At 58.6% G+C, this 110919-nt stretch carries 118 protein-coding genes and 1 riboswitch (2 of these 119 only partly in view); of the genes, 42 read left to right on the top strand and 76 right to left on the bottom strand.

All coding sequences use genetic code 11. From position 1 onward, the window contains the following. From GYN01_RS08770 to GYN01_RS08730, 9 genes are all read right to left on the bottom strand, one after another. Positions 1-506, bottom strand: partial view of a hydrolase gene (locus GYN01_RS08770; RefSeq protein WP_048402303.1) — the 5' portion only. It extends 484 nt beyond the left edge of the window; only the first 506 of its 990 coding nucleotides appear in the window; the start codon lies at positions 504-506; the stop codon falls past the left edge of the window. 42 nt (positions 507-548) lie between these two features. Then, positions 549-2102 carry a M16 family metallopeptidase gene (locus GYN01_RS08765; RefSeq protein WP_203306905.1) on the bottom strand — a complete coding sequence of 518 codons (1554 nt, stop codon included), beginning with the start codon at positions 2100-2102 and terminating at the stop codon, positions 549-551. After that, entirely contained in the window at positions 2095-3441 is a 1347-nt protein-coding gene (locus GYN01_RS08760; RefSeq protein ID WP_203306904.1) for a M16 family metallopeptidase, read from the bottom strand. Before GYN01_RS08760 ends, GYN01_RS08765 begins: the two co-directional genes overlap by 8 nt. Positions 3442-3535: 94 nt before the next feature. Next, positions 3536-4969 (bottom strand): M16 family metallopeptidase, encoded by a 1434-nt coding sequence (locus GYN01_RS08755; protein ID WP_203306903.1) that lies wholly within the window; start codon positions 4967-4969, stop codon positions 3536-3538. Further along, positions 4962-6308, bottom strand: a complete 1347-nt coding sequence (locus GYN01_RS08750) for a M16 family metallopeptidase (protein ID WP_203306902.1) — start codon at positions 6306-6308, stop codon at positions 4962-4964. The genes GYN01_RS08755 and GYN01_RS08750 overlap by 8 nt, the downstream gene beginning before the upstream one ends. A 100-nt stretch (positions 6309-6408) precedes the next feature. Continuing rightward, a complete protein-coding gene (locus GYN01_RS08745) occupies positions 6409-7662 on the bottom strand; it encodes a M16 family metallopeptidase (RefSeq protein WP_048364028.1) in 1254 nt (417 codons plus the stop codon). A 197-nt stretch (positions 7663-7859) separates the two neighbouring features. Next, the gene (rsmD, locus tag GYN01_RS08740) at positions 7860-8465 is read right to left on the bottom strand and encodes a 16S rRNA (guanine(966)-N(2))-methyltransferase RsmD (RefSeq protein WP_048364029.1); all 606 of its coding nucleotides are present in this window, start codon (positions 8463-8465) and stop codon (positions 7860-7862) included. Beyond that, positions 8465-9955, bottom strand: a complete 1491-nt coding sequence (locus GYN01_RS08735; protein ID WP_203306901.1) for a M16 family metallopeptidase — start codon at positions 9953-9955, stop codon at positions 8465-8467. The genes rsmD and GYN01_RS08735 overlap by 1 nt, the downstream gene beginning before the upstream one ends. Continuing rightward, complete coding sequence (locus GYN01_RS08730) at positions 9948-11303, bottom strand: M16 family metallopeptidase (RefSeq protein ID WP_203306900.1); 1356 nt, start codon at positions 11301-11303, stop codon at positions 9948-9950. The genes GYN01_RS08735 and GYN01_RS08730 overlap by 8 nt, the downstream gene beginning before the upstream one ends. A 355-nt stretch (positions 11304-11658) precedes the next feature. On the opposite strand from GYN01_RS08730, the gene ftsY reads away from it, so the two are divergent. From ftsY to rpoH, 4 genes are all read left to right on the top strand, one after another. Further along, a complete protein-coding gene (gene ftsY / locus GYN01_RS08725; RefSeq protein ID WP_203306899.1) occupies positions 11659-13167 on the top strand; it encodes a signal recognition particle-docking protein FtsY in 1509 nt (502 codons plus the stop codon). Next, a complete protein-coding gene (gene ftsE, locus GYN01_RS08720) occupies positions 13164-13835 on the top strand; it encodes a cell division ATP-binding protein FtsE (RefSeq protein WP_048364033.1) in 672 nt (223 codons plus the stop codon). The genes ftsY and ftsE overlap by 4 nt, the downstream gene beginning before the upstream one ends. Continuing rightward, positions 13832-14854, top strand: coding sequence for a permease-like cell division protein FtsX (ftsX, locus tag GYN01_RS08715; protein WP_048364034.1), 1023 nt, complete (start codon positions 13832-13834; stop codon positions 14852-14854). Before ftsE ends, ftsX begins: the two co-directional genes overlap by 4 nt. A 112-nt stretch (positions 14855-14966) precedes the next feature. Beyond that, on the top strand, positions 14967-15821 hold the full coding sequence (gene rpoH, locus GYN01_RS08710; protein ID WP_048364291.1) for an RNA polymerase sigma factor RpoH: 855 nt from the start codon (positions 14967-14969) through the stop codon (positions 15819-15821). 121 nt (positions 15822-15942) lie between these two features. On the opposite strand, the gene mtgA is transcribed toward rpoH, so the two are convergent. After that, a complete protein-coding gene (gene mtgA / locus GYN01_RS08705; RefSeq protein WP_420850386.1) occupies positions 15943-16698 on the bottom strand; it encodes a monofunctional biosynthetic peptidoglycan transglycosylase in 756 nt (251 codons plus the stop codon). Between the two features lie 44 nt (positions 16699-16742). Here mtgA and GYN01_RS08700 point away from each other — a divergent pair, with 44 nt between their 5' ends. The 4 genes from GYN01_RS08700 to trmB all read left to right on the top strand — a co-directional run bounded on the left by GYN01_RS08700 (position 16743) and on the right by trmB (position 18983). Further along, positions 16743-17114, top strand: a complete 372-nt coding sequence (locus GYN01_RS08700; protein WP_048364036.1) for a DUF423 domain-containing protein — start codon at positions 16743-16745, stop codon at positions 17112-17114. An 81-nt stretch (positions 17115-17195) separates the two neighbouring features. Further along, positions 17196-17396, top strand: coding sequence for a sulfur carrier protein ThiS (gene thiS, locus GYN01_RS08695; RefSeq protein WP_048364037.1), 201 nt, complete (start codon positions 17196-17198; stop codon positions 17394-17396). A 60-nt stretch (positions 17397-17456) separates the two neighbouring features. After that, positions 17457-18251, top strand: a complete 795-nt coding sequence (locus GYN01_RS08690) for a thiazole synthase (RefSeq protein WP_048364038.1) — start codon at positions 17457-17459, stop codon at positions 18249-18251. Positions 18252-18260: 9 nt separating this feature from the next. Continuing rightward, positions 18261-18983, top strand: a complete 723-nt coding sequence (gene trmB, locus GYN01_RS08685) for a tRNA (guanosine(46)-N7)-methyltransferase TrmB (protein ID WP_048364039.1) — start codon at positions 18261-18263, stop codon at positions 18981-18983. A gap of 66 nt (positions 18984-19049) precedes the next feature. On the opposite strand, the gene GYN01_RS08680 is transcribed toward trmB, so the two are convergent. The 11 genes from GYN01_RS08680 to GYN01_RS08630 form a co-directional block, all read right to left on the bottom strand. Beyond that, the gene (locus GYN01_RS08680; RefSeq protein ID WP_203306898.1) at positions 19050-20021 is read right to left on the bottom strand and encodes an acyltransferase family protein; all 972 of its coding nucleotides are present in this window, start codon (positions 20019-20021) and stop codon (positions 19050-19052) included. Positions 20022-20194: 173 nt separating this feature from the next. Continuing rightward, positions 20195-20518 (bottom strand): DUF3392 domain-containing protein, encoded by a 324-nt coding sequence (locus GYN01_RS08675; RefSeq protein ID WP_048364041.1) that lies wholly within the window; start codon positions 20516-20518, stop codon positions 20195-20197. Between the two features lie 9 nt (positions 20519-20527). Further along, positions 20528-21742, bottom strand: coding sequence for a radical SAM family heme chaperone HemW (hemW, locus tag GYN01_RS08670; protein ID WP_238936181.1), 1215 nt, complete (start codon positions 21740-21742; stop codon positions 20528-20530). Then, positions 21739-22335, bottom strand: a complete 597-nt coding sequence (gene rdgB, locus GYN01_RS08665; RefSeq protein ID WP_048364043.1) for an RdgB/HAM1 family non-canonical purine NTP pyrophosphatase — start codon at positions 22333-22335, stop codon at positions 21739-21741. The genes hemW and rdgB overlap by 4 nt, the downstream gene beginning before the upstream one ends. Further along, complete coding sequence (locus GYN01_RS08660; protein WP_203306897.1) at positions 22332-22769, bottom strand: DUF4426 domain-containing protein; 438 nt, start codon at positions 22767-22769, stop codon at positions 22332-22334. The genes rdgB and GYN01_RS08660 overlap by 4 nt, the downstream gene beginning before the upstream one ends. A gap of 25 nt (positions 22770-22794) precedes the next feature. Then, a complete protein-coding gene (gene metW, locus GYN01_RS08655; RefSeq protein ID WP_048364045.1) occupies positions 22795-23415 on the bottom strand; it encodes a methionine biosynthesis protein MetW in 621 nt (206 codons plus the stop codon). Positions 23416-23422: 7 nt separating this feature from the next. Then, a complete protein-coding gene (gene metX, locus GYN01_RS08650) occupies positions 23423-24562 on the bottom strand; it encodes a homoserine O-succinyltransferase MetX (RefSeq protein WP_048364046.1) in 1140 nt (379 codons plus the stop codon). 185 nt (positions 24563-24747) lie between these two features. Then, positions 24748-25038, bottom strand: a complete 291-nt coding sequence (locus GYN01_RS08645) for a DUF167 domain-containing protein (protein WP_048364047.1) — start codon at positions 25036-25038, stop codon at positions 24748-24750. Then, complete coding sequence (locus GYN01_RS08640; protein ID WP_203306896.1) at positions 25038-25625, bottom strand: YggT family protein; 588 nt, start codon at positions 25623-25625, stop codon at positions 25038-25040. Before GYN01_RS08640 ends, GYN01_RS08645 begins: the two co-directional genes overlap by 1 nt. 11 nt (positions 25626-25636) lie before the next feature. Then, positions 25637-26455, bottom strand: a complete 819-nt coding sequence (gene proC, locus GYN01_RS08635; RefSeq protein WP_203301999.1) for a pyrroline-5-carboxylate reductase — start codon at positions 26453-26455, stop codon at positions 25637-25639. A 33-nt stretch (positions 26456-26488) separates the two neighbouring features. Further along, positions 26489-27175: a YggS family pyridoxal phosphate-dependent enzyme gene (locus tag GYN01_RS08630; RefSeq protein WP_059765573.1), complete on the bottom strand. Its 687-nt coding sequence runs from the start codon at positions 27173-27175 to the stop codon at positions 26489-26491. Positions 27176-27232: 57 nt separating this feature from the next. Between GYN01_RS08630 and GYN01_RS08625 the strand changes: the two genes are divergently transcribed. Further along, entirely contained in the window at positions 27233-28225 is a 993-nt protein-coding gene (locus tag GYN01_RS08625) for a type IV pilus twitching motility protein PilT (RefSeq protein WP_203306895.1), read from the top strand. A 35-nt stretch (positions 28226-28260) separates the two neighbouring features. Here the strand turns inward: GYN01_RS08625 and GYN01_RS08620 are convergent, their stop codons facing one another. Then, entirely contained in the window at positions 28261-28908 is a 648-nt protein-coding gene (locus tag GYN01_RS08620; protein WP_048364052.1) for a C40 family peptidase, read from the bottom strand. A gap of 252 nt (positions 28909-29160) precedes the next feature. Here GYN01_RS08620 and GYN01_RS08615 point away from each other — a divergent pair, with 252 nt between their 5' ends. Further along, positions 29161-29577 (top strand): NINE protein, encoded by a 417-nt coding sequence (locus tag GYN01_RS08615; RefSeq protein ID WP_048364053.1) that lies wholly within the window; start codon positions 29161-29163, stop codon positions 29575-29577. A 56-nt stretch (positions 29578-29633) separates the two neighbouring features. Here the strand turns inward: GYN01_RS08615 and GYN01_RS08610 are convergent, their stop codons facing one another. The 7 genes from GYN01_RS08610 to gshB all read right to left on the bottom strand — a co-directional run bounded on the left by GYN01_RS08610 (position 29634) and on the right by gshB (position 35525). After that, positions 29634-30905 (bottom strand): dihydroorotase, encoded by a 1272-nt coding sequence (locus GYN01_RS08610; RefSeq protein WP_048364054.1) that lies wholly within the window; start codon positions 30903-30905, stop codon positions 29634-29636. Beyond that, entirely contained in the window at positions 30902-31906 is a 1005-nt protein-coding gene (locus GYN01_RS08605; RefSeq protein WP_048364055.1) for an aspartate carbamoyltransferase catalytic subunit, read from the bottom strand. The genes GYN01_RS08610 and GYN01_RS08605 overlap by 4 nt, the downstream gene beginning before the upstream one ends. A gap of 12 nt (positions 31907-31918) precedes the next feature. Continuing rightward, a complete protein-coding gene (pyrR, locus tag GYN01_RS08600; RefSeq protein WP_203306894.1) occupies positions 31919-32437 on the bottom strand; it encodes a bifunctional pyr operon transcriptional regulator/uracil phosphoribosyltransferase PyrR in 519 nt (172 codons plus the stop codon). Positions 32438-32519: 82 nt separating this feature from the next. Beyond that, entirely contained in the window at positions 32520-32960 is a 441-nt protein-coding gene (ruvX, locus tag GYN01_RS08595; protein ID WP_203306893.1) for a Holliday junction resolvase RuvX, read from the bottom strand. Then, the gene (locus tag GYN01_RS08590; protein WP_048402248.1) at positions 32960-33532 is read right to left on the bottom strand and encodes a YqgE/AlgH family protein; all 573 of its coding nucleotides are present in this window, start codon (positions 33530-33532) and stop codon (positions 32960-32962) included. Before GYN01_RS08590 ends, ruvX begins: the two co-directional genes overlap by 1 nt. A 63-nt stretch (positions 33533-33595) precedes the next feature. Further along, positions 33596-34495: an energy transducer TonB gene (locus GYN01_RS08585; RefSeq protein ID WP_048364059.1), complete on the bottom strand. Its 900-nt coding sequence runs from the start codon at positions 34493-34495 to the stop codon at positions 33596-33598. A 76-nt stretch (positions 34496-34571) separates the two neighbouring features. Further along, complete coding sequence (gene gshB / locus GYN01_RS08580) at positions 34572-35525, bottom strand: glutathione synthase (protein ID WP_048364060.1); 954 nt, start codon at positions 35523-35525, stop codon at positions 34572-34574. Positions 35526-35896: 371 nt separating this feature from the next. On the opposite strand from gshB, the gene pilG reads away from it, so the two are divergent. The 7 genes from pilG (at position 35897) to trhA (ending at position 46508) form a co-directional block, all read left to right on the top strand. Further along, entirely contained in the window at positions 35897-36304 is a 408-nt protein-coding gene (gene pilG / locus GYN01_RS08575) for a twitching motility response regulator PilG (RefSeq protein ID WP_048402247.1), read from the top strand. A gap of 52 nt (positions 36305-36356) precedes the next feature. Then, positions 36357-36752 carry a twitching motility response regulator PilH gene (pilH, locus tag GYN01_RS08570; protein ID WP_048402246.1) on the top strand — a complete coding sequence of 132 codons (396 nt, stop codon included), beginning with the start codon at positions 36357-36359 and terminating at the stop codon, positions 36750-36752. After that, positions 36745-37284 (top strand): chemotaxis protein CheW, encoded by a 540-nt coding sequence (locus GYN01_RS08565; protein WP_048364063.1) that lies wholly within the window; start codon positions 36745-36747, stop codon positions 37282-37284. The genes pilH and GYN01_RS08565 overlap by 8 nt, the downstream gene beginning before the upstream one ends. Positions 37285-37337: 53 nt before the next feature. Next, entirely contained in the window at positions 37338-39395 is a 2058-nt protein-coding gene (locus tag GYN01_RS08560) for a methyl-accepting chemotaxis protein (RefSeq protein ID WP_203306892.1), read from the top strand. 27 nt (positions 39396-39422) lie between these two features. Next, entirely contained in the window at positions 39423-45344 is a 5922-nt protein-coding gene (locus GYN01_RS08555; RefSeq protein ID WP_203306891.1) for an Hpt domain-containing protein, read from the top strand. Further along, positions 45337-45819 (top strand): chemotaxis protein CheW, encoded by a 483-nt coding sequence (locus GYN01_RS08550; protein ID WP_048364066.1) that lies wholly within the window; start codon positions 45337-45339, stop codon positions 45817-45819. The genes GYN01_RS08555 and GYN01_RS08550 overlap by 8 nt, the downstream gene beginning before the upstream one ends. 71 nt (positions 45820-45890) lie before the next feature. Continuing rightward, positions 45891-46508 carry a PAQR family membrane homeostasis protein TrhA gene (gene trhA / locus GYN01_RS08545; protein WP_048402243.1) on the top strand — a complete coding sequence of 206 codons (618 nt, stop codon included), beginning with the start codon at positions 45891-45893 and terminating at the stop codon, positions 46506-46508. 82 nt (positions 46509-46590) lie between these two features. Here trhA and GYN01_RS08540 read toward each other — a convergent pair whose 3' ends face one another. The 3 genes from GYN01_RS08540 to GYN01_RS08530 form a co-directional block, all read right to left on the bottom strand. Beyond that, on the bottom strand, positions 46591-47436 hold the full coding sequence (locus tag GYN01_RS08540; protein WP_203306890.1) for a formate/nitrite transporter family protein: 846 nt from the start codon (positions 47434-47436) through the stop codon (positions 46591-46593). Positions 47437-47516: 80 nt separating this feature from the next. Next, complete coding sequence (locus GYN01_RS08535) at positions 47517-49439, bottom strand: patatin-like phospholipase family protein (RefSeq protein WP_203306889.1); 1923 nt, start codon at positions 49437-49439, stop codon at positions 47517-47519. Positions 49440-49687: 248 nt separating this feature from the next. Beyond that, the gene (locus GYN01_RS08530) at positions 49688-50095 is read right to left on the bottom strand and encodes an acyl-CoA thioesterase (RefSeq protein WP_203306888.1); all 408 of its coding nucleotides are present in this window, start codon (positions 50093-50095) and stop codon (positions 49688-49690) included. Positions 50096-50291: 196 nt separating this feature from the next. Beyond that, positions 50292-50398: riboswitch (S-adenosyl-L-homocysteine riboswitch) on the top strand. 22 nt (positions 50399-50420) lie between these two features. Between GYN01_RS08530 and ahcY the strand changes: the two genes are divergently transcribed. The 3 genes from ahcY to GYN01_RS08515 all read left to right on the top strand — a co-directional run bounded on the left by ahcY (position 50421) and on the right by GYN01_RS08515 (position 55003). Beyond that, positions 50421-51830 carry an adenosylhomocysteinase gene (gene ahcY / locus GYN01_RS08525; RefSeq protein WP_048364071.1) on the top strand — a complete coding sequence of 470 codons (1410 nt, stop codon included), beginning with the start codon at positions 50421-50423 and terminating at the stop codon, positions 51828-51830. A gap of 103 nt (positions 51831-51933) precedes the next feature. Beyond that, positions 51934-52779 carry a methylenetetrahydrofolate reductase [NAD(P)H] gene (gene metF, locus GYN01_RS08520; protein WP_203306887.1) on the top strand — a complete coding sequence of 282 codons (846 nt, stop codon included), beginning with the start codon at positions 51934-51936 and terminating at the stop codon, positions 52777-52779. Between the two features lie 370 nt (positions 52780-53149). Continuing rightward, positions 53150-55003: an RNA helicase RhlE2 gene (locus GYN01_RS08515; RefSeq protein ID WP_048402240.1), complete on the top strand. Its 1854-nt coding sequence runs from the start codon at positions 53150-53152 to the stop codon at positions 55001-55003. A 115-nt stretch (positions 55004-55118) separates the two neighbouring features. On the opposite strand, the gene GYN01_RS08510 is transcribed toward GYN01_RS08515, so the two are convergent. Both GYN01_RS08510 and GYN01_RS08505 read right to left on the bottom strand, forming a co-directional pair. Next, the gene (locus tag GYN01_RS08510; protein WP_048402239.1) at positions 55119-55694 is read right to left on the bottom strand and encodes a YceI family protein; all 576 of its coding nucleotides are present in this window, start codon (positions 55692-55694) and stop codon (positions 55119-55121) included. Between the two features lie 32 nt (positions 55695-55726). Further along, positions 55727-56278 (bottom strand): cytochrome b, encoded by a 552-nt coding sequence (locus GYN01_RS08505; RefSeq protein ID WP_048402238.1) that lies wholly within the window; start codon positions 56276-56278, stop codon positions 55727-55729. Positions 56279-56689: 411 nt separating this feature from the next. Here GYN01_RS08505 and GYN01_RS08500 point away from each other — a divergent pair, with 411 nt between their 5' ends. From GYN01_RS08500 to GYN01_RS08480, 5 genes are all read left to right on the top strand, one after another. Beyond that, on the top strand, positions 56690-58378 hold the full coding sequence (locus GYN01_RS08500) for a pyridoxal-dependent decarboxylase (protein WP_203306886.1): 1689 nt from the start codon (positions 56690-56692) through the stop codon (positions 58376-58378). Continuing rightward, positions 58375-59382, top strand: coding sequence for a pyridoxal phosphate-dependent aminotransferase (locus GYN01_RS08495; RefSeq protein WP_203306885.1), 1008 nt, complete (start codon positions 58375-58377; stop codon positions 59380-59382). The genes GYN01_RS08500 and GYN01_RS08495 overlap by 4 nt, the downstream gene beginning before the upstream one ends. Before the next feature lie 26 nt (positions 59383-59408). After that, on the top strand, positions 59409-59573 hold the full coding sequence (locus GYN01_RS08490) for a hypothetical protein (RefSeq protein ID WP_203306884.1): 165 nt from the start codon (positions 59409-59411) through the stop codon (positions 59571-59573). Positions 59574-59707: 134 nt separating this feature from the next. Beyond that, a complete protein-coding gene (locus tag GYN01_RS08485; protein WP_048364076.1) occupies positions 59708-61114 on the top strand; it encodes an adenosylmethionine--8-amino-7-oxononanoate transaminase in 1407 nt (468 codons plus the stop codon). Positions 61115-61175: 61 nt separating this feature from the next. Continuing rightward, the gene (locus tag GYN01_RS08480) at positions 61176-61895 is read left to right on the top strand and encodes a 16S rRNA (uracil(1498)-N(3))-methyltransferase (protein ID WP_048402237.1); all 720 of its coding nucleotides are present in this window, start codon (positions 61176-61178) and stop codon (positions 61893-61895) included. Between the two features lie 10 nt (positions 61896-61905). On the opposite strand, the gene GYN01_RS08475 is transcribed toward GYN01_RS08480, so the two are convergent. The 31 genes from GYN01_RS08475 to sctW form a co-directional block, all read right to left on the bottom strand. Next, a complete protein-coding gene (locus GYN01_RS08475) occupies positions 61906-62292 on the bottom strand; it encodes an MAPEG family protein (RefSeq protein ID WP_048364078.1) in 387 nt (128 codons plus the stop codon). 75 nt (positions 62293-62367) lie between these two features. Continuing rightward, positions 62368-62778 (bottom strand): CesT family type III secretion system chaperone, encoded by a 411-nt coding sequence (locus GYN01_RS08470; protein ID WP_048364079.1) that lies wholly within the window; start codon positions 62776-62778, stop codon positions 62368-62370. A 6-nt stretch (positions 62779-62784) separates the two neighbouring features. After that, positions 62785-64830: a patatin-like phospholipase family protein gene (locus GYN01_RS08465; protein ID WP_203306883.1), complete on the bottom strand. Its 2046-nt coding sequence runs from the start codon at positions 64828-64830 to the stop codon at positions 62785-62787. 242 nt (positions 64831-65072) lie between these two features. After that, the gene (locus GYN01_RS08460; protein ID WP_048402236.1) at positions 65073-65684 is read right to left on the bottom strand and encodes an HrpE/YscL family type III secretion apparatus protein; all 612 of its coding nucleotides are present in this window, start codon (positions 65682-65684) and stop codon (positions 65073-65075) included. Further along, positions 65663-66289, bottom strand: coding sequence for a SctK family type III secretion system sorting platform protein (locus tag GYN01_RS08455; RefSeq protein WP_048402235.1), 627 nt, complete (start codon positions 66287-66289; stop codon positions 65663-65665). The genes GYN01_RS08460 and GYN01_RS08455 overlap by 22 nt, the downstream gene beginning before the upstream one ends. Beyond that, on the bottom strand, positions 66286-67041 hold the full coding sequence (sctJ, locus tag GYN01_RS08450; protein ID WP_087148778.1) for a type III secretion system inner membrane ring lipoprotein SctJ: 756 nt from the start codon (positions 67039-67041) through the stop codon (positions 66286-66288). Before sctJ ends, GYN01_RS08455 begins: the two co-directional genes overlap by 4 nt. Next, the gene (gene sctI / locus GYN01_RS08445; protein ID WP_048364082.1) at positions 67041-67379 is read right to left on the bottom strand and encodes a type III secretion system inner rod subunit SctI; all 339 of its coding nucleotides are present in this window, start codon (positions 67377-67379) and stop codon (positions 67041-67043) included. The genes sctJ and sctI overlap by 1 nt, the downstream gene beginning before the upstream one ends. Continuing rightward, a complete protein-coding gene (locus tag GYN01_RS08440; protein WP_203306882.1) occupies positions 67379-67792 on the bottom strand; it encodes a YopR/YscH family type III secretion effector in 414 nt (137 codons plus the stop codon). Before GYN01_RS08440 ends, sctI begins: the two co-directional genes overlap by 1 nt. Further along, positions 67789-68139 (bottom strand): YscG family type III secretion system chaperone, encoded by a 351-nt coding sequence (locus GYN01_RS08435; protein ID WP_048402234.1) that lies wholly within the window; start codon positions 68137-68139, stop codon positions 67789-67791. The genes GYN01_RS08440 and GYN01_RS08435 overlap by 4 nt, the downstream gene beginning before the upstream one ends. A gap of 2 nt (positions 68140-68141) precedes the next feature. Beyond that, positions 68142-68396: a type III secretion system needle filament subunit SctF gene (gene sctF, locus GYN01_RS08430; protein ID WP_048364084.1), complete on the bottom strand. Its 255-nt coding sequence runs from the start codon at positions 68394-68396 to the stop codon at positions 68142-68144. Then, the gene (locus tag GYN01_RS08425; RefSeq protein ID WP_053076004.1) at positions 68396-68599 is read right to left on the bottom strand and encodes an EscE/YscE/SsaE family type III secretion system needle protein co-chaperone; all 204 of its coding nucleotides are present in this window, start codon (positions 68597-68599) and stop codon (positions 68396-68398) included. Before GYN01_RS08425 ends, sctF begins: the two co-directional genes overlap by 1 nt. Then, positions 68599-69867, bottom strand: a complete 1269-nt coding sequence (sctD, locus tag GYN01_RS08420) for a type III secretion system inner membrane ring subunit SctD (RefSeq protein ID WP_203306881.1) — start codon at positions 69865-69867, stop codon at positions 68599-68601. The genes GYN01_RS08425 and sctD overlap by 1 nt, the downstream gene beginning before the upstream one ends. Before the next feature lies 1 nt (position 69868). Next, positions 69869-71671, bottom strand: coding sequence for a type III secretion system outer membrane ring subunit SctC (sctC, locus tag GYN01_RS08415; RefSeq protein ID WP_048364087.1), 1803 nt, complete (start codon positions 71669-71671; stop codon positions 69869-69871). After that, complete coding sequence (locus tag GYN01_RS08410; RefSeq protein ID WP_048364088.1) at positions 71659-72081, bottom strand: YscB family type III secretion system chaperone; 423 nt, start codon at positions 72079-72081, stop codon at positions 71659-71661. Before GYN01_RS08410 ends, sctC begins: the two co-directional genes overlap by 13 nt. Before the next feature lie 22 nt (positions 72082-72103). Next, the gene (locus GYN01_RS08405; RefSeq protein WP_338053149.1) at positions 72104-72871 is read right to left on the bottom strand and encodes a T3SS regulon anti-activator ExsD domain-containing protein; all 768 of its coding nucleotides are present in this window, start codon (positions 72869-72871) and stop codon (positions 72104-72106) included. A gap of 185 nt (positions 72872-73056) precedes the next feature. After that, positions 73057-73869, bottom strand: coding sequence for a helix-turn-helix transcriptional regulator (locus GYN01_RS08400; protein ID WP_203306879.1), 813 nt, complete (start codon positions 73867-73869; stop codon positions 73057-73059). Between the two features lie 260 nt (positions 73870-74129). Continuing rightward, positions 74130-74534: a YscW family type III secretion system pilotin gene (locus tag GYN01_RS08395; RefSeq protein WP_203306878.1), complete on the bottom strand. Its 405-nt coding sequence runs from the start codon at positions 74532-74534 to the stop codon at positions 74130-74132. Then, on the bottom strand, positions 74531-74776 hold the full coding sequence (locus GYN01_RS08390) for a T3SS regulon translocated regulator ExsE family protein (RefSeq protein WP_203306877.1): 246 nt from the start codon (positions 74774-74776) through the stop codon (positions 74531-74533). The genes GYN01_RS08395 and GYN01_RS08390 overlap by 4 nt, the downstream gene beginning before the upstream one ends. A 7-nt stretch (positions 74777-74783) precedes the next feature. Then, on the bottom strand, positions 74784-75227 hold the full coding sequence (locus GYN01_RS08385; RefSeq protein WP_059765481.1) for a type III secretion system chaperone: 444 nt from the start codon (positions 75225-75227) through the stop codon (positions 74784-74786). A 123-nt stretch (positions 75228-75350) separates the two neighbouring features. Then, positions 75351-76241 carry a YopD family type III secretion system translocon subunit gene (locus GYN01_RS08380; RefSeq protein WP_203306876.1) on the bottom strand — a complete coding sequence of 297 codons (891 nt, stop codon included), beginning with the start codon at positions 76239-76241 and terminating at the stop codon, positions 75351-75353. 11 nt (positions 76242-76252) lie between these two features. Further along, complete coding sequence (gene sctE / locus GYN01_RS08375) at positions 76253-77416, bottom strand: type III secretion system translocon subunit SseC family protein (protein WP_048364094.1); 1164 nt, start codon at positions 77414-77416, stop codon at positions 76253-76255. After that, the gene (locus tag GYN01_RS08370; RefSeq protein ID WP_048364095.1) at positions 77397-77894 is read right to left on the bottom strand and encodes a SycD/LcrH family type III secretion system chaperone; all 498 of its coding nucleotides are present in this window, start codon (positions 77892-77894) and stop codon (positions 77397-77399) included. The genes sctE and GYN01_RS08370 overlap by 20 nt, the downstream gene beginning before the upstream one ends. A gap of 10 nt (positions 77895-77904) precedes the next feature. Continuing rightward, positions 77905-78846: a virulence-associated V antigen gene (locus GYN01_RS08365; RefSeq protein WP_203306875.1), complete on the bottom strand. Its 942-nt coding sequence runs from the start codon at positions 78844-78846 to the stop codon at positions 77905-77907. Positions 78847-78855: 9 nt separating this feature from the next. Further along, positions 78856-79140, bottom strand: a complete 285-nt coding sequence (locus GYN01_RS08360; protein WP_053076006.1) for an LcrG family type III secretion system chaperone — start codon at positions 79138-79140, stop codon at positions 78856-78858. A gap of 36 nt (positions 79141-79176) precedes the next feature. Continuing rightward, entirely contained in the window at positions 79177-79611 is a 435-nt protein-coding gene (locus GYN01_RS08355; protein WP_048402224.1) for an LcrR family type III secretion system chaperone, read from the bottom strand. Further along, positions 79608-81731: a type III secretion system export apparatus subunit SctV gene (sctV, locus tag GYN01_RS08350; RefSeq protein ID WP_203306874.1), complete on the bottom strand. Its 2124-nt coding sequence runs from the start codon at positions 81729-81731 to the stop codon at positions 79608-79610. Before sctV ends, GYN01_RS08355 begins: the two co-directional genes overlap by 4 nt. Continuing rightward, on the bottom strand, positions 81724-82056 hold the full coding sequence (gene sctY, locus GYN01_RS08345; protein ID WP_203306873.1) for a type III secretion apparatus assembly chaperone SctY: 333 nt from the start codon (positions 82054-82056) through the stop codon (positions 81724-81726). Before sctY ends, sctV begins: the two co-directional genes overlap by 8 nt. A gap of 5 nt (positions 82057-82061) precedes the next feature. Next, positions 82062-82427: a type III secretion apparatus assembly protein SctX gene (gene sctX, locus GYN01_RS08340; RefSeq protein WP_048364101.1), complete on the bottom strand. Its 366-nt coding sequence runs from the start codon at positions 82425-82427 to the stop codon at positions 82062-82064. Beyond that, a complete protein-coding gene (gene sycN / locus GYN01_RS08335; RefSeq protein WP_048364102.1) occupies positions 82424-82795 on the bottom strand; it encodes a type III secretion chaperone SycN in 372 nt (123 codons plus the stop codon). Before sycN ends, sctX begins: the two co-directional genes overlap by 4 nt. Before the next feature lie 9 nt (positions 82796-82804). Then, positions 82805-83080, bottom strand: coding sequence for a TyeA family type III secretion system gatekeeper subunit (locus tag GYN01_RS08330; RefSeq protein WP_048364103.1), 276 nt, complete (start codon positions 83078-83080; stop codon positions 82805-82807). After that, entirely contained in the window at positions 83061-83936 is an 876-nt protein-coding gene (gene sctW / locus GYN01_RS08325; RefSeq protein ID WP_048402221.1) for a type III secretion system gatekeeper subunit SctW, read from the bottom strand. The genes GYN01_RS08330 and sctW overlap by 20 nt, the downstream gene beginning before the upstream one ends. A 328-nt stretch (positions 83937-84264) precedes the next feature. On the opposite strand from sctW, the gene sctN reads away from it, so the two are divergent. The 11 genes from sctN to GYN01_RS08270 all read left to right on the top strand — a co-directional run bounded on the left by sctN (position 84265) and on the right by GYN01_RS08270 (position 94904). After that, positions 84265-85587 (top strand): type III secretion system ATPase SctN, encoded by a 1323-nt coding sequence (gene sctN, locus GYN01_RS08320; protein WP_048364298.1) that lies wholly within the window; start codon positions 84265-84267, stop codon positions 85585-85587. Beyond that, the gene (gene sctO, locus GYN01_RS08315) at positions 85584-86051 is read left to right on the top strand and encodes a type III secretion system stalk subunit SctO (RefSeq protein WP_048364105.1); all 468 of its coding nucleotides are present in this window, start codon (positions 85584-85586) and stop codon (positions 86049-86051) included. The genes sctN and sctO overlap by 4 nt, the downstream gene beginning before the upstream one ends. After that, positions 86048-87313, top strand: a complete 1266-nt coding sequence (locus GYN01_RS08310) for a type III secretion system needle length determinant (RefSeq protein WP_203306872.1) — start codon at positions 86048-86050, stop codon at positions 87311-87313. The genes sctO and GYN01_RS08310 overlap by 4 nt, the downstream gene beginning before the upstream one ends. Beyond that, on the top strand, positions 87310-88236 hold the full coding sequence (gene sctQ, locus GYN01_RS08305; RefSeq protein ID WP_087148777.1) for a type III secretion system cytoplasmic ring protein SctQ: 927 nt from the start codon (positions 87310-87312) through the stop codon (positions 88234-88236). Before GYN01_RS08310 ends, sctQ begins: the two co-directional genes overlap by 4 nt. Then, positions 88233-88892, top strand: coding sequence for a type III secretion system export apparatus subunit SctR (sctR, locus tag GYN01_RS08300; protein ID WP_048364107.1), 660 nt, complete (start codon positions 88233-88235; stop codon positions 88890-88892). The genes sctQ and sctR overlap by 4 nt, the downstream gene beginning before the upstream one ends. Then, the gene (sctS, locus tag GYN01_RS08295) at positions 88889-89155 is read left to right on the top strand and encodes a type III secretion system export apparatus subunit SctS (RefSeq protein ID WP_048364300.1); all 267 of its coding nucleotides are present in this window, start codon (positions 88889-88891) and stop codon (positions 89153-89155) included. The genes sctR and sctS overlap by 4 nt, the downstream gene beginning before the upstream one ends. Continuing rightward, positions 89152-89940, top strand: a complete 789-nt coding sequence (gene sctT / locus GYN01_RS08290; RefSeq protein WP_048364108.1) for a type III secretion system export apparatus subunit SctT — start codon at positions 89152-89154, stop codon at positions 89938-89940. Before sctS ends, sctT begins: the two co-directional genes overlap by 4 nt. After that, positions 89937-90986, top strand: a complete 1050-nt coding sequence (gene sctU / locus GYN01_RS08285) for a type III secretion system export apparatus subunit SctU (protein WP_048364109.1) — start codon at positions 89937-89939, stop codon at positions 90984-90986. The genes sctT and sctU overlap by 4 nt, the downstream gene beginning before the upstream one ends. Positions 90987-91095: 109 nt before the next feature. Beyond that, positions 91096-92361: a cation:proton antiporter gene (locus GYN01_RS08280; RefSeq protein WP_048364110.1), complete on the top strand. Its 1266-nt coding sequence runs from the start codon at positions 91096-91098 to the stop codon at positions 92359-92361. A gap of 172 nt (positions 92362-92533) precedes the next feature. Further along, positions 92534-92914, top strand: a complete 381-nt coding sequence (locus GYN01_RS08275; RefSeq protein WP_048364111.1) for a hypothetical protein — start codon at positions 92534-92536, stop codon at positions 92912-92914. A 1-nt stretch (position 92915) separates the two neighbouring features. Then, positions 92916-94904, top strand: a complete 1989-nt coding sequence (locus GYN01_RS08270; protein ID WP_203306871.1) for a pyrroloquinoline quinone-dependent dehydrogenase — start codon at positions 92916-92918, stop codon at positions 94902-94904. Positions 94905-94979: 75 nt separating this feature from the next. Here GYN01_RS08270 and GYN01_RS08265 read toward each other — a convergent pair whose 3' ends face one another. Beyond that, positions 94980-95888, bottom strand: coding sequence for a LysR family transcriptional regulator (locus GYN01_RS08265; protein ID WP_048402219.1), 909 nt, complete (start codon positions 95886-95888; stop codon positions 94980-94982). A gap of 109 nt (positions 95889-95997) precedes the next feature. On the opposite strand from GYN01_RS08265, the gene GYN01_RS08260 reads away from it, so the two are divergent. From GYN01_RS08260 to GYN01_RS08250, 3 genes are read left to right on the top strand one after another with little or no spacing between them, the layout of a single operon-like run. Next, positions 95998-97239, top strand: a complete 1242-nt coding sequence (locus tag GYN01_RS08260; RefSeq protein WP_203306870.1) for a D-amino acid dehydrogenase — start codon at positions 95998-96000, stop codon at positions 97237-97239. 28 nt (positions 97240-97267) lie between these two features. After that, positions 97268-97618, top strand: a complete 351-nt coding sequence (locus tag GYN01_RS08255; RefSeq protein WP_048364115.1) for a RidA family protein — start codon at positions 97268-97270, stop codon at positions 97616-97618. Positions 97619-97643: 25 nt separating this feature from the next. Next, complete coding sequence (locus GYN01_RS08250) at positions 97644-98546, top strand: transporter substrate-binding domain-containing protein (protein WP_203306869.1); 903 nt, start codon at positions 97644-97646, stop codon at positions 98544-98546. Positions 98547-98643: 97 nt separating this feature from the next. Here the strand turns inward: GYN01_RS08250 and GYN01_RS08245 are convergent, their stop codons facing one another. The 7 genes from GYN01_RS08245 to GYN01_RS08215 form a co-directional block, all read right to left on the bottom strand. Continuing rightward, a complete protein-coding gene (locus GYN01_RS08245) occupies positions 98644-99036 on the bottom strand; it encodes a hypothetical protein (protein ID WP_048364117.1) in 393 nt (130 codons plus the stop codon). Then, entirely contained in the window at positions 99033-100223 is a 1191-nt protein-coding gene (locus GYN01_RS08240) for a multidrug effflux MFS transporter (RefSeq protein ID WP_048364118.1), read from the bottom strand. Before GYN01_RS08240 ends, GYN01_RS08245 begins: the two co-directional genes overlap by 4 nt. 50 nt (positions 100224-100273) lie before the next feature. Further along, positions 100274-100873, bottom strand: a complete 600-nt coding sequence (locus GYN01_RS08235; protein WP_203306868.1) for a thermostable hemolysin — start codon at positions 100871-100873, stop codon at positions 100274-100276. 15 nt (positions 100874-100888) lie between these two features. After that, positions 100889-102370 (bottom strand): AMP-binding protein, encoded by a 1482-nt coding sequence (locus GYN01_RS08230; protein WP_048364120.1) that lies wholly within the window; start codon positions 102368-102370, stop codon positions 100889-100891. Next, positions 102367-103299 carry a TauD/TfdA family dioxygenase gene (locus tag GYN01_RS08225; protein ID WP_048364121.1) on the bottom strand — a complete coding sequence of 311 codons (933 nt, stop codon included), beginning with the start codon at positions 103297-103299 and terminating at the stop codon, positions 102367-102369. Before GYN01_RS08225 ends, GYN01_RS08230 begins: the two co-directional genes overlap by 4 nt. A gap of 130 nt (positions 103300-103429) precedes the next feature. Next, a complete protein-coding gene (locus GYN01_RS08220; protein WP_203306867.1) occupies positions 103430-104365 on the bottom strand; it encodes a LysR family transcriptional regulator in 936 nt (311 codons plus the stop codon). A gap of 26 nt (positions 104366-104391) precedes the next feature. Further along, positions 104392-104898: a MarR family winged helix-turn-helix transcriptional regulator gene (locus GYN01_RS08215; protein ID WP_203306866.1), complete on the bottom strand. Its 507-nt coding sequence runs from the start codon at positions 104896-104898 to the stop codon at positions 104392-104394. 120 nt (positions 104899-105018) lie between these two features. Between GYN01_RS08215 and GYN01_RS08210 the strand changes: the two genes are divergently transcribed. Continuing rightward, the gene (locus GYN01_RS08210) at positions 105019-105828 is read left to right on the top strand and encodes an alpha/beta fold hydrolase (protein ID WP_048364124.1); all 810 of its coding nucleotides are present in this window, start codon (positions 105019-105021) and stop codon (positions 105826-105828) included. Then, on the top strand, positions 105821-106984 hold the full coding sequence (locus GYN01_RS08205) for an MFS transporter (protein ID WP_048364125.1): 1164 nt from the start codon (positions 105821-105823) through the stop codon (positions 106982-106984). The genes GYN01_RS08210 and GYN01_RS08205 overlap by 8 nt, the downstream gene beginning before the upstream one ends. A 100-nt stretch (positions 106985-107084) precedes the next feature. Here GYN01_RS08205 and mltA read toward each other — a convergent pair whose 3' ends face one another. Beyond that, positions 107085-108230 (bottom strand): murein transglycosylase A, encoded by a 1146-nt coding sequence (gene mltA, locus GYN01_RS08200; RefSeq protein WP_203306865.1) that lies wholly within the window; start codon positions 108228-108230, stop codon positions 107085-107087. Between the two features lie 128 nt (positions 108231-108358). Here mltA and GYN01_RS08195 point away from each other — a divergent pair, with 128 nt between their 5' ends. Then, positions 108359-108808 carry a c-type cytochrome gene (locus tag GYN01_RS08195; RefSeq protein WP_059765426.1) on the top strand — a complete coding sequence of 150 codons (450 nt, stop codon included), beginning with the start codon at positions 108359-108361 and terminating at the stop codon, positions 108806-108808. 171 nt (positions 108809-108979) lie between these two features. Here GYN01_RS08195 and GYN01_RS08190 read toward each other — a convergent pair whose 3' ends face one another. Together GYN01_RS08190 and ligB are read right to left on the bottom strand one after the other, a co-directional pair. Then, a complete protein-coding gene (locus GYN01_RS08190) occupies positions 108980-109375 on the bottom strand; it encodes a DUF1090 domain-containing protein (protein ID WP_203306864.1) in 396 nt (131 codons plus the stop codon). Between the two features lie 86 nt (positions 109376-109461). Continuing rightward, positions 109462-110919 carry the 3' portion of an NAD-dependent DNA ligase LigB gene (gene ligB, locus GYN01_RS08185; protein WP_203306863.1) on the bottom strand. It continues 225 nt past the right edge of the window, so the window shows 1458 of its 1683 coding nt (coding positions 226-1683); its start codon lies beyond the right edge, outside the window; the stop codon is at positions 109462-109464.

Raw genomic sequence — 110919 nt, 5'->3', positions numbered from 1 at the left:
TCGGCGCACTGGTCGAGGCGAAAGGGCACCGACACCGCGACGGCGCCTTGCAGCTCACTGCCCGTCCCCGTTTCGCCCAGGTACTTGAGCAGCACGTTGCCCCCCAACGAATAGCCCACGGCATACAGCGGTGCCAGCGGGTAACGGGCCCGCAGGTGAGCCACGGCGGCGGCCAGGTCTTCACTGGCGCCGGAATGGTAACTGCGAGGCAGTAAGTTGGGTTCGCCGGAGCAGCCGCGCCAGTTCAGGGCTACGCTGGCCCAGCCTTGCGCCGCGAGTGCGCGCTGCTGGCCCACGATGTAGTGCGAACCCGAAGAGCCGGTCAGCCCGTGGAGTAATAGCACCAACGGTGCATAGGCTGACGGGGTGCCGTGCCAATCCAGGTCCAGAAAGTCGCCGTCCTCCAGCCACAGTCGCTCACGCTGATGTTCAACGACAGGTTTTGTGCGCCACAACGGTCCCCACAGCGTTTGTAAATGAGGATTGCCCAAGCCCGAAGCAGGGATAAACGGTTGAGCAGGTATGACAGGGAAAGCGGTGGCGCGCACTTAGGTTCTCATTGGGTAGCGGGGGAGTGGGGTGTGCTTAAGTTGCCACAACATAGGCCCACGCCCAAGTGTTGTTTGAGCCCCGAAACTGCCCCAGTTGGTCGAAGTACAGATGCTTTGCGTGCTGTCCTGCGGGCGGGTCCTTTCTGGCAAGGGCAGTTGCTCAGCCTGTGGCCCGACTGTCACGCTGACCCAGCCTTCTGTCTTGAAATGGCGGCTCATGGCGCCTCTTATGTGTGCTGGGGTCATGTTTTGAATGGCCTGGGTCTTGTGAGTAAAGTTCAAGGACTGGTCAAAACGATTGATAATTACCAGCTCATTGCGCAGGCTCGCATTGGTGGCCGTCAGTTGGGGCAGCGCTTTGCGGATGTATTTCTTGATGTCGTCCAGTTGTTCTTTGCTAGGCCCCTCTTTGATGTATTGGGCAAACAGGGCTTTGATCTGCGCTATGGTCGCCTGGCTGTAATGGGGTGGCAGGGAAAGATGAATCACCCAAGGGGTTTGGCCCTTGGCGTGATTGATATCGGACAGCACGCCGTAGGTCACACTGTGCAGTTCACGCAATTGTTTATTAAGTATCTGGTTGAAGATCACATTGCTGATACGCACGGCCAACGCATCCGGGTGGTGATCGGGCAAGGAGTTATGCCCCATCATCAGCAGAGTCTGGGTGGTGCTCTCTTGCAGGTGAAGTGTTGTACCGGTGTTTGTGGAGGCAACCAGCGCCCCTGAAACAGGTAGGGCAGGGCCACTTGGCAGGGCATCGGCGAGTGTTTGACTGAGCACTTGCGCTTGCTCACGTGACAGATCACCCACAATCACTATTTGTGCATTTGTTGCCGTATAAGCGCGGCGATAAAAAGCCCGAACCTGTGTGGTATCAATACGCTTCAGGCCGTCGAGGGTGCCATACATGGGGTTTAATAAGGGGTCATCGACATATAACGCCTTATGAACAAGTGCATGCGCCCGCGATTGCGGGTCTATCTGATCGAGTTTGAGTCGAGTTTCCAGTTCGTACCTGGCGTGCCGTAAGCCACTCTCGGTAAAGCTTGGCTGTGAGAGCATTTCAGCCAGCAGAGCCATGGCAGGAAGCCTGATTTCAGGACTGCTCAAAGTACGCAATGTGAAGTGGCTTTGCTCTGTACTAATGCCGTTCTCCACATTCACGCCAAGCTGATCAAATGCTCTGGCCAGCGCCTGAGCATCCTTTAATGTAGAGCCCTCGTTGAGCATCGACAGTGTCATGGCGGCCAGGCCGGGTGTGTTTCCTTCGTAGTGACTGCCTGCTGCAAAACTGATGTGGAGGTCGACCATAGGTAAGTCGTGTTTTTCCACAAATAACACTCTGGTGCCCTGCCTGAGTTTCCAGTCCTGGATAAGGGGGGCGTGCAGCGTCAGGGCTGGCTCTTTCAGCTCCAGCAGCGAGGCGAGAGGGGTACTGGAGACCGTTTTTTCTGCAGCGTGCGCGTACTCGGTGACCAGTAATGCAACGCTTAGCCACGCGCTCAGGCAGGCAGGTAAACAGCGTGTGATCAGGTTGGCCTTAATCATGGGGCACCTCTTCAGGCAATGCATAGCTGGTGGTGAGTCGGTTACGGGACAGAAACGTTTGAGCGGTGTGTTGAATGTCCTGCGGGGTGATGGATTTGAAAACATCCAGCCTGGCTTGCTCGTCCTGCCAGGACAGACCGGCCACTTCCAGTTCACCCATGTGTGACGCCTGATTAAACAGTTCGTCACGGTCAAATACGCGCCGCGCAATGATTCGCGTGCGTGCACGCTCAAGGTCTTCAAGCGCGGGCGGATTTTTTTTCAAGGTGTCGATAATGCCAATAATCCGTTCCTTGACCGCCTCCAGCGACTTTGCCTTTTCCATATCAGGCATCGCGCTGATGTTGAACAACTCATCACCCCGGCTGATGGCGTTGTAATGGGTGGTTATCGCCGTCACGAGGCCTTCACTGCGCCATAACTGGCTCTTGAGCAACGAGCTGTCCCCTCCTGCGAGCATCTCGCTGAGCAGTTCCAGTGCTGGGGCAATATGGGGTGCGGTCTGAGTGTTCTGGCTGGGAACGTTGAATGCCATGTACAACATCGCGGGTTGGTGAGCGATGTATTGCGTGATGCTGCGTTCACCCGGCGCAGCCAGTTCGCGCGCCACTGTGCGTACGGGTAACGCTCTTCGCGGGATAGGGCCGAAATAGCGGTCGGCCAGTGCTTTGACCTGCTCTGCCTGCACATCACCGGCAACGACCAGGATGGCGTTATTGGGTGCATACCATTGTTGGTACCAGCGCTTTAAATCGTCGATGTGCAAACGTTCTAGATCATGCAGCCATCCGATGATCGGGCTTCCTTGCGGGCTGGCCGGGTGGGCGAGGCGATGGAGCAGTTCTCTAGCCCGTTGCACGGGGTTGTTATCAACAACTTCGCTGCGTTCGCTTTTTATGACCTCACGCTCTCCCATCCATTGGGCCTGCGTCAGGTGTGATGTGCTCATTTGGTCAGCCAGCATTTCAAAGCTCACGGCCAGTGCGTGCGGTGGAGTCGTTTGAAAGTACAGCGTCGCGTCATGTTCTGTGGTTGCGTTCTCACTGCCACCCAGGTGTTGCAGGATCTGGTCTGATTCGCCCGGGCAGAGCTTGCTGCTGCCATTGAACTGCATATGTTCAACAGCATGAGCCAGGCCGGATTTTCCGGGTTCCTCCTGATTTGAACCGCTGCGGTACCACAAGTGGGTATGTACAAGGCTGGCCCGGTGGTCTTGGTGGACGATGAGTTTGAGGCCGTTATCGAGTATGAATTCATGCGTGGAAGGCGCACGCGTGGCGCACGCTAACAGCGGTTGCAATGCAATGCCGAGCACCAGCCCGGCGATGAGTCGTTTCATGGTGAGTGTCCTGACGGTTGAGCGTCAGGACAGGTTGAGTCAAACACGTGTAGCAGATGCGTTACATAAGTACGCAATAACAGGTCAAGGGCCCTCAGGGATGAACGGCGGGTATAGGTCGTTGCGCGGCGATCGGGCCATGGCTTGTGATTACCCATTGATCGCTTTTGAACTGGCGATTGATCGCCTCTTTGATGTCTTGCCGAGTGAGTGATTGGGCCTGCATGGCCAGCGCATCAAAGTGTCTGGGCAGGCCGTGAGCGCCCATGATGAGTAGTTGTTGGAGCATTTGCGCATTGCTGGCACTGGTCAGCGGCAGGTTACCTGCCAGTTGGCGCTTGGCAGCGGTGAGTTCCTGCTCAGTCGGCCCTTCGTCCAACCACTGTGAAAACAGGGCCTTGACCCGCTCAATTGCGGCGTCTTGCAGGCCGGGTTCGGTCTGCAAGCTAATTGTCCAGGGGCCGCCTGCGTGCCAGGCCGGCATGAACGAAGACGCTCCGTAGGTCAGCCCGTGTTTGTGGCGTAACTCATTCATTAGACGGTTATGGCTGGCCCCGCCAAATATCAGATTGGCCACTTGCAGGGCAACGTAATCGGGGTGCTGGGCAGGTACGCCGGGCTGTGCAAGCAAGATCAGGGTTTGGCTGGCGGGGGAATCGAGGTGTGTATGCCCGGCAGGGGGCGCAAACGCGGTGGTGATCGCGACAGGCGCCAGTGCAAGCCCTTGGGGCAGCGCTTGGCTGAGTGCGATGCTTAAGGTTGTTGCGTCGTCCAGCGATATATCCCCCACGATCACCAGCAGCGCGTTGGCGGCGGTGTAGGCCTTCTGATGAAATGCCCGCACGTGCCCTTCATCAATCAACCCAAGACTTTGGTCGTTACCCTGCTGGGCGCTGGCGTAAGGGTGGCCGGCATACAACCGGGCATGCAGGTCTTGTTGGGCAAGGGCTGTGCGATTGTGCCGGGTGATCTTGAGTTCATTGAGCAGCGACGCTTTGGCGCGGTCGATGGCCGCAGGTGTGAAAGCCGGTTCAGAAACCAGCCGGGTAAGCAGTTGCACGGCTGCGTTTCGTGTTTCGTTGTCACTCAGGGTGCGCAGGCTTAACCGGGCTTCATCTTTGTCCAGTGAGGAGGTCAATTGAGCGCCTAACTGATCAAGCGTTTCGCCGATAAGCTGAGCTTCCATGCCTTCGGCGCCTTGGCTCAGCATTTTCAATGTCATGGCCGCAAGCCCCGGTGCGTCATCGTCTCTGCTGCTCCCGGCAGCAAAGCGGATGCTCACGTCTACGACGGGAATTTCACGGGTTTCAATAAACAGTACACCAGCGCCTTCGTGCGTAGTCCAAGCCTGTATTTGCAGTGCCCGGGTTTCGATTTGGCGGTCATCAAGGCTTTTCAATGTCTGTAATCCGTGCGGTACAGCATCAAGTGCCAGCGCTGAACACGTCAGGCAAATGCCCGTGAACAGTGTCGTGATTAAAGCCACTGTCTGGGATGTACGCGTGGGAGCCACGGGCATGTTAGTCATGTTTTTTCTCCTGCCCGGAAACATAGGCGGCGCTGAAACGGTTCTCGGTGAGGTAGGTGCTGGCCAGCTGCTGGATGTCGGCGGGCGTCAGTGCGCGCAGCGTTTGGGCTTGCGTGTCGAGGGTGGACCAAGGCAGGCCGATGCTTTCCAGTTCGCCTATTTCGCTGGCTTGTTTTTCAACCTGATCGTGGGCGTAGATGCGTTTGGTGATGAGCCTTCGTTTGGCACGATCTAAGGTCTGGGCACTGACCTGGGTGGTTTTTAACTCGCTAAGCTGTGCCCAAATCAAGCGTTCAACGGCTTGCGGTGTTTCAGTGCGTGACGGGCTGATTTCGGCCCAGATTCTGAGCAAGGCATCACCGCGATTCAGCAGGTCGTAATGTGAATAAGTCCCCGCCAGCAGACCTTGCTGATGAACCAGACGAGCCTTGATAAACGAGCTGTCGCTGCTGGCCAGCAGTTCGTTGAGCAACAGCAGGCCAAAGGCGGTTTTAGGGTCTTGCGCGGTGTTTAAGCTGGGCAGATTAAAGGCCATGACCAATTTCCCACTGGGGCTTGGGAGGTCAAGGTGCAGGCTTCGGCGCCCAATAAGTGTCAACTCTGTCGGTGGCCTCGCAGCCGTTAGCGGACGCGGGGTAAGGGGGCCGAAATGCTCGGTGACCAACCCTTGAACCTGCTCCAGCGTCACATCCCCTGCAATGACCAGTAAGGCGTTGTTTGGCGCATACCACTGTCGGTACCACTGGGTGAGTTGCAGATGTTGCAGGCGACCAATGTCATGCATCCAGCCCAGCACAGGGGTTCTATAAGGACTTGCTACATGGGCTATGGTTTTGATCCGCTCATTGACCAGGCTCCAGAGGTTATTGTCGACCGTTGTGCGTCGCTCGTTTTCGATGACTTGGCGTTCTGTCTGCAACTGGGCTTCGCTCCAGCGTGCGCTGTTCATCTGGTCTGCCAGGATTTCGAGAGACACGGCGAGCCGGTTTTTAGCCTGCAACTGGGTATAAAAAGTGGCATCCGGGCGGGTCGTTGCGTTGGCGCTGATGCCCAGCGACTCAAGCACCTTCAAGCCTTCGCCCTGTGGCAACTTGCTGCTGCCTTTGAACACCATGTGCTCCAGGGCGTGAGACAAGCCTGTTTGCCCTTGTTGCTCATAACTGGCGCCCACTTTGTACCAAAGCTGGGACGCGACCACGGGAGCGCGGTGGTCTTCGCGAACGATGACTTTAAGGCCGTTTTGAAGTGTAAAAACGTGAGTAGGAGGGGGTGTTTGTGCATAAACGGTCGCGGGCAACCACAAGGCGATAAGCCAACGACCCAAAAGAGGGTATTTCATCCGGGAAGATCCTTGAGTGTTCTGAGTAGGTCAGAACAGGTTGGATCAGCCCGAGTACTGCAAGGCGTTATATAGGTAGCGCGGCTGACTTAAAGAGCGATCAGGCTTCTCGCGCAAAGATATGCGTGACGCTTAAGCGCTCCGGGCAGAAATACTGATTAGCGACGCGCTGGATGTCATCAGCCGTGATGCGCTGCAATTGTGCGGGTTCGCTATCGATCAGTGTCCAGCTTTGGCCGATGGCCTCAAGGTTGCCAATGACCGAAACCTGTACTTCCAGTGAGTTCAGCTCATCAAGTTTTTTCAGGGCCTGAGCCTGGCCGTAGCGCAGAGTGTCGGGGTCGAGTGCATGGAGTTTTAGCCCCTCAAGCAGCTGTTTTATTTCCAGCTCAACCTGTGGCAGCGACGCAGAGGTGTGTGCACCGAGCGTAGCCGCGATCAGAAACAGATCATCGTTGAGGCGATAACCCGGCAGGCGGGTGATGGCGCTGGTCAGCGTTTTTTTCCCCTCAGATAACTTGCCTGGTAGCCAGGCGTCAGGGCCGCTGGTGAGCAAGGCACTGATAACTTGCAACGCCCGGATATCTTGAATGTTTTCGGTGGTAGAGACGCTGGGTGTGTTGAAGGCCATTTGCAGGCGTGGCAGCTCGGTGTCCAGATATTGCGTGAGCCTGCGCTCCGCAGTGTGCGGCTCGCCCACCGGTTGTTCCTGCCTCTTATAGGGGGTGCCGCGTGCGAAACCTCCAAACAGGCGTTGAACCACCGGCTGGGTGTGTTCGAGTGTCGTATCCCCTGCAATGACTAGAATCGTGTTGTTGGGCGCGTAGTTCTCCTTGTGCCAGTGCAGCACATCTTCAACGGTGATGTGGTCAAGGTCAGCAATATCGCCGAACGTGTGAGCTTTACCGGCTGCCGGAAAGATGAGTTGTTCAAATTGTGAGGTGATCCAAAAGTCGGAGGTGAAGTAGGGATCTGCACGTTCCAGTTCTTTTGTGCGCTTTATGCCTGCGTTGAGGCGCTCTTGGGACAGTATCGGTTCCTCCATTCTGCTCGCCAGCATCTGAAGTACCGACGACAACGCGGCACGGGGGGCTTCAAGGCTATATGTGCTGACATCGTAATCAAGCCAGCCATTGGCGATGGCGCCGATTTCATTGATCAGGGCTTTATTTTTGAACGCAGCGCCGCCTGTAAGGTATGCCAAGCCTTGTTGGTCAGGACGTTCATGGCGAGTGCCTACTTTGTGAAACAGTGAGGCGCAGACCATTGGGATGCCCGGGTCTTGGCGTATGACAACGCGCAAGCCGTTGTCCAGCGTAAATAGGTGAGTTGCTTTGTCGGTATTGGGTCGCATATTCAACATTCCGTTGTTCAGGGACGCGCTGATCAGGTGCAGATTTGCACATGAGGCGTGTGGTTTATTTGAACAGGCAGAATGCGATGGTGTGAGGGCGTGGAGGCGGTAAATAAATATGGAGGTTAATCGCGGGTGGGTTTGTAAACCTCTACCGCAGACTGCGGTAGAGGTTACAAAATATTTAGCAGTTGCCTTTAAACCGTAGGCGCTTCGACGGCTTCACGCTGCCACAGGGCATAGTTCACGCCCCCGGCTTTTTGTTCGCGGTGCAGGCGCCAATTGGTAGGCAGGCCCAGTTCTGAGGGGCGCAGCTCGCTTTCGGTGTATACCCACGCCTCGTCTGCCAACCAGCCGCGTTGTTCCAGCAGGTCGCACGCTGGCTTGAGCAGGTCCTTGTGGAACGGCGGGTCGAGGAACACCACGTCAAAGGTGTCACTCGGTGTTGCGTCCAGGTAGCGCAGGGCGTCGGTTTGCTGCACTTCACCCACCGTGCAGCGCAGGATGCCCATGTTTTCGCGGATGTTGGAAATCGCATCGCGGTTGCTGTCCAGCGCCACGCCTTTGGCAGCGCCGCGGGACATGGCTTCGAGGAACAGCGCGCCGCTACCGGCAAACACGTCCAGAACCTTGGCGCCGCCGATATGCGGTGCCAGCCAGTTGAACAGGGTTTCACGTACCCGGTCGGGTGTAGGGCGCAGGCCTTCTACGTGGGGGAAGTCCAGCTTGCGGCTGCGCCATTCCCCGCCAATGATGCGTAACTGACCCGCACCCGAGTGCGATGTGTTTTTTGGCTTTGCCATTAATGCTCCGGAACCCCAAGAGGTTGCTCTGAAGGTTTGTCGGTGGGAGGTGGCAGTGATTTTTGCGGCACGGTTGGGCCTGCGGTCACTACGACCATTTTATCGGCGCTCAGGTGCTTGTTCATGGCGGCCTTGACCTGCTCGGTAGTCAGGTTCTGGGACTGCTGCATGAAGGTTTCGAGATAGTCCAAAGGCAAATCGTAGAAGCCCATTGCGCCCAGTTGGCCGACGATTGCCGCGTTGCTGGCGGTGGACAGCGGGAAGCTGCCTGCCAATTCACGCTTGGCATCGTCGAGTTCTTTTTGCGTGGGACCTTGTTTCAGGTAGTCGGCCAGAATGTCTTGCACCAGTTTGAGCGTGCCTTCGCTCAGTTCGGCGCGTGTTTGCAGGTTAATCATGAACGGGCCGCGCGCTTGCATCGGGCTGAAGCCTGAGTAAACGCCGTAGGTCAGGCCACGTTTTTCACGTACTTCGGTCATCAGGCGCGTGCCAAAACCGCCACCGCCCAACACCTGGTTGCCCAGTGACAGCGCCGCGTAGTCCGGGTCGTCGCGGTCAATGCCCAATTGCGACAACAGCAAGTGAGTTTGTTTGGACGGGAACTCAATGTGGGTAGCGCCCGCTTTGGGTTCGCCCGGCTGTACGGTTTTGGGCAGCGCCGGGCCTTTAGGCAGTGCTGCTGAAACCTGCGCCGCCATTGCCTCGGCTTCTTCACGCGACAGATCACCCACAATCGCGATCACCGCATTGCCTGCGGTGTAGGCCTTGTTATGGAAGGCTTTGAGCTGATCGACGGTGATCAAAGCGATGCTGTCAGCGTTGCCATCACTGGCATGGGCGTACGGGTGGTTGCCGTACAGGCGCTTGAACAGCTCATCGCTGGCCAGTTTGCCGGGGTTTTGCTTCTGGAACTCAAAGCTGGCCAGCAACTGATTTTTGATGCGCGCCAGCGAGTCGGCCGGGAACGTCGGTTTGCCAATCACTTCAGCGAACAGGTTAAGCGCCGGGGCACGTTTGGCCGGGTCGCTCAGGCTGCGCAGCGAGACCACCGCCATGTCGCGATAGGCGCCGTTGCCAAAATCAGCGCCTAGGCCTTCAAAGCCCTGGGCAATCGCGCCGACATCTTTGCCCGCCACGCCTTCGTTGAGCATGGCATTGGTCAGCAAGGCCAGACCGGGCGTGTTGTCGTCCTGGCTACTGCCGGCGGCAAAAGTCAGGCGCAGGTCGAACATCGGCAGTTGCCGGGCTTCGACAAACAGCACTTTGGAACCCTCGGCGGTTTTCCAGGTTTGCACGTTCATTGCGCGATGGCTGGGGGCCTTGCCGTCGAGTTCGGCCAGCGATTCGAGCGTGTGCCCGGCCTTGGCGTTTTCAAGTGCGGGGCTGGCCACGGACACGGCCGGGCTGGCGAAGTAATAGCCGAGTGCGCCGACCAGGACTGCGGTGGTCAGGCCGAGCAGGGCGTAGCGGGGACCTTTACGCTCACTCATGGGTTTTCTCCTCGGGCAGTACATGCGCAACGCTCAGGCGGTCGCGAGTGAAATAGGTACGCGCGGCTTGCTGGATGTCGGCCGGGGTCACTTTTTGTAAGTCTTGCAGTTCAGTGTCCATCAGCTTCCAGGACAAACCGACGGTTTCGAGCTGACCAATAGAGGTGGCTTGGGAGGTGATCGAGTCACGCTCGTAGACCAGCCCGGCGATCACTTGGGCGCGCACGCGCTCCAGTTCTTGCGCGGTAGGCGGCGTTTTTTTCAGCTCATCGAGCAGGCGCCATACACCCGCTTCGGCTTGAGCCAGGGTGACTTTCTTCTGGCTGTTGGGCATGGCGCTGAGCAGGAACAGGCTGTCGCCACGGGTGAACGCGTCGTAGCTCGACGAAGCGCCGGACACCAGTTCTTCACCACGCTCCAGCTGTGTCGGCATGCGCGCACTGTAGCCGCCATCCAGCAAGGCTGAAATCAGGCGCAAGGCGTTGGCGGTGACCGGGTCTTTGGCGGTGGACACGCTCGGTACGTTGAAACCCATCATCAGGCTTGGCAGTTCGGTTTGAACGTGGACTTTGAGCAACCGTTCGCCGGGGGTCGCCAGTTCAAGCGGTGCCTTAGCAATTGGAATTTGACGCTGAGTCACCGGGCCGAAATAACGCTGGGCCAGCTTTTTGACTTCATCCGGGGTCACGTCACCCACCACCACCAGGGTGGCGTTGTTGGGGGCATACCACTCTTCATACCAGTCGCGCAGCTCGGCAACGTTCATGCGCTCCAGATCAACCATCCAGCCGATGGTCGGCGTGTGGTAGCCACTGGAGGGGTAGGCCATTGCGCTGAACAGCTCGTAAGCTTTGCTCATGGGCTGGTCATCGGTGCGCAGGCGGCGCTCCTCTTTAATGACTTCGATTTCGCGCTTGAACTCTTCTGGCGGCAGACGCAGGCTGGCCATGCGGTCAGCTTCAAGCTCGAACGCCACACCCAGGCGGTCGCGGGCCAGCACTTGGTAATAGGCGGTGTAGTCATCGCTGGTAAAGGCGTTTTCCTGTGCGCCGAGGTCGCGCAGGATCAACGAGGCTTCGCCGGGACCGACTTTGTTACTGCCTTTGAACATCATGTGTTCAAGGGCGTGCGACAGACCGGTCTTGCCGGGCGTCTCGTAACTGGAGCCCACCTTGTACCAGACCTGTGACACCACCACCGGCGCACGGTGATCTTCGCGCACGATGACTTTAAGGCCGTTGTCCAGGCGGAACTCGTGGGTAGGCTGCGGTTCGGCCGCCAGGGCCGAAAGCGGGAGGCAAACTGTGCTGAGCAACAGGCCAGCAGCGCGGCGGGCTAGAGCATTCATTCGTTTTTAAACCTGTTGGGCTGCCCGCTTGGCCTTAGCGTCGGCGGGTGAGGAGGTGCTAGGATACTGATCCGTTTTACTGGCGGCCACGTCTATCCGGCCTTTGACGATCAGGCGACGTTTGATCGGGCAGTATAGAAGCCCGCTTGGCGATGTGGATGCATGTCGGTAAATTTCATGTTTTTGCCGATTTTTCTGTTCAAAGTCCGAGTAAAGACGAAGTTTCGCAGGTGTTTTTTACCCTTCGACTAAGTTGTGTGCGAACGAGCTGACGAAAATACAGTCTTTTTCACACCGAATATTATTTGCCGGGGCGCCACAGTGGCGCGTCGCTACGATGAGATAGCCGTCCTCCATGTTTGGTTCCAACGACGACAAGAAGAACCCAGCCAAGGCTGGCGAGAAAAAAGGCCTGTTCGGGTGGCTGCGCAGAAAACCGCAGGAAACCGTCGTTGAGCAGCCATCTGCTCCCGAAGTCACGCCCGAGCCGCTGATCGAACCCACGCCCGTCGTGATCGAAACTGTGCCTGAAGTGGCAGTGCTCGCTGAGCCTGAACCGACGCCTGCTGCCGAGCCGCCAATGACACCTCAACCGTGGCCAACTCTGCCGGTGGCAGAAGAGCCGGTTGCGCTGGTTGAGGACGTGCAAGCGCCGCATGTGGTACCGCCGATTCCTGCGCCCGAGGTTGAGGTGGCGGTTGAGGTGGCGGTTGAGGCGGTGATTGCGCCTGCGCCTGTGGTCGAAGTGCTTGAAGTGCTTGAACCCGTCGTAGAGCCTGTCGAGCCAGAGCCAGAGCCAGAGCCAGAGCCAGTTTCGGTCATCGCGCCTGTCGCAGTTGTACGACCGGCTGCGGTCCCTGCACCTGTCGTGCAGGCACCGCCCGCTGTCATTGAAGCGCCTGCGCCCAAAGCCGAACCGGTTCCAGAAGCTAAAAGCGGTTTCTTCTCGCGCCTCAAGCAAGGTCTTTCGAAAACCAGCGCCAGCATCGGCGAGGGCATGGCGAGCCTGTTTCTGGGCAAAAAAGCCATTGATGACGACCTGCTTGAAGAGATCGAAACCCGCTTGTTGACCGCTGACGTGGGCGTTGAAGCCACCTCGGTGATCATCAAGAACCTGACGCAAAAGGTGGCCCGCAAGCAACTGACCGACGCCGATGCGCTCTACAAGTCCTTGCAGGATGAGCTGGCGGCGATGCTCAAACCGGTCGAACAGCCACTGAAGATTGAATCGCAGAACAAGCCTTTCGTGATTTTGGTGGTGGGCGTCAACGGTGCGGGTAAAACCACCACTATCGGCAAATTGGCCAAAAAGCTGCAACTCGAAGGCAAGAAAGTCATGCTCGCTGCGGGCGATACCTTCCGTGCGGCGGCCGTTGAGCAGTTGCAAGTGTGGGGCGAGCGCAACAACATCCCGGTGATTGCACAGCACACTGGCGCCGATTCGGCGTCGGTGATTTTCGACGCCGTGCAGGCCGCCAAAGCCCGTGGCGTGGACGTGTTGATTGCTGACACCGCGGGGCGCCTGCACACCAAAGACAACCTGATGGAAGAGCTGAAAAAGGTGCGCCGCGTGATCGGCAAGCTCGACGCAGATGCGCCACACGAAGTGCTGCTGGTGCTCGACGCGGGCACCGGCCAGAACGCGATCAGCCAGGCCAAGCAATTCAACCAGACCGTCGCGCTTACAGGGCTTGCCTTGACTAAGCTTGACGGTACGGCCAAAGGCGGGGTGATTTTCGCGCTGGCCAAGCAATTCAGCATCCCGATCCGCTTTATCGGTGTCGGTGAAGGCATCGACGATTTGCGCACCTTTGAATCCGAACCCTTTGTCCAAGCTCTGTTTGCGGAGCGGGAGCGTCCATGATTCGTTTCGAGCAGGTCGGTAAACGCTATCCAAATGGACATGTGGGCCTGCACGAGCTGAGCTTTCGGGTCCGCCGTGGCGAATTCCTTTTTGTGACCGGCCATTCTGGCGCGGGCAAAAGCACGTTGTTGCGCCTGTTGCTGGCGATGGAGCGGCCCACCAGCGGCAAACTGCTGCTGGCCGGCCAGGACCTGAGCCAGATCAGCAATGCGCAGATCCCGTTTCTGCGTCGTCAGATTGGCGTGGTGTTCCAGAACCACCAACTGCTGTTTGATCGCACAGTGTTCAACAACGTCGCCTTGCCGTTGCAGATTCTTGGGTTGTCCAAGGCTGAAATCGCCAAACGCGTTGATTCGGCGCTGGAGCGCGTATCGCTGTCGGATAAAACCGATTTGTACCCAGGCGACTTGTCCACCGGCCAACAACAGCGCGTGGGTATTGCGCGCGCAATCGTGCATCGTCCGGCGTTGCTGCTGGCCGATGAACCCACCGGTAACCTCGACCCGCGTCTGGCGGCGGAAATCATGGGCGTATTTGAAGACATCAACCGTTTGGGCACCAGCGTCCTGATCGCCAGTCACGACCTGGCCCTGATCGCCCGCATGCGCCACCGCATGCTGACCTTGCAGCGCGGCCGATTGATCGGTGACGGGGAGGCAGGGCAATGAGTGCAACACGCAGCCCCAAAGTGTCTGAGCGCGTAGCCCCCAAGGCTGCCGACCCACAGCCGTCGAAGAAAAAACACGATGAAGACGACGGGCCAACCTTTGGCATGTTGTTTCATGCCTGGATCGAAGCGCATCGCGCCAGTCTGCTCGACAGCCTGCGACGTTTGGGCAAGCAGCCGATTGGCAGCTTTTTCACCTGCCTGGTGATGGCGGTGGCGTTGAGCTTGCCGATGGGCCTGTCGTTGTTGCTCAACAACGTAGAGCGCCTGGGCGGTTCGTGGCAGCGTGCGGCACAGATTTCGCTGTATTTGCAGATGGACGCCAGTGGTGATCAAGGCGAACAGCTGAGCAATCAGATAAAAGGTATGTCAGGGGTCGCGGACGCTGAATTCATCAGCCGCGAAAAAGCCCTCGAAGAGTTCCAGCAGCAGTCAGGGCTGGGCGAAGCGCTTAAAGAGTTGCCGGATAACCCGCTGCCCGGCGTAGTGCTGGTGACCCCCAATCAGGTTGACAAAGCCACCCTTGAAGCCCTTCGCGAGCGTCTTTCCGAGCTGCCGAAGGTGCAACAGGCGCAACTTGATCTAGTCTGGGTCGAGCGCCTGGCGGCCATTCTGAAGTTGGGTGATCGTTTTGTGTTCGGTTTGACGGTGTTGTTGGTCTCGGCGCTGTTGCTGGTCATCGGTAACACGATTCGCCTGCATATTGAGAACCGCCGAGTCGAAATCGAGGTCACCAAGCTGGTCGGTGGCACTGATAGCTATGTGCGTAGGCCGTTTCTATACATGGGTGCGCTTTATGGTTTGGGCGCTGGCGTACTTTCGTGGGGCGTTTTGGCCTTTGGCCTGAACTGGCTCAACGACGCGGTTGTGGGGCTTGCCGGGTTGTACGGCAGTAATTTTGCACTGGCCGGTGTGCCGGTAGCCGATGGTCTGTCTCTCTTGCTTGGCGCGGTGCTGTTAGGGTATATCGGTGCATGGATTGCGGTAGCACGTCATTTACGTGAGCTTTCACCCAAGTAGTTTCATTTTTACGTGTTGACCTTTTCAGCTTATGTGGGAACTTTTTTCGTGGTTCCCGGTCAATTTTCGCAGTGCTGAACTGCACGAGTTATGTGAGTCGGAGGTTTTTCGTATGACCACTTCTTTGCAACCTGCGTATGCGTTAGTCCCTGGTGCGAACCTTGAGGCCTACGTAAACACCGTGAACAGCATTCCACTGCTGACACCGGAGCAGGAGCGTGAACTGGCCGAGAGTCTCTATTATGAGCAGGATCTTGAGGCGGCTCGGCAGATGGTGCTCGCCCACCTGCGTTTTGTTGTACACATTGCCCGCAGTTATTCGGGCTATGGTTTGGCACAGGCTGACCTGATCCAGGAAGGTAACGTTGGCCTGATGAAAGCGGTTAAACGCTTTAACCCTGAAATGGGTGTGCGTCTGGTGTCGTTTGCGGTGCACTGGATCAAAGCCGAAATTCACGAATTCATCCTGCGTAACTGGCGGATCGTGAAAGTGGCCACCACCAAGGCTCAGCGCAAACTGTTCTTCAACCTGCGCAGCCAGAAAAAACGTTTGGCCTGGCTGAACAACGATGAAGTGCATCGTGTGGCTGAAAGCTTGGGTGTTGAGCCTCGCGAAGTGCGCGAGATGGAAAGCCGGTTGACGGGCCATGACATGGCGTTCGACCCGGCCGCCGAAGCTGACGACGACAGTGCGTTCCAGTCGCCAGCCAATTATCTGGAAGACCACCGGTACGACCCGGCGCGTCAACTGGAAGATGCTGACTGGACCGATAACTCCACCAGCAACCTGCACGAAGCGTTGGAAGTGCTGGACGACCGCAGCCGCGACATTCTCTATCAGCGCTGGTTGGCTGAAGAGAAAGCCACGCTGCATGACCTGGCGCAGAAGTACAACGTGTCTGCCGAGCGTATTCGTCAGCTGGAAAAGAGCGCGATGAACAAGCTCAAACTGTCGATTGCCGCCTAAACCGGCCCGACAAAAAAACGCCCCGATCCTTCGGGGCGTTTTTGTATGCGCAACCCCGCAGGAGCTGCCGAAGGCGGCGAGCTTCAGCGATCATGCTCGGGCCTATCCTGTAAGCGCGTGATTACTCAGCCCACGGCGCCTTACGCGAATTATTCAGCGTAGCGAGATAGCTCTCGCCCCCCAGCTGGCGCATTTGCTGGCGGATCCAGGCGGCTCGCGTGCTCACATACGGCGTCGGGTGACTGGCACTCCAGTTGCGCGGGTTAGGCAGCACGGCGGCCAGTTGGCTGGCCTGCTGGCGACTCAAACGTGCAGCGCTTACACCAAAATGATGCTGCGCGGCCGCTTCTGCACCGAACACGCCGTCATCCCACTCAGCGCTGTTGAGGTACACCTCAAGGATTCGCTGCTTGGGCCACAGCACTTCGATCAATGCCGTAAACCAGGCTTCCAGACCTTTGCGCAGCCAACTGCGGCCCGACCACAAAAACACATTCTTCGACACTTGCTGACTGAGGGTACTGGCCCCGCGCAGTGTGCCGCCGCGCTCGTTGTGCACGAAAGCGGCGCGAATGGCGCTGAAGTCAAAGCCCCAATGCTCTGCGAACTTCTGGTCTTCCCCGGCAATCACGGCCACTTTCAACTCGTTGGAGATTTCATCCCAGGGGCGCCAGCTGCGTTGCAAGTCGATGGGCTGACCATCGAACCAAGATTCAACCTTGCGCTCGACCATCAGCGCGGTGCCTGGTGGTGGCACCCAACGAAAGATTAAAACGAGCAACGCGCTGCCCGCTGCGAACCACAGCAAGGCTTTGAGCAAACGATGAACCAGTAAACGCAGCATAGATGGCTTGGCCGAACCCGTTGAGCGGGCCATTATACAGACCCTGCGTCATTCGATGATCCTGAGGGGAATGTTCCATGTTGCGCGTATTTCTGATGTTGGCTGCCTTCTTTGGTTTTACCGGTGTGGCCTTGGGCGCGTTTGCCGCACATGGCTTGAAGGGCCGCTTGAGCGAGCAGTACCTGGCCATTTTTCACACCGGCGTGACCTATCAGTTGGTCCATACCCTCGCGATTATCGGTGTAGCGCTGCTCGCGACGCAGTTGCAAAGCCGTTTGGTGACGTGGGCCGGTATCTGTTTCACGCTGGGGATCGTGTTGTTTTCCGGCAGTTTGTACCTGCTGACCCTGAGCGGTATCAGCAAGCTGGGCATCATCACACCGATTGGCGGCGTAGCCTTTTTGGCCGGCTGGTTGTGTCTGGGACTGGCCGCCTGGCGCCTGAGCTGAACCTGCAAGATGAATGGCTTGGGTCGACCTGACGGATCGGGCTAGAATGCTGGCCCCCTAAAAACGAAGGCAGCGTCGCGCATGCGCATTCAGTTGAACGGTGAACCCTTTGAGCTGCCGGACGGCGAGACCGTCGCGGCCCTTTTGGCGCGGCGCGAGCTGACCGGCCGTCGTGTGGCAGTTGAGCTGAACCTGGACATCGTCCCGCGCAGCCAGCACGCACAGACCGTGCTCAAAGAGGGTGATCAGGTTGAAGTGGTGCACGCCATCGGTGGCGGCTAGGCGGCGGGCCGACGTTTGACCCCCGCCCCACTGAGAACTCACATTCCAAGAGGATTACCGATGAGCAATGTTCGCAGCGACAAGCCGTTTACTTTGGCCGGCCGTACCTACCAATCGCGTTTGCTGGTAGGCACTGGCAAGTACCGTGACCTTGAAGAAACCCGTTTGGCCATCGAAGCCTCGGGTGCTGAAATCGTCACGGTGGCGGTTCGTCGCACCAACATTGGTCAGAATCCCGGTGAGCCGAACCTGCTCGATGTGCTGCCGCCCGACCGTTACACCATCCTGCCGAACACGGCCGGTTGCTTTGACGCCATTGAAGCGGTGCGCACCTGCCGTTTGGCCCGTGAACTGCTTGACGGCCACAACCTGGTCAAGCTGGAAGTGCTGGCCGACCAGAAGACCCTGTTCCCTAACGTGATCGAAACCCTCAAGGCCGCCGAAGTGCTGGTCAAGGAAGGGTTTGACGTGATGGTTTACACGAGCGATGACCCGATTATCGCCCGCGAACTGGAAGCCATGGGTTGCGTGGCTGTCATGCCACTGGCCGGCCTGATCGGCAGCGGTCTGGGCATCTGCAACCCGTACAACCTGCGGGTCATCCTTGAAGAAGCAAAAATTCCGGTGTTGGTGGACGCGGGCGTAGGCACAGCCTCCGACGCGACAATCGCCATGGAAATGGGCTGCGAAGCGGTGCTGATGAACTCGGCCATCGCCAATGCCCAGCACCCGATCATCATGGCTCAAGCCATGAAGTACGCCATTGAGGCGGGTCGTTTGGCCTATCTGGCCGGGCGCATGCCGAAAAAACTCTATGCCAGCGCCTCCTCGCCGCTGGATGGTCTGATCAAGTAAGAGCCCCTGATGACTGAACCACTCGATACCCCAACCCCGGAAGAAGGCGAAGATCGCCAGCACCGTCGCATCAAGAGCTTCGTAATGCGTGCCGGGCGCATGACCGAAGGCCAGCAACGTGGCCTCGATCAAGGCACGCCGCTGTATGTATTGCCGTTGGCCGATGCGCCGGTGGATTACGACCAAGTGTTCGGTCGTTCTGCGCCGCGCACGCTGGAAATCGGCTTTGGCATGGGTCACTCCCTGCTGGAAATGGCTGCTGCTTCGCCTGAGCAAGACTTCATTGGGGTCGAGGTTCACCGTCCGGGCGTGGGCGCACTGCTCAATGGCGTGTTGACCCAGGGCCTGACCAACTTGCGCGTCTACGACTGTGACGCCATCGAAGTGCTAACCCGTTGCGTGGCCGATAACAGCCTTGATCGTCTGCTGTTGTTCTTCCCGGACCCGTGGCACAAGAGCCGTCACCACAAGCGCCGCATCGTACAAGCGTCGTTTGCCGAACTGGTGCGTTCCAAACTCAAGGTCGGCGGTGTACTGCACATGGCCACTGACTGGGAACCTTACGCCGAGTACATGCTGGAAGTGATGAACGTGGCGCCGGGTTATCGCAACCTGGCTGAAGACGGCCTCTGCGTGCCACGTCCTGCCGAGCGCCCGATCACCAAGTTCGAGCGTCGTGGCGAACGTCTTGGGCATGGCGTGTGGGACTTGAAGTTCGAAAAACTGGCCTAAGCCGTTTTTCAATGACCGGCCTCAGCCCTGAGGCCGGTTTCTTTGTGCGACGTCCGTCGCCTTGCACTACAAAACAAACCTCACACGCTTACTCAGCGCAATCAGCAAGGGTGCCGCGACCAGCGCCAGGCCGATGGTCAGCAGTGCAAGCAGATTGCCGTAGGCCATACCCGCTGCCAGGGCGCTCACAATAAACAGTGGATGAATGTAGTACACCGCCGAGGACACCTTGGCCGGTACGTGGCTGGTCGACGCCCTGAAGTACACACACGCCAGCATGAACAGCGCAGGAGTGAGGATGGGCAGCGAGAACATAAAGTCGAAGTACAGCTGTGGATTGGCCCGCAGCGAGTAGTTTGTGTACGACTCGGCCAGCATCAACGCAGTGCCGGATACCAGCCAGATCCACACCGCAGGGCGTGTAACGGTCTGGGTGATTTTATGCTTGGCAAACACGAAACCCAGGCACATGAACGGGAAGCCCATAAACAGGAAGTTGCGCGCGGCGTAATCGTTTTGATTGAAGTGTTGTAAGAAAGGGTTGGGCAGCACGTAGTAAACGCGCATGTATTGGAGCGTCAGACCGATCAGGTAGGCGATCAGCGCTAACGTGATCAGCCGCTGGGTTGGCGCGTTTCGCAGGGCATACAGAATCAAGCCGCCGCCGAGCATGCCCACCAGATACCAGAGGTGGAAATAACCGATCAGCAAAGACTTCACCACGCCCAGCACGCCTTTGAGACTGCCCAGCGTGGCCGTATCGACGTAAAACGGGCTGTAAATCAGCATCCAGAACAGGTACATCCACAGCCCGCGCTTGAACCACTTGCTGAAGGAATGGCCTTCGCTGAGGGTGTGGAACAGGTAATACCCGTTGATGATGAAAAAAACCGGCACCGCGACCCGAAACAGCCCGTTGCCCAGCATGTAACCGATGGCCGTGTCATTGCCGCCGAAGACCTTGCAGTGCAATGCGACGACACAAATCGCCAGCACCACCTTTAGCGCATCGAGATTGCCATTCAAAACCTTCGGCATGGGCGGTGCTCACAGTAAGCGATACCCAAGCGTAGCCCACAAATTGTAGCCGCTGCCGAAGGCTGCGTGCGATTGCGCAGCGAGCGCAAAACCTGAGGCCACGGTTTTAGCAGGTGGAATGAATACGTTGGCTCAACGCCGCCTTCGGCTGCTGCTACAGGTAACAGGCGAAATTAACGGCGGTCTGCAACTACACCAATCAGCACCAGCACCACGAGCAATACGGGCGCCAAACTGTAGTTGTTGAATTGGCTCAGTCCGCGCTCCACCCAGGGGGTCGCGTAGATTAATGCAGCGCCGCTGCCCACCAGGCACAGCAAGGCCATCAAGGGGACGCGCAGTGCGCCGGCGATGCTGCCCAGACGCTGCTCGACCCAGCCCTTGAAGTCCGCCCCAAACAACACCAGCAAACAGCCAATCAACGCCAGAGAGATGTCTGAAAGATGGCTGCGGCTCCAGCGCGATACTGTGGCAAGCAGGTCGAGTACCAAGTCCATTCGATTTCCTTAGGTCAAAAAGTGCTGCAACAGGTCATTGAGAAACAATTGGCCGCGGGCAGTCGCCGCCAGGCGTGTCGGTTCGACCTGTAATAAGCCACTTTGTTCGGCGGCTTCTCGCCCTGTTTTCAAGCTCTCGAGGGGCAGGCCGGTGCGCTGCGGGTAAAGCTCTGAATCTACGCCGTCCGTCAGGCGCAAGGCGTTCATTAGAAACTCAAACGGTAGCTCTTCGGCAGTCAGGGTTTTCTCCCCGGCCTGGAAGTTTTTGGCCGGATTGAGGTAGTCCTTTGGCAGACGGGTTTTCCATGTGCGTACGATACGGCCATCCGGGTGGCTTAACTTGCCGTGGGCACCGGCACCAATGCCGATGAAGTCGCCAAAGCTCCAATAGTTGAGGTTGTGCCGCGCGGGGCGGTCAGGCAACGCGTATGCGGACACTTCGTATTGCGCGTAGCCGTGCTCGGCGAGCAGGGCTTGCCCGGCTTCTTGAATGTCCCACAACGTGTCGTCTTCCGGCAGCGTGGGCGGCTGGTTCCAGAACACGGTGTTGGGTTCGAGCGTCAGTTGATACCACGACAGGTGGGTCGGCTTCAGGGCGATGGCCTGGCGCAGATCGCTCAGGGCATCGTCCAGTGACTGATCGGGCAAGCCATGCATCAAGTCCAGGTTGAAGTTGTCAAAACCGGCCTGACGCGCCATGCCAGCGGCGCGTACGGCTTCGTCGCCGTTATGGATGCGGCCTAACGCCTTGAGTTTCTCTTGCTGAAAACTCTGGATGCCGATCGACAGGCGATTGATCCCCAATTTGCGGTACGCCACGAACTTTTCTTGCTCGAACGTGCCGGGGTTGGCTTCCAGGGTGATTTCAATGTCGCTGGCAAAAGGAATGCGCGCTTCAACCCCCGCGAGCAGGCGACCCAGCGAGGCAGCACTGAACAGGCTCGGCGTGCCGCCGCCAAAGAAGATCGAGCTCAGCTCACGGCCATACACTGCGTGCAGGTCCTGGTCCAGATCGGCGATCAGGGCGTCGACGTATTCGTCTTCGGGCAGCACAGGGCTGGCGGTGTGGGAGTTGAAGTCGCAATACGGGCATTTACGCACGCACCACGGGATATGGATGTACAGCGACAAGGGAGGCAATGGGCTCAGCGGCGCGCGTGGCGCCTGCTGGGTAAAGCCAGCCGCACCCAGATAGAGCGGCTGTGGCGGTGTGTCGTGGGTCATTTGAGGCCCAAACGCTGGCGCAGCAAGACCATGGCGCGAGCGCGGTGGCTCAGTTGGTTTTTTTCTGTCGGGCTGAGTTCAGCGCTGGAGCAGTTACGTTCAGGCACCCAGAACAACGGGTCGTAGCCAAAGCCGTGTTGGCCACTGGCGGCGGGCAGGATACGCCCGTGCCACAAGCCTTCGCAGATGATTGGCAAAGGGTCGTCGGCGTGGCGCACCAACGCCAGCACGCACACAAACTGTGCGCCGCGCTCGGCGTCGGGCACGTCTTTGAGGGCATCGAGCAGTTTGGCGTTGTTCGCCGCATCGCCTTGGCCATCAGCGTAGCGGGCCGAGTAAATACCCGGTGCGCCACCCAGAAAGTCCACGGCCAGCCCCGAGTCGTCAGCCAAGGCTGGCAAACCCGAAATTCGCGCCGCGTTACGGGCTTTTAAAATCGCGTTCTCAACAAACGACAAGCCGGTTTCATCCGGCTCGACGCTGCTGAATTCTCCAATCGAGCGCAACTGCACCGACTCGCCGAGCATGGCCTGAAGTTCTTTGAGTTTGCCCGCGTTGTGGCTTGCGAGTACCAGTTGCGTGAAGTTCATCATTCGATTGGAGCGACCATTTGAGTAAATTCGATTGTTTCAGACGTGGCTCCGGGAGCTTTTACGTCCACTTTGAAGGTGAAAGTCTGCGGGCCTTTGACCGGGAATTGAGCGAGATAGTTGATTTCGCCGTTTTCGCCGACTTCACGAAACCTCAACGGTGTTGCTTTTTCATCCCCGGTTTTTACGCTGCCCTGCACATTGGCGGCAATGTTCTTGCCCGCCTTGTTCACGGTGATATTCAACACGGCATTCTGTTTGCTGCGCGTGACCTTGACCGTCTTGGCGATTTCCTCCGTCAGGAACGTCGACGGGATGGCGTTGTAGTACACCGTGGTATCGCCAAATGTCTGCTGGCGTTGGGGCCCCGTTTGGTCGGCGGCCAGCGCGTTCGCGCCCAAACACATTGAAAGCAGTAGTAATCCAATACGACCCATGGTCTTTCTCCTTTGAGCGAACCTGTTAAACCGCGACTTTGTGATCCTGAAGGCCAGGACTGCTGACACGATAAATGCCAATCTCGCCTAACAGGTTAGGCCATAACTTACTCGCCCACCCATGCCGGTGTTGTTGATCCACGGCAAGACGGTTGATGACCTGCGCTTCGCGTTCACGGCACAGCGCTTCGAAGTCTTCAAAAGTGCAAAAGTGAATGTTGGGCGTGTTGTACCAGGTGTACGGCAAAAACTCGGACACCGGCATGCGGCCTTTGCTGGCCAGATACCAGCGGCAGCGCCAGTGGCCGAAGTTGGGGAAGGTAATGATGCATTGGCGGCCGACGCGCAACATTTCGTCGAGGATCCGGTCGGGGTAATGCACCGCTTGCAGCGCCTGGGTCATGACCACGATGTCAAAGCTGTTGCTGGCAAAGTTGCCCAGCCCTTTGTCGAGGTCTTGCTCGATAACGTTAATGCCTTTGGCCACGCACTCGGCAATGTTGTCCGGGTCGTTTTCAAGGCCGTAGCCGGTGACTTGCTTGTTGTCGCGCAGCCAGCTCAGCAGTTCGCCATCACCACAACCGAGGTCGAGCACGCGGCTGCCGGCGGGGATCCAGTCTTGGATGATTTCCAGGTCGGCTCTCATGGCGTTCTCACAGGTCTATTCGGTTCATGTAGTTGCTGAAGGCTTGCAGGTAGCGCGGGATCGGGATCAGGAAGGCGTCATGGCCCTGCGGCGCATCGATTTCCAGATAACACACGTCTTTTTTCGCGGCCATCAGCGCATCCACCAGTTCGCGCGAACGCGCGGGCGAGAAGCGCCAGTCGGTGGTGAACGACATCACGCAAAAGCGCGCCTTGGCCCCGGCAAAGGTTTTGGCCAGATCATCGTTGAAGTTGGCCGCCGGGTCGAAGTAGTCCAGGGCCTTGGTCATCAACAAATAGGTGTTGGCATCGAAGCGCCCGGAAAACTCTTCGCCCTGATAACGCAGGTAGCTCTCGACCTGAAACTCGACGCTGTGGAAGTCGTAGTTGAGGTTTTCGTTCTTAAGCCCGCGGCCGAATTTCTCGCCCATCGAGTCATCCGACAGGTAAGTGATGTGGCCCACCATGCGTGCCAGCATCAGGCCGCGTTTGGGGATCAGGCCTTTTTCCTGGAACGAACCGCCGTGGAACTCGGGGTCGGTGAGGATGGCTTGGCGCGCGACTTCGTTGAACGCAATGTTTTGCGCGGACAACTTGGGTGCCGAGGCGATAGCCAGGCAATGGCGCAGGCGATCCGGGTAGCTGATGCTCCACTGCAAGGCTTGCATGCCGCCCAGGCTGCCACCGATCACGGCGGCCCATTGCGTGATGCCCAGGCGATCCGCCAGGCGTGCCTGGCTGTGCACCCAGTCTTCAACGGTCAGTACCGGGAACGAGGCGCCAAAGGGGCGGCCGGTTTGCGGATCGATGCTGCTCGGGCCGGTCGAGCCGTTGCATCCACCGAGGTTGTTGAGGCTGACCACGAAGAATTTACGGGTGTCGATGGGCTTGCCGGGGCCGATGCAACTGTCCCACCAGCCGGGTTTGCGATCGTCGACGCTGTGATAACCGGCGGCATGATGATGCCCCGACAGCGCGTGGCAAATCAGCACCGCGTTACTGGCCGTGGCATTGAGCTGGCCATAGGTTTCGTAAATCAGGTCATAGGCAGGCAGTGAGCGCCCGCAGGCCAAAGCCAGCGGTTCGCCGAAGTGTGCAACGAGTGGCACAACCAGACCAACGGAATCGGGGGGAAAGGCAGTTGGCATCGACCCTGCTCTCATTTAAATGAGGCGTAAGTCTAATGAGCGCGGTAGCAAGCAGCAAGCAATGCGCGGGGCTGATTTATCACCAGCCCCAAACCCGTAGTCGCTGGTGCAGGCTGCATGCAAATGCGCTGCTGGAGGTCGGCCTGCCTCCATCGCAGCCTGCGGCAGCGACTACAGAGGCTGACTCAAGGTTTGGCAAGCCCTGGAAGGTCTGGCAACTTTTTAGGGCCATGCAAACGCACGCGTTTTTGGCGATTGAGTTCGCCGCTGATCAAGCTCACTTGGCTCTTGGAAATGCCGAACGCCTTGGCCAGGAAGGCCACCAGGTGGGCGTTGGCTTTGCCTTCAACCGGTGGGGCGGTGAGGCGGATTTTCAGGCGGTCACCGTGCAGGCCAGCAAACTCATCGCTGCTGGCCTTGGGTTGCAAGTGACAGTCGAGAATCAGGTCGTCACCGTCCCAGCGGAAATAGCTCATCAGATCAGGCCGAACAGCTCAGGCGGCATGTTGACGTACACCGCCAGGGGCGGAATCACGTAGCTCTGGATCAGCTGGATCACCATGAACGCCAGAATCGGTGAAATATCCAGGCCGCCCATGCTCGGCAAGAAGCGGCGGAACGGTGCCAGTGCAGGTTCTGTGATCTGGTTGACCAGCTCGGCGCCAGGGCTGGTGCTACCCGGTGCCACCCACGACAGAATCACGCTGATGATCATGGCGAAGAAGAACACTTTGAGAAACAGTGCCGTCACCCCAAGGATCGCCCACACCAACAGCCCGAGGACGTTGAACGGGATGTAGCTTAAGGTCAGCACAATGGCGAACACCACCATCTGCACCAGAATCGCCAGCACCAGCGAGGACATGTCCAGGCCGAGCACGCTTGGAATGACGCGACGCATTGGTTTGAGCAGGGTTTGCGTCGCTTTGACGGTGAACTGGCAGATCGGGTTGTAAAAGTTGGCCCGAACCAGCTGCAAGATGAAGCGCAGCAGCACGACCAGCAAATACAGGCTGCCCAGGGTTTGAACTACAAAAATGGCAGCGCCATTAAGTCCTGACATCATTTGCTCCTTTATTGACCCAGTTGTTCGGCCATTTCGGCCGAGCGGTGCGCGGCGGCACTCAATGCTTTTTCGACCATGGCTTCAAAACCACTGGCCTGGAATGATTTGATTGCAGCGTCAGTGGTGCCCGCAGGCGAGGTCACGCGACGGCGCAGTTCGCTTGCGTCCACATCGCTGCTCACGGCCATATGGGCAGCGCCCAGTGCGGTCTGCTCCGCCAGTTGTTCAGCCACCTCATGGCTTAAGCCAAGTTTGACGCCGGCGGCGGTCATGGCTTCGATCAAGAGGAAGAAATACGCCGGGCCGCTGCCCGACACGGCGGTTACCGCGTCGATCTGGGCTTCTGTTTCGACCCAGACCACGATGCCCACAGCGCTCAACAATTCGTCGGCTTGCTGGCGTTGTGCTGGCGTCACCTGAGCAGTGGCGTACAAACCGCTCACGCCTTTACCCAACAGGGCAGGCGTATTGGGCATGCAGCGCACCAGTGGCTGAGTACCCAGCCATTCAAGCAGGCTGGCGCAGGTAATGCCGGCGGCAATCGACACCAGCAGTTGATGCGGCTTGAGGTGTGGGCGCAGGTCCTGGCACACGGCTTTCATGGCCTGCGGCTTGACGGCGATGACGATCACATCCGCGTCTTGAACGGCCTGCGCGTTATCGGCGAACAGCTCGATACCGTGCTGTTCAGCGACCTTGGCGCGAGTGTCGGCGCCGGGATCGCTGGCGCGGATCTGTGCAGCGTCCAGACCTTTGGCCAACAGGCCGCCAATCAGGCTGGAAGCCATGTTACCGGCTCCGATAAAGGCAATACGCGTCTTGCTCATAACAGATCCTTATCAAAAGTGAGGCAGGCTTTCTCAGGCCTGGCTGTAGTCTCGGGCGCCAAACAGTGCAGTACCGACCCGCACCCATGTGGCGCCTTGGGCAATGGCCGACTCCAGGTCGTGGCTCATGCCCATCGAAAGCGTGTCTAGCCCCAGGTTCAGGCTCTCTTGCAGTGTGCGTACCGTCGCAAAGGCAGCATCCTGTTCGGCGCGGTCGTCGGTGGGTTCCGGGATCGCCATCAAGCCGCGCAGCTTCAAACGGGGCAAGGCATGGATCGCGGCAGCCAGCGCGGGCAAATCTGCCGGGGTGCAGCCGGATTTACTGGCCTCACCACTGACGTTGACCTGAATGCAGATGTTCAGCGGCGCCAGCTCAGCCGGGCGCTGTTCAGACAAGCGCTGGGCGATTTTCAGACGGTCCACGGAGTGCACCCACGCGAAATGTTCAGCGATGTCGCGCGTCTTGTTCGATTGAATGGGGCCGATGAAGTGCCAACACAAGGGCAGGTCAGCTAATTCAGTCTGTTTGGCGCGGGCTTCTTGCAGATAATTCTCGCCGAAGTCGCGAACCCCGGCGGCATACGCTTCGCGCAGTGCGCCAGCGGGTTTGGTCTTGCTGACTGCCAGCAAGTGAATGCTCGTTACATCACGTTGCACAGCCAGTGCCGCTGCACGGATGCGCGCCTCAACCTGAGCGATGTTGTCAGCTATCGTGGACATTCAATTAAGCCCGCCGTGGTGAAAGTCTGCGGCATTCTACTGGAATTGGGAGGGGGGATGGACATCGCCGACCTGTTGGCCGTTTGCGTCAATCGCGGGGCTTCAGACTTGCACCTGTCAGCGGGCGTGGCGCCCATGCTGCGTATCGACGGCGACATGCAGCGGGGCGAGTGGCCCGTGCTGGACTCAGACGCTGTGCGGGGGCTTATCCACAGCGTCATGACCGAGCCACAGCGTGTCGCGTTCAAGGCCGAGCGCGAAGCTGATTTTTCATACGCGGTGGCGGGCTTGGGCCGCTTTCGGGTGAATGCGTTTGAGCAACAGCGCGGCGCGGGTGCGGTGTTTCGCAGCATTGCCTCGACGGTGCCCAGCCTTGAATCATTGGGCTTGAGCGGGGTGTTCAGTGAGCTGAGTCATGCGCCGCACGGGTTGATACTGCTTACGGGCGCCACGGGGTCCGGTAAAACCACCACCTTGGCGGCCATGATTGACCACTTGAACAGCACCCGCCCCCTGCACATTCTCACCATCGAAGACCCGATTGAGTTCATCCACACGCCGCGCCAGTGCTTGATTAACCAGCGCGAGGTGCATCGCGACACAGGCAGTTTTAGCGCCGCGCTACGTTCAGCGCTGCGTGAAGACCCGGACGTGATCATGCTGGGCGAAATGCGCGACCTGGACAGCATTCGCTTAGCGCTTAGCGCCGCTGAAACCGGGCACTTGGTCTTTGCCACGTTGCACACACCGTCTGCGGCAAAAGCCATCGACCGCATGGTGGATGTATTTCCTGGCGAAGAGAAAGCCGTGGTACGCACGATGCTGTCCGAATCACTGAGGGCGGTGATTGCGCAAACGTTGGTCAGGCGACAGGGAGGCGGGCGCGTGGCGGCGCACGAAATCATGCTGGGCACGCCAGCCATCAGGCATTTGATTCGGGAAAACAAGGTGGCGCAAATGGTGTCGGCAATCCAGACCGGCGGGGCGGTAGGGATGCAAACCCTGGAAATGAGCCTGGCACGGCTCAAACAGAGGGGCGACATCCTGTAAACGCGAGCGTACCCGCGCCTACAGTGATGGGATGTTTAGCGCTGAGCAACCCGCAGGGTGGTTTTCTCTTTAGGCAAAATGCGCTTGGCGACCACGTAGTGGCTCTGCCAGTAAGGTTTTTTCAAGGTGTCGATAGAGACCGACTTGCCGCGACGGGGTGCATGGATAAACCGGTCGTTGCCCAGGTAAATGGCAACGTGATTGACCTTGCGGCTCTTGATGTTGAAAAACAGCAAGTCGCCCGGCTTCAGGTCCTTGCGATCAACCTTCTGGCCATGACCGCTGGCCATCGCGCTGGAGCTGCGTGGCAAATTGACGGCCGCCACATCGTTGAACGCGTATTTGACCAGACCGCTGCAATCAAAGCCTTTACTTGGGCTGCTACCGCCCCAACGATAAGGCGTACCCAGCACGTTGACGGCACGGCTCAGTACACTGCTGCTTTGCTTGTTGGCCGCGACCAGTGCCGGTGTCGCAATTTTGCCTGGGGCTTTGCGATGAACTTTACTGGAGGTCGGGCGTGTGACGGTTTTGCTGTTAGAGGCGACAAACGGAGCACTCGCAGATGATTTTGCGGTGTAACCGGTGAAGCCCGAAGGAAGATGTTGCTCACGATTGGTGGCGTGGGCGGCCAGTGGCATTAATAGGCAAATGGTTAGCCATGTCTTGAATAAAGGACGCATTCGGCAGGGCTCTATATAGGTAAGCGCGCAACTTTATAACAGCTTTTTTGTCCTTTCTCAGGCCGTTTGTCGCTTGGACCTGGAGGTCAAAAACCGCAAGCGGGGTGGCAAATTGTCACATGGTTGGAGCGCAGGTCAGGCAGTACAAGGGTTTGCGCCAAATCTTGTAAGACACTTTTACCTTTTGCGCGACAGTAAAAAAGTCACAAAAAACTTCACAATTTTTTTCTATCGACACCTAAGGGGGCATCAATGAGCGGCTATCGAGACGATCTACAACGCGATACCCACAGCAAAGTGCTGGGTTACTTGCTGTGGATTTTTGGCTTTTTGGGAGCGCATCGCTTCTATTACGGCAAGCCGGTGACCGGGACGATCTGGTTCTTTACGCTGGGCTTGCTGGGCATCGGCTGGCTGATCGACTTGTTCTTGATCCCGAGCATGGACCGCGAAGCGGACCTGCGCTTTACATCGGGTGATACCGACTACAGCGTGGCGTGGATTCTGCTGACGTTCCTGGGCGTGTTCGGTGTGCACCGCATGTACATGGGCAAGTGGATCACCGGGATCATTTACCTGTTTACCGGTGGTTTGTTCCTGGTCGGCATTCTGTATGACTTCTGGACGCTCAATACCCAGATATCAATCAAGAACGCAGAGCGTCGTTAAGCGCCATAGCCTCCAACCCTCTCCTGCAGGGAGAGGGTTGGGGTGAGCGCAGCGCTTCAGCCTTCGTAGCTGATCCGCCCATCCACCAGCGTGTAACGCACGGCACCCGGCAGGCAGTGGCCAAGGAAGGGGCAATTGTCGCCTTTTGAGTGCCACGTCTCACCGGCCACCGTTGAGGCCGTTGGATCAAACAGCACCAGATCTGCCGCTGAACCCACCGCCAAGCGCCCCGCTGGCAGGCGTAAGGCGTCTGCCGGGCCTGTGCTCAGGCGGGCCAACAGGGTCGGCAAGTCGAGCAAGCCGTCTTCTACCAACGTCATCGCTAAAGGCAATAGGAGCTCTACGCTGCTCATGCCCGGCTCAGTGGCGCCGAACGGGGCCAGTTTGGCATCGCGCTCGTGGGGCTGGTGATGGCTGGAAATGGCTTGCACCACCCCTGATTTCACCGCCTCACGAAGGCCGTCACGGTCAGCGCGGGTGCGCAGGGGCGGTTGGACGTGGTACACGCTGGAAAAATCCACCAGCGCTTCATCGGTCAGTATCAATTGATACAGCGCCACATCCGCCGTGACTTTCAGGCCGCGTGCCTGTGCCTGAGCGATCAGGGCCACGCCGCGGGCACTGGTCAACTGGCTGAAGTGTGCGCGCGCACCGCTTTGCTCGACCAGCAACAGGTCGCGGGCCAGGGCCACGGTCTCGGCGGTTTCAGGGATGCCCGGCAAGCCCCGGAACGCTGCCATCGCGCCATCGTGGGCGATACCGCCTTCTGCCAGGTCACGGTCCTGCGAGTGGAAAATCACTGTCAGGTCGAAAGTGGCCGCGTATTCCAGTGCCCGGCACAGGGTGCGGGTATTGGTGAAGCTGTTCAGACCGTTGCCGAACGCGACACACCCGGCATCACGCAAGGCGATCAGCTCAGCCAGTTGCTCGCCATCCAGCCCTTTGCTCAGCGCACCGATGGGGAACACTTTGCAGTTGCCGGCTTCGCGTGCGCGGTCAAGGATCAGCTCGGCCACGGCCGAGGTATCGAGCACCGGTTTTGTGTGCGGCGGGCAACACAGGCTGGTCACACCACCGGCCGCTGCGGCGCGGGTTTCACTGGCGATGGTGCCTTTGCGGCTGTAGCCCGGCTCGCGCAGAGCGACGTTCAAGTCAACCAGCCCCGGCGCGGCAACGAGGCCTTTGGCGTCCAGGGTTTGGGTTGGGGTAAAACCGGCCGGGGCTGCGCCGATGGCAATAATTTTGCCGGCTTCCAGATGCAAGTCGGTGACGGTGTCCAGCTGGCTGGCGGGATCAATCACGCGGGCGCCGAGAATGCTGAGCTTCACTGGGCGTTCTCCTGTTCGTATTGGCGCTGGGCCGTTTGCCCGCTCATGGTCATGGACAGCACCGCCATGCGCACGGCGATGCCGTAAGTCACTTGGTTAAGAATGACCGAGTGCGGGCCATCGGCCACGGCAGACTCAATCTCCACGCCCCGGTTGATCGGGCCGGGGTGCATCACGATGCAATCAGGTTTGGCACCGGCCAGACGGGCGGTGGTCAGGCCGAACAGGCGGTAGAACTCGCCTTCGCTCGGCAGCAGGCCGCCGGACATGCGTTCGCGTTGCAGGCGCAACATGATCACCACGTCGACGTCTTTGAGGCCCTCGGTCATGTCGGTGTAGACCTTGACCCCGTATTGCTCGATGCCGATGGGCAGCAGGGTTTTGGGTGCAATCACGCGGATGTCCTGACAGCCCAGGGTCTTGAGCGCGATCATGTTCGAGCGCGCCACCCGCGAGTGCAGAATGTCGCCGACGATGGCTACCGACAGGTTTTCAAACCCGCCTTTGTGTCGACGAATGGTCAACATGTCGAGCATGCCCTGCGTGGGGTGCGCGTGACGGCCGTCGCCGCCATTGATGATCGCCACCTGCGGACACACGTGCTCGGCAATGAAGTGCGCGGCGCCGGAGTCGCCGTGGCGTACCACGAACATGTCGGCGGCCATGGCTTCAAGGTTGCGCAGGGTGTCGAGCAGGGTTTCGCCCTTGCTCGCCGAGGAAGTGGACACGTTAAGGGTGATCACGTCCGCAGACAGGCGCTGGGCCGCCATTTCGAATGTGGTGCGGGTGCGGGTGGAGTTTTCGAAGAACACGTTGCAGACGGTCTTGCCGCGCAGCAACGGGACTTTTTTCACCGCCCGAGCGCCGACTTCAAGGAACGAGTCGGCGGTGTCGAGGATCTCTGTCAGCAACTCGCGGGGCAGGCCGTCGAGCGACAAAAAGTGGCGCAGCTGGCCCTGATCATTGAGCTGCAGCGGGCGCTTGGCGTCGGTAGGCGTCATCGCAGTGGTCTCTTAAAGGGCTGGATCTTGAGATAAGTCTTGAAGTTCAAGTGTCAGTGGCGCAGGGCCGGATAATTTCACCCGTTGGGTCGGCTCGAGGGCCAAGGTCGCCCCCACCACGTTGGGCCGGATCGGCAGCTCGGCGGCGTCCAGGTCGAGCAGGCTGACCAGCGTCACGCTGGCCGGACGACCATAGTCGAACAATTCGTTGAGCGCGGCGCGAATGGTACGACCGCTCATCAGCACGTCGTCGATCAGCACCAGGTGCTGGCCTTCGATCTCGAACGGCAGCTCCGAGGGGCGCACTTGCGGGTGCAGGCCATTTTGGCTGAAGTCGTCGCGGTAGAACGATACGTCCAGGGTGCCCAGCGGGGCCTCACTGTTCATTGCGCACAACAGTGCCTGGGCCACCCAGATGCCACCGGTGCGAATGCCGATGTAGCGCGGCTCAGTGATGTTACGACGGGCCAGATGGGCCTTGAGATCAAGCGCCATCTGAGAGATCAGTTCAGCGGGAACAGGCAGGATCATGGTGGCTCCTTAAAAGGCCCGCGCAGGATGCGTGCTGCGACGGGCGCAAACAATGAGGTGCGTCAAACAATTGAGCGCAATGTCAGGCTTGAGGTTGAGCCGGGTTGTCGTCGAGCCAGCCTTGCAAGACCAGTTTGGCGGCGATGGCATCCACCGGGTTGTCGCGATAACTGCCACGCTGGCCGCCCTGAGCCTTGCGTTCGCCTTTGGCTTCAAAGGTGGTCAGGCGCTCGTCGTGGGTGAACACAGGCAGATTGAACCGGCCATTGAGGCGGTTGGCAAATTTTTGCGCCCTTGCGCAGAACTCGCTCGGGGTGCCGTCCATGTGCAGGGGCATGCCGACCACCAGGGCGTCGGGTTGCCATTCTTTGATGAGCTTTTCGATGTCTTCCCACTTCGGCATGCCGTTCTCGGCTTTCAAATTACACAGCTCGCGGGCTTGGCCAGTGATCATCTGGCCGACGGCGACGCCGATCGAGCGGGTGCCGTAGTCAAAACCCAGCAGTAAACGAAGGCTGGCCATCAGGCGTGACCTGCTTGAGTGCTTAACAAGTTGAGGTTCACTCCCAGGTGATTGGCGGCGGCGTCAAGGCGCAACTCGCTAGAGGTTTGAAACAAAATATCGGCTGAGTATGGGCAGGTCAGCCACGCGTTGTCGGCCAGTTCGGCTTCCAGTTGGCCCGCGTCCCACCCGGCATAGCCCAGGCAGATCAGGCTGCGCTGCGGGCCGTTGCCGTCAGCGATGCTGTCCAGCACATCCAGCGACGTGCTCAGGGCCAGTCCGTCTTCAAGTTCAACCGTGGCATCGAAATTCATGCTGGCGGGGTGCAGGACAAAACCGCGGTCGGTCATGACCGGGCCGCCGGCATAAATCGGTACGTGCTTGCACAGTTCAGACATTTTACGGTCGGGCCGCAACTGCTCAAGGATATCCCCCAGGCTCAGATCCAACGGCCGGTTGATGGTCAGGCCCATCGCACCATTGGCCGTATGCTCGACGATGTAGGTCAAGGTATGAGCAAAATGGGGGTCGGCCATATGCGGCATGGCGATCAGCAATTGATGCTTGAGGTAGGTCGGGGCGTGGGTTTTCATGAGCCTTAGTGTGGCGCTGGCAAGCGAAACTGACAAGTTGGCGGCAGCGGCTACGCGTTTGGGTTAATGACTGGACAACCGATCACCCTGGGCGAATTTCCAGGTGCGGATGATTTCCAGGCGGTCGATGTCGGCCAGGTCGCCGCTGAAGGGGGCAAACGGCGCGGCCAGCCGCACGATGCGCTGCGCGGCTTGATCCAGCAATGGCTGGCCCGAAGATTCAAGCACCAGCACTTCATGCAGCGAGCCGTCGCGGTTGATCGACACCAGCAACCGCAACCTGCCGTAGATTTTTTCGCGGCGCGCTTGCTCGGGGTAGTTGAGGTTGCCGATGCGTTCGATCTTTTTGCGCCAGTCTTCTTTGTACCAGGCACCTTTGTCGCGCATGGTCGAGGCCGCGCTCATGCGGTAGATTTTTGGGCGTTTGGCGTACTGTTGTTGCTCGTTGGCCAGTTCGGCTTCGAGGCTGGAAATCTCGCTCGACAGTTGGGAGCTGTCAAACGTTGGAATGCTGGCCTTGGGCGCCGCTTCGGTTTTGACCTTCTGCGGTTCGCTCGTGGCTTTTTTGAGTTTTGGCGCCACGGTGGTCACGGCTGCTTTGGGGGCCGCCTGGGTCTGTTCAGGTTTGGCGGCGGGCGGCGGCGTGACTTTTTTGACTTCGGTGTCCTGGAACGGTGCCACCTGGGTGGTGGTGGGCACGGCTTTCTTGTCCAGCGTGCCGCTGCCTTCCTGATTGTCCTGCGCCAGAAAATCCGCTTTCTTGGGCGCGGTTGCGCTTTTGAAGGTCGACAGCGTGATTTCAAGGGTTTTGCTGATTTGCTTGGGCTCGCTCATGCTGAACCCGACACCCAGGATCACCGCGAGGTGAATCAGGGCCGCGACGAATAGAGTAAAACCCAGGCGATCAGCCGCGCGTACGCCGCTGTGGCTCAGTTCGGGGGGCAGGTCGCTGGGGAGTTTCATGGCAAAAGACCAACATCGCGGGTTTCACAGGCTGCGCATGATAGCGCAATGTTGGTCTGTTTCAGGCGGTTAGCGATCAGCGCGCCGCCAGCTTGCGTTCGATGGCGTCCATCAGCAGGTCGCCGATGCGGGTGCCAAAGGCGTTATCAATCTCGCGGATGCAGGTCGGGCTGGTGACGTTGATCTCAGTCAGGTGTTCACCGATCACGTCCAGGCCTACAAACAACAAGCCCTTTTCACGCAATGTGGGTCCAACTTGCTCAGCAATCCAACGGTCTTTTTCGCTCAATGGGCGCGCTTCACCACGGCCACCAGCGGCCAGGTTGCCACGGGTTTCGCCGTGCGCCGGGATACGCGCCAGGCAATAGGGCACGGGTTCGCCGTCGATCATCAGGATACGTTTGTCGCCGTCCTTGATCGCTGGCAAGTAACCTTGCGCCATGATTTGCTGCGTGCCGTTGGCGGTCAGGGTTTCGAGAATCACTGACAGGTTCGGATCACCCGCGCGGTGACGGAAAATCGACGTGCCGCCCATGCCGTCCAGCGGCTTGAGGATCACATCGCCGTGCAGCGCTGCAAATTCGCGCAACACATCCGCCCGGCGGCTGACCACGGTCGGCGGGGTGCACTGGGTGAATTGAGTGGCGAACAGTTTTTCGTTGCAGTCGCGCAGGCTCTGCGGTTTGTTGACGATCAGCACCCCGTCGCGCTCGGCTTGTTCGAGCAAGTAGGTGGTGTACACAAACTCCATGTCGAACGGCGGGTCTTTACGCATCAGGATCACATCCAGATCGCTCAGGGCTGTGTCTGTCTCGGCGTCTAGCTCAAACCATTTTTCAGGGTTGGCGAACACGGTGAGCGGCTTCATGCGCGCCCGCGCCTTGCCTTCAGTCAGGTACAGGTCTTGCTGTTCCATGTAGAACAAGGTCCAGCCGCGGTCCTGTGCTGCCAGCAACATGGCCAGCGAGCTGTCCTTTTTATAGGAGATGCTCGCAATGGGGTCCATGACAATCCCGACTCGAACGCTCATGGCAAATTCCTCAAAAGTAGTAGGCAAATATCAACTGTAGGCCCTGCCGATCGATAACAAGGTCGTCGCAAAACCAGGCAACCCCATGCGTGAGCGACACCGCACTCATCCTGTTGCGCCCGCTTGCTACCTCGTCAGCGCCTGCACGATAAGCAGGTCATCAAAAAGTGGCGCCAGAGTGGCGCTGAGTGGGGTCTCGGTCAAGGAAAAACCGCCTCGTCCGGCATGGCGCGGCCCGTCCGATAGATTGCATGTAGAGACTGTGCTAAAAAGGCTCGCACAGCACTTGCAGCCCTTGTCCATTAAGGATTTGAGCTGAAATTTGGCAAAGTTGTAACAAAACGGGTCGCCGTGGCGATGGTAGAGCACATATGGACACGCATTCCAGCACCTTGAAGGTGATGGTGATTGATGATTCAAAAACCATTCGCCGCACCGCCGAAACGCTGCTGAAAAACGTAGGCTGCGAAGTGATTACCGCGCTCGATGGCTTCGATGCATTGGCCAAGATTGTCGATCATCATCCGCACATCATCTTTGTCGACATCATGATGCCGCGCCTTGATGGCTATCAAACCTGTGCGCTGATCAAAAACCACCGATCGTTCAAGTCGACGCCGGTGATTATGCTCTCATCCAAAGACGGTCTGTTTGACAAGGCTAAGGGACGGATTGTGGGTTCTGATCAATTTTTGACCAAACCCTTTAGCCGGGATGAACTGCTGAGTGCGATCAAGGCCCATGTGCCAGGGTTCACATTTGTGCAAAACGCTCAATAACGCTCAATGATGCCCGGCCCGCAGGCCAATTACCTTATAGATGGGGAACACCATGGCTCGCATTCTGATCGTCGATGATTCGCCGACTGAAATGTTCAAATTGACTGAAATGTTGAAAAAGCGCGGTCATGAAGTGCTCCAGGCGGTCAACGGCGCAGATGGCGTCGCACTGGCGCGTCAGGAAAAACCCGATGCCGTGCTGATGGACATCGTGATGCAGGGGCTTAATGGTTTTCAGGCGACGCGCCAGTTGACGAAAGACCCTGAAACCAGCGCCATCCCTGTGATCGTGGTCACCACCAAGGATCAGGAGACCGATGTGCTCTGGGCCAAACGCCAGGGAGCAGTGGATTACATCACCAAGCCCGTCGATGAAGCACTACTGATCCAGGCGCTTAAAAACGCATTGGCAACAAAGCCTGCTTCACCGCGCCCGCCCCATGCCTGACTCACAGACTGCCTTCGAGCTGCTGCTTGAGATCGACCAGCGCTGTCGTTCACTGGCCGCCGGCCTGGTGGCGGAGCCAGTCAAGGCCCAGGCCTGGAGCGGCATCGGTTTTCGCATCGGCGAACAGTGTTTCGTGGCGCCGATGGGTGAAATTGCCGAAATCCTCCATGAACCGCGGTTTACCTTGTTGCCGGGCGTCAAGTCTTGGGTCAGGGGAGTGGCTAATCTGCGGGGGCAATTACTGCCGATCATGGATCTGTGCGGTTTTTTCGGCGTTGAATTATCGCCTTTGCGCAAACAGCGTCGGGTACTGGTGCTGGAGTTCGAAGACATCTTTGTGGGCCTTCAGGTCGATGAAGTGCTGGGTATGCAGCATTTTGCCCAGAGCGATTTAAACGCCTGTGAACCCGCGTCCCCCGGCCTGCCATTCGTTCCCTATGTGCAAGGGCGCTTCGCTGGCGAGCATGAATGGTGGGTCTTTAGCCCGTTTGCGCTGGCCCAGTCGCCTGAATTTTGGGCGGTCGCTGTGTGAGTGGGCAGCGTCTGTCACGTCAAGCGTTAAAACAGCACCTCAGGGCCTGATCGATGACCACAGCAAAAACCGTTAAACCAATGGAAGGGTCGCGCAGTCGTTCGCAGATCATCGTGCTTTTTATCGCCCTGATCGTGTTCATCATGCTGTTGTTCGCCAATTTTGCTTACCTCAATACCCAGTCCAACTACGACAAGCAATACATCAGCCACGCGGGTGAATTGCGGGTGCTGTCCCAACGTATCGCCAAAAATGCCACCGAAGCGGCGGCCGGTAAGGCTGCGGCTTTCCGTCTGCTGAGCGATGCACGTAACGACTTCAGCCAGCGTTGGGGCTACCTGAAAAAAGGCGACCCGGTCACCGGCCTTCCTGCCGCACCGCCCGCCGTGCACAAAGAAATGCAGGCCGTTCAACGCGACTGGGAACAGTTGTTGAGCAATACCAACGCCATTTTGGCCAGTGAGCAAACGGTGCTGTCGCTGCACCAGGTGGCCGCGACGCTGGCCGAGACCGTGCCGCAGTTGCAGGTCGAATACGAAAAAGTGGTCGAGATTCTGTTGCAGCGTGGCGCTCCCGCCAGTCAGGTGGCGTTGGCCCAGCGCCAGTCATTGCTGGCTGAGCGTATTTTGGGTGCGGTCAATACGGTGCTGGCCGGTGATGAAACCGCCGCGCAAGCCGCCGATACGTTTGGCCGCGACGCCAACCGTTTTGGCCAGGTGCTTAACGGCATGCTCGAAGGCAATGCGGGGCTGCGCATTTCACAGGTCGAAGACAAAGATGCCCGCGCCCGCCTGCTGGAGATCTCGGAGCTGTTCCAGTTTGTCTCCGGCTCGGTGGATGAAATCCTCGAAACCTCACCACAGCTGTTCCAGGTGCGTGAGGCCGCGAGCCACATTTTCAGCCTGTCGCAAACCCTGCTCGATGAAGCGTCAATGTTGGCCAACGGTTTTGAAAACCTGGCCAGCGGTCGCTCGCTGGATATTATCGGTGGCTATGTGTTGGGCCTGCTGGCGCTGGGTTCCATCATCCTGATCGGGCTGGTGATGGTGCGTGAAACCAATCGCCAACTGCATGAAACCGCTGAGAAGAATGACCGTAACCAAAACGCCATCATGCGTCTGCTGGATGAAATTGCCGATTTGGCCGACGGCGACCTGACCGTCACCGCTTCTGTGACCGAAGACTTCACCGGCACCATTGCCGACTCGATCAATTACTCGGTCGATCAATTGCGCGACCTGGTGGCCACCATCAACCTGACAGCCGGGCAAGTGGCTGCGGCCGTGCAAGACACGCAAGCCACTGCGATGCAGCTGGCCGAGGCTTCCGAGCATCAGGCGCAACAGATCGCCGAAGCGTCGGGCGCCATTGCGCAGATGGCCCAATCGATTGATGAAGTGTCGGCCAACGCGTCCGAGTCCTCTGCGGTGGCTGAGCGCTCGGTGGCGATTGCCAACAAAGGCAACGAAGTGGTGCATAACACCATTCACGGCATGGACAACATCCGTGATCAAATTCAGGACACCGCCAAGCGCATCAAACGCTTGGGCGAGTCGTCTCAGGAAATCGGCGACATCGTCAGCCTGATTGATGACATTGCGGATCAAACCAATATTCTTGCCTTGAACGCCGCGATTCAGGCCTCTATGGCTGGCGATGCGGGGCGTGGCTTTGCCGTGGTGGCGGACGAGGTACAACGTTTGGCCGAGCGTTCGTCGGCGGCCACGCGTCAGATCGAAACACTGGTGCGGGCCATTCAGGCCGACACCAATGAGGCCGTGATCTCAATGGAGCAAACCACCACTGAGGTGGTGCGCGGCGCCCGTTTGGCGCAAGACGCGGGCGTGGCGCTGGAAGAGATCGAAGGCGTGTCGCAAAACCTGGCCGAGCTGATTCAAAGCATCTCCAATGCCGCGCAGCAGCAAACCACCTCGGCGGGTCAGATTTCCTTGACCATGAGCGTCATTCAGCAAATCACCAGCCAAACTTCATCCGGGTCAACCGCTACCGCCGACAGCATTGGCAACCTGGCCAAAATGGCCAGCCAACTGCGGCGCTCGGTGTCCGGTTTTACCTTGCCGGACACGCAAAAAACACCAGGGCCTCACTAGTGCGGCGTACGTTTGAGGGGAGTCGTTATGGTTGACCGGCACGACTATGTGGCCCTTGAGTGGGTCAAAGACGAAATTGCCGACACCTTGAAGCAGGCCCGCGTGGCACTGGACAGCGACGGCCAGCAAACGACGCCCGAAGCGCTGGCGCAGTGTCTGGCGTGCGTGCATCAGGTGCATGGCAGCTTGTTGATGGTCGAGTTTTACGGCGCAGCCCTGCTGGCAGAAGAGATGGAGCAACTGGTGATCGCGTTGCAACAGCGCCGCGTCAGCCAGCTCGACGAAGCGGTACGTGTGCTGCAACAGGCCTTCAACCAATTGCCGTTGTACCTGGAGCGCGTCCACAGCGCCCGGCGCGACTGGCCGTTGGTGGTGTTGCCGTTGATCAACGACTTGCGTACTGCCAGGGGCGAGTCGCTGTTGTCAGAAACCAGTTTGTTCAGCCCGCCGTTGCAGGTGCTGGCGCCGCTTGATCACGCGACCTTGACGCAACGCTCCCCGGCCGACCTGCCTGCGCAGGTGCGCGCCTGGCGCCAAACCCTGCAAACGTCGCTGTTGGGGTTGCTGCGCGAAGACGATGTGCAGCGCCAACTGGAGCAACTGGCCAGTGTGTTTACGCAACTCGAAGCGCTGTGTCAGGGTGCGCCGCTCAATGCGCTGTGGGAAATCGCCACGGCGCTGGTCGAAGGCATGCTCAAGGGCAAAGTGGGCAACAGCCCGGCCTTGCGCAGCTTGCTCAGAGACACTGACAAAGAACTCCAGCGTTTACACGCGCAGGGGATTGAAGCGCTTAACCAGCCTGCCTCTGATGTGCTGCTCACCAGCCTGCTGTTTTACATCGCCAAGGCCGAGCGCCCGACGCCGAAAATGCTCAGTTTGAAAAACCATTACGAGCTGGACGAAGCCATGCCCGACGCGGCAATGGTCGACGAAGAGCGTGCGCGCCTCGCCGGTCCCGACCGGGACGCCATGCGCTCGGTGGTGGCCGCCTTGTGCGATGAGCTGGTGAGGGTCAAAGAGCGTCTTGACCTGTTTGTGCGCAGTGACCGCACGCATGTGTCCGAACTCAACAGTTTGATGGCGCCCTTGCGCCAAATCGCCGACACCCTGGCCGTGCTGGGTTTCGGCCAGCCACGCAAGGTCATCATCGACCAGTTGGCCGTGGTCCAGAGCTTGGCCCAGGGTCAGCGCGAACCCACGGATGCCGTGTTGATGGATGTGGCAGCGGCGCTGTTGTACGTCGAAGCCACGCTGGCGGGCATGGTGGGTACTGTCGAGCCTTCGCAGCGTGAAGAAAGCCGCTTGCCGACCACCGACTTGATGCAGATTCACCAATGGGTGATCAAAGAAGCGCGCATCGTCTTCGATGAAGCCAAAGACTTGATCAGCGACTCTCTGGCGGGCGGTTTTGATCGTCAACATTTGCAGCCCGTCCCTGCACTGCTCACGCAAATTCGCGGGGCGCTGGCGATGATTCCGCTGAACCGCGCCGCCGACTTGCTGCAAGCCTGCGACGATTACCTGTGTGAGCATTGGTTGCTGGGCACTGAGCCTGTGACCGCGCAGCACATCGACCGCCTGGCTGACGCGCTGGTGAGCATCGAATACTACTTGGAGCGCCTGGCCCAAGACCCTGGCGCGGCGGGCGAGCAGGTGCTGGACCGGGCCGAAAGCAGCCTCATCGCGCTGGGCTATGCGCCGACCGAACGCCATGTGCCGCTGCTCGAAGACATCCTCAGCCCCACCGAGGTGCTGGTGATGCAGGATTTGCAGGCGCTGCAAGACCCCGAGGTCATGCAGAGCCTGGCCGAGGTGCTGGCAAACCCGGTGTCGGCGCTCAACCCGCCCGCGCAACACATTCCCGCCAGCTTGCTGCCGCCCCCCGTGGATGAAGCGCGGGTAGACGAAGAACTGTTAGACGTTTTTCTCGAAGAAACCGATGAAGTGCTGAACATGCTGCACCACGCCTTGCCGCAGTGGGTTGCCAACCCGGCGGACAGCGCTGCGCTGGCTGAACTGCGGCGCGGTTTCCATACGCTCAAAGGCAGCGGACGCATGGTGCGCGCGCTGGTGCTGGGCGAGTTGGCATGGGCGGTCGAAAACCTGCTCAACCGTGTGATTGAACGCAAGGTTGCGCCGGCCCCGGCGATCTATCAGTTACTCGAAGATGTACTGCGCGTGCTGCCCGGTTTGATTCAAGCGTTTGCCGAGGGGCGTCAACGTCAGTGCGATGACGTCGACACACTGGCCGCCCAAGCCCATCACCTGTCCAAAGGTCATCCACTGCCGTTGTTGATTGAGCAAGAGACCCTCGGTTTCGACCCGCAATTGCTCGATATTTTCCGTCAAGAAGCGCACAGCCACCTCGACACACTTAACCGTTTTCTCGATCACGCCAGCGAGCAACTGCCGCTGTATGCCAGCGACGAATTGCAGCGTGCCGTGCACACCCTCAAAGGCAGTGCGCACATGGCGGGTGTGTTGCGCATGGCTGAGCTGGCCGCACCGCTGGACCATTTGGTGCGTGAATACAAAGCACACCATCTGGCGTTGGACTTGGACGAAATCGAGCTGCTGCTTGAGGCCGACAGCCTGCTGCACCGCGGCCTGAAACAGTTGGACAGTGATCCGCTGGCCGAGATTCACGGTGCCCGCTCGCTGATTGAGCGCACTGAGCACCTGATTGCCGACCGCCTGGACGTCCTGCTCAACACGCCCGGCAATGCGGTGAAGCTCACCCGTGACCCGCAGCGCATCGGCGCATTTCTGGAGCAGGGCATGGACACCCTGTTTGAGGCCGAAGACGTGCTGCGCCATTGGCGGCAACAGCCGCACGAGCGCGCAGGTCTCGACACGTTGCTGGACCAATTGACCGCGCTGGGTGAGTCAGCGCACTTGCTGGATTTACAGCCCGTCGATGCCCTGTGCGAAGCCTTGCTTGACCTGTACGGCGCAGTGGAAGAAAGCAGCCTGGCCGTTAGTGCGCGTTTTTTTGACGAAGCCGAACAGGCTCACGAAGCGTTGATCAACATGCTCGACCAACTGGCCGCGGGCCAGGACATTACCCCGCAACCGACCCGCATTGACGCGCTGCACCGGTTGCTGCACGAAGGGTTGGCGCCCGACGCCACGGGCCTGATTCGACGTGAGGGCAGCCAAACCCTCGACATCACCGAGTTGGGGGCTGCCACGGCTCATTTGCAGGCAGGCACATTGGCGGGCGAAGGCGAGTCGATGGATGACGAAATCGTCGCCATCTTTCTGGAAGAGGCGGTCGACATCCTTGATAGCGCGGGCCAGGCCTTGCAGCGCTGGCTGAGTGAGCCGGAGAGTCTGGCACCGCTGTCTTCGTTGCAGCGTGACTTGCACACCCTCAAAGGCGGGGCGCGCATGGCGGGCATTGGTCCGGTGGGCGACCTGGCCCAAGAACTGGAGCATTTGTACGAAGGTCTGCTGGATCGGCGCGCCAGCGAAAGCCCGGCGCTGGCCGACTTGCTGCAACGTAGCCATGCGCAGTTGGCGCTGATGCTCGAACACCTGCAACAGCAGCAACCGTTGCGCGAACCCGACCAATTGATCGACGCCATTCGCGGGTTTCGGCATCACCCCCACCTGGCTGCCGAACTGCCCGTCGCACCGCCTGATGGGGCCTCAGGCGGCGACACTGAACTGCGGGACATCTTTCTCGAAGAAGCCTTCGACATTCTCGAAAGCTCCGGCGCTGCGCTGACGCGCTGGCAAGCCGAGCCTCAAGGAACGGTGGAGGTCGAAAACCTGCTGCGAGACCTGCACACTCTCAAGGGCGGGGCACGGATGGTTGAAATCGCCGCCATCGGTGATTTTGCCCACGAGCTGGAAACCCTGCTCGAAGATGTGTCAGCGGGCGTGCTGCCTCCCGGTGCAGATTTGTTCGCCTTGTTGCAGAACTGTCATGACCGGGCTGCACAAATGCTGGATGCGCTGCGCAGCGGTCAGCCTGTGCAGTCGCCCCAGGATTTGATCGAACGCATTCGTGACACCGAACGCAATGCCCGGCACGCGGTTCAAGCGCCCGCCTCGACGAAGGTTGAACCCCAGGGCGCCGCCATGACCGAAGGGGAGCGCACGGGCCTGGACATGGTCAAGGTGCCTGCCGAGTTGCTGGAAGACATGGTTAACCTGTCAGGTGAAACCTCGATTATCCGGGGTCGCCTTGAGCAGCAAATCAATGATGGCCAGGTTGCGCTCAACGAAATGCAGACCACCCTTGAGCGCATGCGCGACCAATTGCGGCGTCTGGACACTGAAACCCAGGGCCAGCGCCACAGTCGTGGGCACACTGAAAGCGATGGTCTGGCGTACGACGAATTTGACCCGCTGGAAATGGACCGTCACTCCCAGCTGCAACAGTTGTCTCGGGCGTTATTTGAATCTGCGTCCGACTTGCTCGACCTCAAAGCCACGCTGGCCGCCCGTAATCAAGACGCTCACAACTTGCTGCAAAAGCAGGCGCGGATCAACACGCAACTGCAAGAGGGCTTGATGGGCACGCGGATGGTGCCGTTTGAACGGGTGTTGCCGCGCCTCAAACGCGTGGTGCGCCAAGTGGCCAGCGAGCTGGGCAAGCAGGTGGAGTTCAGCGTGATCAATGCTGAAGCTGAAATCGACCGTAACGTCCTGGAGCGCATGGTTGCCCCGTTGGAGCACATGCTGCGTAACGCAGTCGATCATGGCCTGGAACCGAGCGATGTGCGCCATGCCAGCGGCAAGCCCGAGCAAGGGCTGATCACGCTGGAGTTGTCCAACGAAGGCGGCGACGTGGTGTTTGATATCCGCGATGACGGCGCGGGTGTTCCGCTTGAAGCGGTGCGGCGCAAGGCGATTCATCGCGGTTTGCTGGACCCGCACAACAGCGTCAGCGACCGCGACGTGTTGCAATTCATCTTGCAGCCGGGGTTTTCTACCGCTGAAAAAATTACCCAGATTTCCGGGCGTGGCGTGGGCATGGACGTGGTCCATGAAGAAGTGCGGCAGTTGGGCGGCAGCATGACGCTCGATTCGGTGGCAGGGCAGGGTGTGCATTTTCAGATCCGGTTGCCGTTTAGCGTGTCGCTCAACCGCGCACTGATGGTGCAGTGCGCGGATGAGCAATACGCCATTGCGATCAATACCGTCGAAGGCATCGTGCGCGTCATGCCCAACGAGCTGGAAGGCTATTACCAGCTCAACCCGCCGCTGTATCACTACGGCGGCCAAACCTACGAATTGCGCTATTTGGGCGAGTTATTGCAAACCGTGGTCAAGCCTAAACTGGCCGGTGAGCAGCATTCATTGCCGGTGTTGCTGGTGCATTGCCAAGACATGCGCGTGGCGCTGCAAGTGGATGCGCTGGCCGGCTCGCGCGAAATCGTGGTCAAGAGCCTGGGTCCGCAATTTGCCGCTGTGCAAGGGTTGTCGGGGGCCACGATTTTGGGCGATGGGCGTGTGGTGTTGATCCTTGATTTGCTCGCCTACATTCGTGCCCATCAAGTGCGTCAACCCTTGCAGCGCGCCCACCATGAAGTCAGCGGCAGCCTTGAATTCATCCCGGCGGTGCGTCCGCCGTTGGTGTTGGTGGTGGACGACTCCGTCACCGTGCGCAAAGTCACCAGCCGCTTGCTGGAACGTAACGGCATGAACGTCATCACCGCCAAAGACGGGGTTGACGCCATGAGCGTGCTCGAAGAACACACCCCGGACTTGATGCTGCTGGATATTGAAATGCCGCGAATGGACGGCTTTGAAGTTGCCACCCATGTGCGCAACGACCCGCGTCTCAAAGACATGCCCATCATCATGATCACCTCGCGTACCGGGCAAAAGCACCAGAACCGCGCCATGGCCATTGGCGTCAACGACTACTTGGGCAAACCGTATCAAGAGTCTGTGTTGCTGGAGCGCATCGCCTACTGGAGCCGCTTCCATGCTTGACCACCGTGTTGGCAGCCTCACCTGCCTGCTCTTGCCGCTGGCTGACCGCTACTTGCTGTTGCCCAACGTCGCGATTGCCGAGTTGATCGACTACCAGCGCGGCGAACCCAGCAGCGACTCCCCGCCGTGGCACCTGCGCCAGATCACCTGGCGCGACCACCCGTTGCCACTCATCAGCTTTGAAGCGGCATGCGGCAGCCCGCTGCTGATTGGCGAACGGGCGCGCATCGTCATCCTCAACACCTTGAGCGCCAACCCAGCGTTGAAATACATCGCGATGGTGGTTCAAGGCATTCCACGCTCCTACAAACTCGACAGCCAACTGAGCTTTGTCGACGTGCCCCTTTGCCCACTGGAACGTGCCGCTGTGCAAGTCGGCGAGCATGTGGCGAAAATCCCTGATTTGTGGGGCTTGGAGCGGTTGGTGTCGGGGTTGCCCCCAGGTCCCCTCGACGAACGCCGCATTGCCCTTTAAGTTCGCAACCTTGACCCTTATCTCGTATCAAAGTGAGGCAGTCGCACTATCGGCTCTTGAGGATGTTGCAGATGTATCACGGAGAAAAGCTCAACGCCTGGACTCACCTGTTGGGGGCGGTGGCCGCCGCAGTGGGCAGTGTATGGTTGTTGGTCATGGCGTGCCTTGATGGCAGCCCGCAAAAAATAGTCAGCGCCGCCATTTACGGCGTCACGCTGGTGTTGTTGTACAGCGTGTCGACCGTGTACCACAGCGTGCGCGGGCGGCCCAAGGTGATCATGCAGAAGTTCGATCACTTGTCGATTTACCTGTTGATTGCAGGCAGCTACACGCCTTTTTGCCTCGTGACCTTGCATGGGCCGTGGGGCTGGTCGCTGTTCGGGGTTGTGTGGGGCATGGCCGTGATTGGCATGTTGCAAGAGATCAAGCCGCGCTCTGAGGCGCGTATCTTGTCCATTGTGATTTACGCGGTGATGGGCTGGATTGTGCTGGTGGCAGTCAAGCCCTTACTGGCGGCGCTGGGCACGGCAGGCTTCATTTGGCTGGCCACGGGCGGCGTGATGTACACCGTGGGCATTATCTTTTTTGCCCTCGATCACCGCCTGCGCCATGCCCACGGTATTTGGCATTTGTTTGTGATTGCGGGCAGCCTGTTGCACTTTGTGGCCATCGCGCATTACGTGATTTAAAGCGCCTGTGTGTCAGCGACCCCGCCATCAGGGTGACGGCGGGGTCGCGCCCCGGTTCTCGTCAGCGCGTATTAAGGGGCGCTTAAGTCTTTTGCGGTTTTTTGTTGTCGCTGCGGATTTGCGCGTGGCTGATCAGGGCGAAGATAAAACTGCCGCCAATGATGTTGCCCGCCAGGGTCGGGCCGGCAAACACCAGCCAGAAGTCTTTCCATGGCAACTCTCCCGCAAACACCAAATACGAGACCTCTGCGGTGCCGACCACAATGTGCGTGAAGTCGCCCAGCGCCATCAGGTAGGTGATGAGGATGATGATCCACATCTTGGCGCTCTCCATTGAAGGGATCATCCACACCATCGTCGCGATCATCCAGCCCGAAATAATGCCTTTGGCAAACATTTGCGACGTGTCGTTTTCCATGACTTTGCGGCCGATTTCAAGAAACGCCTTGTCGGTCTGGGTGTCAAAAATCGGCAAGTGCAACATGACGTAGGCCACCAGTAGCGTACCGAGCAGATTACCGACCAGGACCACGCCCCATAACCTGAATAAACGCCCGAAATTGCTCAACGTCGGTTTGCTCATGATGGGCAACACGGCCGTCAGGGTGTTTTCGGTGAACAACTGCTGACGCGCCAGAATCACCGCTAAAAAGCCTGCGCAGTAGCCAAAGCTGGCAATCACTTTAAACGCTTCGCCGCTGGGCAGACGCGAATTGAGCAAGCCCATCGCCATCAGCGAAAGGCCCATCGTCAGCCCGGCGGCCAGTGCCGACCAGAACAGTGCAGCGACGCTGCGTTCCAGCTCCTGATCGCCCTGTAAACGAATAATCTCGTGCAGCACGGCAGCGCGTGGTGGCTGGTTTTTGGTGGCGTCGTGCTTTTCTTCAGCCGACAGGTTGGGAGTTTTACCGCCGTGTTGAGTGACCATGATGGGTACCTGGATCCGAGGTGGGCTGTGTAGGTACGACACACAGGGCTCAGGGGTGTTCAATGGCCGGTGGGTCAGGTCTACATGCGCCAGGCCTTGGCCAGACCAACGGTGGTGGCCCCCTGCGGATGCTTCCAGGGCTTGTTACGTGCAACATACTTATTAACGATGTCGTCCAGCGCCTGGTTAACCTCAGTGGAGGTGGTTGCTTGTTTGAGGGTTTGCTCGACCCGCCGCAACAGGTTCAGGTTGGCCTCAGGCTGGCCAGGCAGAAACAATGCCGGGTAGATCACTTCTCGCGTGAAGTTCTCGGCGATCACCGCCACATCACGTTTCTTGGCTTCGGCGTAGGCGCTGGTCAGGACTTTCGACAGGTTGGCGGGTTTGCTCAAGTCGCTTTGCAGTAATTGCTGGAAGTTGCATTTTTCGGCCACATTGAGCTGTTTGCCTAGCCATTCGACTTGTTCCGGGCGACGGGCCAGCGCGTCGAGGTTGCGTAATGCCGCACCCAGTTTTTGCGTTAACTTCAGCGTGGGTGCCGTGTTTGCTTCGTTGATCGCAGCGTCAAGCGATGCTAGTGCGCTAGGTGCCTGCTGACGAAATTGCAAAATATCAGCGTATCCGCCCAGCTTCTTCAGGGCGGGCGCAACGCAGCTGAGCATCTCATCGTCCATCGCCAAAACGGCATCCGGCATCGAAGCAAAGTGATGCTGCTCGCGCACGGCTGCGCGCTTGTCCAAATGATCAATGACGGCTTGGCGGGAGAGCGCTTGCAGGTGATGTTTAACGCCCAGGTTCATGGTGAAGTTGACGGTTCCGTTGAACTTGCCGCGAAAATCGCCCAGGGCGGTGTTTAAAGGCAGCGTGACACGCTGTTCGGAAAACGACTCGCTTCGGTTTTTCGCAAAGTTTTTTGCACCGTTAGGGGGCAGTCCTGTGAGTTGGTTGATGGCATGGTTGATAAAACTCCCCTTGGGGTTTTCGGCTTTCGACGCTCCAGGCTCAAAGCGTACGATCAGTTTTTCAGCCGCGCTGAGTGGACTACTGTGGGAGGGAGGGTCGTAGACATCAATGTCAGGTGTATTGAGTAGCAAGCCGCCGTCCTGAAACGCGGTTTTTTGTCCGTCTTGTTGAAACGCCAGGTGTTGTTCTGAAGGCTGCTTGAACAGAATCGGCAGCGCTCCGGAAATGTGCGCTGCGCGGGCAATGTCCATGTCCGGAGTCAAGCTGGCATTGAACAGGACTAATTGCTGACGCCCCCCGAAAATGCCCACACCCGTGATATTGAGTTGTTTGATCTCAGGAATGTGCCGGCTCAGCACGTCAAGGTCGGCGAAGGTGGTAGGCCCTCCGGCGTGCAATTTGTCAGCAATGGCCATGATGGGCGCGGTGCGTGTCTCGCGTGTCATGTTTGCAATATGGGCAAGAATGACTTTGCGCGACTCAGTGCGTATCAGTTCTTCAAGGGGTTCGGCTTTGGATTGGAGGCGCGGCAGCACGGTCAGCAACAATTGCGCAAAGGTGCCCGTTTTCCCCGGTAGATGGCTGACCCTTTCTCCCAGCGCGGTGCTGGCATTTTGCAGGCTTGCCAAGGTGCTGCTCGTGCTGTTTAACAGCTGCGGGAAGTTGATGGTATTGGACAGTGTGTTGAACGCTTTGGCGCCCACCCCGCTGGCCAGCAGTGCGGCTGAAATACCGCCCGCTGATGAGCCGCAAATGGTTACAACATCTTTGAGCAGTTTTTTGTCCTCAAGCGCCTGTATGACGCCAGGAAAGGCGATGCCTTTGGCGCCGCCGCCGCTGAGGATGAGTTGGGTCACCGGCGGGGGCGACAGCATCACATCAACGCTGCCATTACTGTTGAGTTGAAGGGTGATTCTGCGTTTGCCTGCATTCTCGGTTAATAGCGTTTGAGCAGCCTGCGCATCGCTTCGTACGCTTGGCGCATGGCCTGTGATTTGTGATGTCGGGGGATATAGAAGGGGCGAGATGGTTTTTTTCATACTGCTCGGGCTCTCTCACTGTTAAGCGCTTTATTGGCGAAAGAGCAAGGTAGAAAAAACCGGGTAGTTTGTCTGTGCGCTGAACGATAAGGCCACACTAAAAGGGTGCCAGCTCAGTGAGCCTCAGAAAGGCTCACGATGGCGCTAGAAAGACGGTGTACTCACCTCTCTGTCAATTTCCTACAAGCCTCTAGGCTCCAGTGAAAAAGAATCCCGCCACTTGCGTTGAACGGGCCTATGCCGACGGTTTATGTTTCGCCGTTTGCATCGTCCTGAAACTGGTCTTTGACGTATTTGATTTCTGTGCGTCCGTGCGGAGCAGGCAGGCCGTCCTCACCCAAGTTAACAAACACCATTTTGTCGACGGTGAGGATGCTCTTGCGGGTGATCTTGTTGCGCACTTCACAGGTGAGGGTGATCGAGGTACGGCCGAATTCGGTGGCGGTGATGCCCAACTCGATGATGTCGCCCTGACGTGAGGCGCTGACAAAGTTGATTTCCGAGATGTATTTGGTCACCACGCGCTGGTTGCTCAACTGAACAATGGCGTAGATGGCGGCTTCTTCGTCGATCCAGCGCAGCAAGCTGCCACCGAACAGCGTGCCATTGGGGTTGAGGTCTTCGGGTTTTACCCATTTGCGGGTGTGAAAGTTCATGTTCGCTCCTGACCGTCTGCCGTTAGATGCGGGCCATCATGTCAGACCCTGGCGCTGCGCTCTATTAAGCTTCGACTATGGTCTCGATTAAGCAAATGGAAAAAGGCGTGGATAAAGCCTTGGGAACATCTGCCTTGATGGCTATAATCACCTCCGCTTCAAAACGGTCATTTTCATCCAGTACCGTTCCCGCCACCTGTCCGAGGGGCGCTGCAGCAGGTAAAACCTGTCAGGCTCGGATGGGGCGTTGTTTGTTCAGGGCTCCCTGGGCAGGCACTAAACGCACAACGGCGCCCATTCGCGATCAAACGAATGGAGGCTCTAAATGAGCGCTGTAAACACGCCTGCTGGTTTTACCGACTACAAAGTCGCTGACATGTCCCTCGCCCAGTGGGGCCGTCGTGAAACCTTTATCGCCGAATCCGAAATGCCGGCTCTGATGGGCCTGCGCCGCCGCTATGCAGCAGAACAACCGCTCAAGGGCGCGAAGATTCTGGGTTGCATCCACATGACTATCCAGACTGCCGTACTGATCGAAACCCTGGTTGCATTGGGCGCCGAAGTGCGTTGGTCGTCGTGCAACATCTTCTCGACTCAGGATCAGGCCGCTGCCGCTATCGCTGCTGCCGGCATCCCGGTGTTCGCCTGGAAAGGTGAGACCGAGCAAGAGTACGAGTGGTGCCTTGAGCAAACCATCCTCAAAGATGGCCAGCCTTGGGATGCCAACATGATCCTGGACGACGGCGGCGACCTGACTGAGCTGCTGCACAAAAAATACCCGGACATGCTGAAAAAGATCCACGGCGTGACAGAAGAAACCACCACTGGCGTACACCGTCTGCTGGATATGCTGGCCAAAGGCGAGCTGATGATCCCGGCGATCAACGTGAACGACTCGGTGACCAAAAGCAAAAACGACAACAAGTACGGCTGCCGTCACAGCCTGAACGATGCAATCAAGCGTGGCACCGACCACCTGCTGTCCGGCAAGCAAGCGCTGGTCATCGGCTACGGTGACGTGGGCAAGGGCTCGGCTCAGTCCCTGCGTCAGGAAGGCATGATCGTTAAAGTGTCCGAAGTTGACCCGATCTGCGCCATGCAAGCGTGCATGGACGGCTACGAAGTGGTTTCGCCGTTCATCAACGGCCAGAACGACGGCACTGCCGCCAGCATCGACGCTGCACTGCTGGGCAAGATCGACCTGATCGTGACCACCACCGGTAACGTCAACGTGTGCGACAAAAACATGCTGGCTGCGCTGAAAAAACGCGCTGTGGTGTGCAACATCGGTCACTTCGACAACGAAATCGACACCGCTTTCATGCGCAAAAATTGGGCATGGGAAGAAGTTAAGCCACAGGTGCACAAAGTTCACCGTACCGGCCCTAACGATTTCGATCCGCAGAACGATGACTACCTGATCCTGCTGGCCGAAGGCCGTCTGGTTAACCTGGGCAACGCCACAGGTCACCCAAGCCGCATCATGGACGGCTCGTTCGCCAACCAGGTACTGGCGCAGATCTTCCTGTTCGCACAGAAGTACGCTGACCTGCCGGCCGAGCTGCAAGCCGAGCGTCTGACCGTCGAAGTGCTGCCCAAGAAGCTCGACGAAGAAGTCGCACTGGAAATGGTGCGTGGTTTTGGTGGCGTGGTGACGCAACTGACTAAACAGCAGGCTGACTACATCGGCGTTACCGTCGAAGGCCCGTTCAAGCCAGACGCTTACCGTTACTGATTAGAAAAAGGCGGTCAGGCTTGTACTGACCGCCTTTTTTTTATGTGTGAGTTCAGCGTCAGGGGTTGTCATCAACCGCCTGCGCGTATGCAAGGGTATTCCCATGTCTCAAGACCGTCGTTTCAGCTTCGAGTTCTTCCCGACCAAGACCGATGCTGGACATGAAAAACTGATAAACACGGCTCGCCAACTGGCGACCTACAACCCGGATTTTTTCTCCTGCACCTACGGTGCCGGTGGCTCTACCCGTGACCGCACGATCAACACCGTGCTGCAACTGGAGAGCGAAGTAAACGTACCTGCGGCCCCGCATTTGTCCTGCGTTGGCGACAGCAAGGACGATTTGCGCAGCCTGTTGGCACAGTACAAGGCCGCAGGCATCAAGCGTATTGTTGCGCTGCGTGGCGACCTGCCTTCGGGTATGGGCATGGCCAGCGGTGAGCTACGTTATGCCAACGACCTGGTGAGCTTCATTCGTGAAGAGAGCGGCAGCCACTTCCACATTGAAGTCGCCGCGTACCCGGAAATGCACCCCCAAGCGCGTAATTTCGAAGACGATATCACCAACTTCGTGCGCAAAGCCCATGCCGGTGCTGACAGCGCGATCACCCAATACTTCTTCAACGCTGACAGCTATTTCCGTTTTGTTGAGCGCGTTCAAGAGGCGGGCGTCACGATTCCGATCGTGCCGGGCATCATGCCGATCACCAACTACAGCAAACTTGCGCGTTTCTCTGACGCCTGTGGCGCTGAAATCCCACGCTGGATTCGCAAGCAGCTCGAAGCCTATGGCGATGACGTGCAGAGCATTCAGGCGTTTGGCGAAGAGGTCATCAGTGACATGTGCGCACGCCTGCTCGACGGTGGCGCACCGGGGCTGCACTTCTACACCTTGAACCAGTCCGAGCCGAGCCTGGCGATCTGGAACAACCTGAACCTTTCGCGCTAATCCCTACCCTGTAGTCGCTGTCGAAGGTTGCGAAGGGTTGTGAAACAACCCGTTTGTCTGAGGACCCTTCGAGCCTTATCGCAGGCAGCGCTCCGGGGTTATTTTGCGCAACAAGCCGTTGAGCAGCATGAAATCGGCGCGCCGTGAATGCTCTGTTATACTGCGGGCTTTCCGCCAGGCTTACGCCCGGCCGCTCGTCCTTGTACAAGGCATTCAACCCCGCTACTGCGCAGCATTTGCCAGCGCGAGCGGTGCGAATGGACCTTCAGGACCGAAGCAGGACCGGACGGGATTGCGTCTCCTATAAACGCCATTCACGCCAGGCAAGACTATCCCTTTGGGCCAAGCCCTAACTAGAACAGGATTACTCATGTCCTTTGCTTCCCTCGGTCTCTCCGAGGCTTTAGTCCGCGCCATTGAAGCAGCGGGCTATACCGAGCCTACTCCGGTGCAACAGCGGGCCATTCCCGCCGTGTTGCAAGGTCGCGATTTGATGGTTGCGGCTCAGACAGGTACTGGTAAAACCGGCGGTTTCGCTCTTCCGATCCTGGAAAAGTTGTTCCCCAACGGTCACCCAGACAAATCCCAGCGTCACGGCCCGCGTCAACCGCGCGTACTGGTCCTGACCCCGACTCGCGAACTCGCCGCCCAGGTGCACGAGAGCTTCAAGCTCTATGCCCGCGACTTGAAGTTCGTCAGTGCTTGCGTGTTTGGGGGTGTCGGTACCAACCCTCAGGTTCAGGCGCTGGCCCGTGGTGTTGACGTGCTGGTGGCATGCCCGGGTCGTTTGCTCGACCTGGCCGGCCAAGGCAGCGTTGACCTGTCCCACGTTGAAATCCTGGTGCTCGACGAAGCAGACCGGATGCTCGACATGGGCTTTGTCCATGACGTGAAAAAAGTCCTCGCCCGTCTGCCGTCCAAGCGTCAAAACCTGCTGTTTTCGGCGACGTTCTCCAAGGACATCACCGACCTGGCCGGCAAGTTGTTGCGCAACCCTGAGCGCATCGAAGTCACGCCGCCCAACACCACGGTCGAGCGTATTGAGCAACGCGTATTCCGCCTGCCTGCCAGTCATAAGCGTGCCTTGCTGGCGCATTTGATCACGGCCGGTGCATGGGAGCAGGTACTGGTATTTACCCGTACCAAGCACGGCGCCAACCGTTTGGCCGAATACCTGGACAAGCACGGCCTCAGCGCTGTGGCCATCCACGGTAACAAGAGCCAAAACGCGCGCACCAAAGCGCTGGCTGATTTCAAAGCCGGCAGTGTGCGCATTCTGGTAGCGACCGACATCGCCGCGCGTGGTCTGGACATCGACCAACTGCCGCACGTCGTCAACTTCGAGTTGCCTAACGTCGATGAAGATTACGTTCACCGTATTGGTCGTACAGGCCGTGCCGGTCGTTCGGGCGAAGCAATCTCGCTGGTTGCCCCGGATGAAGAAAAGCTGCTGAAAAGCATCGAGCGCATGACCAAGCAGAAAATCGCCGATGGCGACCTGATGGGTTTTGACTCCAGCACCATCGAAGCTGAAAAGCCTGAAGTGCGTGAGCGTCCGGATGTGCGTAACCCGCGCAACCCACCACGCGGCCCACGCGGTGACGGTCCTAATGGCGGCGGCGGTGGTCGTAAGGACAAAGGTAAGGACAAGGGTAAAGAAAAGCCTGCCGCCGCACGCGGTGAGCGTCCGGCCCGTGAGCAAAAGCCACGTGAAGGCACGCCCGCCCGTGAGCCACGTCAGCAGTCAGCACCATCGGCACCGCGTCAGGACGCTAACCGTGCCCCGGACGAGTTCCGTGATGACGATGTGGATAACTTTGGTAACCGCGCTGATTACGTCAGCCCCTACCAGAACAAAAACAACCAGAGCCGTGGTCGCCGCCCAGGCGCTCCGGCGCAGGGTACAGGGGCTGCTCCCGCTGCGCGTAACGGCGCTCGTCCAAGTGGCCCGCGCACAGGCAGTGGCGCAACCACTGGCACACCGCCAGCCAAGCGCAATGGCCCACGCAGCGGCGCACCGCGAGATGGTCAGGCCCGCCGCGAGAATCGCCCGGTCCGTGACGATGCCCGTCAAGAACCCGCCGTTAAAGGTCCTCGTGAGAGCCAGCCAAAGATCATGCACAAAGAGTCGAAAAGCGACCGCTTCCCGACGCCTGAGCAGCTTGATCAACTGCCTAACCGCCCTCGCGGTGAAAAACCAGCGTTGCTGACCCGCAACCGCTGAGTGAACGGCTTATAAAAAACGCCCTCGATCGCACGATCGGGGGCGTTTTTGTTTGGGCATAAAAAAGCCCCGACTCTCACGAGTCAGGGCGTTTTTCATCTGTACGAAAGCGCTATTACTTGTCTTTCACACCTTCCAGCGAAATATCCAGGGTCAGCGTCTGGTCGGTACCTGGGGACTTGATGCCGAAGTCGTTCAGGTTGACAGACGTGGTCGCGTTGAAGCCTGCGCGTTCGCCACCCCATGGATCTTTGCCTTCGCCGTTGAACTTGGCTTTGAACGTGACTGGCTTAGTCACGCCGTGCAAGGTCAGGTCGCCTGTCACGTCAGCTGTTTTCTCGCCAGTCGGCACCACTTTGGTCGACTTGAAGGTGGCTTGCGGGTACTTGCTCACATCCAGGAAATCTTTGCTGGCGATGTGCTTGTCACGTTCAGCGTGGTTCGAGTCCAGGCTGGCAGTTTTCAGCGTGACGTCGATTTTGCTGTCAGCAGGTTTGGCAGCGTCCCACGAGAATGTGCCGCTCCAGTCCTTGAACGTACCGTGAATGAAGCTGTAGCCCAGGTGGTTGACTTTCCAGTCGATAAAGGCGTGTTGGCCTTCTTTGTCGATGGTGTAGTCAGCAGCCATGACCTGGCCGGCCGACAGCAGTGCAGTACCCAGTGCCAAAGCGGCGAGTGTTTTTTTCAACATGCGTTCTATTCCTTTTGAGTTGAGGTTGAACATCAGGCTTTACGCCCCAGCATACGAGTCAGGGTCGCATCACGATCAATAAAGTGGTGCTTGAGTGCGACTAGACCATGCAAACCGGCGAAAATCACCACGGTCCAGGCCAGGTACAAGTGCACGACACCTGCCACATCCGCCTGGTCGGGCAGGCTGGAAATCAGTGCAGGCACTTCAAACAGCCCGAAAACCGGGATACCCACGCCATCAGCGGTGGAAATAAGGTAGCCGGCAATCATTACCGCGAACAAACTTAGATACAAAAAACCGTGGCCGAGCGTGGCACCGATGCGGGTAGCACGGCTGTAACTGGCCAAAGCGGGCGGTGCCGGGCTGATCCAGCGCCACACCACACGTATGACCATCACGGCCAGTAGCGTGAGACCAATGCTTTTATGCAGGTCAGGTGCTTCCTTACGCCAAGGACTGTAGTAGTCGAGACCGACCATCCACAAGCCCAGCGCGAATAATCCAAATACCGCCAACGCAACAGACCAATGCAAGAAAACGCTGACAGCGCCATAGCGAGAAGAAGAATTACGTAGCTGCATTGCCGACATCCTGTAGGAACTTGGGCCTAAGACTAATGGTTTACCTATCGAATGAAAGCGCATTTTTTCGCTGTAAGGTATCGATAAATACGATCTGTAACCTTACCCAAAGAGGTTAAGGGAATATTAAACCGGAGGTAACCGAGGTGGAGCTGCCCATTAGGGAGGTGGCAGAGCAATGCAGTCAGGCCCCCTGTGCGTAAGCTCGCGATAAACAATCAGCAATGATGTGGCTTGTACGTGACACCTTGCCCGTGCACTCCCGCAGGCATGGGTTTGGGTTGGGCGTATCCTTTTATGTCCAAAAGCCAGTTACACACTAGCGCTTGATATGAACCCGTATGACCGACAGATTTCGCCTCGAAAACGCCAGCCGTTTTAATCGCTTTGGCTGAACTAAAAGGTCTTTTTATGTCGGTTGTTTTGAAACGTGATAACCCGTCTGTTGGCGTAAAAAACCGACCGTCGAGCAGCGCGCTGGCGATGACTAAACGCCTGCTGGAATTTGATGAGTATGTGCAGGGTTTAACGTCGTCCGGCGCGTGGGTGGATAAACGATCAGCCCCCTCGATAACGCCGCCCCCTCGTTTTGCGCAACGCCACTTCAACTTTCTGGACGCCGTGGCGGATACGCAGGATGTCGCACTTTCAGCACCTGACTTGTTGAAAGAAGTGGCGCGTTTTTTTAACGGTGCTATCCGCCCACACTCTAAATATGCCCTGTTCAATATCATTGCAGAGCCGGATGTTGACGCCACGGCGGCGGCGAATTTAGCCACGGCTTACAACATCAACTGTTTGATGGAAGGGTTCGCAGGCGAGAGCTTGTTGGTCGAGCAACAGGTGGCGCGCACCGTGGGTAAATGGGTGGGCTGGGACAGTGCAATGGGGATCGCATGCAGCGGTGGAAAAATAACCCTCATGTACGCTATCCGCACGGCCCTGAGTCGAATAACGCCGCACTCTCTGATTAACGGCCTGCCAGGCGACACGGTCATTTTGTGCAGTGAAGGCGGGCATTACTGCGTAGAACATATTGCCAGCCAATTAGGTTTGGGCTCTGCCAACTGCTGGCGTGTATCGACTAATGCACAGGGGCAGATGTGTCCACAGGCATTGTTACAAGCGCTGAGCAAAGCGCATGGGCAGGGTAAAAAAGTAGCCGCGGTCATTTGCTGCGGCGGTACAACGATCAATTTCAACTGTGATGACACGCGTGAGGTCAAGGCAACGGTGGACCATTTTGTTGCCATGCAAGGCTTGAGCTACCGACCGTATCTGCACCTGGACAGCGTCATTGGCTGGGTCTACTTCACCTTGTTGAAGGGAGGTCTGGAGCGGCTGGCGGCCACGTGCGCTATTGGTGCACCAGCGATGCATCGTCTCAGGACCCTCTGTGAACGTTTTGCAGGTATTGAACACTTTGATTCCTTCGGTGTTGATTTTCATAAGACGGGTATGTGCCCCTATAACAACAGTTACTTCATCAGCCAAGACCGTCGTTTTATGGATGAGTTGGGTGATGGTCACTATACGTTCAGTGACAAGGACTTCGACAAAGGACAGTTTCGAGCGTATCGCTATACGTTTGAAAATTCCCGATCTGCGGGTGCGATTCTTGCCAGTTGGGTGGTATTAAAAAAATATGGTCGGTTAGGTGTGTCGGGGTATGCATTACAGCTGCAACACGCGCGCGATGCGCTGACTGAGGCCATTAAAAGGCAGGGGCTGTTTACTCAGGTCAATGACCTGACGTTGGGGCATGAAGTAGTTTTTTTGATTCCTTTCTCGCCAGACTTACTGCGCGACAGTGACAGCCATGAGTCTGTGGCCAAACAGTTTATGCAGCATTGCTGGGACATCACCAATGCCGGTGAGATGTTTCCGTTGTTCAGCATCGTGCCTCACTACAGAATCAATAATGATCCGGCTCGCATCACGACCGCCTTTCTGCTGACGCCTTGCAACACCGAGATGACCCCCGACGATTGGGACTGGGTGTTGGCGCAAATTGCACAGCAAAAAGAGGTGTTCGAAACAGCGTATCGCCAACGCCTGGTGGGTGAGTCGATGTGTGATTTTGAAAAGCCCATCAGATGACCCACTCCCAACGCCCTCCCGCCGAGGGCTTTGCCCTGCTCAAAACCATGACTGAGCAGTATCGACAGCGTCAGTTAAGCAGTGGCGGGGCTTTACCTGAGTTGATAGACCTGTCTGTGGGTAACCCCGATGTGCTGCCTGCCGGGTATTGGCAAGAGCGCTTGATTCATCACATAAAAGACCCGCAACTGCATGGTTACGCTGAGTTCAGGCCGGATATCAATCAAGCATTGCGTCAACAAGTGATTGCTTACCATCAGCGCCGATTTGAAGGTGCAAGCGCTGTGCCGCTGGATGTCGGGCATCACGTACTGGATCTGCTGGGCAGCAAAGAGGGAATCTTTTACGCCCTGTTCGCCTTCTTAAAACCCGGTGACACGGTATTGCTGCCTGCGCCTTCATACAGCGTTTATCACGCCTGTGCAGAGCAGGTCGGTGCGCGTGTGGCGTACTTTCCGTGCGACGAACACGGCCAGCCGGATGTCTGTCTGATTACGCCGCAGCAACTGACGCGTGCACGGTTAGTGGTGCTGTGTTCGCCCAATAATCCGACCGGAACAATACTCACGCAACAAACTCTGCAACGCACCGTGGCATTTGCCCGGCAGCACTCGCTTCGCGTGATTTTGGACAGGGCCTATGCGGAGTTGCAGGTTGCCCCGGATGAGGGAATGTTGCGTGGCGGCGGTTTACACCTGGAGGGTGCCATGGCCTGCATGATTGAACTTCACAGCATGAGCAAGTCATGCGGGCTTGCGGGTTGGCGTATGGGGTTCGCACTGGGGGCGCCGTCAATGATTGAGGCAATGAAGCGTCTTAAATTCAATAGCGACTTTGGGATGTTTTTGCCTTTTCAGCGCGTGGCCACCGAAATACTGACTCAGCTCGAATCTGTGTCAGGCCCTATCCGCGAACGTTATGTACACCGGATCATCCTTGCCGTTGAGGCGTTTAACGCCTTGGGCTGGAAGGTTGAAGCCCCTGAGGGCGGGTTCTTTCTGTAGGCTCAGTTGCCTGGGCATGTGCTGTGGTGTTTACTCAATCACTTCTCGACGAAACAGGACTGCTCGTCACGCCGGGGAGTGCCTTCGGCCCTGCTGGCAAAGGCTATGTGCGCATTGCCTTGGTGCACAACGATGGCGTGCTGGCCTGTGTGTTTGAGCGTTTACGCACCTGGTTTCTCAATACGCAATAGCGCAGCCAGGGTTTGCCTTCGAGTGGTTGAGGCACGCAGCGAGTGCGCAATGGCTTGTGACACGCTCGCGCATTGCATAGGCTTGCGCGATTGTTTGCCCGCACACGCCGGGAGCCAGCGCCAGGAGAGTGGAAATGGGCTTGAATAATCAGTGGATGCAGCGCGACTTAGCCGTTTTGTGGCACCCCTGCACCCAAATGAAAGATCACGAGCAATTGCCGCTTATCCCGATCAAGCGCGGTGAAGGCGTGTGGTTGGAAGACTTCGAGGGCAAGCGTTACCTGGATGCCGTGAGTTCTTGGTGGGTCAACGTGTTTGGCCATGCCAACCCGCGCATCAACCAGCGCATCAAAGATCAGGTCGATCAACTGGAGCACGTGATTCTGGCGGGCTTCAGTCATCAACCGGTGATCGAGTTGTCCGAGCGCCTGGTCAAGATGACCCCCGAAGGTCTGACCCGTTGCTTTTACGCCGACAACGGTTCGTCGTGCATTGAAGTTGCACTGAAGATGAGCTTTCACTATTGGCTCAACCGTGGCCAGCCAAACAAAAAGCGTTTCGTCACGCTGACCAATAGCTATCACGGCGAGACGATGGCAGCGATGTCGGTGGGTGATGTGCCTTTGTTCACCGAAACCTACAAGGCGCTGCTGCTCGACACCATCAAGGTGCCCAGCCCCGATTGCTACTTGCGCCCTGAAGGCATGGGCTGGGAAGAGCATTCGCGCAATATGTTCATGGCGATGGAACAGACCCTGGCCGACCACCACGACACGGTGGCCGCGGTGATTGTCGAGCCACTGATACAAGGCGCGGGCGGCATGCGCATGTATCACCCGGTGTACCTCAAGCTGCTGCGCGAAGCCTGCGACCGGTATGGCGTACACCTGATCCATGACGAAATCGCCGTGGGCTTCGGCCGCACCGGCACCATGTTCGCCTGTGAGCAGGCCGGTATCACCCCGGACTTCCTGTGCCTGTCCAAAGCGTTGACCGGCGGTTATTTACCGCTGGCCGCGTGTGTGACCACTGATGAGGTGTACAGCGCGTTCTACGACGACTACCCGACCTTGCGCGCCTTCCTCCATTCCCACAGCTACACCGGCAACCCGCTGGCGTGTGCGGCGGCGCTGGCGACCCTGGACATCTTCGAACAAGACAACGTCATTGAGAACAACCAGGCCCTCGCGCAGCGCATGGCCAGCTCGACCGCGCACCTGGTGGATCACCCGCATGTGTCAGAAGTGCGCCAGACCGGGATGGTGCTGGCCATTGAAATGGTGCAGGACAAAGCCACTAAAACGGCGTATCCGTGGCAAGAGCGCCGTGGGCTTAAGGTTTTTCAGCATGCACTGGAGCGCGGCGCGCTGTTGCGTCCCTTGGGCAGCGTGGTGTATTTCTTGCCGCCCTACGTGATCACGCCAGAGCAGATCGACTTTTTGGCTGAGGTGGCCACTGAAGGCATCGACATTGCGACCCGCAGCGACATCCGCGTGGCGGTCCCGTCGAACTTTCACCCGGATTTTCGTGATCCGGGCTAACGCCTATTTTGCGTAGGGGCGAGTTCGCCCCTACAAAGCGCATTTTTTCCAGAGTATTGACATGAGATTGTCCCGTTTCTTCATTGATGCGCCCTTGAGCCTCGGTGAGCATGAGTTGCCTGAAGCACAGGCGCATTACATTGGCCGCGTACTGCGCATGGCTGAAGGTGACGCCTTGCAAGTGTTCGATGGCTCGGGCCACGAATTTTTGGGGCGTTTGCTGGAGGTCGGCAAAAAGCGCGTGCGCGTGCTGTTGGACGAAACCTTTGCCGGGCAGATCGAATCCCCGCTGTTCATCCACCTCGGCCAGGGTTTGTCCCGGGGTGAACGTATGGACTGGGCGATTCAGAAGGCCACCGAGCTTGGGGTCAATGAAATCACGCCGATCATGAGCGAACGTTGCGAAGTGCGGCTCAAGGACGAACGTGCCGACAAGCGCCTGGCGCATTGGCGACAAGTGGCGATCAGCGCTTGCGAGCAATGTGGCCGTTCGCGAGTGCCGGTGATTCATCCGCCGGTAGTGCTCAACGACTGGATCAAAACCACCGAGGCGGATCTCAAGCTGGTGCTGCATCCGGTGGCCGAGCCATTGGTCAGTCACGCCAAACCTTCACGCCTGGCGTTCCTGATCGGCCCTGAGGGCGGTTTGACCGACCCCGAAATCGAACAGGCCCAAGCCGCCGGTTATCAACCGGCACGTCTCGGGCCTCGGGTGCTGCGCACAGAAACCGCCCCCGTCGTTGCGCTGGCCGTGGCGCAACAGCTGTGGGGCGATTTCTAAGCGCGGGTGCTTACATCGACACGAAAAAGAAGCTGACAATCAGCCCCATGCCGATGAACCACACCAGTGAACGCAACAGAGCCCAGTCGGCCAGGTAGCAAATGATGTAAAGCAGGCGGCTGGTGATAAACAGCACTGCCAGCACATCAATGGTGACGGGCTGGGCGTTGCCAACGATGTCGGCAATGATCACCGCTGCGGCAAACGCCGGTGTCACTTCGAAGCTGTTGAGTTGCGCGCTGTGGGCGCGTTTGGCAAAACCGTCGAGGGTGGCCAGAAACGCCCGCGGATCATGGTTTTGCCGAGGCCCGAATCGACCGCCACTGAACTTGGCAACCGCGGTACACACGTACGGCAGACACAAGGCAATCAGCACACACCAGAAGGCAACCGTCATTGGAACTTCCTTTTTTTAGGGGATGACGGCTGTTTATACGTCAAACAGCCGTCTGCGCGGGTACTGTTTGTGCGGTCAAACGAACAAACGTGCGCCTGACACCGGCTGTGGTCGATCCACCACGGCTTCAAGCAGCGGGCTGAAGTGCGCGTGGCCCTGACACAGCTTGGCGTACCACTGGTTCAAGGTTGGCACGTCCACCGCCCCTTCCTGCACCTCCACCCACAGCACCAGGTCCCCTGCGCTGTCGGCCGCCAGATGCACCGGTGCCAAGGCAGAAAACGGGCCATTGGCTTGCAGCAGTTGTAACTGCACCCCTAAAAGCATCGGGCTGGGAACGCTGCCCAGACGCATCGCCATCAACCAGCCGCCCTGGATCTTTTCCAGCACCAACTCCGGGTCATCGGCCACTTGCAGGCGGCAGGTCTCGGCGTCGTGAGCGGGCAGGCAGATGCCCCATTGGTCCAACCATTTCTGTAGGCTCATGTGTGCTTACCCCGCCATCCGCCAGGCCTTGGCCATGTCAATCGTGGTGGAACTGATGGGCTTGCTCCACGGTTTATTGCGCGCGCCATAGTTCTCAATAATGTCGTCAAGCGCCTGGTTCACCTGCGCAGGCGTCGTGGCATGGGCCAGACTGTGTTCGGCGCGACGCAACAGGGCGACGTTGGCGTCAGGCTGACCGGCACGGTACAGCGACGGGAAGATGACTTCCTTGCGGATGTTGTCGGCCACCACGGCGACGGTACGCAGTTGCATCTCAGCGACCGCAGCTTTGAGCACCGGCGACTCAATGGCCTGACCACGCACAGCACTGAGCAATTGCTGGTGATCGGCGTTATCGGCGTGATTGAGTTCCTTGGCCAGCCACTCCTTGCGTTCGGGCGTGGAGGCCAATGCGTCCAGTTGGGTGAACGCGCCGCGCATGACGTCGTTGAGCTTCAGACCGGCCGGGGTCTCGTTTTGCGCCACAATCGCCACGGTCAATTGGCTGAACACATCGCGTGCCTGCTGGCGGAACTGCAACACTTCACCGGCGCTGGCCGGGTCTTGTGCACTCAAGCTGGTGAGCATCTCGTCATCCAGTGCCATCAGCGCCTCTTCCATCGAGGCAAAGGTGTATTGCTCACGAGACTGGCTGCGGTTTTCAAGGTGGCCGCTGACGGCCTGATCGAGGCGTTCTTGCAGATGGTTCTTGATGTCGTCCGGCATGCTGAAATTCAGCGTGCCGCCAAACGTGGTACTGAAATCGCCCTTCTCGGTTTTCAGCGGCACGGTCACGGTTTGGTCGTCATGCCCGCTCAGCGCTTCGTTTTGCAGGATCACCCGCGCGGCCACAGGCGCGCCCACTAACCAGTCAGTGAAGGCGCCGCCGATACGGCCGCCACGGTCAGGCGCCACGCCTTCTTCCTCCTCGAACTTGAGGATCAGATTGTCCGACTGACGCAGCGGGCTGGTGTTGAACGACATGTCGACCATCTGCGGCACGGGCACGTTGAGCATCACACCGCCGTCCTTGAATTGAGTGTGCTCGCCTTCGGCCTGAAACGGCTGTGCCTGCTCATCCACCGGTTTGAACACGACCGGGAACGAACCCGAAATATGCGCCGCCCGGGCAATGCTCATGTCCGGCGTGAGGCTGGCGTTAAACATCACCATCTGCGGGCGACCTTCGAACATCGCGGTGCCGGTGATATTCAGCTCCTTGATCTGCGGGATGTGCCTGCTCAGCAGCGCCAGATCCCCGAACGTGACAACCCCGCCTTGTTCCAGCTTGCTGGCGATGGCGGCAATCGCGGGTTGATTGGCCAACTGCGGGTGAGCGTTGATCTGCCCCAGCACGGCTTTGGACGATTCGTCGCGCAGCACTTTTTCCAGCGGTATGGCTTCGGACTGAACCCGCGGCAACACGTTGAGAATCAACTGCGTGAAGCTGCCGACTTTGGGTAAATACTTTTGCGCCAGATTGCCGATCTCGGTGCAAATGCGCTGGAACAACTTGTGTTTTTTGTGGGTGCTGTCGAGCAAGCCGATCAGGTCCATGCCATCGGACAGGGTTTTGAATTCGGACGCGCCCATGCCCGATGCCAGTAGTGCAGCGGTGATGCCGCCAGCGGAAGACCCCGACATGCTGCGGATACCGTCCAGTGCGCCGTTGTCTTCCAGAGCCTTGATCGCCCCAGGGTAAGCGGCACCTTTGGCACCACCACCGCTCAACACCAGGCTGGTCAAAGGCGGGCGGCTGAGTTCCAGTTGCGCCACGCCGTTGTCGAAACGGCGCAAGGTCAGCTGGCGCTGGCCCGCCTGCTCGGCCACGGTGTGTGCGGCCCCTTGCGGCTGTGGCGTCACCAGCTTGATACGGCCCACGTCGGGCAGTTGATCTTTGATCACAATCGCCGAGGCGCTTTTCAGCGCGCTGCTCAGGCTTTGGCCGATCGGGTCTGTGGATAACTTGGCTTTCGGGGTTTGCGCGGCAGGCGGCGGGGTATCGGCGATAGCCGGATTGAGACCGGCGGGCGGGGTGGACTGAATTTTCATATGCGCTCCTTGGAGAACCTGAGGTCCTTGATGGCGCAAAGCTTAAGGGAATCGTTTCAACGGCTTTTTTAGTATCAGGCGCATTTTTGTCACTTTGCGAATTGCCCAGGGTTGGCGTAGCAGTTGCCGACGGCGACGTCCGATTGCGCAGCAAACGTAAACCCAATGACAGCAGTGTCTGTGAGGCACCGTTTTGAAGGGTTTTACGAACGCTACGCGCCCGGGCCGAAGTATTTATGCGCTCAAAGGGGTTTTTTCAGGGCCAGGCCCAGTGCTGCCAATTGCCCGTCGACACTGGCATCGATGATGCCGATTTCAGTTTCCAGAATGCATCCGCCCTGATCCAGGCGTGCATCGGCCACCACTTCGACGTACCCCACTTCGGGGAAGTCCTTGAGCACTTGCGACACTTGCTCGCGCATTGCCACGACTTGCTCAGGCTGAACGTGCAGGATTACGTGCTTTTGATTGCTCACCAGCGATAACGCTTCGCGGGTCACGCTCAGCGCCAGTTCAGTGTTGTCGTATTGCTTGAGGATTTTACGCACCGCTTGCAGCACCACCTCGCTCATCTGCTGCTCAACCTGGCGGTAATACTGGTTGCATTGCACCAGGGTTTCCTGGATCAACGTGGCTTGCTGGATGCGCGCTTCTTCGACGCCCGCCTGCCAGCCGAGTGCCTTCTGCTGTTCGTAGACATCATGCGCGCCTTGCTCGATGGCTTGCGCGCGCTCGCGTGCCAGCTCCACCAGTTGGTTGGCTGTCAGGTAGCCCTGATAGTCCGCGCTGCGCAGCACCACTTGATCGGGGGCGAGGAGTACCTGATCACTTTTTATTTCAATAAATGGCAACATTCGGGACTCACCTGTCGGGCAACTTTGAGGCATAGCGCCCGTGCCAATGCGGGGTTTTCAGCCGGTAATGCGGCTGAGTGAGAAGGTGGGCCGGGCGGCAAGCGCAGGCGTAAGCGGCGGGCAAATCCGCCGTCCGCTTCACCGGCGGCGCTCAACCAAAACTCCAGGCCGCTGGTTTGCAGGTACACGCTCAAATCGCCGTCGGGCAAGGCGCTTTGCCACCCCGCAGGCCACAGGCCGATGATCATGTCCACCTGTTGCAGGCAGTAGCGATGCCCGGCGTCGCCCAGCGCGGCCTGCACGCGTTGCGATTCACGCGCCGTCAGTGCATGACGCAATGCATGCCCATGCAGCAAGCCCCCCAGGCACCGCAGGGTGTGTTGCAACGCAGCGTGTCCAAACAACGCCAGCCCGCCGAGCTGGGGGGGCAGTGGGTAGTCAATGGTCAATGCCAGCTCATCGAGCAGCCAGGCATTGATCGCACTGCGTTGACGCCAGTCGGGCAGGGCGTCGCACACGGCGAGCAAGGCGTGCGGCAGGTGCGCGTCGTCAATGTAGCGCGCCGGGCAAAACCTGAGCTGGTAAGGGGTCAAACTGCGGGTCATGCCTTGGTCCGGTGCCACATAAACTGCGCGGCATTGCTCACCAGCAGCAACGTGATGAGCACGCCAAACAAACCGATTAAACGCCCGCGCGAATCTTCTGTGACCTGAATCGAGAAGAAGGTTTCATAGTGCGGCGCCAAGGGCACCTGACGCACATCGGCCGAGGGCACCAGCACCACGCTGATGCGGTCGTAATTCAAACCCTCAATGCCGTTGTTGACCAGTTGTTTGATCTGCGGGATGTAGGCATCGAGCTGGATATCCGCCGCATGTTTGATAAACACCGAGGCTGATGCGGGGGAGGATTTTTTGCCCAGCCCGTCGCGTTCTTCAGGCAGTACCACATGCACCCGCGCCACCAGCACACCGTCGATTTCAGACAGGGTGCGAGAAATTTCCTGAGCCTTGGCGTAGTTCAGCCGTGCCCGCTCTTCAACGGGGGACGAGATCAATCCGTCCTTGGGGAACACATCTTTGAGCGTTGAAAAGCTCTCGCGCGGGTAACCTTTGCGCTTAAGGGCGTCCACCGCTTGGGCGATGTCCGACTCTTCCACCAACAACTTGATTTTGCCTTCCTTGTCCGGCTGTTTATCGGCCGAAATACCTTCGGATCGCAGCAAGGCGAGCATCTCGTTACCTTCCTTCTGGCTGACCCCGGCGTACAGCTCGATCTTGCATCCGGCAAGCGCCAACAAGGCCGCCAGCAGCAGGGTACGGTGCAGGTATTTCACCTTCGTTTTAACGCCGCGCATCATTGGGTCTTCATCAAGGTTTCGACGTTTTGGCTCATGCGGCCGACGGTCTTGGCGATCAGTTCTTCCTGCATGCTGATGCGCATCAGCGACCACTGCATTTGCATCAGGCTGTTGGGGTCGTCACCGGGGGTCGATAACTGCACTTTCAGCTCGTTTTTGGCTTGGGTGAAGTTCTCTTTGATCTGCCCGATTTCGCTCAAGAAGCTACCGCCCAAACTGCTGGAACCGTTGCCCATTGCGTGATCGAAATCGGCCACGTGCTGTGCGCTGGCATCGCTCGGCTTGAGTTCTTCAAGGCTGGTGACCACCGATTGACTGATCTGGCTGATGTCCATTACGACTCCAGGTCGGGTTTGTGGGTATGGCGCATCAGGTGGTCGATCATCCCGGCCAGGGGGATCAGGTGCCTGAGTTCCGTGTTGATCACGCGGCTTGCGTCGGTGGTGTCCGGCAAGGGTTTTATCTCGCCCAGCACGCGCAGCAGCGCGTCTTGCTGCTGCTTGGCAAAAGGCGCGTCTTGCTTGATCAGGTGTTTGAGCGCAAGGCGTGCCTGTTCATCGTTGCCCGCGTTGGCTTGCAGGGTTTTGAGCACCTGCAAGGTGACGGCGCTCACCGGTTTGGTTGCCTCGACAGGCGTTTGCATCGCCTGTTCAAAGGCGTGGGCGTCGGCCGGTCTGGCGGGCGCGGTGGGGTTCAGCGTGCCTGGCACCCGCTCACGGTTGAACGCCAGCGGGTCCACAGGGTTCATGGCCCCTCCGGGTGGCGCATGCCTTCGGCAAACTGCACCAGTCGCGGGTCGTCGCTCTGCGCCAACTGTGCCAAACGCCGGTCCAGCGCCGCGCCCATCCCCAGCCGCCACTCGCACAAGGCCAGCCAGGGCGACAGCGACGGCCACTCTTTGCCTTGTGCTGCAATCAGCGCCTGTTGGTAGTCGCCGCGATTCATCAGGCTGGAGAGACGAATCAGGCACGCGGCTTCGTCCTGGTGTTCAACCTGCTCCAGCCAGTCGGCGATTTGTTCGGCGTAGGCGTGACAATGATGCCCCGTGCCAGCCAGCGCCACTTCGGCCAAAAGCCCTTTCAATGAACTCTCCATGCTCAGATCTTCTGCAAAATGCTCTGCATGAGATCTCTCATGGAGCGGGTCACCGTGGAGTTGATGTTGTAGATCACCGACCATTTGTTGAGCTTGTGTTGCAGGTCTGCCAGCACCGCCGGGTTGTCCCCGTTATCGGTATTAAGGGCGGTAATCGCGGCCGTTACATCGGTGTTGGCGGTATTGGCCTGGGCCTTGAGCTGTTCGGCGACCTGATCGAGGGTGTTGGTGGTGCTGTTGGTGAAAATAGCGGCCATCACAAAGCTCCTTTAAGGGTGTTGAGGATGCTGAGGGCAGCATCAATTGCTTGCGCCTCCTGTTGCCATTGTTGGTATTGCGTCGGGTTGGCGCCCTGCTGCAAGCGTCGTTTGCAGTCGTTCTGTGCCTGCTCCAGCCGGTTGCACAGCTGCGTGTGATAACCCGCGCCTTCGCGGCGCAGGCGTTGCTCCAATGCGGTCATCAGGGTGTTTGTCCTTTGAGGTGGATGATGAATTGCTGTTTGCCGCGACTGACCACAATGGCCTCGTCTGTGATCGACAGCACGCGTACGCCGTTAGCGGTCGAGGCGTTGACCGGGTATTTCTGGCTGTCGTTGAGGACGACATAGGGCACCTTGCCCAACGACACGCCGCGCACCACGAACGCGAGTTCTTCGACGTTGCCCCGGCGTGAACGGTTGACCAGCTCCAGGGTTGGGCGGGTGCCAAACTCACGGCTGAATTCGCGCTGCAAGTGGGTGAACGCGCCCAATTGACGTTCGTCGAGCTGGCCGCGCAGTTCGATGCGCTCGCCTTGATCGGTGTAACTCAGGGCCGAGGTCAACTGCGCGTCACTGAGCAATTGTTCCAGTCGCTTGATGTGGGAGCCGGCCAGGCGCACGCGATTGTCCACGCCCAGCAAACCGGGCACGTCGGCCATCAGCAGCGCCTCGATGTTGAGCCAGTGCTCGTCTTGCTGCGCCAGCTCACCTTCGAGCATGATCCAGCCGGCATTGGGCGAGGGTGTGCTGCGTACCCGCACGTAACCAAACTTTTGCAGGATGAAATCCACGCCCTGGCGCACTTCTTCCATGCTGCGCACGTCCAGTCGATAATTCAGGCCGGTTTTTTCCAAGTATTGGGTCAGCAGCAAACGGCTGCGGTTATCGTCCAGATAACCGCTCAACACCACAGTGCCATCGGCTTGCGTGTTGTCGATCTGTAGGTGTTGGTAGGGTTTGTCAGCCAGGAACAGCTGTATGGCCATCAGCCGGTCTTCATCGGCCATGCCTCTCTTGACGCTGGACCACGGATCGCTCAGCAAACCAATCAAAAGCAGCAGCAACAACACACTGAAAACGGCCATCAAACGCCCGCCCCAATGCGCGCTGCGGCGCACGGTACGCCGCTCTTGCGCACGGCTGGCGATCGGTTGCAGCGGGGCAAAGGCGCGCTCTTGAGCGCAGTAAGCCCAGCTCAAAGGCCCGCATTGCTGCGCGGCCAACGCTTGCAGCACGGTGCCGGGCTGCACGGGCTCGCCGTCCTGGGTGGGTTCGTGTGTGGCCTCCCATTCCAGTAGGCGTACGCCTTGAGGGTCGACCTCAAGCACCAGGTGGCGGGCTGCGATACCGTCATCCACCAGCACCAGATCGGCGTTCAGCGGGTCTGAACCGATCACCAGCCGACCGGTGCTCAGCGGGACGTCGACCCCCTGATTCAGGCCGCTGTAGAAACGGATCTTCCAGCTCATGTCAGGGCTGCTTCAGCGGGCGAACGCAGTGCGCCACCGAGTCATCACAGGCGCCTTCAATCACACGCCAGCCACGGCTTTCGCCGTCCATGCGGCAGGCCGACAAGTGCGAGCTTTTAGCCGCCTGTTGCAGTTTTTGTTGCAGCAACCGGGCGCTGCTTAGTGCCTGACATTGGGTCGCGCCGAGGGCGCTGGCCAAGTCCAGGCTCTGATTGGACAGTTGGTCGACATTAAGCAAGTCATCGAGATAACCCCGCTGGCTGCCCAGCGCGGCGTAATGCGCCAGCCCATCGTCAATCAGGCGCGGTTCGATCAAAAACAAACGCACCGAGCGTCGAACCGAGTTGGACTTGAAGCGAAACAGCGCACCCACATAAGGGATGTCACCGAGCAGCGGCACTTTGCGCACACCTTCGCTCAGTTCGTCGCGGTGGATACCGCCAATCAACAGGCTTTGGCCGTGCCCGACGCGGGCCACGGTGTCGACCACGGTGCGGTTGATGGTCGGGATACCCTCGGGGCCGGAGCTGTTGGGTTTTTGGCTGCCGTCTTCGATGTGCAGGCTCAAGCTGATTTCAGGTTTGTCGCCAAGCTGAATCACCCGCGGGGTCATTTTCAGCATGGTGCCGTAGGTGATGGACTTCAGTTCCGCGACCCGTTCACCGGTCACTTTCACGTAATAGGTTTCGCTGTGATCGATCACCGCCAAGGTGTTTTCCTGGGTGAGCAGAGTCGGTCGCGACCCCACCTGCGCGCGGCCCTGGCTTTCGAGCAAGGTGACGCGAGCCATCAAAAAGTCCAGGCCACGGCTGTCGACCAGGCTGGCGCCGGGGGCTTGCTGCCCTTGGGCGCCAGAGCCGCTGGTGCGAATATCAATCAGTTTTTTTGGCCCCAGACCGATGCCCACATGCCAGTCCACGCCCAGTTCGGCGAGGTTTTCGGCGTTGATGTCCACAATCGACAGCGCCACTTCGATGCGTGCCGAAGGCCGGTCGAGTGCCTCGATCAAGCGTTTGTACATCGGCATGCGTTCAGCGCTGTCACGCACCACAATCGCGTTGAGCGAAGGCTCTGCCTGAATCACCGCGCGCCCGGAGCGGGCAGGCGGGCGCGCGCCGCTGGTTTGACCGTCAACCGACACCACATTGGCATCGCCCAGCACTTTGGACAGGATCGTGGCGACACCCGGTGCTTGAATATCGTCTTCGCGGTATTTGATTTGACGGTCTTCGGCCGAGGCGTATTTGAGCGGGAAAATTTCCACCGACAAGTCACCCGTCTTTTCGCTGCGCAGGGTGGATTGCTGTTCAAGGGCCTGCGCGGTTTGTTCGATCACATCCAGATAACGCGCCGGGCCAGAGACATACACCAGCCGCCCGTCGCCGCCTGAGCGCCAACCAAAACTCGGCTCCCATACACCTGCGGCCTGCAAAGCCTCTTGCAGGTCAGACTCGGTGACTTGTTCGAGCTTGATCAGTCGCGACTGCATCTCGGTGCTTTTAAACACGTACAGCACGGCACCGTCGTAGTACCAGATCAGGTTGTACAGCGAGGTCATTTGTTGCAGGAAGTCTTGCGGCGTGGGCAGGTCGAAACGGCCGCTGACCTGATCGTTGACCTTGTCACTGACAATGACCGGGCTGTCGTAGTTGGCGCCAAAGTTGATCAACACATCGCGCAGGTTTTCACCCTGGGCGACGTAGTGGTAAGGCAGCGGTGCCCAGTCCAGCTCTTGCGCGGCGGCCGGGAGCGCCGCGCCCATCAGCAGCCATGCCGCAGCGCGCAGCCAGTTCAGGGACGCCATAAGGTTTGGGTCCATTGAGGGGCCAGTGCAGCCTGCTGCAAATCGGGTGTGATCGACTCCACAATGCCTACTTGCGCGGCCACCACCCGCTCAAGTTCATCCAGCTCAAGGGCAGCCAATTCAAGGCGGGCTTCAAGCAGCAAGTGGCCTTTGTCATCCAGCACCAGTGCCTGCGGGTAGCGGCGGCTCCAGCGTGTGACGTGTTCCAACAGCGAGCGCAGCACGTCACGCTGGTTGGCGGCGTCGGCGCGGGCCTGCCAATTCAGAGGGCTGTGAACGATCAGATCGCCACCCTGGCGCGCAATAAACAGGCTGTGGCCATCGATACGCAGGTGATACACCCCCGTTCGATCGGCAACAAAAGGCCCTTGGCCGGTACGTGCGGCCAATCCAGTCAATAAACGTTCCATGAGTCCTCAGTGCAGCGGGCGGTCAGGAGCCTTGCCAGTAAAAGTGATCCTGGGCCTGACACAGGCTGCGTTCGCGCAGCCAGTGCTGAACGGCGTCGGCAGCGCTCGCGTCTTCGTCCAGTTTGATCAGCGGCTCCCACAAGGAGATAAGCGCCAGTGGCACCGGTGAAAAACCATCCAGCTTGCCATCGGCCAACAGTACCGCCACGCCTTGATGCCAGTTGGGCCACGCGTGTCGGGCCTGCTCGGAGATAACGCCCAGTTTGCGCGCCAGCTCGGCCATTGCGATTTCAGTGTCGACCTGACGGCGTGCCACTTCTGCCAGTTCATGTGCGACCAATTGCGGATCGGCATCGTTGGCCTGGCGCCAGAACTGCGCCTTGATGCGCAACTGCCGGGCCTGCGTTTCGAACTCGATCAACGAGGCTCGCCAGCTCGGGATCGCCTCGTCAAACAGGCTTTCCCACCAGCTGTAGACCGGCAACAGTACCCAGTCAATCAAGGTTTGAGGGTTGGCCAGATTGATTCGGTCGCCCAACCATTCACACCAGTTAGCCCCTTGCTCGCGGGCCTTGCTCAACACCAATTGCACGTCACCGCGCTCCAGCGCCATGCCGCGTGCCAGACGCTGTTGCAACCAATTGGACTGAAACAGCTGCTCCAGTTGCTCGCGGGGTAACAGGCGCTGCATGAGCATCAGTTGCCGGGCGCTGATGATGTCGCCGTCGCGGTACACCTTGCCCGAAATACAACCGGCAACATTTCCCCGCGCGCGCGCCTCCTGGCTCACGACAGAGACGCGCCGGCCGGCGAACATCCCTTGGCGGGGACTTTGATTTGGGTCTTCCTGGCTCATTCTCTGCCTTGACTGTTTTGTTTCGTGACACGCACATCAGGGGCTTGCGTTGCGTGGCAATCTTACTGATGAGGGGCGCGAGTGACTTGCAATAAACGTCCGTTTTTTTTAGTCCGGGGCTATTCTTTGCCCTGCCGCGAACGGCTGGGTGTGCAGGCAAACCGGCGGCGGTAACTCTGGGTGAAATACGACTGGCTGGAAAAACCGCTTTCCATCGCGATGTCGACAATGCTCATTTCGGTGTTGAGCAGCAGATGATGCGCATACAAAATCCGCCGTTCGCTGATCCAGGCCCTGGGTGATACGCCGTAGACCGAGCCGAACAACTCTTTGAACGTGGTCAGGCCCATCCCAAACTCGCGCGCGAACTCACTCAAACGCCACTCTTGCAGGTAATGGGTTTCCATAAACGCTTGCAGGCGCTCCACATGGCGATTGCCCTGCTGGCGCAACACCGCCATCAACGCGGGTCCTTGCGGGCTGAATGCCAGCAACATAAGCAACTCTTCCGTGCGCAACACCGCCAGCGCGGGCGGGTGCTCATGCACCAGCAAGCCTTTGAGCCCTTTTATGCAGTCGGCCAGCAACGGTGTGCTGGCAAATGCAATCATCCCGCTCCCCGGTTCTTCACAGCGCTCCACTTCGCTGAGCAACGCGCCAAAGCGCTGTACAAAACTTTGCAAACGCGTGACCGATAAAGGGATCCAAAGTACGCGCGTTTCTTGCCCGCCCGTACTTACCACGTAATTACCACGTCTGGCAAAGATCAATTCACCCGGCGCCAAACTAAGCGTTGTATTGACATCTTGAACCGTCAGGCTGCCTTCAATGAGTACAACAATTCCTTCTTCGGTGTTGGACATGAACTCGAAGGCGGGTATACACCATCGGCACTGCGTTATTCGTTGGCCACGTAAACTGGCACCTTGCATAGGTAGTGATCCTGAACGTGTGCGGCGTATCGACGCGTCATTACTGACAGACGTATGAGCACACTCTATCTCCATGCACATGCGTAAATTCGCATATTGCTGATTCTAGAAAGCAAGCCAGGTCATGAATAAGAGTAATTATTCAAATTTAGAATAATTACTCTTATTCAATGAACCGCTCAATATGAGTCGAACTGTTCGGTGTTTCGGCTGCAATCCGAAATCGTTTAATTATTTATAACCAGACGTGCAACACGGTATTACTGCGGGCGGTTAATACGGCAATTGGGGTAACACGTTAAAGGGCTCAGTTGCAGGTGCACCGCTTGGCCCGGTACCCCCTGTTGCCACCCGCGTGCTTGAACCGAACCTGCCTGTGACCACGCCAGTTCGCTTTTAATCAGCCACTGGCGATCCTTCGTCGCAGGTACTTTGAACTGCACACCCAGCGGTAAGGCTGACACCCGATAGTCGGACGTCGCGACCTGGCGAGGTTGCCCTTGACTGACTTCATACACGCGAACACGCACATAGGCCGCCTGGGTCAAGACCAGGCGGCTGCTCACTGTCCCTGTGAGGTCAAGCGTGTGTTCGGGGGCGGCGGGTTGGCTGACACAGCCCAGCAGCGCACTGGCGACCAGTGCGCAGGTCGCCGAGCGCCTCATGGCCGCCGAACCCGGCGTTCATACAAAGGCGTGATATCGCCGTCCAGCAATCGCTGCAAGTGCTGTTCGCTCTTGGGGCTGGTGGGCAATTCAGTGCCCAGCCAGTCCAGCAGTTCGGCCAGCGTGACGGGTGCAGCTGAGGGGTTGGCCCCCGTATTCAGCGTACGCCCGTGGAATGTCCCCGCCTCTGTCGGGGCTTCACTCACGGATAAAGGTGAAACCCCCGCGCTTTCGATCTTCATGACAGGTTCACACCCTCATGCCCGCAGGCTTGGCGGCCTGCGGTGTGACACACGCTTGTTCAGGCAATAACTGCTGCCAGAACTCGGCATGGTCCAGCAAATTGGCCAGCGTTTTCTCGAAGTTTTCCAGCGTCAATTCTGCGGCCGGCAACTGGGCATACAGCTGCACCTGGCCGGTGGTTTCATCAAAACCGAAATGCAGATCGAAGCGATACCAGCGACGGTTGAAGCTCGCCAACTGGCGAAAAATACCTTCACCCAATGCCTCCAGACCGGCCACATTGGCTTCCATGACCAGCCGGTGGCGGCCACCCAAAAGCACCAGCGTCACGTGTAACTGCTCATCAAACAGCAACGTCGCGACCCCGTCAGCGTCGAGCGACAAGGTGGGCAACCCACTGCGATTGGCAAATTCGGCCAGCAGCCGATTAACCCTGATCGTTAAATCCATGCTTGTCTCCTCGGACTAGGCGAATGCTAGCACCAGGTCACAACCTGATTTTGTCACTGGTAGACTTATCTTTTAAGAAAAAAGCCACATCTCTGTGGCTCTTTTCTTACTTATGACGCTGAATCAAACAACTGCAGCAGCGGCTCTCCACGCGGCCACGTAGTTTTGTGAGAGTTCATGAAGTGTCTGGATCAGCTCTTTCATGGAATTAGAGTTATAACTCAGTTGTTCATCAACTATCTGTTTGCGGCTTTGTGCAATTGACGCATCCACTTCATCTTCTTTGGCGTTGGCCTGAACTTCACCTTGGCGCACTTGCACCGAAGTATTGGCCATTTGCCCCAGTGATTGGTTAACACTATTGATGGCCTGGAAAGTGGTATTGCGCGTGTCTATCTTCTTTCCTGTCCTATTAAGTAGGCTGCTATCGAATTCTTGCGCTTGCGCCCACGGTGCCGCGACAGTTTTGCGCTCTGCGTCAGTGGTTTTACCCAACGATTGCATCTTGGCGTCGATTAATTCATTGCGTCCGGCAATGGACTTTTCCAGTTGGCCTTCCTGCTTGATGGCTTTGCCATTTTTGCTGGCGCCCACCGCGCCAATAACCGCCGTACCCACCGCCATGATCCCGGAGATGACCGCCATCGCAATCATCAGGCTGGCGCCCGAGCGCATTTCAGCCACCTGGGATTTTTGCGCCTCGATAATCGCGGTGTTTTCGCTGTCACGTTGCAGCACGCCCAACTCGCGGGCTTTTTGTGCGATGCGAAACAGCAGCACCATCAGCTCAACCGTGGTGTCCAGCTCGCTGGTGACTTTGCCTAGGCTGACGGGGTTGAAGTTTTGCGTCGGTTTCACCAGTTCGATGCTACCGGCCGGGCTGGTGGCAGGCGCCGCCAAAGCGGCTGCGCCGTGGGCTGTTTCACGGCTGACCGGTGCCGGGCTTTTTTCAACAGCAGCGGCTGCGCCGACTTCGCCCAGCGCCCGAGGGCTGACACTCATATCAATCATCATGTTGTGGCTCCTCAAATCGCCGCAGGACGGCTGGACAGGTTATGCAGCAGGTCGCCTTTGGCATTGATCATCTGGAAGATCTGTTCCATGACGTGGGTAAATGCCTCGACCATCCGGCTCAGTTCTTCCCTGAGTGTGTCCATGACGGTCTGGAACGCGGTCAACTCGGCACGGTTTTCCAGCACGTCGGCCTGGCGCAGTGCGGCATGTGCCTGATAACCGTTATTCACCGCCTGGGACGCGCCATTGGCAACGTCCAGCGTCACGTCGGCCACTTGCACGCCCAGCTTGGCGCCATGGGACATGGACATACTGGCCGCGGTGCCGAACTTGCTGCCCAGATCTGCAACTTTGCTGGCCAGGCTGGCGGTCAGGTCGGCCACCTTGGTGCCCATCTTCGCCCCGAGCTTGGCAATGCCCGCGGCTGCGGAGCCGCCGAAGCTGGCGACTGCGGCGAGCAAGGCGACAGCGATTTCAATGCCCATCAATGCCGGGCCGAGCTTTTCCATCACCTCTTTACTGATCAAGCCCGCAGCCGCAGCTGCCTGCACGGACTGGGACACGATGCCCATCACGCCGCCGGCGATCATCAAGGCACCGGCGACTGCGCCCGCGCCGGTGGCGACCATGATTGCGCCCACGATGATCGAGGCCACAGCACTGATCCAACCGAAAACTTTGGCTGCAAGACCCGACTTCTGGGCCTCCTTGGCAGCGTCTTGCGACTCTTGAATCTTCTTCTGGTTTTCATCCATCTTTTGCAGGTTTTGCTCGCGCGCCCGCTTGATGTCTTCCAGCTTGTTGGCTTTTTGCGCGCTTTCCAGCTCGCCCGTAATGCGCGCCAATTCAATCTCGAACGCTTGCGGTGAACTCAAGCGCGCCAAGGCCAGGCGCGGGACTTCAGTGATCAGCTGTTGCGTGATGCCGGTGCTCTGAATCACCGAGCTGACCAATTGGTTGATGTTGGCCAGGGTCTGAGGTTTCAAACTGTGGGCAACACCGGGCGCCGGGGCGGGTAACTGCACCCCTTGTGACGCCACGGCAGATGACGCGTTAGCCTGAACCCGACTGACGGTGACATCCTGCTCGCGCGCTGTACGTTTGGGCGCAACCGGTTCGGCAGATGACACTGCCGCCGGGTTGAGCCCAACGCGATCAATCGCTGTTGGAATCATGTTGTTGATCCTTTCTGATGAGTACGGCTTCCAATAAAGCGCCTGCACGCTCGGCTAACGCCGCGTGTTCAGGGTGCGCTGTGGCCAAGGCCCGGGCCGAATAGAAGCCACTTTCGGCACCGTCGAGATCACCCAATTGCAGGTGACACTCAGCAGCGTGAAACGGGAAGCGCGGCTCGTTGACATCAATCACCGCGCCGTAGCTGTAGCTCTGTACCGCTTGCTCAAATTGCCCCATGGACTGGCGGCAAGCGCCCAACCCCAGGAAGAAGCGCACGTCGTAATGGTCAAGCATGCACAGCGCCTGAAACACCTTGTGCGCGGTCTCCCATTTGCCCGCTTGATAATCATTGAAGGCCAGTGAATACAGCTGTTCCAGGCTGTCGGCAGACACATCGCGCAGCATGGCGAGCGTGCCGCCGTCGCGCAAAAACGCTTCCATTTCCTGCTCGCAGGCGTCTTGAGTGGGTTGGGTCATGGGGCGTTCCTTAAATGGCATTGAGAATGTCGCGCAGCAGGCTGTCGTGTTTTTGCACAAAGCGATTGAGTGCTTCGATGGCCGCGTTGTAACGCGAGCTGACATCGTTGAGCAGGGTGGTTTTCTCGCTCACTTTGTCATTGAGCGGGCGCGAGCGATCCCCCACGGTGGTGGCCAGATTGGCGACCGGGTTGTTGTCTTTTTCGAAGGCGTAACTGTTTTTCAAATCAGCGGCCTTGATTGCGCCGCTTTCCTTGGGCACGCCGCTCAAAAAGTCCTTGATACTGATCTGCGACTTGTTCTTGCCGGTGTCCAGCCCGGTCAGCAGGGCGTACTCCGGGCTCTTTAGCCAGGGTTGCTCTTCGCTGTAGCCATACAGCGCTTTGTCGAGCAAGTTGAGGCCGCCCGCGTCGGTCTTGCTGATGTCGATATCGGATTTGGACGATAACTTGGCATTGATTTGCGCCTGCACCACGCTGTAAATCGACAGCTCACCGGTCAGGTCTTTTAGCTCATCGCGCAGCTTGAGGCGCTTGGCATCTTGCTTCTCCAACACCCCGACATACACATCAATCACGTCATCATCGAGTCGATCCGCCGTGAGGCCGTAATGGTTGAGCGCCAAAAAGTCGCTCAGTGGCCACGCGGTGCGGGGGTGGGCGTTGGCATAGTCGGTGAGGTTTTTTTTCACCCCCTCAAGGCCGTTTTGCAGCTGGCTCGCATACCCGCCCTTGGCAAGTTTGGCGTCGGGTGGCAGTAAAAAGGCCAACACTTTGTTCATCTGTGCCGAAGTCAACTCGGTGCCTTCGTGGGACACGCGGATCTTGAGCGTTGCGAGCAGGCTTTGAAGCTCGGTCAGCGCCGACGCATTGTGACCGCGCAGTTGGTCCAGCGCAGTGCTGGTCACATCGCTGAGAAATTGAGTGGTGTGGGTGTAGTGGCTGATGCTCATGCTGAGTCCTTAAACCATAAGGCCGCGCATCCGGGCAGGGCGCCGCATGCGGCTACCTTCTTCGGCGGCGGGACGTTGGGCGGCGCGCATGCGCTCGACTTCCTTGAGCAATTCTTGCTCGGCGGCTTCAATCAAACGATTCGGACCTGGGCGAAACACCCGGTCGCGCACCTCGGGAGAGAGCCCCAGGCCCTCCCACATTTCCGAGAGCAAACGGCTGCGCTGTGCATTGTTTTCAATGGCCAGTTTTGCCGCCTGGACGGTATTTGCATGGGTGGAAGGGTCTTTGTTCATGCGCCCTATAGTAGGGATAGCGCACGGGGCTTCCTGTCAGGCACGGTCGAGTTTTTGTCGTTTTCGCATGTCTTGTAATGAGCACACGCGGTTGGCGTCCAGCTCGAACCAGCCGGGTTGTGGCTCGCGGGCACCGGCCCAGCGTTGATAGAAACGGCCCAGGCGCGCACCGGCCAACGGGCTGTCGGCCAGCACTTGGACATTGCCGTACAACCAGGCAGGTGCTGGCAGCACGCTGCGCGCCGCTTCGGCCAACACGTACAGCGCGGCAAACGGGTTGGCCAGCCCGAGGCGTGTATCGAGCCTGCGAAACATCACAATCCACACCCGCTGGCCTTCGCAGCGCCACGCGACTTCGCAGCCGCTGTCGACAAATCGCCAGCCCAGTTGAATGCCCGTTTTACGCAAAAAATGCGCGCGCACCTCGTAACCGTGCTGCTCAAACCACTCGCTTAGCGGGTCTCGTTTCACAGGGCAATGCGTCCCAGTGGCTGGATGTTGATTTGCTGCGTCAGCTCCTGATACGACAGCACCGGCAGGCCGTAGTAATCGCTTTCAATCAACTTGCGCACGTAGCGGCGAATGTCCATCGAGACGATCAGCACCGGCTTGCTTTGCATCTGTGACAGGTCGCCTACGGTGTGGCGCACTTGCTGTAAAAACGCCTGCGTCACGCTGGGGTCCAGCGCCAGATAACTGCCTGCGCTGGTCTGGCGGATGCCGCCGCGAATCTGCTCTTCAACCTGCTGGTCGAGCAAGTACGCGGGCAGGATGTTATTGCCGCTTGAATACTTGTGGCAGATATAGCGTTTGAGGCTGCTGCGGATGTATTCGGTGAGTTGCACCACGTCCTTTTCCTTCTGGCCCCATTCCACCATCGCCTCCAGAATGGCCCGCAGGTTACGGATGGAGATGTCTTCGCCTACCAGCCGCTGAAGGATTTCGGTCATGCGTTGCAGGGGGATAATGCGCAGCGCTTCTTTCACCAGCTCGGCGTAGCTGTGTTCCATCTGCTCCAGCAGGTAGCGGGTTTCCTGGATGCCGATAAAGTCTTCGGCGTACTCGCGCAGCACATGCGACAAGTGCCAGGTCAGTACCTGATCCATGCTCAACACGCTGCACCCCGAGCGCTCCAGTCGCGGCTTGTGTTCCTCGCTGACCCACAACGTGGGTTGCCCCGGCAGCACCGGGTCGCCCTCTTCGAAGGGCACGCCGAGCAACTCCAGCTGGCTGCTGCGTTCTTGCACCAGCAATTGCGCCGCTCGCAAGCGCCCTCGCGCCACGGGCACTTCCTGCAACTGGATCAGGTATTCGCCTTCCTTTAGTCCTTCATTGAAACGCAGGTGAATCCCCGGAAACGGCACGCCGAAATCCAGGTACAGGGCGCGCCGCACCCGTATCAGTTCCTCGTTCAGCGAGAAACCCTCAAGACTTTGCTGCATGCTCGCATCGACGTCGATCAGCAGCGGCACGGTCATGGCGAACTCTTCCTTGTCGCTCAGGCGCCCGCCCTTGGTCTTGCCCGAGGACGGTTTGCTGCGGGGTTTGACGGACGGCGCGCCTGCGCCCTGCGCCAACAGGGTGGGCAAGTCGTGCGATTCGTCGGCGGCCGCCACGCCGCGCTGGCGCAGTACCATCCAGTAACCGCCGCCACCGACCAACAGCGCGAGGGCAAAAAAGGTCACGGTCGGGAAGCCCGGAATCAGGCCGAACAGCACCAGCAATACGCCGCCAATCATAAGCGCTTTGGGTTGAGCCACCACTTGGTCGCCGATGTCGCTGCCCAGATCAGTAGAGCTGTCCGAAGAGTCGCGGGTCACGATGATGCCCGCAGTGATCGCGATCAGCAGCGCCGGTATTTGCGTGACCATGCCGTCGCCCACCGTCAGCACCGAATAGAGCTGCAAGGCGTCGGCGGCGGTCATGCCTTTTTGCGTCACGCCGATGGTGATGCCCGCCAGAATGTTCACGAAGATGATGATCAGCCCGGCGATGGCGTCGCCTTTGACGAACTTCATCGCGCCGTCCATCGAGCCGAACATCTGGCTTTCTTTCTCGATCATCGAGCGCCGATCACGCGCTTCGTTGACGTCAATCACGCCTGCGCGCATGTCGCCGTCGATGCTCATCTGCTTGCCGGGCATGGCGTCCAGCGAGAACCGCGCACTGACCTCCGCGACCCGTTCGGCCCCTTTGGTGATCACCAAAAACTGCACGATGGTGATGATCAAAAACAAAATGCAGCCTACGACCAGATTGCCGCCGACCACAAAGTTGCCGAAGGTTTCGACGATTTTGCCCGCGTCGGCTTCGAGCAGAATCATGCGTGTGGTGCTGACCGACAGCGCCAGGCGAAACAGGGTGGTAATCAGCAGTACCGCCGGGAACACCGAAAATTGCAGCGGCGAGTTGATATAGACCGACATCATCATCAGCACCACTGAAATGGTGATGTTGATCGCAATCAGGATGTCCAGCAGAAAGGGCGGCAGCGGCAGTACCATCATGAACACCACGGCTAGCAGCATGACTGCCAGCATGATGTCTTTGCGCGCACCCAGGCGGGTCAGAAACTCCGTGACTTCAGGCATGGGTGTCCTGCAGGCCAAGGAAATGATCGTAAGTGCGACGCGCCCGCTCAAGCTGGCCTTGCACCTGTTGCGCCCGGCTCAGGCACGCCCACAAGGCGGGGTCGTTTTCGCCCTGCGCGAGCAAATGCTCGCAGTGTTGCTCGGCCTGTGCGCCCTGTTCCAATTGCAGCAATGCCACCACCAACGCCTTGCGCGCGGCAGGCTGCTGCGGATCGGCACTCAGCACTGCTTCAAAAAAAGTGCGTGCGTGTGCCGGTTGAGCGCATTGCAGTTGCACCCATCCGAGTAGCAACAGCAGCTTTTGCTCAACCGGTTTTAACGTCATGTCACTCATACCTTGTGCAACAAATTCAGGGCCATGCGCAGCAGATGTTCATCGTCACTGCGTTGCGCGATTAACCCCGCAGCGGCCTGTAACGGTGCGCTGTCAGAGGCCTGGAGTGTGTGGCGTAACCCGTTCAGTGCCTGGCGAAACGCCTGCGGGCGCAGCAGCTCATGGAATTGGCCGGTGGGGCGCGCCAGGCTGAGCCATTGCTGCTCGGCGCGACGGGCCGGGTACAAGGCATCGAAATGTGCCTCGACACTGTGGCCGTCTGGCGGTAACACATAACGTTCGGGCAGCCCGGCCAGTTCATGTTCGCTGCCGATTTCGCTGAGCTGTTCGATCCCGATATGCAGGCCGCTGATGCGACTCACGGTGCGATGACTTCGTCGCGCACCCTGATCAGGGTCCGCAGCGCCTGGTGCAACACCGGCGCCGTGACACGGCGTGCATCCAGGGTGATGAGTAACAGCAAGCGTGTGTCACCCGACCAGCCACAGCGCAGTGGCAACTCGGGGGCTGCGCGGCTGTAACTGCGCGACATGGCACGCAGCATCCCTTGGTGCGCCTGATGCCACGGCAACTCCAGCGCCAGCCACACGGTCAGGCCGTTGGCGTGTCGCTCCAGTTGCAGGGTGCCCATGTGCTCGAATTCCAGCTGGATCAGATCACTCAAGGGCGAGGGCAGCGCCACGCCCATGTCCTGACAGAACTGGGCCAGCGCCTGATCAATCCACTGCATGCTGTTTACTCATTGGGCTTGCCATTCGTCCTCTTCCTGGTCGATGGCCAAATCCATGGCCAACTGACAGGCATTGAGCAGATTGTGCCGCTGCTCCTCATCGGCAAAGATTTCGATCGGCAGCAGGCGCAACAAGCGCTTTATTTCGCGATAAAAGGTGATCACTTCGGCCACGTTGTTGAGCGCCATTGACTGGCCCATGCGCTGAATGTCTTGCACGGTGACCCAGCGTTTATCCACCACGGCCACCAGGTCGCCCATCAAGTCAGAAGGCCCGTATGCCATGCCCTTGTTCTCCTGTGACCAGTGCTTTCCAGAGCGCGTGAACCTGATCGGATAAACCGGCCAGGATTCTGAGCTTGGACATGTCGCTCATCACGCGCTCCAGCTTGATCGGGTCGAGGCGCGTTTGCTGGCTGTCCAGGTCGGCACTCAACGCTTTCATCATGAAGGAGGTCACTCCTTCGATGGCCGAGCTGGCGAAGCGGGCCTGAATGTCATTCCAGGCGGCCGACAGGCCTTTGTAATCGAGCACCGCATCACGGTAGGTGTCGCGCAACGCTTGCACATCGCCCACGCCTTGCTGTTCGGCGTGCAGCGCCAGCGGGCCGATACTCAGGCCGGTTTCAATGGCTGCGCCATGCTCGTCCGCCATCTGCAACAAGGCTTGATCGATCAGCGCCAGCAGAGCACTGGCATCGGTTTTAGTGGCCAGGGTCTGGCGTGCAAACGACAGCGCCACGAACTGATGGCTCACCTCGCCTGAAAAGCCTTTGAGGTACGCCTTGAGCTGCGCCATGTTGGTCAATTGCCCGCTCGCCAGTTGCGCCACCAGGGTTTCAAGTTTTTGCTGGCGTTCGAGGTCAGGCACCTTGTGCAGATACTCTTCGAGCATCTCCTGCACTTCGCTCAGGCGGGCCTGGCCGTCGCTGATCTTGCGTTTTGCGAGTGATTTTTCCACGCGTTCGGAAAACGCAAACGTCAGTTCTTCTGCGGCATCGGCCATTGATTGGCTGGTGGAAATGTACTGCACGCGTTCGCCTTGAAAGCTGCCGCTCAGGCGCGGATCGGGGTTGCGCGATGGCTCGACCTCGCGATCCGGCTGTGCGGTTGGCGCCAGCAGGTTCTGGATGTTGGCCATAGAGGTACTCACTCTCGTGCAGCTTTGAAGAAGAGCGCCATTGTAAAAATGTGCGGGGTGGGGCGGCTGCCAAAATCCGTCGCATTTTTTTAGGCAACCACCCCAATACACCACCACCCCGCGCAGAAGTTGGCGCAGGCGGCGGGCTTTGGGTTTCAGGCAGGCAACGCATTGTGTCTGCAAGGAGCAATCGAGAGGGGGGCACGTTTGCCACGGTCGGCGAGCGGGCTTAAACCCCAACCAATTTATAAAAACTCGCGACCAAGGTTGAAATTTCCTACAGGTGCTTCTCTTTAGAATGATGGTCAGCCCCAGACCCAAGCCGACCATGCACCTCTCCCTCGAACACGTCACCGATCAGATGCAGCACGTCATCGAGCAATGTCGGCTGATTCAAATCCGTGGCCGTGTGACTCAGGTCACCGGCACATTGCTCAAAGCCGTGGTGCCCGGTGTGCGGATTGGTGAGTTGTGCCATTTACGTAATCCGGATCACTCGTTGTCGTTGATGGCCGAAGTCATTGGCTTTCAGCAGCATCAAGCACTGCTGACGCCGTTGGGTGAAATGCACGGTATTTCCTCTAATACGGAGGTTAGCCCCACCGGGACCATGCATCAGGTGGGCGTGGGCGATCACTTGCTCGGGCAGGTGCTCGACGGCCTGGGCCAACCCTTGCAAGGCCCGCCGTTGGGCGAACCCGCTGCGTGGTACCCGGTGTATCGCGATGCGCCGCCGCCCATGAGCCGCAAACTGATCAGCCAACCCATCTCGCTGGGTGTGCGTACGCTCGATGGCCTGCTGTGCTGCGGCGAAGGCCAGCGCATGGGCATTTTTGCCGCAGCGGGTGGCGGTAAAAGTACGTTGCTGGCCACGCTGATGCGCAATGCCGACGTCGATGTAATTGTGCTGGCGCTGGTCGGTGAGCGTGGGCGTGAGGTGCGCGAATTTATTGAGTCCGATCTGGGCGAGGAAGGGTTGCGCCGCTCGGTGTTGGTGGTCGCCACCTCTGACCGTCCGGCGATGGAGCGGGCCAAGGCCGGGTTTGTCGCCACCAGCATTGCCGAGTATTTCCGCGACCAGGGCAAGCGGGTGTTGCTGCTGATGGATTCGGTCACCCGCTTTGCCCGCGCCCAACGCGAAATCGGCCTGGCCGCTGGTGAACCGCCCACCCGTCGCGGTTATCCGCCGTCGGTCTTTGCCGCCTTGCCGCGCCTGATGGAGCGCGCGGGGCAATCGGACAAAGGCTCGATCACCGCGCTGTACACCGTGCTGGTGGAAGGCGACGACATGACCGAGCCGGTGGCGGACGAAACCCGCTCCATCCTTGACGGGCACATCATCCTGTCGCGCAAGTTGGCCGCGGCCAATCATTACCCGGCCATTGACGTGCTGCGTTCAGTGAGCCGGGTGATGAACCAGATTGTTGCGCCCGGCCACCGGCACGCTGCCAGCCAGGTGCGCGAATGGATGGCCAAATACGAAGAAGTGGAATTGCTGCTCAAGATTGGTGAGTACCAGAAGGGCCAGGACCCGGTTGCCGACCGCGCCATCGACAAGATGCCCGCGATTCGTGACTGGTTGCGTCAGGGCACCCACGAACTCAGCCACTTGGCGCAAAGCCTTGCCCAATTGGAGGCCCTTGCCCTGTGACCTTGCACACCTTGTTAAGCATTAAGTCTTTGCGCGCCCAGCGTGCCGAGCAGGAACAACATCGCCATCAACTGCGGGTGCTGGCCAGTCGCAGTGCGCAAGCGTTGAGCGTGACTGAACATCAGCAGTATCAGCAGTGGCGTCAGGCTGAAGAAGCGCGGCTCTTTGAGCAGTGCAAAGAGCAACCGCTCAACCGTCAAAAACTGGAGCAGTGGCAACAGCAAGTGGCCCTGCTGCGTGAAGAAGAAGCCCGTCTCGAACAAGCCATTGCTGAGCGCGCGCAGGTGCTGGTGCAAGAGCGCGAACTGTGGCGCTTGAGCCAGCGCAAATGGGTGGCCGCGCAGCAGCAAGTCGAAAAATTCACCGAGTTGAGCCGTCACGCGTTAGATGAAGAGCGCCTTATGAATGAGTTGAAAGAAGAAATGGAACTCGATGAATTCCGTCGCCCGGACATCGCGCTATGACCCGCATCACGCCGGTTGAACCCGCAGTACCTGCTGAGCGGAGCGGGCCGAACATCCCGGACAAAGCCTTGCAACACCACTTCGAACAGGTGATGCAGGTGCCCATGACGCAGGAGGTGAAACCGCTGCGCCCGACATTGTCGGCGTTGGGCGCTTCGTTTCAAAAAGCCCATGCCGCCTTTGCCGAGTTGATCAGGGGCGCAGAGGGCACTAACCCGGCGTTGGAGCCGCGTGAAGTGGCACCAAAGGGCGATGAGCAAACGGCGCCGTTGGGGTCGATGCACCCGCCTGAAACGCCGCCTCGTGAGCACGCTCACACCAAGAGTGAGACGGCGCCGCTGGACACCGCGCAAGGGCTTCAACACGCCTCTGTGCCTCGCGAAAACCTGACGCCGCCTTTTAACCGCGCAGCTCTTGCGCCGCGGCCTCAGGCCCCAGTCGTCGCGAGCCAAACCGGTGAAAAACCGCAGGCCCCTTTTAAGCCAGAAGACGGTGCGCAGCCACACGTAGCCAGCGCGCAGCCACTGCACCCGCCACCCGCCAGCGCCCCGGTTGTGGTTGGCGACAGCGTTGAAAGACCGCAAGTGCCCACCAAACCTGAAGGCAGTGCATTGCCGCCTGCCATCGCGCCTGTCGTCGCCGAAAGGGGCGAAGCGCCTTGGGTGGCGTGTAAAGCAGAAGACAGCGCGCGACCCCTTGCCCCCTCGGCGCAGCGCCCGGCCCCTGAAATACCCGCCGTCGAGGCCCCGCGAACTGCGCCCGCGCCCTCCACCGGTGACAGCGCCAGCCACGACGATCAACCCCACGATGAACCTGCACGTTTTATGGCCCCCGTGGATGATCTGCCTGAGGCCATTGCCCCGTTGATGACCCCCGGCGACAAGCTGCTCGCCCGCTTGCAGCCGAGCAGTGAAGCGCCAGTCTTGACCCGCGATCTACAGCAGTTGCTCAGTGCCTTGCAGCCACACATTCAGTCCGCCGCCACGCACCTGGGCAGCGCCAGTGTGGTGCAGGTGCACTTGCCGCACCTGGGCCACGTTGAGGTGCAGTTGGTGACGGTTCATGGTCAGTTGCAAGTCGACATTCAGGCCAGTCCCGGCAGCCTGTTGCAGTTGCAACTGGCCCGCCAGGATCTGCTGGAGCGCCTGCAACGGCTTAATCCCGAACAACCGGTGCAACTGTCATTCAGCAACTCGCAAGACAGCGATCAGCGTTCGCGCCAACGCCGCAGTGTCTATGACGAGTGGGAGGCGCAGCCGTGAAGGCATTGCCCTTAAATACCGTCGAGCCGCAGGAATGGGCGTTGCAACAACGCCTGGCGTCTTGCCGCAGTCGCTTCCCGGTCAATGACGGGCATGCGCAGTTGGGGGTGAGCCAGCCACCTGCGGGGTTGGACCTGGCGTTGCATGTGCATTGGCGCGGCGTGCCGTTGCGTTTGTTGTGTCATTGCGCCTGCCTGGCGCAATGGCTGGCGCCACGTTTGCAAGAGGCCGCTTTTGCACGCTTGCCCGCCGCATTGCAACTGGCCCTGCTGGAAGTCGAAGGCGCGCCGTTCACCGGATTGGTGTGGGACGCCATCGAACCTTATTGCGCCAGCGCCGCCGCGGTGTGTTTGAGCCTCAGCCTGTCACGCGGCGGCGAGCAACTGGTGTTCTGGATCGAGGGTGATCCACGGGCCTTGCTGGCGTTGTTGCCCGCCCGCCCGCTGCGCGAAATGCGCCCGATTGCGCTGGTGTTGTCGTTGCAATGGGGGCCGGTGCAATTGACTCCGGCGCTGCTCAATTCAGTCTGCACCGGTGACCTGTTGCTGTTGCCGTCTCGCCAACAGGTGCAAAGCCCGCTGTTGGTCTATGTCGAAGGTCGCCCGTGGGCGCACGTTCTCCCCGAAGAAAACCACCTTAAGGTACTTGCCATGCACACCCCAGCCCCCACTGAGCCCGAGCACGCGCTGGCCGGCCTTGAACAACTGCAAGTGCAGGTCAGTTTCGAGGTGGGCCGCCAGACCCTCGACCTGCAAAGCCTGGCAGCACTGGAGCCGGGGTCGTTGATCGACCTGGCGTGCGGGCTGGAAGGTGAAGTGCGGATTCTGGCCAATCAGCGCTACGTGGGCACGGGGGAACTGGTGCGTATCCAGGACCGTTTGGGCGTACGCGTAACCCGCCTGCTGGCGAGCAGCGCAACATGATTCAACTGCCAGACGAACTCAGTCTGATCATGGGGTTGGCATTGTTGGCCCTGTTGCCGTTTATCGCGGTGATGGCGACTTCGTTTATCAAAATGACCGTGGTGTTTTCGCTGCTGCGCAACGCGCTGGGCGTGCAGCAAATTCCGCCAAACATGGCGATGTACGGGTTGGCGATCATTTTGAGCGTGTACGTGATGGCGCCCGTGGGTTTTGCTACCCGCGACTACCTGAAAACCCATGACGTGAGCTTGAGCAAAACCGAGTCGGTGGAGTTGTTTCTCGATGAAGGCATGCAGCCGTATCGCGACTTTCTAAAACGCCAGATCCAAGCGCGCGAGCACGCGTTTTTTGTCGACAGCACGCGCCAGATCTGGCCCGCCGAATACGCCGATCGCCTGGAACCTGACAGCCTGCTGATTCTGTTGCCCGCGTTTACGGTCAGCGAGCTGACACGGGCCTTTGAGATCGGGTTTCTGATCTACCTGCCGTTCATTGCCATCGACTTGATCATTTCCAACATCCTGCTGGCGATGGGCATGATGATGGTCTCGCCGATGACCATTTCCCTGCCCTTCAAGTTGCTGCTGTTTGTGTTGCTTGACGGCTGGGCGCGCCTCACCCACGGGCTGGTGATCAGTTACGGGGTGTGGCCGTGAACAACGCCGACATTCTGCACTTCACCAGCCAGAGCCTGTGGCTGGTGCTGGTGCTGTCTATGCCCACGGTGCTGATTGCGGCGGCGGTCGGCACCCTGGTGTCGCTGCTGCAAGCGCTGACGCAAATTCAGGAGCAGACGCTGGGCTTCGTCGCCAAGTTGGTGGCGGTAGTGGTGACGTTGTTCGCCACGGCGGGCTGGATGGGCAATGAGCTGTTTACCTTCGCAGACATGACCTTGCACAAAGTCGCGCTGGTTCGATGAGCATTCAGGACCTGCAACAGTTGTTGTTGGCCTACACGCTGTTGTTGCCGCGCATCCTCTGCTGTTTTGTGGTGATGCCGATCCTGAGCAAACAGATGCTGGGTGGCGGGCTGGTGCGCAACGGCGTGGCCTGTTCGCTGGCGCTGTTTATCTACCCGGCGGTGGCGGGCACGTTGCCACTGACCATCACCGGGCTGGACCTGGCGCTGATGATCGGCAAGGAAATTCTCCTCGGCCTGTTGATCGGCTTTGTCGCGACCATTCCGTTTTGGGCGATTGAGGCCACCGGTTTTATCATCGACAACCAGCGCGGTGCTTCGATTGCCTCCACCCTGAACCCGACGCTGGGCAGCCAGACCAGCCCCACCGGGCTGTTGCTGACGCAGACGCTGATCACGCTGTTCTTCTCCGGCGGGGCCTTTTTGATGCTGCTCGGGGCGCTGTTCCAGAGTTACGTGAGTTGGCCGGTGGCGACATTCTTCCCGCAGGTGGGTGAGCAATGGGTGGTTTTTTTCTACAGCCAGTTCAGCCAGTTGCTGAGCCTTTGCGTATTGCTGGCTGCGCCGTTGCTGATTGCCATGTTTTTGGCAGAGTTCGGGCTGGCGCTCATCAGTCGTTTTGCGCCGTCCTTGAACGTGTTCATTTTGGCGATGCCGATCAAAAGCATCATCGCCAGCTTCCTGCTGGTGATTTACCTCAACGTGCTGATGACGCACGCCTATGACAGCCTCTTGCTGGCGCTGGACCCGGTGGCCCTGTTGACGCCGATTCTGGGTGGCCAATGAGCGGCGAAAAAACCGAGCAGCCCACGGCCAAGAAACTGCGCGATGCGCGGGATAAAGGGCAGGTGGTCAAAAGCAAGGAGGTGGTGTCCACGGCGTTGATTCTGGCCTTGGTCACGCTGTTCATGACCTGCTCGGAATACTACATGGAGCATCTGGGCGGCTTGATGCTGATGCCCGCCAACTACCTGAACCTGCCGTTCGGTCAGGCCTTTGAGCTGGTGCTGGAAAACCTGATGCAGGAGTTGGTGTACCTGTGCCTGCCCATCTTGGTGGTCGCCGCCCTGGTGGTGATCGTGTCGCACTTGGCGCAGTACGGTTTTTTGCTCAGTGGCGAGTCGATCATGCCGGACCTGAAAAAGATCAACCCGGTGGAAGGCGCGAAGAAAATATTCTCGATCCGCAGCCTGGTGGAGTTTCTCAAGTCTGCGCTCAAGGTTGCGCTGCTGTCGTTGCTGGTGTGGGTCACGCTGGAAGGCAATCTCAATGCGCTGATCCGTCTGCCTGCGTGTGGCTTGGGCTGCATTGCGCCGATTGTCGGGCTGATGCTCGAACAGCTGATGCTGGTGTGCGGGGTCGGGTTTGTGCTGATTTCGGCGGCCGACTATGCCTTCGAGCGTTACCAGCACAACAAGCAACTGCGCATGAGCAAGGACGAGATCAAGCGCGAGTACAAGGAGATGGAAGGCAGCCCCGAGATCAAGAGCAAGCGCCGTCAGTTTCATCAGGAGTTGCAAACCAGCAACCTGCGGGCCGATGTGAAACGCTCATCGGTGATCGTCGCCAACCCGACGCATATCGCCATTGGTATTCGTTATGTGCGCGGTGAAACGCCGCTGCCGCTGATCACCCTCAAATACACCGACGCGCAGGCATTACGGGTGCGGCGCATGGCCGAAGAAGAGGGCATCCCGGTGCTGCAACGCATCCCGTTGGCCCGCGCGTTGTATCAGGGCGGACACGTGGATCAATACATTCCGGCCGACTTGATTGAACCCACGGCAGAGGTGTTGCGCTGGTTGGCGGACCTGCACAGAGAGGCAACCTGAGCTCGGCTTTGTAACGTCTGGCAATGTGTCGCTGATGTGGTTTTTTGCATCAAACCATTGCCCGGCCTGATCGGGCCTTCCCCCCACTCTCGCCACCACAGGAACTCGGATGCTTGAGCTTGTTGCTGCGTTTATCTGCCTGACGTCATTGCTGACGTACGTGAATTACCGTTTTATCGGCCTGCCGCCCACGATTGGCGTGATGGTCACAGCCCTTATGTTTTCCCTGCTGTTGCAAGGCTTGAGCGTGCTCGGTTATCCGGGCCTCGAAGACCGTGTGCAACAGTTGATCGGCCAAATTGATTTTGGCGATCTGTTGATGAACTGGATGCTGGGCTTTCTGCTGTTTGCAGGTGCCTTGCACGTTAACTTCAATGACGTGCGCAGTTACCGTTGGCCGATTGGGCTGCTCGCCACGGTGGGTGTGCTGATCGCCACCACGGTGATTGGCAGTCTGGCGTACTGGATTTTCGGCCTGTTCGGCTGGCACATCAGCTTTTTGTACTGCTTGTTGTTTGGTGCGTTGATTTCGCCCACCGACCCGATTGCCGTGCTCGGCGTGTTGCGGACCGCCAACGCGTCCAAACCGCTGAAAACCACCATCGTGGGCGAGTCGCTGTTCAACGACGGCACCGCGGTGGTGGTGTTCACCGTGTTGCTGGGTATTGTGCAACTGGGTGAAACCCCCAGCGTCAGCGCCACGGCCATGATGTTTGCCCACGAAGCCATTGGCGGCGTGGTGTTCGGCGGGCTGATCGGTTATCTGGTGTACCGGATGATCAAGAGCATCGAGCAGTATCAGATCGAAGTGATGCTCACGTTGGCGCTGGTGATTGGCGGCTCGGCGATGGCCAGTGAGCTGCACGTCTCGGCACCGATTGCGATGGTGGTGGCCGGTTTGATCATTGGCAACCTGGGCCGCAACAAGGCGATGAACGAAATGACCCGTCGCTACCTGGACGGCTTTTGGGAGCTGCTGGATGACATGCTCAACGCATTGCTGTTTGCGTTGATCGGTATGGAGCTGTTGCTGCTGCCGTTCTCGTGGTTGCATTTGCTGGCCGCCAGTGCGTTGGCGGTGGCGATCCTGTTGTCGCGTTTGCTGACCGTGGCCCCGGCCATTGTGCTGCTGCGCCGCTGGCGTGCGGTGCCGCGTGGCACCATTCGCATCCTGACGTGGGGTGGTTTGCGCGGCGGGGTTTCGGTAGCGCTGGCACTGGCCTTGCCGCTGGGGCCGGAGCGTGACTTGATCCTGAGTATCACCTACATCGTGGTGTTGTCGTCGATCCTGTTCCAGGGCCTGACCATCGGCAAACTGGTCAAGCATGTGACCAAAGACACCTCTGTTTCGGCTGAGGCCGACAACGCGCATTAAGCCCACTCCCGGCAGGCTGCGAGCTTTTGGATTGAACGATCAAAAGACCGCAGCCTGCGCCTAATCCTACGCTGTAGTGCGACTCGTCTTACCTTGACTACACTGAATTCGTTTGGCTGAAGGGGCTTTCAGCGATGGGCTGAGTGTGCCTATAACGAAAAAGGGGAAAGGGATGAGTACATCTGCGACTTACGCACCGCCATCGGGAGCGCCCAGGCGCCATACCGGTGCCTATATTTTGATCATTGCGGCCTTGGTGGCCCTGGCCATCACGGCCTGGCGATTCTTTACGCCGTTGTCAGGTATTGATGGCTCCGGCGGGGCGATGACAGCGATGTTCGCTGAAGTGGTGATGGTGGTTCTGGGCCTGTTACTGGTTAAAAGTCATACAGGCGGGCTGCGCGGTTTTCTGCTGTTTTTGAGCTGGGTCGGGATCGTCGGGACCTTTGTCGCTGCACTGTTTTTGCACGGTTGGTTGACCGCGGCGGTGCTGGCTGTGGGCGCGATAGGCGTTGTGATCGAAACCTTCACTCAACCGGCCAGGAGCGCGTGACATGAATGGACTGAAAAAGCACCTGTTGGGTGCTCCGGCCCTGTGCATTCTGGCGGGCATTAGCACCGCTCACGCCCAGACCTATACCGTACCGCCGCCGTTGCTGGCACCTTCCAGCGTGTCGGCCGAAAGCGCCAGGCTGGCGATACCTGACGGCAAAGAATGGGACAGCTTTCACGGCCAGTTGAGTTCGCAGAAATACTCGCCTCTGACGCAAATCAATAAAGACAACGTCGGCCAGCTGACCAAGGTCTGGCAATATTTCACCGGCGACATGTCCACCGGCACCGGCAAGATTCCGCCGTCGGTCTGGTCGGCCACGCCGATTTTTGCCAATGACACGTTGTACGTCGGCACGCCTTTTTATCGCATCATTGCCCTCGAACCCGAGACCGGCAAAGAGAAGTGGGTCTTTGATACCAAGTCGCCCTTGGTGGCCGAAACCCAGCCTGCGTTGAAGTCGCGTGGCGTGGCCTATTGGCAGGAGAAAACCCCGCAAGCGGGTGTTGCCTGCCAAAAAGTCGTGTATCTGGGCAACATGACCGCCCAGTTGTACGCCGTCGATGCGGACACCGGAAAACCGTGCGAGAAGTTCGGTAAAAACGGTGTGGTGGACGTCAACCAATGGAACACCGTTAACGCCAAATGGCCGCTGTCGGTGCTGCAACCGCCTACGGTCATCGGCGACAAACTGATCGTCGGTTGGGCCGGTAAGGACTGGGAGTACGAAGTTGAATCGCCAGGTTCATTGTTCGCACTCAACGCCCGCACCGGTGAGCTGGAGTGGGAGTTCAAGCCGATCCCGGAAGAAGAGGCAGGCAAAACCGGCACCGCCAATATCTGGACCGCCATGTCCTATGACCCGGCGCTGGGCTTGCTGTACATCCCGGTCTCTTCGCCATCGCCCAATTATTGGGGTGGCAACCGCACCAAGCCGATTCCGCTCGGCACTTCAACCACCGCACTGGACATCAACACCGGCAAGGTGGTCTGGTCGCGGCAGTGGGTTCACCATGACATTTGGGACTACGACATCAACTCGGCCCCGACGTTGATGGACATCACGGTCAATGGCAAGCCGGTAGCCGCGCTGGTACAGGCGACTAAAATGGGCTTCCTGTTTACCGTTGACCGCCGCACGGGCGAGGACGTGTGGCCGATTGAAGAGCGTGCGGTGCCGCAAGGTGATGCTGAGGGCGAGGTGTATTCGCCGACGCAACCGTTCCCGACCAAACCAGCGCCGTTGATGGATCAGTCGAAAAAACCGGCGATCTGGAAGGTCGCCGACATCGTGGGCCTGGGGCAGTGCTCGAAGATGTGGGACGGCCTGGAATACAACGGCATGTACTCGCCACCCTCCACCAAAGGCAACGGCGTGCTGGCGTACCCGGACAGTGCGGGTGGCGTGCAGTGGGGCGGCGTTGCGTTCGATCCGGTGAGCCAGGTGGCAATCGTCAACACGTCGCACATCGTGCAGATGATCAAGCTGTGGGACCGCGCCGCGTATGACAAGCAACCGAAAGAGGCAGGTAACGAAAACGGCTTCTACCCGCAAATCGGCGCGCCGTATGGCATGTCGTTGCTGAACGCGCAGAACTGGGCCGGCATGCCGTGCTGGGCGCCGCCGTTCGGTGAGATCGTGGCCCTGGACATGCGCACCGGTGACGTGAAATGGCGTCGTCCGATGGGTGCAGTGCAACAGTGGGGCTGGTACATGCCTGAAGACATGGGCTCGCCGACCATTGGTGGCCCGGCCGTGACTGCGGGCGGGGTGATTTTCATCGGTGCTTCGATGGACGCCAAGGTGCGTGCTTACGCACTGGAGGACGGCAAAGAGCTGTGGTCGGACATCGTCATGGCGCCTGCCGTGGCCAACCCTGCGGTGTATGAGTACAAGGGGCGGCAATACGTAGCGTTTGTGGCGGGCGGTAACTCGATCATGAAAGACCAGGTGGGTGATCAGGTGGTGGTCTACGCATTGCCCAAATAATGCGTGGCACCTGAACCGCCCGCAGGCTGCGAGCCTTTGGTTTTAAAAGCTCGCAGCCTGCGGCATCGACTACGGTTAGGAGGACAACCGCTGCAACTGTTCGCTGGCGCGTTGGGCAAACAGTTGCAGCAGCCCGTCGAGTGTATGCGGGCCCGGTTCGTCGGCACGGGTCAAGGCGTACAGCGTGATCGGCAATGCCGGTGTCAACGGCCGTATCCGCGTGCTCTCACGTGAGGCCCCCAGCGCGGTAAACGGATCAATCACTGCCAATCCGGCACCTGACTCCACCATGGCTCTGGCCAGCGAATAGGTTTGCACCGCGATGTTGATGCGCGGCGGCGGTTCGACGGTGTTCAGGTAACTTTCAAACCGCGCAAACAGCGGGTCGGCACTGCTCAGACCGATTAACGGTGCGTTGGCCAGTTCATCCAGTGCCAAGGGTACACCAAGGTCTTTTTCGGCCCAGTAGTCCCTGGGTGCCAGCGCCACTAAAACCCCATGAGCCAACGCCTGTGCCTTGAGCCCTGGGTGTTCGGGTTGCTTGAAAGTGAGGGCCACGTCCAGTTCGCGCATCAACAGGTTTTGCACCAGTTCACGGGTGTGCGCGCTGGCCAGCTCGCACTGGGTATCGGGATAACGCTGCGTCCATTCGCTGATCACCGGCGGCATCAGTGACAAGGCCAGGGCGGGCGTGCTGCCAATGCGCAACCGGTGACCGGGTTGGCGGCGCAAGCTTTCAGCCAGACGCTGCACCCCTTGCAGGCTTTCAGTGACCTTGTCGACTTCGCGCTCCAGCAGCAAGGCTTCGGGCGTGGGCTGGAGTTTGCCGCGTACCCGTAAAAACAGCGCAAACCCCAACTGCAACTCGGCGTGCTGCAACACCTTGCTTACCGCCGGTTGCGAGACGTGCAGTAACTGCGCCGCTGCGCTCACCGAGCCGGTTTGGCGAATAGCCTGGAAAACTTCGATATGTCGCAAGCGCATGGCTGTAGTCCATAACCTTTGTTTATGGGTCAAGCATCTTTATTCATTGTTCGGCGCCTGTCACCTGCCCCTAATCTGAGGTTCGCATAACTTTGGGTTAAGGACTGACATGGCACAGCGGGTTTGCATCATCGGCGGTGGCGTCATTGGGCTGGCAACGGCGTATGCGCTGGTGCGTGACGGCTTTGTAGTGACGCTGATCGAAGCCCAGCCCACGCTGGGCAGCCAGACCAGCTTTGCCAATGGCGGCCAATTGTCCTATCGCTACGTGGCACCGTTGGCAGATGCTGGCGTGCCGTGGCAGGCCATGGGCTGGCTGTTGCGCGCCGACTCACCGCTCAAGCTGCGCCCGCGCATGGACCCGGCCCAATGGCGCTGGCTGGCCGCGTTTGTCGGCGCCTGCCGTGGTTCGGTGAATCAGCGTAACGGTGCACATTTGCTGCGTTTGGCGCTATTGAGCCAGGCAACGTTGCAACAGTGGCGCGAAGAAGACCAACTGAGCGGGTTTGGCTGGCGACGAAACGGCAAGCTCGTGGCTTTTCGTGAGCAGGGCCATTTCGATAAAGCCCGGCAAAACGTTATCCACAGCCCTTTCCAACACGCGCTGTCGGCCAGTGAATGCGCAACGCTTACGCCGGGTCTGCAAGGGTCAAGTTTTGTGGGTGGCATTTACACGCCGGATGAAGAAGTGGGTGATTGCCACGCGTTTTGCCAGCAGTTGGTCGCGCGCTTAGAGGCTTCTGGCCGCTGCACCTTTGTGCTTGGCAAGCCCGTGACGGGTGTGGTGCACAGTCACGGTGCCGTGTCGGCCGTGGACATGGGCGATGAGCGTTTGCAGGTCGATCAACTGGTCCTCGCGGCGGGCCACAACAGCCCGGCGCTGCGCTTGCCCGGTCTGAACCTGCCGTTGTATCCGCTTAAAGGCTACAGCCTGAGCTTGCCGCTGGCCGATGTGGAAAAAGCTCCGCACGTGAGCGTCACCGACTACGACCGCAAAATTGTTTACGCAAGGATTGGCGAGCAACTGCGTATCGCGGCAATGGTCGACATCGTGGGTTTTGACCCGGCCCCGGACCCCAAACGCCTCGCACAAATGCGCCAACTGGCGCGCAGCACCTTCCCTGAGGCGGGCGACTATGCCCAGGCCACTGAGTGGGCTGGCATGCGCCCTGCAACACCCACCGGTGTGCCGATTCTGGGCGCCAGTGGTTATCGCAACCTGTGGCTCAATCTGGGTCATGGCGCACTGGGTTTCACCCTGGCCTGTGGCAGCGGCCGTTTACTGGCCGAGCTGATCGCGCAACGTCAAACGTCCATCGACATGCACGGCCTTGCGCCGCATGCCGCTTGAATCTGTAGTTCACCACAAGGAAAGCCCGATGACCCTTCACCGCATTAACAGCAATGAGCGATTGAGCGCCGCCGTGACGTTTGAGGCGCTGGTGTTTTTGTCCGGTCAGGTGCCGACTCAAACCGTGGATATTGCTGCGCAGACCGCGGAAGTCCTTGGCAAAATCGACGCCTTATTGGCCGAGACCGGCAGTGACAAGGACCACATTCTCAATGCCACGATTTACCTGCAAAACATCCAGCGCGACTTCGCCGCCATGAACACGGTGTGGTCTGCCTGGTTGTCAGCCGGTAAGGCGCCGACCCGCACCACGCTGCAAGCCGAACTGGCGCGGCCCCAAGTGCTGGTTGAAATCAGCGTGATTGCTGCACGTCGTTAATCTGTTTTAAAGGGGAAATAAGAAGATGAAAAAACTCACCTTGATCAGTTGCACGTTGGGCCTGTTGATCAGTCAGGCAGTCTCCGCCACAGAGGCGCCATTGCAGGGCGCACTGAAGAAAATTGCCGACTCGGGCAGCATCACGCTGGGCTACCGCGATGCTTCGGTGCCGTTTTCCTATGTGGGCGATAACACGGGCAAACCGATGGGTTACTCCGTCGATCTGGCGAATAAAATCGTCGAAAACGTGCAGAAGAAGCTGGGCGATAAACCGCTGAAAATCAAATACAACCTGGTGACGTCGCAAACCCGTATTCCTCTGGTGCAAAACGGCACGGTGGATCTGGAATGCGGTTCCACGGGTGTGACGGCGGAACGGCAAAAGCAGGTGGCGTTCTCTTATGGTTTTATTTACGTCAAAGGCCAGTTGTTGACCGCCAAGGACAGCGGCATCAAAGGCTTTGATGACCTGCGCGAGAAAAACGTCGTGACCACGGCGGGCACCACCAATGAGCGTTTCATCAAAAGCTACAGTGCCGATCACAAAATGGGCATGAATGTGATCAGCGCCAAAGACCACGGTGAGGCGTTCAAAATGCTCGAAACCGGGCGCGCAGTGGCGTTTTACATGGATGACGCGCTGCTCTATGGCGAACGCGCCAAGGCCCGTGACCCGCATCACTGGGTGGTGGTGGGGGATGAACAATCGCGTGAAATCTACAGCTGCATGGTGCGCAAAGACGATCCGCAGTTCTTGGCGGTGGTGAACCAGACCCTGGCCGACCTGTACCGCTCAGGTGAAATCACGGGTATTTACCAGCGCTGGTTCGAGCAGCCGATCCCGCCCAATGGCTTGAACCTGGAGTTCCCGATGACGGCCGAACTCAAGCAAATCATTGCCAAGCCCGTGAGCGATCCTGTGGAGTAAACCGCCACTGACCTGTTGAGGGCCTGTAGCAGCCGAGCACCGCGAAGCTGCGTCAGGCCACTCGAGGTGAGTGACCTGACGCAGCCTTCGGCAGAGGCTACGGTTTTTTAGGAAGTGGCAGCGCCAGCAATACGCATGAACTCGCCAACAGCAGCGGGTTCCAGCTGATAGCGCCGCACACCACAAACATCAGGCTCATACCGGCCTGCCCAAGGGCTGCGCCGCGCAGCACTTTGCCAGACACAAACCAGACCCCCAGGGCCACCTCCAGCAGCGGGATGACAGCGTTGACGACGGGCATCCCCGTTTTAACCAGCCACTCAACCACCGCAACCGTCAGCCCTGCGTAAGGCGCGGCCTGGACAGCGGGGTTGCCGAGCGCACCCTGCAAAAATGCCGTGGCATCGAACCCGTAGAGCCACTTACTCAGCCCGGCCCATAGCCAGAACCCGCCCAGTACAGCGCGAAAGCCCCAAATGAGCGGCGTCATGCGATGGCCGTTCTGCGGGACAGGCCCAGCGACAGCATCCCGATCAGGGTGACCACAAACAAGGCGAAGAACAGACCCGCGATAGCGACGTTAGTCTGCAACGGCAAGGCGCTGGCCGCCGCGCAAGCCGCAGAACCAAACGCAAGCATCAGGCACCCTTGAAGGCTGGCAGCAACACCTGCCCGGTCAGGGAACAGCGACATGGAGCGGGCCAGCGCATTGGAGAAAATGAACCCCTGACCAAATGCAATCAGCATGATGCCCGCCAGCGCAGTCGCCAGGCGCAGTTCATTGGGGGTTGAGGCGATAACGGCGGCGCCCGTCACGAAGAGTGCGGCGCCTGCCCACATTAATTTTGCGGGGGCGATGAACTTGATTAAAAAGCGGTTGATCAACGTGCCTGTCAGGTAGCACGCGCCTACGCCTAATGCCGTGGTCCCGAAGAATTGGGCGCTGTACCCCAGGCGGTCCTGCACGATGTAGGGACCGATAACGTTCCACAACAAAAAGGCAGAAAAACTGGCGCCCAGAATAATCACTGACGCGCGGAAATTGCTATCGGCCAGAATTGCGCCATAGCCAGCCACTGTCTGAAGTGGGCTTCTTCTGCGCTCAACGGGCAGCGATTCTTTCAGGCCCGCCATGACGAACGCCAACACCACGAGGCCATAGACGGCGTAGAGAACGAAGTTATATCTCCAGCCAAAATGCACCTCAATGGCGCCCCCAATATAGGGTGCGATCACGGGGCCCAAGCCGAACGCCAGGCTCAGGTAAATAATCGCCACCGTAAATCGAGGACCTTTGACCGTGTCGACCAGTACCGCTCGCGCTACGACCTGACACGCGCCAATGGCAAACCCTTGCAAAGCCCTGGCGACGAGTAGCATTTCAATGGAGGACGATGTGGCCGCCATGACGCTCCCGGCCAGGAACAGGCCAAGTCCCAGCAACACGGCCGGTCTGCGTCCCCACGCATCCGCCAGAATGCCGAAGAACAGTTGCCCGATGGCGTAGCACAGCAGGGTGATGGTGATGGTGTTCTGCATGAGCGACGGGCTGGCGTCCAGCTCCCGCCCAATGGAGGGGATGCTTGGCGCGTAGAGGTCAATGGCGATGCCGCCGACGCTGTTGATCAGCGGGGCCAGAAAGACGATGAAGTTTTCGTAACGCTTATTAGTAACCATAGATAAGCCTCAAAGGCCCGGGTGACGAGCGTCACCCGGGCCGGGATACGTTAAGCGGATGCCGCAAGGGCATAGTTTTGAGGTCGCACTAAGCCCAGCGGCTTGTGCTCCCACGACATCGGCGGGCTGAGTCGTGAAGCAACTACGCGGGGGCCCTGGCTGTAGTAGGTACCCCAGTTGACCTGCTGATCTTTCACGCGGCTATGGTCGGCCTGCCCCAGATCATCCAGGCTGACGTCGATCTGGCCCAGAATCTGTCGAACCTGTTCAGTGGCTGTCAGCACGACGAGGCCGTAGTTATGCAGGGCCAGCGTTTTGAGGACCGTGTTGAGCAGGTATCTGCCAGCACCGCTGCCGCTTTGAAAAGAAGCAAACGCCCCGATTTCTGCAATGCGCGCACGGCCAATGGCATAGGAGGTGTCGAGCGATTCATCGAGGTATTGCTCGCTGAACAGCGTCCCGGAATCACCATAGGTGATGCCCAGGCAGGCAAACCCTGGTGCTGCGCCATCGGCTTGGGTCAGGCAGACGAACAGGTCCGGTTTTGGCTCAGGCGTCGCGCCGTAATGCTTCAAGTAGTTATCGCGCACGGCCTCCTGAACGCAGCGATAGCCCGGTCGGTCGCGGTAGAAATTGCGTACTAAGTACATAAGGCTTCCTTTCGCTTATGCGTACAACGAGTCAAGGAAGCGAGCTTCAATTTCAGCGCGACGTGGACGCCCGGTGACGGTGTAGAACTGCTCTCTGAAACCGGAAATGTCATTGATCACTTTCATCCGGTTAATCCGCGCAAAGTCCGCCAGGCGATGTTCCAGTTTGGCCATTTCGGCCCGCACGGTTGGCTCGTCTGCGGACGAGAGCACCAGTGCACAAGGTTCATCCTTGCCCTCACCCATCACGATCATGTCGTCGATCAGCGGGCTTTCTTTGTAGACGTTTTCAACCCACTCGGGCGAGATGTTGCGTGCGGTGGACAGGATGATGACGTGCTTTTTTCGTCCGGTGATATACAAAAAACCGTCGCGCAAATCGGCAATGTCGCCGGTGTGCAGATAGCCATCGGACAGATCGCAGGAGGTGTCATCCGAGTTGTAGTAACCGGCACACAGGGTGGGTGTTTTGACCAGCAACTCACCGTCCACGAACTTGGGCTCGATCCCGTCCAGCAGCTTGCCGGCTGAACCCAGTTGGCGTTCAGCGGGTGAGTTCAGGGAAATGATCGATGAGTTTTCGCTCAGGCCATAGGCTTCGAATACCTGCACGCCTTTGGCGTCCAGTTCGTGGAGCACGCTGGCCGGTATTTTGGCGCCACCGGTAATGATGTGCGGCTGGTTATTGCCGAACAACTGCTCGCGGGTGTGGGTTTCCAGAAGCAGGTTGGCTTCTTCCAGCAATTTTGGTGGGAGGTACAGGAAGTTCGGCTCGTTTGGCGCGATCAATTCCAGGTAATGCCGCGCATTGCCGCTCGCCGAACCGTACTCTGCGATGCCTTTTGGCATCAGCGTCAAGGTGCCGCCCGAGAGGATCGGTATGAACACGCCGAGCACCTGTTCGATGAGCAGGCTCATGGGAACAATGGAGAAGTAATGGAGGGGCTGCTGCGGCAGTCGCTTCATTACATTGTCAACGAGCAGCCCGACGGCCTCGTCCCGGATCAAGACCCCTTTTGGCTTAGACGTAGTGCCCGAGGTGTGGATAACCGACACGATACCTTCAGCCAGGCGTTCATCCTCGTGGCTCCAGGCTTCATGCGTCTGGCCTGTCACTAATTGGGCAGGTATGAAACATGGCTTGGACGGAAGGATGTGGCCCATCCGGCTTTTGGTCTTTTCATCGCTGACAAATACAGCGCTGGCTTTGCCGAGCAGGCTCTCGATTTGATCGTCGGAGAACTCGATAGGCACGGGCAGCAGCACACCGCCCACTTTCTGGATCGCCAGCAGCGTATAGACCCATTCGTAGCAAGAGCGCATGGCAATGCCGAACACCTTGCGCTCACAGCGACCCACACGTTCTTCAAGCGCGCTGGCCAGACGGTTCACATCGTTGCGCAGTTCATACAAGGTATAGCTGCGACCGTTCATTTCTTTGATAACAACCCGGTCAGGGGTGCCGGTCAAATAGTCCTGCATTTTTTTCGTGATCATTGATCAATCCCTCCTACACGATAACTTTGAGCACCAAAAATACGGCGGGACTGATCGTCGAGGCGGCGACGGCCGTGCATGACGCGGGTGTTATCAATCACGACGATATCGCCTTTCTTCCAGAAGTGGCTGTAGGTGTTGCGCTCGGTAACGTCTTTCAACTCATCCCATATATCGAGGGATATATCGTCGCCGTTTTCCCATGTAATGCGGGGTGGCTCATAGTTAACACTTGGGCCAAGCATGGAATTGCAGAAGGCTTGTTTGCCACCAAAGCAGCTTGTTTCTACTGCTGAAATGATTAATTGCGAGTGGATTAAGTTCTGGTCAATTCGGCGATAAGTTTGGCCGGTCACTTTTTGGTTAACGAGTTCCAAGTGCTCATCGGTGATGTCTTCGAGAGGCAGCTCAAGTTCAACACTCAGAAAACGCTTGACGTTATTCCATGGAATACGGCGCGAATATTTTATCGGTGTGTTTTCAAACTGTTTGCGTGTTTTAGAAGACAGGTCAAAGAGCACCTTTTGGCCGTCACACATTGTTGTTTCAGAGCCCACCGAAGCGGCTTCAAGGCAGAAGAACCATTGGATATCAGGGTTGAACGGCAGGTTTCCGTTTTCCCGATGCAGGCCCATCTCATGCAAGCCAGCAATAATCTCGGCGGTGTTGGCAGTCGATGTGGTGCGCGCAGGATCGAACGTGACTCTCGACGAGTGAGCGCTGACAAAATCGTTAAAATCTTGAAGTGTGTCGCTAAAATCGCGGTAAATCACCACGCCGCTGTGGGCGAGGTCACCGTACAACTCCTCAGTGCTGACTGACGTGAGTGCCTTGACGTCAGGTTCTACTGCATAAAGGCACTCAAATCCAAAGCCTGGTGTAGGTTGGCGATAAAACGGGAAATCTAACGACTGCGCTTGAGCCAGCATCGAACGTTCCTCCTGGAGGGTGAGCTCTGGTAGCCATGGCTGCTACCGGTGAACACACAGTAAGAGAAACTTGATTGGTGCGGGTTTTAAGAATTAGAAATGCGCTCGGAAAATTTAAATTTTACTTATCTTACTTGTTCATGATTTCTTCGGAGGCACTGTGGATTAACCTTCTAAGGTTGCCAATATCAAGGCTGCGACTGCGGTCTTTTGACCAGATCATGTCCAGCGTGAATTGTGGGAACCCCATCGGCGGTTCACAGATGACCACACTTTCAGGAATACGAAGTAACGGTAGCAGTTTTGCGGGAAGTGCCAAGGTGGCCGGAACGGCGGCAATAATATTGACGCACGCCTGGTACCCGTTTGCTTTGACTAATACTTTGCGCGCACGGCCTATTTTATCGAGCCAACTGTCGACCATGTTTTTTTCAGAGAGCCAGGGCGTGGGGTATACATGCGGCGATGCACAAAACTCATCCAGGCTCATGGTCTTGCCAGCGTCCTGTCTTAGATAACTGGTGAGGCACACAAATTGATCATTCAAGATGGATTGCCATTCCAGTTCCGGGTGAAGTTGGTGATAACCCGGGCCAAACCCGATGGCAATGTCGACGTCCCCGGAGATGAGCCGGTCAATGGGCAGGTCACGGCTCAGGCGTTCCAGGTGCAACGAGACAGCGGTCTGCTCTTTGCCCAACGACTGCAGGGCCTGCGGCAAGACAGACAACTCGAAATGCTCGGGTGCACATATTTGCCAGACTTTGGTCACGGCAGCCGAGGGCCAACCGGCTTCCTCCTCTGCACAGCGGTTGACTGATTCCACGACCACGCGCAGATACGGCGCGATTTTTTCTGCTTTCGTTGTGGGGAGTAATGCGCCCTGTGACGAGGCGAACAGCGTGTCGTCGAAACACCCGCGCAGCCTTTTCAAGCAGTAACTGACGGTTGGCTGACTGATGCTCATCAGCTCGGCGGTGCGCTTGGCGCTGCGTTGTTCAAGCAAGTTCAAAAACACGACGATGTCTTGCAGATCCAGTTGCTTGAGATAGTTGCTGTGTAGCATAGAAAGTTCCCTCTAAATTATGCTGATCACTCGGTGGGAGCGCACTCGCCGGGCAGATGTGACAGTACGCTTTTCAGAATTCCGGCCAGGGTTTGCCGCTGCTCGGCCTTGAGCGGTGCAAGCACGCAATTCTGGATTTCTGTATGTGTGTTTACCGCCTGTTCAATCAAGGCCTTGCCCCGTTCAGACAGACACACCTGCACGCTGCGTCTGTCTTGCTCATCCACTATGCGCTCGATCATCCCGGCGCTTTCCAGTCGGGTCAAACGGTTGGTCATGGCCCCCGAAGTTATCAACAGTGAGCGATAAAGTTCGGTTGGCGTGAGGCAATAGGGTGCCCCTGAGCGACGAAGAGTGGCCAGGACGTCGAACTCACCTTCTTTAAATCCATATTGAGCCAAGGCTTCAGCGCGAAGGCGATCCAGGTGTTTTTGGATGCGGGCCATTCGGCCAAAAATCTCCATTGAGAAGGCGTCTATACCGGGCATTGCTTCAGCCCACTGGGCCACCACAAAATCTACATGGTCTTTCAAAGCTGCTCCTTTTTATTCGTAAACGCATCGGCGTTGGCAGGATAACGAACATTATCGGCTTCCAGATGTCTTAACGTTAAGATATCTTTGTCATCGAACGCAGTTTACGAGGGAGGACGTATGGCATTTTTCGATCACAGTGAAGACCGCTATTACTATTTCGATGCAGGGGCCGGGACTCCAATAGTACTTCTGCATGGGCTGGGGAACACAGGAAGGGTCTGGGCACCGCAGGTCGTGGACATGCTGCGTTTAGGCCACCGGGTGATTATCCCTGATTTATTGGGGCATGGTGCATCCGCAAATGTGGGCCGGGCGTTCACCGCACATGAGCAAGCACAGGCGATAGTGGCCCTGCTTGAGTTTCTTGGCTTGGAAAGTGCCATTTTTATCGGTTTATCGCTCGGCGGTATGGTCGCTCTGGAAGTGGCAGCGCAGTATCCCGACGCGGTCGACAAATTGGTGGTCGCCGGGACGTTTAAAACAATGGCCACGCCGCATCGACAACAGATGCTCGATAGCTGGATAGAGGCGCTGACGCAGCCCGACGGCTGCCTGAAGCGGTTTAAATCGAGCTGGACTGACCTGGTGGGTCAGGCCTTTGCCGACACCTCGGCCGGGATGATGTGTTATCAGGCCTGGCATGCACAGGCGGCGGCGCAAGATGCACGTAACCCTGTTAACTGGTGTGAGGGGATGAAGCGTTACGATGTCGGCCCCCGGTTGGGGCTGATAACCGCTCCGACCCTGGTTCTGGCCGGTCAGGCCGATCCTATGAGTTCTGTTGCAGAGGCTCAGGCAATTGGCGACCTGATCCCGTCGGCCGTAGTTGAAGTGGTGGCGGGTGAAGGGCACGTTTTCAATGTCCCTTGTGCTGCTGAATTCAACCGTCTGGTCACTGATTTTTTGCAAGGACATCGGCATGGATAGTCGCCTCTCAAAAACGATGATTGGCATTCTGGCTGTGCTGGTTGGCATCAACTTGCGGCCCATCATGGCTTCAATCGGGCCTTTGCTGGGCGTCCTGCAAACTGACTTGGCACTGAGCAGTGCTCAGGCAAGTCTGCTGACCACGCTGCCGGTCATGATGATGGGCCTGTTTGCGCTGGCCGGGCCTTGGCTACAGGGTTGGATCGGTGAAAACAAAGGGATTGCAATGGGCCTGTTGCTCATTGCCGTGGCCAGTGGCGCGCGTGCGTACATTGACGGCTCGTCCAGTTTGATCGCCACGGCGGCCCTGGGCGGTATCGGGATCGCGGTGACCCAGGCGCTGATGCCTGCCTTCCTTAAGCGCAATTATCCCCAGAGTGCAGGCACCTTGATGGGCTTGTTTACGACGGGGATCATGGCCGGGGCGGCCATCGCTTCCGCGTCAGCGGCGCCCAGTGCCGATGTGCTTGGCTGGCGAATGACGCTCGGGATGGCTGCATTCCCGGCAATCATCGCCTTCGGTGTATGGGTGATAAGCGTCAATGACCATCGTCCCCAAGCCAATAAGGCCCGCTTGCCCATCAAAAGCAGCCGTGCCTGGCTGCTTATGGCGTTTTTCGGGATAGGCACCGGCGCCTACACCTTGGTGTTGGCCTGGTTGCCGCCGTATTACATCGAGCTGGGTTGGCCAGCGTCCAATGCCGGGTATCTGTTGGGAGCGCTCACGCTCACAGAGGTGCTGGCCGGGCTTTTTGTATCAGCAATCATTCATCGGTTCCCGGACCGTAGAGGTCCGCTCGCGCTGGTGATTATCCTGGTCATTGCCGGGCTGGGCTGTTTGATTGCGGCGCCGCTCGCACTGGTCGTGCCAGCGACGATTTTGCTTGGGCTGGGCATCGGGGCTCTTTTCCCGCTGTCGTTGATCGTGACCCTGGATCATGCCAGTTCACCCGCCGAAGCGGGGTCGTTGCTGGCGTTTGTCCAGGGGGGCGGTTATTTAATCGCCGGAACCATGCCCTTTTTGGCGGGCGTTTTGCGTGATGAACTGGCCTCGCTTCGACTGGCGTGGGTGGGTATGGCCATCGCCGTGGCCATACTCCTGATCCTGTGCAGGCACTTCGCACCGTTAAGGTCTGTTTCAGCCTCGCGGACGTAAAGGGATTCAACGCGGTGCTCTCGGGGTTTCGCCGCAGCAGTTTCGGCTGCATTTTGCGGCGATGACCTGAGCCTTTGCCTCGCGTAGCGGCTGATCGGCTTTATTGCGGTAACGGCATCCCTTTAGGCCACAGCAACCAGATATTGCCCTTTTGCTTCATGTCGCCCGCCAGCGCGCCGGCTTCGGGGCCGGTACCGACAAAGAAGTCGGCGCGCACTTCACCTGCAATCGCGCCGCCGGTGTCTTGTGCCGCCACCGGACGCACGATGGGTTGCCCGTCAGCGTGCGTGGTCGACAGCCACAGCAGGCTGCCCAATGGAATCACCTTGCGATCCACCGCCACGCTATAGCCTGCGGTCAGTGGCACATTCAACGAGCCGCGAGGGCCTTCGTTGCTGTCGGGGTTCTGGGTGAAAAACACGTAGCTGGGGTTGCTGGCCAACAGTTCATTGACCCGGTGCGGGTGCGCCATCGCCCACGCGTGAATGGTCCCCATGGTCACGTCTTCTTTTTTCAACTCGCCTTGTTCAACCAGCCAGCGGCCTATTGGCTTGTACGGGTGGCCATTCTGGTCGGCGTAGCCAATACGCAGTTGGCGGCCGTTATCGAGTTGCACGCGGCCCGATCCCTGGATTTGCAGAAATTGCAGGTCCATCGGATCGGTCAGCCAGGCGATCACCGGGGCGTTCAGGCCCTGGGCGTTGATGGTGGCAGCTGTGTCGTAGGGTTTGATCACACGGCCTTCAAGGCGTCCGCGTAAACGCTTGCCCTTGAGTTCGGGGTAGAGGCTGTCCAGATTGACCACAATCAAATCCGCTGGCACCCCGTAAACCGGAACGTGGGCCACGTCGGTGGCGGTGAGGCTGCCGGGGTAGACCGGTTCGTAATAGCCTGTGATCAGGCCGTCACTGCTGCCTTCGGCGGAACGCAGGCTGTACACGTCGAGATGGGTTTGCAGAAAGCTGCTGATCTGGGCCACATCGGGGTTGGCAGGCAGTTTGGCGGCTTCGCTGCACAGGTTGCCCCAGTTAGGGTCGGCTTTGAGCCGGGTACAGGCGCTGCGCCATGATGTGAAACCGCCTTGCAAATCCGCCCCTGTGACCTCTGGCAGCGCACTCCAGTCGGCTTTGCTGTAAGTGGTGTGAGGGGGTTCCGGCTGTTTGGCTTCGTTGTCGGTGCCATTGCACCCTGTCAGCAACATGACGACGGGCAGCGCCCAAGCCAGAGGCTTTAAAAAACGACTCATCTGCGATGTTCCTTTGCGGTTGCCGAGGTCTGATGACCGTCAAGGCAATCCTTATATTCAATAGGGGTATTGGTCTTTGCAGGTGACACGAGGATACTGGCGACCGATTTTCGTGATGTGAAGCGACCATGACTTTGAAACGATTGACTGTTGTACTGCTGGCCTGCCTGACGCTGTCGGCGTGTGGTGGGGTTGATCCCAATTCGCCATTGGGACAGCGTAAAGCGATTTTCAAGCAGATGCTCAAGACCAGTGAAGACCTGGGCGGCATGCTGCGTGGTCGAATTCCGTTCGATGGCCCGCGTTTTACTGAAGGTGCGGTCAAACTTGATGCATTGGCTCACGAGCCGTGGAAGCATTTCCCACAAGTTAAAGAGTCTGATCAAACCAGCGCGACTGATGATGTCTGGCAAAAACAGGCCCGTTTTCAGGACTTGGCGCGTCAATTGGAAGCAGCGACCGGTGAGCTGGTGATTGCCAGTCAGGTGCAGCCGTATAAAGCCAGCAACCTGACGCCTGCGGTGCAGAAAGTTGAAGACACGTGCAGCGCGTGCCACAAGGAATTTCGCAACCACTGAGTCAGTGTTGAATCAACAGACCCTCACCCTCTCCCTGAGGGAGAGGGGACTGAATGCCTACAGCCTGAGCGCTTCATTCGCCAGACAGACTGAATGCATGCAATCCCCCGTTACGCCGCGCATCGGCGCCCTCATCTTGCGGGAGAGGGTGGGGTTGAGGGTGTAGTGGGCTTACTGGTCCAACTGATCCAGCGCTTCCTGCAATTCTTTGCGCGATTCAGCCAGTTTGTTTTTACGCTTGTCGATTTTCTCCGGGTCGCCTTTCTTCATGGCTTTGTCCAGATCCGCCTGACGCTGGCTAACCTCGTGCTTGGCGTCGAGTACCTTTTTTTCGCGTTCTTTTTTCAGGCCAGCCTCTGTGCAATTGGCTTTGACTTCGCTCAGTGCTTTTTCCAGACCCGCCACCTGGAAGGGGTTGTTGTGGGCGCGTGCGTACTCAAGTTGAGTTTCGATATTTTTGACTTTGGCAGCGCAACCGGTCAATTCAGGCGCTTGTTGCGCAGCCATCAGTGGGGCAGCCAGCAGGCCGCAAACAGTGAACAGGGCGAGCGGTGAAAGAAGTTTCATAAAAAAGGCTCCATAACAAAAAGTAACAATACACACAGTTCGGTAGATCCCAGGCGCAGCATGCGCTTGGGTAAACGCTGGTGGGATCAGTCGAAACCGGCAATCCCGACAGCTTGTAATTCTTGGCTCAAGGCCCGTACGTCAGGGTCGCGCAGGAACGCACTCAGCTGTTCGGCGCGACGCGGGCCAATGCCCGGTTCCGCCATCCAGTCCTTGGTGTCGCGTGCAACCAACGCCTGCCAAGACTGGCCCAAGGCGCTGTCACCGGTGGGCGGCAACCCGAGTGCTTTGACCCAGCGTTCGAATGATTGTTGCCGAGCGGTGTGCAAACTCTTCAATAAACGTGCGCTGCTGCGTTCGCCCAAGCCCGTAATACTAGCAAGCTGAGCAGGATTGAGGGTCAACCAATCCAGCAAGCGGCTGATTTTGCCGGCCTGGATCAACTTCTCCCACGTGCCAGGGCCGACAAACGGCAGGTCCAGACCTTTTTTGCCACTCAGCCAGTTCAAGCGCGCCAAAAACTGGCTTTCGCAGCCCGGTTTCGCTTGCCAACAACTCAGTGCGTGGAAGTCATGGGGGTCAGGTGCCTGTACTTCAATACGCTCGGGAGCGCGAAAAACGACGTGATCAAAGCGCGGGATCGTCATGCCCGCCAGGCTGATGGCTACGTGATCGCCGGGGCGAATGTCTAGGGTTTGCCAGCGTTGTAGCGAGCCAAGGCTGATGCGCTGGATTTGTCGGTCGTCGAGCCGAACCGGGGTGAGTTCCAGCAGGGGTGTGATACGCCCGGTGCGGCCAATCTTGAACGTTACCTTGCGCACCTCGCTGATGGCCTGCGCATGGGGGTATTTCCAGGCGGCGGCCCAGTTCGGCGGTTTGGCTTGCCACCGCTTCGCGGCAGGGCGCTGGCTTTGGCGCAAGACCACGCCGTCTGTGGCAAAGGGCAGGGGGCTGTTATGCCAGTGCTGGCGCCAGTGTTGCGCGTGCTCAAGCTGCTCGACGGGGTGGCTGTAGGTCAGGCTGTCAATAAAGCCCAGCGCGCTCAGTTGCTGCAACCGTTCGGTTTGGGTGTCCGGGCCATCGGGCCAGTCCCATACAAACAAGCCAATGTCATGGGCGTGTTCCGCTGGCAGGTCATGACGGGCCATTAACCCCGCCACGGTGCTGCGCGCATTGAGGCTGCCGGATGTGGCTTGCACGTGCCCGGACATGCGCCAGTACAACTCACCTTGCAGCACGGCATTTACCGCCAGGGGCAGTTGTTTTGGAATGGCGCTGATCAAGCGTGCGCCGGGCGTCCAGTCTTGCCCTTTCTCACCGTCACCGCGACTGATGACCTGCTGCAAATGGCCTTGCTCATAAACCAGGGTTACTGCGACGCCATCGACTTTGGGTTGTATCCACACCCCCTGACGGTTTTTTAGCCAATGGTTGACGGCCTGCTCGTCGGGCAGTTTTTGCAGTCCGGTCTGGGCTATCGGGTGCCAGACCTTGCCGCGAGCTGTGTGCAGCGGGTTATCCACAGGCGTAGCGTCAAAGCAGCG

Origin of the sequence: Pseudomonas weihenstephanensis (genome assembly GCF_016812185.1) — a bacterium.
GTDB classification, from domain to species: domain Bacteria; phylum Pseudomonadota; class Gammaproteobacteria; order Pseudomonadales; family Pseudomonadaceae; genus Aquipseudomonas; species Aquipseudomonas weihenstephanensis.
Note: the sequence above shows the minus strand (reverse complement) of the source record. Positions and strands in the feature narration are given on the sequence as shown.

Bases quoted from the DNA above. Each gene is read 5' to 3' on its own strand.
- GYN01_RS08765 (WP_203306905.1), bottom strand. From the start codon at position 2,102: ATGATTAAGGCCAACCTGATCACACGCTGTTTACCTGCCTGCCTGAGC.
- GYN01_RS08760 (WP_203306904.1), bottom strand. From the start codon at position 3,441: ATGAAACGACTCATCGCCGGGCTGGTGCTCGGCATTGCATTGCAACCG.
- GYN01_RS08755 (WP_203306903.1), bottom strand. From the start codon at position 4,969: ATGACTAACATGCCCGTGGCTCCCACGCGTACATCCCAGACAGTGGCT.
- GYN01_RS08750 (WP_203306902.1), bottom strand. From the start codon at position 6,308: ATGAAATACCCTCTTTTGGGTCGTTGGCTTATCGCCTTGTGGTTGCCC.
- GYN01_RS08745 (WP_048364028.1), bottom strand. From the start codon at position 7,662: ATGCGACCCAATACCGACAAAGCAACTCACCTATTTACGCTGGACAAC.
- rsmD (WP_048364029.1), bottom strand. From the start codon at position 8,465: ATGGCAAAGCCAAAAAACACATCGCACTCGGGTGCGGGTCAGTTACGC.
- GYN01_RS08735 (WP_203306901.1), bottom strand. From the start codon at position 9,955: ATGAGTGAGCGTAAAGGTCCCCGCTACGCCCTGCTCGGCCTGACCACC.
- GYN01_RS08730 (WP_203306900.1), bottom strand. From the start codon at position 11,303: ATGAATGCTCTAGCCCGCCGCGCTGCTGGCCTGTTGCTCAGCACAGTT.
- ftsY (WP_203306899.1), top strand. From the start codon at position 11,659: ATGTTTGGTTCCAACGACGACAAGAAGAACCCAGCCAAGGCTGGCGAG.
- ftsE (WP_048364033.1), top strand. From the start codon at position 13,164: ATGATTCGTTTCGAGCAGGTCGGTAAACGCTATCCAAATGGACATGTG.
- ftsX (WP_048364034.1), top strand. From the start codon at position 13,832: ATGAGTGCAACACGCAGCCCCAAAGTGTCTGAGCGCGTAGCCCCCAAG.
- rpoH (WP_048364291.1), top strand. From the start codon at position 14,967: ATGACCACTTCTTTGCAACCTGCGTATGCGTTAGTCCCTGGTGCGAAC.
- mtgA (WP_420850386.1), bottom strand. From the start codon at position 16,698: ATGGCCCGCTCAACGGGTTCGGCCAAGCCATCTATGCTGCGTTTACTG.
- GYN01_RS08700 (WP_048364036.1), top strand. From the start codon at position 16,743: ATGTTGCGCGTATTTCTGATGTTGGCTGCCTTCTTTGGTTTTACCGGT.
- thiS (WP_048364037.1), top strand. From the start codon at position 17,196: ATGCGCATTCAGTTGAACGGTGAACCCTTTGAGCTGCCGGACGGCGAG.
- GYN01_RS08690 (WP_048364038.1), top strand. From the start codon at position 17,457: ATGAGCAATGTTCGCAGCGACAAGCCGTTTACTTTGGCCGGCCGTACC.
- trmB (WP_048364039.1), top strand. From the start codon at position 18,261: ATGACTGAACCACTCGATACCCCAACCCCGGAAGAAGGCGAAGATCGC.
- GYN01_RS08680 (WP_203306898.1), bottom strand. From the start codon at position 20,021: ATGCCGAAGGTTTTGAATGGCAATCTCGATGCGCTAAAGGTGGTGCTG.
- GYN01_RS08675 (WP_048364041.1), bottom strand. From the start codon at position 20,518: ATGGACTTGGTACTCGACCTGCTTGCCACAGTATCGCGCTGGAGCCGC.
- hemW (WP_238936181.1), bottom strand. From the start codon at position 21,742: ATGACCCACGACACACCGCCACAGCCGCTCTATCTGGGTGCGGCTGGC.
- rdgB (WP_048364043.1), bottom strand. From the start codon at position 22,335: ATGATGAACTTCACGCAACTGGTACTCGCAAGCCACAACGCGGGCAAA.
- GYN01_RS08660 (WP_203306897.1), bottom strand. From the start codon at position 22,769: ATGGGTCGTATTGGATTACTACTGCTTTCAATGTGTTTGGGCGCGAAC.
- metW (WP_048364045.1), bottom strand. From the start codon at position 23,415: ATGAGAGCCGACCTGGAAATCATCCAAGACTGGATCCCCGCCGGCAGC.
- metX (WP_048364046.1), bottom strand. From the start codon at position 24,562: ATGCCAACTGCCTTTCCCCCCGATTCCGTTGGTCTGGTTGTGCCACTC.
- GYN01_RS08645 (WP_048364047.1), bottom strand. From the start codon at position 25,038: ATGAGCTATTTCCGCTGGGACGGTGACGACCTGATTCTCGACTGTCAC.
- GYN01_RS08640 (WP_203306896.1), bottom strand. From the start codon at position 25,625: ATGTCAGGACTTAATGGCGCTGCCATTTTTGTAGTTCAAACCCTGGGC.
- proC (WP_203301999.1), bottom strand. From the start codon at position 26,455: ATGAGCAAGACGCGTATTGCCTTTATCGGAGCCGGTAACATGGCTTCC.
- GYN01_RS08630 (WP_059765573.1), bottom strand. From the start codon at position 27,175: ATGTCCACGATAGCTGACAACATCGCTCAGGTTGAGGCGCGCATCCGT.
- GYN01_RS08625 (WP_203306895.1), top strand. From the start codon at position 27,233: ATGGACATCGCCGACCTGTTGGCCGTTTGCGTCAATCGCGGGGCTTCA.
- GYN01_RS08620 (WP_048364052.1), bottom strand. From the start codon at position 28,908: ATGCGTCCTTTATTCAAGACATGGCTAACCATTTGCCTATTAATGCCA.
- GYN01_RS08615 (WP_048364053.1), top strand. From the start codon at position 29,161: ATGAGCGGCTATCGAGACGATCTACAACGCGATACCCACAGCAAAGTG.
- GYN01_RS08605 (WP_048364055.1), bottom strand. From the start codon at position 31,906: ATGACGCCTACCGACGCCAAGCGCCCGCTGCAGCTCAATGATCAGGGC.
- pyrR (WP_203306894.1), bottom strand. From the start codon at position 32,437: ATGATCCTGCCTGTTCCCGCTGAACTGATCTCTCAGATGGCGCTTGAT.
- ruvX (WP_203306893.1), bottom strand. From the start codon at position 32,960: ATGGCCAGCCTTCGTTTACTGCTGGGTTTTGACTACGGCACCCGCTCG.
- GYN01_RS08590 (WP_048402248.1), bottom strand. From the start codon at position 33,532: ATGAAAACCCACGCCCCGACCTACCTCAAGCATCAATTGCTGATCGCC.
- GYN01_RS08585 (WP_048364059.1), bottom strand. From the start codon at position 34,495: ATGAAACTCCCCAGCGACCTGCCCCCCGAACTGAGCCACAGCGGCGTA.
- gshB (WP_048364060.1), bottom strand. From the start codon at position 35,525: ATGAGCGTTCGAGTCGGGATTGTCATGGACCCCATTGCGAGCATCTCC.
- pilG (WP_048402247.1), top strand. From the start codon at position 35,897: ATGGACACGCATTCCAGCACCTTGAAGGTGATGGTGATTGATGATTCA.
- pilH (WP_048402246.1), top strand. From the start codon at position 36,357: ATGGCTCGCATTCTGATCGTCGATGATTCGCCGACTGAAATGTTCAAA.
- GYN01_RS08565 (WP_048364063.1), top strand. From the start codon at position 36,745: ATGCCTGACTCACAGACTGCCTTCGAGCTGCTGCTTGAGATCGACCAG.
- GYN01_RS08560 (WP_203306892.1), top strand. From the start codon at position 37,338: ATGACCACAGCAAAAACCGTTAAACCAATGGAAGGGTCGCGCAGTCGT.
- GYN01_RS08555 (WP_203306891.1), top strand. From the start codon at position 39,423: ATGGTTGACCGGCACGACTATGTGGCCCTTGAGTGGGTCAAAGACGAA.
- GYN01_RS08550 (WP_048364066.1), top strand. From the start codon at position 45,337: ATGCTTGACCACCGTGTTGGCAGCCTCACCTGCCTGCTCTTGCCGCTG.
- trhA (WP_048402243.1), top strand. From the start codon at position 45,891: ATGTATCACGGAGAAAAGCTCAACGCCTGGACTCACCTGTTGGGGGCG.
- GYN01_RS08540 (WP_203306890.1), bottom strand. From the start codon at position 47,436: ATGGTCACTCAACACGGCGGTAAAACTCCCAACCTGTCGGCTGAAGAA.
- GYN01_RS08535 (WP_203306889.1), bottom strand. From the start codon at position 49,439: ATGAAAAAAACCATCTCGCCCCTTCTATATCCCCCGACATCACAAATC.
- GYN01_RS08530 (WP_203306888.1), bottom strand. From the start codon at position 50,095: ATGAACTTTCACACCCGCAAATGGGTAAAACCCGAAGACCTCAACCCC.
- ahcY (WP_048364071.1), top strand. From the start codon at position 50,421: ATGAGCGCTGTAAACACGCCTGCTGGTTTTACCGACTACAAAGTCGCT.
- metF (WP_203306887.1), top strand. From the start codon at position 51,934: ATGTCTCAAGACCGTCGTTTCAGCTTCGAGTTCTTCCCGACCAAGACC.
- GYN01_RS08515 (WP_048402240.1), top strand. From the start codon at position 53,150: ATGTCCTTTGCTTCCCTCGGTCTCTCCGAGGCTTTAGTCCGCGCCATT.
- GYN01_RS08510 (WP_048402239.1), bottom strand. From the start codon at position 55,694: ATGTTGAAAAAAACACTCGCCGCTTTGGCACTGGGTACTGCACTGCTG.
- GYN01_RS08505 (WP_048402238.1), bottom strand. From the start codon at position 56,278: ATGCAGCTACGTAATTCTTCTTCTCGCTATGGCGCTGTCAGCGTTTTC.
- GYN01_RS08500 (WP_203306886.1), top strand. From the start codon at position 56,690: ATGTCGGTTGTTTTGAAACGTGATAACCCGTCTGTTGGCGTAAAAAAC.
- GYN01_RS08495 (WP_203306885.1), top strand. From the start codon at position 58,375: ATGACCCACTCCCAACGCCCTCCCGCCGAGGGCTTTGCCCTGCTCAAA.
- GYN01_RS08485 (WP_048364076.1), top strand. From the start codon at position 59,708: ATGGGCTTGAATAATCAGTGGATGCAGCGCGACTTAGCCGTTTTGTGG.
- GYN01_RS08480 (WP_048402237.1), top strand. From the start codon at position 61,176: ATGAGATTGTCCCGTTTCTTCATTGATGCGCCCTTGAGCCTCGGTGAG.
- GYN01_RS08475 (WP_048364078.1), bottom strand. From the start codon at position 62,292: ATGACGGTTGCCTTCTGGTGTGTGCTGATTGCCTTGTGTCTGCCGTAC.
- GYN01_RS08470 (WP_048364079.1), bottom strand. From the start codon at position 62,778: ATGAGCCTACAGAAATGGTTGGACCAATGGGGCATCTGCCTGCCCGCT.
- GYN01_RS08465 (WP_203306883.1), bottom strand. From the start codon at position 64,830: ATGAAAATTCAGTCCACCCCGCCCGCCGGTCTCAATCCGGCTATCGCC.
- GYN01_RS08460 (WP_048402236.1), bottom strand. From the start codon at position 65,684: ATGTTGCCATTTATTGAAATAAAAAGTGATCAGGTACTCCTCGCCCCC.
- GYN01_RS08455 (WP_048402235.1), bottom strand. From the start codon at position 66,289: ATGACCCGCAGTTTGACCCCTTACCAGCTCAGGTTTTGCCCGGCGCGC.
- sctJ (WP_087148778.1), bottom strand. From the start codon at position 67,041: ATGCGCGGCGTTAAAACGAAGGTGAAATACCTGCACCGTACCCTGCTG.
- sctI (WP_048364082.1), bottom strand. From the start codon at position 67,379: ATGGACATCAGCCAGATCAGTCAATCGGTGGTCACCAGCCTTGAAGAA.
- GYN01_RS08440 (WP_203306882.1), bottom strand. From the start codon at position 67,792: ATGAACCCTGTGGACCCGCTGGCGTTCAACCGTGAGCGGGTGCCAGGC.
- GYN01_RS08435 (WP_048402234.1), bottom strand. From the start codon at position 68,139: ATGGAGAGTTCATTGAAAGGGCTTTTGGCCGAAGTGGCGCTGGCTGGC.
- sctF (WP_048364084.1), bottom strand. From the start codon at position 68,396: ATGGCCGCTATTTTCACCAACAGCACCACCAACACCCTCGATCAGGTC.
- GYN01_RS08425 (WP_053076004.1), bottom strand. From the start codon at position 68,599: ATGACCGCATTGGAGCAACGCCTGCGCCGCGAAGGCGCGGGTTATCAC.
- sctD (WP_203306881.1), bottom strand. From the start codon at position 69,867: ATGAGCTGGAAGATCCGTTTCTACAGCGGCCTGAATCAGGGGGTCGAC.
- sctC (WP_048364087.1), bottom strand. From the start codon at position 71,671: ATGGCGTCCCTGAACTGGCTGCGCGCTGCGGCATGGCTGCTGATGGGC.
- GYN01_RS08410 (WP_048364088.1), bottom strand. From the start codon at position 72,081: ATGGAACGTTTATTGACTGGATTGGCCGCACGTACCGGCCAAGGGCCT.
- GYN01_RS08400 (WP_203306879.1), bottom strand. From the start codon at position 73,869: ATGCAAGGTGCCAGTTTACGTGGCCAACGAATAACGCAGTGCCGATGG.
- GYN01_RS08395 (WP_203306878.1), bottom strand. From the start codon at position 74,534: ATGAGGCGCTCGGCGACCTGCGCACTGGTCGCCAGTGCGCTGCTGGGC.
- GYN01_RS08390 (WP_203306877.1), bottom strand. From the start codon at position 74,776: ATGAAGATCGAAAGCGCGGGGGTTTCACCTTTATCCGTGAGTGAAGCC.
- GYN01_RS08385 (WP_059765481.1), bottom strand. From the start codon at position 75,227: ATGGATTTAACGATCAGGGTTAATCGGCTGCTGGCCGAATTTGCCAAT.
- GYN01_RS08380 (WP_203306876.1), bottom strand. From the start codon at position 76,241: ATGATGATTGATATGAGTGTCAGCCCTCGGGCGCTGGGCGAAGTCGGC.
- sctE (WP_048364094.1), bottom strand. From the start codon at position 77,416: ATGATTCCAACAGCGATTGATCGCGTTGGGCTCAACCCGGCGGCAGTG.
- GYN01_RS08370 (WP_048364095.1), bottom strand. From the start codon at position 77,894: ATGACCCAACCCACTCAAGACGCCTGCGAGCAGGAAATGGAAGCGTTT.
- GYN01_RS08365 (WP_203306875.1), bottom strand. From the start codon at position 78,846: ATGAGCATCAGCCACTACACCCACACCACTCAATTTCTCAGCGATGTG.
- GYN01_RS08360 (WP_053076006.1), bottom strand. From the start codon at position 79,140: ATGAACAAAGACCCTTCCACCCATGCAAATACCGTCCAGGCGGCAAAA.
- sctV (WP_203306874.1), bottom strand. From the start codon at position 81,731: ATGCCTGAAGTCACGGAGTTTCTGACCCGCCTGGGTGCGCGCAAAGAC.
- sctY (WP_203306873.1), bottom strand. From the start codon at position 82,056: ATGACGTTAAAACCGGTTGAGCAAAAGCTGCTGTTGCTACTCGGATGG.
- sycN (WP_048364102.1), bottom strand. From the start codon at position 82,795: ATGCAGTGGATTGATCAGGCGCTGGCCCAGTTCTGTCAGGACATGGGC.
- GYN01_RS08330 (WP_048364103.1), bottom strand. From the start codon at position 83,080: ATGGCATACGGGCCTTCTGACTTGATGGGCGACCTGGTGGCCGTGGTG.
- sctW (WP_048402221.1), bottom strand. From the start codon at position 83,936: ATGGCCAACATCCAGAACCTGCTGGCGCCAACCGCACAGCCGGATCGC.
- sctN (WP_048364298.1), top strand. From the start codon at position 84,265: ATGCACCTCTCCCTCGAACACGTCACCGATCAGATGCAGCACGTCATC.
- GYN01_RS08310 (WP_203306872.1), top strand. From the start codon at position 86,048: ATGACCCGCATCACGCCGGTTGAACCCGCAGTACCTGCTGAGCGGAGC.
- sctR (WP_048364107.1), top strand. From the start codon at position 88,233: ATGATTCAACTGCCAGACGAACTCAGTCTGATCATGGGGTTGGCATTG.
- sctT (WP_048364108.1), top strand. From the start codon at position 89,152: ATGAGCATTCAGGACCTGCAACAGTTGTTGTTGGCCTACACGCTGTTG.
- sctU (WP_048364109.1), top strand. From the start codon at position 89,937: ATGAGCGGCGAAAAAACCGAGCAGCCCACGGCCAAGAAACTGCGCGAT.
- GYN01_RS08280 (WP_048364110.1), top strand. From the start codon at position 91,096: ATGCTTGAGCTTGTTGCTGCGTTTATCTGCCTGACGTCATTGCTGACG.
- GYN01_RS08275 (WP_048364111.1), top strand. From the start codon at position 92,534: ATGAGTACATCTGCGACTTACGCACCGCCATCGGGAGCGCCCAGGCGC.
- GYN01_RS08270 (WP_203306871.1), top strand. From the start codon at position 92,916: ATGAATGGACTGAAAAAGCACCTGTTGGGTGCTCCGGCCCTGTGCATT.
- GYN01_RS08265 (WP_048402219.1), bottom strand. From the start codon at position 95,888: ATGCGCTTGCGACATATCGAAGTTTTCCAGGCTATTCGCCAAACCGGC.
- GYN01_RS08260 (WP_203306870.1), top strand. From the start codon at position 95,998: ATGGCACAGCGGGTTTGCATCATCGGCGGTGGCGTCATTGGGCTGGCA.
- GYN01_RS08255 (WP_048364115.1), top strand. From the start codon at position 97,268: ATGACCCTTCACCGCATTAACAGCAATGAGCGATTGAGCGCCGCCGTG.
- GYN01_RS08250 (WP_203306869.1), top strand. From the start codon at position 97,644: ATGAAAAAACTCACCTTGATCAGTTGCACGTTGGGCCTGTTGATCAGT.
- GYN01_RS08245 (WP_048364117.1), bottom strand. From the start codon at position 99,036: ATGACGCCGCTCATTTGGGGCTTTCGCGCTGTACTGGGCGGGTTCTGG.
- GYN01_RS08240 (WP_048364118.1), bottom strand. From the start codon at position 100,223: ATGGTTACTAATAAGCGTTACGAAAACTTCATCGTCTTTCTGGCCCCG.
- GYN01_RS08235 (WP_203306868.1), bottom strand. From the start codon at position 100,873: ATGTACTTAGTACGCAATTTCTACCGCGACCGACCGGGCTATCGCTGC.
- GYN01_RS08230 (WP_048364120.1), bottom strand. From the start codon at position 102,370: ATGATCACGAAAAAAATGCAGGACTATTTGACCGGCACCCCTGACCGG.
- GYN01_RS08225 (WP_048364121.1), bottom strand. From the start codon at position 103,299: ATGCTGGCTCAAGCGCAGTCGTTAGATTTCCCGTTTTATCGCCAACCT.
- GYN01_RS08220 (WP_203306867.1), bottom strand. From the start codon at position 104,365: ATGCTACACAGCAACTATCTCAAGCAACTGGATCTGCAAGACATCGTC.
- GYN01_RS08210 (WP_048364124.1), top strand. From the start codon at position 105,019: ATGGCATTTTTCGATCACAGTGAAGACCGCTATTACTATTTCGATGCA.
- GYN01_RS08205 (WP_048364125.1), top strand. From the start codon at position 105,821: ATGGATAGTCGCCTCTCAAAAACGATGATTGGCATTCTGGCTGTGCTG.
- mltA (WP_203306865.1), bottom strand. From the start codon at position 108,230: ATGAGTCGTTTTTTAAAGCCTCTGGCTTGGGCGCTGCCCGTCGTCATG.
- GYN01_RS08195 (WP_059765426.1), top strand. From the start codon at position 108,359: ATGACTTTGAAACGATTGACTGTTGTACTGCTGGCCTGCCTGACGCTG.
- GYN01_RS08190 (WP_203306864.1), bottom strand. From the start codon at position 109,375: ATGAAACTTCTTTCACCGCTCGCCCTGTTCACTGTTTGCGGCCTGCTG.